Below are 113,698 nucleotides of genomic sequence, written 5' to 3'. Positions count from 1 at the left end.
TGCTGGGGCTGGCCGTACCGGCGCTGGTCTGGGACCGCGACGGACGCGGCCTGCACGACCGGCTCTCCGGCACGGTCCAGGTACGGATGTAGGCAGCAGCTCAGACACGGACGCAGGCACCGCTGCAGGTGCGGACGCAGGCGGCACACCTGGAGCCGTACGGCTGCGGGCGGCACGCCTGGCGCACCCGGCCCGGGCGGCAGCACCTCTCAGCGGCCCCCGAGGCGCCCCCCGGCGCGCAGACGTCAGCAGGTCCGGCCCGGAAGCGTGGTTCCGGGCCGGACCTGTCCGTCCGTATGCGAGGCGAAGCGATGCGCGGCCCGGCCGTGCGGCGGGGCCTGCGGCCCGTCGGCGCGGAAGCGCTCAGCGACCGCCCTGCCCCCGCGGCATCCGCATGCCCTTCGGCATCGGCCCCTTCGGGATCGGCATGTTGCTCATCAGGTCGCCCATCGCGCGCAACCGGTCGTTGACCTGCGTCGTCTGCGGGCCCGTCATCACGCGAGGCAGCTTCAGCAGCTTGGTGCGCAGCTTCTTCAACTCAACCTGGCCCTCGTCGTCGCCCACGACGAAGTCGTGCACGGGTACGTCCGAGACGACGCGGGCCATGCGCTTCTTCTCGGAGGCCAGCAGCCCGCGGAGCCGGTTCGGATTGCCTTCGCCCACGAGGACGATGCCGGCTCTGCCCACCGCACGGTGGACGACGTCCTGGCTGCGGTTCATCGCGACGGCAGGCGTGATCGTCCAGCCCTTGCCGATGTTCTCCAGTACGGCCGCCGCTGCGCCCGGCTGCCCTTCCATCTGCCCGAAGGCGGCCCGCTCGGCCCGGCGGCCGAAGATGATCGCCATCGCGAGCAGGGCCAGCATCACGCCCAGGATGCCGGCGTAGACCGGGTGCCCGATCAGGAAGCCGACGGCGAGGAGTACACCGAAGGTGACAAGCCCCACACCGGCCAGGATCAGGCCGATCTTCCGGTCGGCACGCCGGGTCATCTTGTACGTCAGAGCGATCTGCTTGAGCCGCCCCGGGTTGCTCTCGGAGTCTTCCTTCCTCGCCATGCGGGGAAGTTTACGTGGCGGCCGGCCGTCGCTCGGCCGCGGCCTCCAGTACTCGCTGGGCCTCGGTGCGCGCCGTGGCCCGGCGGCGGTCCTCGAGCACCGCTGTCCAGGCGTTTCGGCATGCTGTCCGGTGGCCCCTGCCCATCAGCAGGCTCTCGAAGCTTTCCAGCGCGCGCAGCGTGGTCCGCAAGACGGTTCCCCTCCGTGAGTCACGTGGCTGGCGTGAACGGGATGTCGTGATGGATGTCGTGAACGCCGTGTCGATTGAACGGTATGTACAGCCATCGTCACCGTTAGGTGTTACCAGCGGATGACCAGCGGGTCAAAGGCTGCGAAAGCCGATGCGGCCAACGTCACGCCGCCGCCCGCCCGTACGCGGTGGTCCCGGTCAGGCCGCCCGTGCGTCACGTGCCTCGATCGCCTGCTTGTACAGCCGGCCCGCACGGTACGAAGAGCGCACCAGCGGCCCGGACATGACACCGGCGAAGCCGATCTCCTCGGCCTCCTGCTGGAGTTCGACGAACTCCTGCGGCTTCACCCAGCGCTCGACGGGGTGATGGCGGGCGGAGGGCCTCAAGTACTGGGTGATCGTGATGAGTTCGCAGCCGGCGCCGTGCAGGTCGCGCAGCGCCTCGCTGACCTCTTCGCGCGTCTCGCCCATGCCGAGGATGAGGTTGGACTTGGTGACCAGGCCGTCCTCGCGGGCGCGCGTGATCACCTCGAGGGAGCGTTCGTAGCGGAAGGCGGGACGGATGCGCTTGAAGATGCGGGGCACGGTCTCCACGTTGTGCGCGAGCACCTCGGGGCGCGAGGAGAAGACCTCGGCGAGCTGTTCCGGTACGGCGTTGAAGTCGGGGATGAGCAGCTCGACGCCGGTGCCGGGCATCAACTCGTGGATCTGGCGCACGGTTTCGGCGTAGAGCCAGGCACCGCCGTCGTCCAGGTCGTCACGGGCGACGCCGGTGATCGTCGCGTAGCGCAGCTGCATCTGCTCGACGGACTCGGCGACGCGGCGCGGCTCGTCACGGTCGAGCTCGGCGGGCCTGCCGGTATCGATCTGGCAGAAGTCGCAGCGGCGGGTGCACTGTTCGCCGCCGATGAGGAAGGTCGCTTCGCGGTCCTCCCAGCACTCGAAGATGTTCGGGCAGCCGGCTTCCTGGCACACCGTGTGCAGCCCCTCGCGCTTGACCAGGTCCTGCAGCGCGTTGTACTCGGGACCCATCTTCGCCCGGGTCTTGATCCATTCGGGCTTGCGCTCGATGGGGGTCTGGCTGTTGCGGACTTCAAGGCGGAGCATTTTGCGACCGTCGGGTGCGACAGCGGACACGTCCGGCTCCCTACGTACTTTCGATTCCTCGGCGAACTTCAGGGTACGCCCACCGCTCCCGCGACTCCCACCGCCCGTGGCCTCGCAGACGCAGGGCGGCCCTGTGCCGGCGGGAGTGCCGACCGGAGCCGGGGCAAGGCGGCGGCGAGACCGGCGAGAGGGCGGGGCGCGGGCGGCGGCGGCTCACACGGCGCGGGGCAGCGGTTCGGACGACTCCAGCACCTCGCGCAGGTGCTTCTCCATGACGGCCAGTACGTCGGCCACCGGCACGTCGCGGCCCAGCTCGCCGGAGAGCGATGTCACACCCGCGTCGCGGATGCCGCAGGGGACGATGCGGTCGAACCAGGTGTTGTCCGGGTCGCAGTTGAGCGCGAACCCGTGCATGGTCACGCCCTTCGCGACGCGGACGCCGATCGCGCCGATCTTGCGGTCCTCGCCGCGCTGGCCCGCGTTGGAGGGCGCGTACTCGGGACCCCGGAGGCGGGGGTCGTACTCGTCGTCGTCGCGTGCGTCCGCATGCGCGTCGAAGTCGAGCGAGAGACCGCCGAGATCCTTCCCCGGCCGTGCCGCCGCGTCGCCGAGGACCCACGCGCCGCTGCGGCCCTCGATCCGCGTGGTCTCCAGACCGAAGTCGGCACAGGTGCGGATCATGGCCTCTTCCAGCCTGCGTACGTGGGCGATCACGTCGACCGGACGCGGCAGCTTCAGGATGGGGTAGCCGACGAGCTGCCCCGGGCCGTGCCAGGTGATCTTCCCGCCGCGGTCGACGTCGACGACGGGGGTGCCGTCCACGGGCCGCTCGCTCGGCTCGGTGCGGCGGCCCGCCGTGAAGACGGGAGTGTGCTCCAGCAGCAGACAGGTGTCGGGGATCTCGTCCGCGAAGCGGGCGGAGTGCACGCGGCGCTGCTCCTGCCACGCCTCTTCGTAACCCACGGCTTCGGCGCCGAATCCCAGACGGACAAAGCGCAGCTCGCTCACGGCTCCTCCAATGTCGTGCCGCCGGCCCGGACTGTGCCGGGGTGGCCGGCCCCTGCGGGGGTGGCGGCCTGTGCGGGACGGGCCGCGCGGACCCGGCCCCGGAGAAAACTGTACGGCCGCGGCGGCCCATTCCGGCAGCCGGGCACCTGCTCACACGTATGGATGAAAAGGGCGGCGAAGCGGGCGAGTGGCCTGGGCAGGGCCGCTAAATTCGCGCCGTTCCGCAGGGTGCCACGGCGCCTGCAGCAAGCCGTAGCTCAGGAGCCCGTAAAGCTGATGACCACCGAACGTTCCGGGGACTCCGCCGCCCAGTCCTCCCCCTCCCCCAGCCAGTCCTCGCCCGCTGCCGGCCGGTCCGCGGCGCCGGCTCCGTCCGCGGTGTCCCCGGCGCAGTCCTCGGCACAGCCCCCGGCCCAGTCCTCAGCGCAGCGGGTGCCCAACCGTCAACTCGCCGCGCTCATCGCGGAAGCCGGCTTCTCCAACGCCGGACTGGCCCGGCGCGTGGACCAGTTGGGCCTGGAGCACGGTCTCGACCTGCGTTACGACAAGACGTCCGTGACGCGCTGGCTGCGGGGCCAGCAACCGCGCGGCACGACACCCGCGCTGATCGCCGAGGTCTTCACCCGCCGCCTCGGCAGGCGGCTGACCGCACAGGACCTGGGCCTGGACGCGTGCGCCCCTGTGTATGCGGGGCTGGAGTTCGCCGCGACGCCGTCCGAGGCGGTGGACATCGTCAGCGGCCTGTGGCGCAAGGACTCGGGCAGCCACGCGGAGCTGCGCAAGATCGCCTTCACGCCCGCCGGGCTGGTCGTGCCCAGCCGTGACTGGCTGATCGGGCGCCCCGACGAGCGGGTCGCGCGGGGAGTCGACTCCGACGGGGGGCCAGGTCCCGCGGGGCACGGCGCCGCCGGTCCGGACGGCCTCGCGGGCGGCCTCGGCAGGCCCGGCACCGCGGGTGCGGCGGCGCGGCACGGCGCCGGCGGCGCCCGGGTGCCCTCCCAGGTGCGCGGCCCCGCGCCTGTGCCGGCCGGGCTCCGTACCGGCGGGAGCGGCGCCACGGCCGCGGGCCACCTGACGCGGGCCGCCGCCGGCGCCGCCGGTTCGGTGCGGGGGGCCGACCGGCCGGACCGTACGGAGCGCGGCCCCGGCCAGCGGGTCTCCGTCGGCGACGTCAACGCCCTGCGCTCCGTCGGCGAACTCTTCCGCGCCCTCGACCACGCGTACGGCGGCGGCCACGCCCGCCAGGCACTGGTGCGCTATCTGGAACACGAGGCCGAGCCGATGCTGCGCGGGGTGTACGGGGAGCAGCTGGGGCGGCGGCTCTTCGGCGCCGCCGCCGATCTGACGCGGCTCGCGGGGTGGACGTCGTACGACATCGCGGCGCACGGGCTGGCCCAGCGCTACTTCGTGCAGGCGCTGCGCCTGGCGCAGGCGGCCGGCGACCGTGCCTACGGCAGCTATGTGCTGGTGACGATGAGCAGGCAGGCGGTGTATCTCGGGCACGGCCGGGAGGCGGTGCAGCTGGCGCGGGTGGCGCAGCAGGGCATGGGCAGCGCGGCCCCGCCGCTGGTGCAGGCGCTGCTGCACGCGGCGGAGGCCAGGGGGCACGGAGTGCTCGGCGAGGTTCGTGCGTGCACGTCGTCGCTGGCGCGCGCCGAGCGGGCACTGGAGGCGGCGAAGTCCGGTGAGGACGTGCCGCCTTGGGCGCGCCTCTTCGACGAGGCGCAGCTGGCGGACGAGAGCGGGCACTGCCACCGGGATCTCCAGCAGTACCGGGCGGCCGCGCAGCACGCGGAGCGCTCACTGCAGCTGCGGGGCACGGGGTTCGCACGCAGTCGCCTCTTCTGCCGGGTGGTGCTGGCGACGGCGCGGCTGGGGCTCGGCGAGGTCGAGCAGGCGTGCGCGCTGGCCGCTGAGGCTGCGCAGCAGGCGGCGGAGATGCGGTCGGTGCGGGCGCACGAGTACGTACGGGACTTCGAGCGGCGGCTTGAGCCCTACAGGGACGCGGCGCCGGTACGGGGATACCGCGAACGGGTGGCGGCACTTCACTGAGCGGCGTGCGGGCGGCCCGTGGCCGAGCCGGCGCGGCAGCGGTGCGGGGCACCGGTGCCCCTGGGCTCGCGACCCCGGGCTCGGGGCCCCGGGCTCGCGGCCCCGGACTCGGGGCGTCCCGGCCGGCACCCGCCATGTCGGCGGCCTGTGGCAGAGCCGCTGCGAAGCGATGCCACGGCTCCGGGCCGGGGCATGCAGCCAACTTTCCCTGGTAGCCCGGCCGGTGAGGCCGGCCCTTCGGCGCAGTGTCGTCCGCGGCGATGACGGGCGGCGACCGGCGGTAGCGGGCAGACCGTCCCGCCACCGGGCCGCCGCCCCGGCAGAGGGCAGGGCAGGGTGACGCCTGCCTGCCTCCGTCCCGTCCCGTCCGTCCGACCGACCGCAGCGAGACCGCATGCTTCCGGGGCTGTCCGTCCGGCCAGGCCGGCTCCGGTGTCCGCAGGACCCGTCCGGCAAGGGACAGGTCGTGCGCGGCTGCGAAGCGAAACCTCGGCGGCACGGCCCCGGCACCGGCCGCGTGACGGGGTCCCGCGGTCCGACTCCCGGCGAGCCGCGGTGACCGAGCGGCCCGTACAGCCCTCCGCTCCCCCGGACACACCGCTCACCGCTGCCCGGGGAGCTCCGCGGGACGCCGGAGTCCGCGGGCGCCGTGCGGCGGGCAGGCGGGCGGCGAGCGCCGTCTGCGGGGCCCGGTCACTCGCCCGTACGGCCGTCGATGTGTTCCCGTACCAGATCGGCGTGGCCGTTGTGGCGTGCGTACTCCTCGGTCATATAGAGGAACAGACAGCGCAGATCCTGGAGTTGGCCCTTCGGGCGGCGGAAGGCGTCGTCCAGCGAACGTTTGGCCGCGGCGGCGCGCGCCGCCGCGACCTCGCGCTCGTAGATCTCGAAGTCGCCGCGGGCGCTCTCCGGGGTGCCGTCCTCGAAATCGCCCTCCAGGTTGTCCTCGGTGAAGAAGATCCAGGGCAGGTCCTTCTCACCGGCCAAGTGGTTCCGGAACCACCAGCGTTCGACGCCGGCGAGGTGTCTGGCGAGGCCCAGCAGGGACAGCGTGGACCGGCCGACCGGCCGCATCGCGAGCTGCTCGCCGGTCAGGCCGCCGCATTTGTAGAGGAACGTCGCCCGCTGGTAATCCAGCGCGGTCTCGAGCGCCGTTCTCTCGTCCGCCGAGTACGTGCGGTCCGGGCGCTGTACTTCCGGAGTCGTCCAGGTCATGCCCGAACGGTACGGCCAGGCACCGACAACGCGCCCCGCCCGGGAAGGCTCAGCCCAGCCACCGCAGCCCCGCCGCCGTCGGTGCGAAGCCGCATCGCTCGTAGAAGCCGGTGAGGTTCTCCTCGTGGTCGACGTGCAGCCACCGGGCTCCTGCCCGGCGCGCCTCGTCCGCCGCGCACCGCACCAGCCGCACTCCGACGCCCTGCCGCCGCGCCGAGGGATGAACGGTCGTGTCGAGCACGAATGCGTGGACGCCGCCGTCGCCGACGACATTCACGTAGCCGACGAGTTCGTCGCTGCGGAACGCCGCGATCCACAGCAGACTGCGCCGCAGCCGCGCGCCGAAGTCGGTGTGGCCGTGCTGCGGCCAGGACGCGGCGAAGAGGGCGTTGAGTTCGCCGTCGCCCAGTGGCGGACACACCTCCAGCCGGACACTGACAGCGGGCTGTTCCGCTCCGGGTTCCGCTTCCGCTCCCGGTCTACGTCCCCGTCCCCGTCCCCGTCCGCTCATCGGCGACGCAGGATCTCGCACGGGATCTCCATCGTCACCATCGTCGGCCCGCCCGGCGGGCTGCTCACCGCGAGGATGCCGTCGAGCTGGCCCAGCCGCCGCTCGATGCCCGCCATCCCCGAGCCCTTGTCCAGGTCGGCGCCGCCCCGCCCGTTGTCGGTGACGGCGATGCGCAGCATGCCCTGACCGCGACCGCCCGCGGCCGCCGCCTCCGCGTGGTGGATGTCGAGCCAGACGCGTTCGGCCCGTGCGTGCTTTGCGGCGTTGGTGAGGACCTCGCTGATGGCGAAGTACGCGGCGGACTCGACCGGTTCGGGGAACCGTCCGTCCAGCTCGACGTCGGTCTCGACCGGGACCTGCATGCGCAGTGCCAGTGCTCTGGCCGCGTCGCCCAGGCCCCGCTCGGCGAGGACCGGCGGGTGGATTCCCCGTACGAGATCGCGCAGTTCGGTCAGTGCCTCGGCAGAGTTCTCCCGTGCCTGCGCGATGAGCTTCTTCGCCTGCGCCGGGTCCTTCTCGATGAGCGCTTCGATCGTGCCGAGGCTCATGCCCATGGAGACCAGACGCGCCTGTGCGCCGTCGTGCAAGTCCCGTTCGATACGGCGCAGTTCGGCGGCGGAGGAGTCGACGGCGTCGTGGCGTGTCTCGTACAGCCGCTCGACTCGCTGTTCCAGCTGTGCTCCGCGGCTCGGCGAGATCATCCCCTTGACGATGAGGAAGTGCCCCTTGATGAAGTACGGGTTCACACTCGTCGCGAGCACGATCAGCAGGGCGCCGAGGCCCGCGCACAGGGTGGCCGTACCGAAGCCTTCGACGGGGATGAAGGCGTACCAGTAGTTGTGCTGCACGGCCCGCCAGACGCCGGCGAAGATGACGAAGCCCTCGATGCCGTACCCGACGAGCGCGGCGGGGAAGAGCGCCGTGACGAAGCCGAAGACGGCATCGGTCAGCAACCAGATCAGGTCCCGCCATGTCGCCGGGTCCCGCAGCAGCCGCATGCAGCGTCCGACGGTGCCGCCGGCGCCGGCGACCGGAGGCAGCGGCCGGTAGGGGGGCGGGACGGTGATGCCCGCCCAGTCGTGGGCGAGCTGGCGCCGCTGGTTGGCGTGCATGCGCACCAGGTGCATCACCGCGGGGGTCGTGAACAGTCCGACGCCGAGCACGATGAAGGCGATGGAGAGGACACTGACGATGAACAGTGCCAGCGAGACTCCGAGCGACAGCAGGCACAGCGCCAGCCCCCGCGCGGCCGCCAGCAGGGAGACCTGGACGCGTTCGCGCAGCGCCGGTCCTCCTGGCTCTGCCGGAGGCGAGATCCCCAGGCCGAGGGTCCGGGTCCCGGTCCCCGCCGCTGATCGTTGATTCACCGCTGCCGCTCCTTCTGCCTGGTCCCCACAGCCGCTCCTCCGCTCCCGGCCGTCGCCGCGCGGTCCGGCGGGGCGCCGTCCGGCGGGGCGCTGCCGCTGCCCGCTCCCGTTCCGCGCCGCCCGCTTCCCGCTCCTGCTCCCGTTCCGCGCCGCCCGCTTCCCGCTCGCGTGCCCTGGCCGCCCTCCGTGCGCCGGGCCCCGCTCCAGTGTGCGCTGCGCCTGCCCGTACGGGCAGGGGGACCGGCACCCGTACGACGGTGTACCTGACGACACCCCCGCACTGGTCCGGCCCCCTCCCCGAAGAGGGGGCCTCGGCGGCTGTGGGCGCCGGGCGCCGCTTTCTAGCGTCGGTGCGACCGATCGACGACGTTCCCCCGGCTCCCCGCCGGGAGAGCCCTGGAACGAGGGGGAGTTCACCCGATGCTCGATACGCCGGGCCAGGCAGCGCCTCAAAGAGACCGGCTGCCGGACAGAGACAGGCCGGACAGAGACAAAGGGCCGCACCACCGGCCACGACGACGCCGTCCCGGCCTGGCCGCACGGCTCGGCGGCTGGAGCACACGCCACCGCAGGACGGCGGTCTTCGGCTGGCTGCTCTTCGTCGTACTCGCGGCGGCCGCGGGCGGCATCACGGGCGTGGCCGAGATGAACGAATCCGAGGGCATGTCGGGCGACTCCGCCCGGGCCGAACGCATCCTGGAGGACGCCGGAATCGAGGCGCCCGCGGACGAGATGGTCATGGTCACCGGTGAGGGCAGGCTGGGCCGGCAGGGCTGGCAGCAGGTCGCCGGCGAGGTCACCACGGCCGTGGAGGCCACCGGCGAGGCCGAGCAGGTGCGCCGCGCGGTCCCGTCGGAGGACGGCAGATCGGGCCTGCTGGAGTTCCGCATGAAGGGCGAGGCGGAGACCGCGGGCGACAGGGTCCAGCCGGTGATGGACGCCGTGGAGAAGGTACGCGCGGCACACGTGGACGAGGGCGTCACCGTCCACCAGTACGGGCAGGCCAGCGCCGACAAGTGGCTCGGCGACATGCTCGGCGACGACTTCGCCAAGGCCGAGTGGACGGCCGTACCGCTGGCGCTGGGCATCCTGCTGGTCGCCTTCGGGGCGCTGGTCGCAGCGCTGCTGCCGGTGGCACTGGCCGTCACCGCGTTCGTCGCGGCGAACGGACTGCTGGCCGTGGTCAGCCACCAGCTGCACATCTTCGACACCACCAGCTCCGTGATGCTGCTGATGGGTCTCGCCGTCGGCATCGACTACTGCCTGTTCTATCTGCGCAGGGAACGGGACGAGCGTGCGGCCGGCCGGGACGCGGAGACCGCGCTGCGGATCGCCGCCGCCACCAGCGGACGTGCCGTGCTGGTCTCGGGGCTGACCGTGATGGTGGCCATGGCCGGGCTGTTCCTGTCCGGGCTGCTGATGTTCAAGGGCTTCGCGGTGGCCACGATTCTGGTCGTGCTCATCGCGATGCTGGGCTCGGTGACGATCCTGCCCGCGCTGCTGTCCTGGCTGGGCGACCGGGTCGAGCGGGGCAGGCTCCCGTTCACCGGCGGAAAGCGCCGCGGACGGCAGGGCACGCGCAGGGGGCGGGGCACACGCAGCGGGCACACCCGAAGCGGACACACAGGGAGCGCACACCGGGACGGCGGACACCGCGAGAGCGGACGGATCTCGGCCGGTGTGCTGCGTCCCGTACTGGCCGCGCCGAAGGTGTTCGCCGTGCTCGCGGCGGTGGTGATGCTCGTGCTGTCCGCGCCGATGCTCGGCATGAAGACGGAACAGCTCACCCTCGACAAGCAGATGCCCTCCGGCTCGCCGCTGCGCACCGCCTCCGAAGCGATCAGCGACACCTTCCCCGGGGGCCCCGCGCCCGCCCGCGTGGTGTTCAGGGCCGACGACATCGATGCGCCCCAAGTACGCGCCGGGCTCGCGGACTTCACCGCCCGTGCCCGCTCCGACGGGCACTTCGGCAAGGGGGTCGAGGCGGTGGTCCACCGCTCCGCGGACGTCGCCGAGATCACCGTGCCCCTCGCGGGCGACGGCACGGACGACACCTCCAAGGCCGCCGTCGAACGGCTGCGCGGCACTCTGGTGCCGCAGACCCTGACGCCGCTGGCCGAGGACGGTCAGGCGTACGTGAGCGGCGAGCTGGCCGGTTCGATGGACTTCAACGACCAGTTGCAACGCGGCATCGTGCCGGTCCTCGTCTTCATCACGGCCGTCACGTTCCTGTTGATGCTGGTGAGCTTCCGCTCGCTGCCCGTCGCGCTCGCCTCGGTGGTGCTCAACCTGCTCTCCGTAGGGGCGGCTTACGGAGTGATGACGGCCGTCTTCCAGCACGGCTGGGGCGCGGAACTGCTGGGCACGGAGGCGGTCGGGGCGATCGAGTCGTGGATGCCGCTGTTCGTTCTGGTGGTGCTCTTCGGCCTGTCGATGGACTACCACGTCTTCGTCGTCTCGCGTATCCGGGAGGCGCACGAGCGGGGGGCGCAGACCCGGGAGGCGATCCGTGAGGGCGTACGCGCCACGGCCGGTGCGGTGACCGGCGCGGCGGTGATCATGGTGACGGTGTTCGCAGTGTTCGGCACGCTGTCGATGCAGGACATGCAGCAGATGGGAATCGGGCTCGCGGCGGCCGTGCTACTGGACGCGACGCTCGTACGGATGGTGCTGCTGCCCGCCGTGATGATGCTGCTCGGCGAGCGCAACTGGTACATGCCGCGCATGCTCCGCCGGCTGCCGGACCTGTCACACGGCGACCCCGCGGACACCGCCGCCGGGCCGTACGCCGATGTCCCGCACGCCGACACCCACGGGGCGCACGCGGCACACGGCCAGGACGCCGCGCACGCGCGGCATCTCGAGGACACGGCCACGAGTGCGGACCCACCGGCGGGCCCCGATCCGGCCGCACGCTCCCGCTGACACGCGGCGGCCGGAAGTCCGGAAGCGTCCCGGCCACGCGACCCGGCCACGCGTCCCGGTCACGCGTCCCGGTCACGCGTCCCAGGTCATGCGTCCCGGTCACCCGGCCCCGAGCACGCACCCCCGGTCACCGCGGCACCCGCGGCCGCATCGACCGGGGGTGCGTTTCCGCAGCTCAGAGCGGTCGCAGAGGTCTTCCTGCACACGTCCGGACACATGGCCCGATCCGGCGAGCTTCCCTCGTGAGGCGCAGCTCCAGCCCGTACGCTGCACCCATGCCGCACATCACCGTCGACTACTCAGATGCCCTCGCCGACACCTTCGACCGACGCGGCTTCGGGCTCGCCCTGCACCCCCTGCTCGCCCGTACCGTCGTGGGCTCCGTGACCGGCTGCAAGACCCGGTTCCGGCAGATCGACGAGTGCGTGATCGCGGACGGCACGGACGAGGTCGCGCTGCTCCACGTCGAGGTCGCGCTGCTTTCGGGCCGTACGCCCGAGGCGAAGGCCGAACTCTCCCGCGCCGTCCTCGGGCTCGCCCGCGATCACGTGAAGCCGACGCCGGGCGTCACGCTGCACACCTCCGTCGACGTCTGCGACCTTTCCCGCGGCAGCTTCGCCAGTCACACCGAAGAGGAACACGCATGAGATTCGGACTGCTCGGCACCGGCCCCTGGGCCACGAACACACACGGCCCGGCCCTCGCCGCGCACAAGGACGCCGAGCTGACAGGCGTGTGGGGCCGCCGTTCCGATGCCGCCCGGGCGCTCGCCGGCGAACTGGGAACCCGCGCCTACGACGACGTCGACGCGCTGCTGACCGACTGCGACGCGGTCGCCGTGGCCCTGCCGCCCGACATCCAGGCGCCGCTCGCCGTGCGCGCGGCGGAGGCGGGCTGTCATCTGCTGCTGGACAAGCCCGTGGCGACCACACCCCGGGCGGCGCGACAGGTCACCGCCGCGGTGCAGGCCGCGGGCGTCTCGTCCGTTGTCTTCTTCACGCTGCGCTTCAGCGAACCGACGGCCGCGTGGATCGAGGAGCAGGCCGCGACCGAGGGGTGGCTGACGGGCCGCGCCGACTGGCTCTCCCCCGTCTTCGGCGGCGCCGACTCGCCGTACACGGCATCGCCCTGGCGCCGGGAGAAGGGCGCCCTGTGGGACGTCGGACCGCACGCGTTGTCCGTGCTGCTGGCGGTGCTCGGCGATGTCGACGACCTGGACTCGGTACGGGCGGGGCGCGGCGTCGGCGACACCGTCCACGTGATCCTGCGGCATGCGCGGGGCGCTTCCAGCACATGCACGCTCAGCCATTCCGTGCCGCCCGCGGCGGCCGGTGTCACCGCCGAGGTCCGGGGCGCCGCAGGTGCGGCGACGCTGCCCGCGCGGGACGAGTCGCCCGTCGACGCCTTCGCGCGTGCGGTGGACGCGCTGGCCGAGTCGGTGCGTACAGGCGAGACACATGCCTGTGATGTCCGTTTCGCGCAGCGGGTGACGGAGATCCTCACGCACGCGGAGGCGGCCCTGCCGCAGTAGCCGGCGCGGAATCGGTGGGGGCCGCGGGACAGCGGGCGAGACCGAGGGATGCGGTCACAGATCGGTACGCATGCCGGACGTATACCGGACGTATGCCCGCAACTGCCCCCCACGGGCCGGTAGATTCGCAGCATCCCAGCTTTCCGGCCACCGTGGAGACCCCGTGCGCGTCGTCATCGCCGAAGACCTGTTCCTGCTCCGCGACGGCCTGGTGCGGATGCTGGAGGCGTTCGGTTTCGAGATCGCGGCCGCCGTCGACAACGGACCGGAGCTGAGCAGGGCGCTCAAGGACCTTGAGCCCGATGTGGCCGTCGTCGACGTGCGGCTTCCGCCGTCCTTCAGCGACGAGGGGCTGCAGTGCGCTCTGGAGGCCCGCGCCGAACGCCCCGGGCTGCCGGTGCTGGTCCTCTCGCAGCACGTCGAGCAGCTGTACGCGCGGGAGCTCCTCGCGGACGGCACGGGCGGGGTCGGCTATCTGCTCAAGGACCGGGTCTTCGACGCGGACCAGTTCATCGACGCGGTGCGCCGCGTCGCCGCGGGCGGTACGGCGATGGACCCGCAGGTGATCCAGCAGCTGCTCTCGCGGCGTTCGCAGGAGGCGCCCATGGCGAAGCTCACAGGGCGCGAGCGGGAAGTGATGGAACTCATGGCGCAGGGCCGTTCCAATGCCGCGATCGCCACTCAGCTCGTCGTCACCGAGCGGGCCGTGGCCAAGCACACGTCAAATATCTTCGGGAAGTTGGGGCTTCCGCCGTCCGACGACGACAACCGTCGCGTGCTTGCGGTGCTGGCTTATCTGGACGGGTCCGACCGGGGCTGACCAGCATCATCTTGCCGCGCCCTCTCGTATAAGCACACAACACTCCATTAGCGTGCGCACCACATGTGTCAGCGGTGACCGTGATTTTCCGGAGAAGTGGAGCACGCCGTGGAGGACATCAACAGACGCACACTTCTGGGTACGGCCGGAGCACTCGGTGCGGGTGTGGCGCTGGGACCCAGCGCCGGTCCGGCGGCGGCCGTGCCCGGATTCCACAACGCGGCGGCCGCCGACATGAAACACGCCTCGGCCGCCGTGCGGCGTCTCCTCCCCGACCACCACGACCAGATCTCCTTCACGGCGCTCACGGACGGCGACGAGCGCTTCAAGGTCTCCGGCAGCGCGGGCAGCATCCAGGTCGCCGGCAGCTCTCCGGCCGTGGCGCTCACCGGTCTGCACTGGTATCTGAAGTACACGTGCGCCGCCCACATCTCCTGGGCGGGCAGCCAGACCGATCTGCCCGAGCAGCTTCCGGCACCGGGCAGTTCGTACGAGCGCAGCGCCACGGTGCCGCACCGCTTCATGCTCAACGACACGCACGACGGCTACACCGCCCCGTACGCGGACTGGGACCACTGGGAGCGGTTCATCGACGTGATGGCGCTGCACGGCTGCAACGAGGTGCTGGTGACGACCGGCTCCGAGGTCGTCTATCACCGTCTGCTGAAGGACTTCGGCTACTCCGACGTCGAGGCCCGCCAGTGGATCCCCGCGCCCTCGCACCAGCCGTGGTGGCTGCTGCAGAACCTCTCCGAGTACGGCGGCCCCATCTCCACCGCGCTGCTGGAGAAGCGCGAGGACCTGGGCCGGCGCATCGTGACGCGACTGCGCGAACTGGGCATGCACGCCGTGCTGCCCGGCTATTTCGGCACCGTGCCCGACGACTTCTCGGACCGGAACCCGGGCGGTACGACCGTCCCGCAGGGCGACTGGAACGGACTGACCAGGCCCGCGTGGCTCGACCCGCGCACGTCCGTCTTCCGCAAGGTCGCGGCCGCGTACTACAAGCACCAGAAGGACGTCTTCGGCGAGATCCGCCACGTGAAGATGGACTTGCTGCACGAGGGCGGCAAGGCGGGCAGCGTGCCCGTCCCGGACGCCGCACGGGCGGTGGAGAAGGCGCTGCAGACCGCGCTGCCGGGTGCCACGTGGATGATCCTCGGCTGGCAGAAGAACCCGCGACGCGAACTGCTCGACTCGCTCCAGCACAAGAACCGCGCGCTCGTCGTCGACGGCCTCTCCGACCTGGAGAAGATCAAGAACCGCGAGACCGACTGGGGCGGCGTGCCCTACGCCTTCGGCACCATCCCCAACTTCGGCGGGCGCACCACGATGGGCGCCAAGACCCAGATGTGGGCCGAACGGTTCGCGCAGTGGCGGGACAAATCGGGCAGCAAGCTCGTCGGCACCGCCTACATGCCGGAGTCCACTCACCGCGACCCGCTCGCCTTCGAGCTCTTCAGCGAGCTGGCATGGCGGGAGGAGGCCGTCGAGCGGAAGCAGTGGTTCGCCAACTACGCGCGGCTGCGCTACGGAGGGGACGACGAGAAGGCACGCAGCGCGCTGGCGGCGCTGCGGGGCACGGCGTACGAGATCATCAGCCCCGACGGCCGCCCGCACGACAGCATCTTCGCCGCCCGCCCCAGCCTCGACGCCCGCGCGGGGGCCCACTACGCCACGCACACTCCCGCCTTCGACCTCGCGGACTTCGACGCCGCGCTGACCGCGCTGCTGGACGTACGCGAATCGCTGCGCGGCAGCGACGCCTACCGCTACGACCTCGCCGATGTCGCACGCCAGGCCCTCTCCAACCGCTCGTGGCTGCTGATCGGCAGGCTGAAGGCCGCGTACGAGCAGGAGGACGCGGACGCCTTCCGCAAGGTCAGCAACCTGTGGCTGTCGCTGATGAAACTGAGCGACGAGGTCGCCGGCACCCACCGCGCGTTCCTGCTCGGCCCGTGGCTGGCCGAAGCGCGGAAGCTGGCCGGGGACGAGGCGGCCGAGCAGGACAAGCTCGAACTCACCGCGCGCACCCTGATCACCGCGTGGGCGGACCGGCCCGCCGCCGACAAGGGCCGGCTCGCCAACTACGCGAACCGCGACTGGCAGGGCCTCATCGGCGACTTCCACGAGCCGCAGTGGCGCGCGTACCTGGAGGAACTGGAGGACGCCCTCGCCGACGGCAGGACGCCGAAGAGCTTCGACTGGTACGAGAAGGAGGAGGCCTGGACGCGCGAGCACAAGACGTACGCGCAGCGTCCCTCCGGGGACGTCCACCGCACGGCGCGGCGCGTGCACGCCGCGCTGGCCAAGGCGCCGTTCCAGGGGAGCCTCTCCGCCGAGTCCGATCCGGCCACGCTCGCTCCCGGCTCGTCCGGCAAGTTCAAGGCCGTCTTCCGCAACGAGAGCGGGCTGCGCCCCACGGGCACCGTCGACTTCTCCCTCACCGGCCTCAAGGACGCCGAGCCGCAGGGCTCGACCTCGGTGCTCCGCGTCGGACAGGGCAGCCGCGCCGCCGTCTCCTGGCTGGTGCGGGCGCCGAAGGACGAACTGAAGGACCCGCTGAAGCCGCTCGACTACGAACTGGCGGTCGAGTACGGCCCCGAGGGCGAGCACCGGGTGCGGATGCCCCAGCCCGGCAAGCTCTACGTGGCCGGACCGCTGGACGACGACCTGTCCACGGTCAGCACCAACGACGCGGTCTTCGGCCAGCTCGGCCGCCGTTTCGCCGTCAACGGCGCCGGCGACGACATGTGGAAGGGCACCTCGCACTTCGGCGCCGTCTATCGCGAGAAGGCCATGCGGGACGGGGTCTCGGCGACCGTGCACGTCACCTCGCAGGAGGTGACGGGACCGTGGGCACGTGCGGGAATCATCGCCCGCAACGAACTGCCCGGCGCGGCCTCGCAGGGCTTCGTCAACCTTGCGGTCACACCGGACAACGGCGTGGTGCTCGCGTACGACTCCAACGGCGACGGCGAGCTCGACACGTACGAACGTGTCAGCGGCGTCGGCGCCCCCGTCACGCTGCGGCTCAGCCGCGACGGGCGCTCCTTCCACGGCGAGCTGTCCAGGGACGACGGCGCGAACTGGCGCTCGGTGGGCACCGTCACGGTTTCGGGTGTGCTCTCGCGGCAGGACGTCGGGATGTTCATGTCGGCGACCAACGGCGGCACGGGAGCCCGGGGAACGGTGGAGTTCCGCGACTGGGACGTGCGCTGAGCCTTCCGGGTCCGCCCCGCGAGCGAGCGGGCTCAGAGCTCAGGGCTGCGTCACCGTGCCCACCCAGTACTCGGCGAAGCGGCCTTCGCGGGCCCGCAGGATGTCGTTGCCGGTGAAGGTCACCGTGCCCTCCGGCGTGACGCCGCGGCCGGTCCAGCGGGCCGCGACCAGGTCGCCCTCGACGAAGGGCCCGACCTCCAGCGTGAAGGAGATCTCGCCGAACATCTCCCGCAGTTCGGCGACCGCCGCGGCTAGGGCGTGTCCGCAAAGTAGCGTCGTCCGCCCGTTAGGGCGGGGGCCGCGGGGTCTGGTGCGTGCGATGGCAAGGCGGAGGGAGGAGAGCGCAGCGGGCTGCGCCGACGACCGACAACGCAGCAAGCGTGCGTGCCAGACCCCGCGGTCCAGGCGGGACTTTGCGGACACGCCCTAGACCCTCGGGTCCCCGCACCTCACGTCCCGGCCAGTGGCCTGTGAAGTCGGGGCTGACGATACCGGTGGCGGCGCCGGGGCTGCCGTTCCAGAGGTCGTCGAGCCAGCGGCGGTAGAGAGCGTGCAAGGGTGTCTCCCGGCTCGGCTCCTGTCCGGGGTCCCGGCTCGGCTCCTGGCTCGGGTCCTGTCCGTTCACGGCCGCTCCGTTCCTGTAGCGACTTCCCTGTCGTGGCCCACATGCCGCGGGTACGTACGGACAGGACACCCCCTAGGGGCGGACGGTACGCGGTCGTGGCGTCGGCGCACCGGATGGGCCAGGTGACCAAGCCACCGGTCGTTCGTTCTCGTGAACGTGGCCCTTTCGGAAGCGACTTCGCAGCATTCAACGGCACCGTCCGGATCCGTCGACGTGGAGCAGGCCCAGGCGGCGCTCGTCGAGCACTACCCGCGCCTGGTGCGGCTGGCCTATCTCGTCCTGCCGCCCGCGCTCGCCCGGCACCGACGTGTGCTGACGGCGCATTCGCTGGTGCAGCGCGCGCTGCCGCGCGGCCGCGGCTCCGAGGAGGTGCGGCCGCTGCCGGCGCAGCGGCACGGCGGCTCCGACGCCGTCGCCGCGGGTCCCGGCAGCAGCGGCGACAGTCACGGTGACCGTGACGGTGACGCCGCCGCCCAGCACGAGGGTGCCGCTGACGCGCCCCGCAGCGGCGCCTACGCCTACCTCACGGCTCGTGTGCTGCGGGCGGCGCTCTCCGGTGAACGGCCGCGCCGCCTGGGCCCGTTGCGGATGCGGCCATTGCCCGTGCGGCCCGGTCTCTTCCCGCTCGTCCTGGGCCTCCGGCTGTTCCCGCGTTCCGGCGGCGCGTACGAACTCGCCCTGGAGAAGTCGCTGTCGGAGGTCTCGGGCGCCGCGCGCGCCGCCTGCGCCCTGCGCGGCTGGGAGGGCATGCCGGACGAAGAGGTGTGCCGCATGCTCGCTTCCGCCGGTGTGGAGGATCCCGCCGCCGCGCTCGCGGAGGCCGGCGCCATCCGTCTGCCTGCGGGCAGCAACGACCGGCCGGTGCTCGGCCCTTCGGAGTTCGACCCCTGCTCCCTCCAGGCGCGGCCGACCGATCTGCTGCGGCGCCGCCAGCACCGGCGCGCGGCCCTCGCGGCGGTGGCGGCGGTCGTCGTCTGCGGCGCCCTGCTGGGGCTGCCCGGCGACTCGTGGGGCCCCGACGGTGCGGCGGCGCCGCCCTACGCCCGTAACCCGGCGGCTGAAAAGGCCCTGGATCCGGGCGCGTTGACCCGCGTACCGGCCGACGCCTGGAAGCAGGCCTCCCGCGCGGACTTCTCCGCGTGGCCCGCCCGCGGCGACCTGACCCGCGACCGCGGTCTGCTGCGCCGGGCCCTGGCCGTGTGGGCACGTCCCGGCGGAAAGGTGGCGGTGTCCGTCACGCCCGGCACCCCCGCCGGGCCGCCTTCGGGCCCGCCCCAACTGCTGTACGCGGGACGGGTGGACGGCGCCCGCATCGTCCTGCTGCACGACGGACTGCGGGTGGCGCGGTACGCCGAGCCCGAAGGCGCGGACGGCGGCGGCGCGGTGCTGGACATCGCCCGTACGGACGGGGCGGACACGGCCGAGTCGGGTGCCCTGGTGATCTCGCGCAGCGACTCCAACGTCCGCTATCTCACGGCGCCTTGGGTCTCCAAGGCCGCGGAGGTCGATCTGCTGCGGCCCGAGGACGACGGCCGGCGGCTCAGCCGCGAGGACGACGGGGTGCTCACCTCGCTGACGGCGCCTTCGGACGACGCGCGCGAATGCCACCGCTGGCCGGGGCTGTTGCTGACCACGTCTGGGCAGTCCACACGTCATCTCTACACGGATCTGGGCGAGTTGACGGCGGTGCGGATCACCGGCGGAAACCCCGGCAAGAAGGTTCACGACGCCACGGGTGACTCGGCACGGTCGAGGCTCGCCCGCACGGCCTGCGGGTTCCGCATGCTGGTCGGGAGTGGCATGCGCACGGTCAACTCCTGGAATTTCGCGACGCAGTCGCTGCCGGGCGGCACGCTCTCGGCGTCCTGGACGTGCACGCGGGGTGAGACGTGGCGGGGCGAGGGCGCACGGATCTTCACCGGCTTCCGGCGGTCCGGTATGGAGCCGGGCGAGCAGGCGGTGTTCAACGCGCGTGCGGTGAACACCACCGCGTGCGGGCCGCGCCGGCCGCATGTGGTGAGCGGGACGCTGTGGAAGTCCGAAGCCGGCAACTGGTATGTGCTGGCGGCGGGCAGCCGCGAGGTGACGAGCATCCGGGTGTCCGGCGGATCGGGCGGGCCGAGCGGCACCGCGCAGGGGCGCAAGCTGATGGTGGCCGCGAAGAAGGGCACGAAGGTGAAGCTCTCCGCACGGCTGTCGAACGGCGAGAAGCTGGGCGCGGCGCGCTGAGCGGGATCCCGGGGCCGGAGCCGTTGAGCCCGGGAGCCCGGGGCGGTTTGCCCCCGGAGTCCCGGTGAAGTCCCGGGAGCAGCAAGGGCGTTGAGAAGGACCGGCCCGACCGGCCGGGCGCGTGCGGTCCGCCCTCGGCGGACCACCGGCCGGCCGGACCGGAGATGGGACCGGGCACGGAGCGGGGTCAGGGCAGCGCACGGGCACGGGCGCCGCCGGACGGTCACCCGCTCCGTGCCCGGGACCTGCCCGCTGCGCCCGCGTGAGCGGGTGCCTGGCCCGTTGATCCGCGTACGACGAGCTCCGGCTGGAAGACGAACTCCGTGTGCGGCACGGGGTTTCCGCGGATCTCCTCCACCAGCGTGTGCACCGCGGCGTTCGCCATCGCGCGCACCGGCTGGCGTACGGTCGTCAGCGGCGGGTCGGTGAAGGCGTTCAGCTCGGAGTCGTCGTATCCGACGACCGACACGTCGCGGGGCACGTCGAGTCCGCGCTGGCGTGCGGCGCGCACGGCGCCGAGTGCCATCAGGTCGCTGCCGCAGACGATGCCGGTGCAGCCCTCGTCCAGCAGGTCGCCCGCCGCCGCGTGGCCGCCCTCCACCGTGAACATGGTGTGCCGTACGAGCCCCGGTGCCCGGCCCGGTCCGGCGTCCTGCAGTTCCTCCTCGAAGCCCTGCGCCTTTCGGCGCACCGGTACGAACCGGTCCGGGCCGACGGCGAGCCCGATCAGCTCGTGCCCCAGCTCGCGCAGGTGCCGTACCGCGATGCGGGCGGCGGCCCGGTCGTCCGGGGAGACGAAGGGCGCGGCGATGCGCTCGTTGTAGCCGTTGAGGAGGACGTACGGGACTCCGCGGCCTGCCAGGCGCGCATAGCGGTCGGGGTCGGCCGTCAGGTCCGCGTGCAGCCCGGAAAGGAAGATGATGCCGGTGACGGCACGCGCGACGAGCTGCTCGACCAGTTCGTCCTCGGTGGCCCCGCCGGGCATCTGGGTGCCGAGTACGGGCGTGTAGCCGTAGCCGCTCAGGGACTGCTCGATGACCTGGGCGAAGGCCGGGAATATCGGGTTGGTCAGCTCGGGGATGACGAGGCCGACGAGTCCGGCGCTGCGCGGACGCAGGCGTACGGGCCGCTCGTACCCGAGCATGTCGAGCGCGGCGAGCACCCGCTGACGGGTCGAATCGGCCACGCCCGCCTTGCCGTTGAGCACCCGGCTGACGGTGGCTTCGCTGACCCTCGCCTGCCCCGCGATGTCCGCCAGGCGGGTGGCGGGAAGCGCCGAGGCCGGAGCCGTCATGCGCCGGCTCCGGTGCCCGTGGCCGCCGTCCCGGCTCCGGTGCCGTCGCTCGCCGGTCCGGTGCCGTCCGCGGTGCTCCACCAGGCGGTGGTGTCGGCCGGCAGCGGCCCGGTGCCCTCGTACGGACCGCTCGCAAGCATCAACTCCCCCGGGGCGACGGGGAGTCCGGCAAGCTCAGCCGGCTTCGCACCGGTGTTGGCGGCGCATACGAAGCCGCCGCGGCGAAAGGCGATGACCCCGTCCGGTGCGGGCAGCCACTCGACCGACTCCCCCGCGCCGAGCCCGGGGTGTTCACGGCGCAGCCGCAGCGCGGTGCGGTACAGCTCCAGGGTGGAGTCCGGACGGCCGGTCTGTGCCGCGACGGACAGCTCGCCCCAGTCCGCCGGCTGCGGCAGCCAGCTCCCGCCGTCGCCGAAGCCGAAGGAGCTGCCGCGCCGGTCCCAGGGCAGCGGCACACGGCAGCCGTCGCGCAGTCCCTCCTGTCCGTTGTCGCGGAAGAAGGACGGGTCCTGGCGGGCCTCGTCGGGCAGTTCGGTGACCTCGGGCAGTCCCAGCTCCTCGCCCTGGTAGACGTACGCGGAGCCGGGCAGCGCGAGCATCAGCAGCGCGGCGGCGCGTGCGCGGGGCAGCCCGCCGCCGAGGCGGGTGCGGTGGCGTACGACATCGTGGTTGGAGAGCACCCATGTGGCGGGCGCGGCGACGGGCCGCATGGCCTCCAGCGACTCGCTGACGACGGCGCGCAGCGCCTCCGCGTCCCAACCGGTCTGCAGATAGTGGAAGTTGAACGCCTGGTGCAGCTCGTCCTCGCGTACGTAGAGGGCGGTGCGCTCGGAGCTCGGCGCCCACGCCTCGGCGACGCCGATGCGCTCGCCCGGGTACTCCTCCAGGACGCGCCGCCAGTCGCGGTAGATCTCGTGGACGCCGTCCTGGTCGAAGAAGGGCAGGCGCGCGTTGCCCAGCAGCCGCAGCTGGCCCGTCTGTCCGGTGTCGGGGAGACCCTCGGCCTTGACAAGGCCGTGGGCGACGTCGATGCGGAAGCCGTCGACGCCCAGGTCCAGCCAGAAGCGCAGCACTGTGCGGAACTCGTCGTGGACGGCCGGGTGTTCCCAGTCGAAGTCCGGCTGCTCCGGTGCGAAGAGGTGCAGATACCACTCGCCGGGGGTGCCGTCCTGTTCCTTCACCCGCGTCCAGGCGGGGCCGCCGAAGACGGACTCCCAGTCGTTGGGCGGCAGTTGGCCGTGCTCGCCCTTGCCGGGACGGAAGTGGTAGCGCGCACGGGCGGGCGAACCCGGGCCCTCCTCCAGCGCGCGCCGGAACCACTCGTGCCGGTCGGAGGAGTGGTTGGGCACGATGTCGACGATGACGCGCAGGCCCAGGCCGTGCGCGTCCTCGATCAGGGCGGCGGCGTCGGCCAGTTCGCCGAAGCGCGGATCGACGGCCCGGTAGTCGGTCACGTCGTAACCGCCGTCGGCCTGCGGCGAGGCATAGAAAGGGCTGAGCCACACGGCGTCCACGCCGAGGCGGGCGAGATACGGCAACCGGGACCGTACGCCCGCGAGGTCGCCCATGCCGTCGCCGTCGGCGTCGGCGAAGGAGCGCGGATAGACCTGGTAGATGACGGCGTCGCGCCACCACCCGGTGTTCCGCCGGTGTCCTGCGGCGTCGGCGGGAGCCGGTGTGCCGGCGTGTGCGAGATGCTGGGTCATGTCATCCCTGAGAGATAGAGGTGTGCGGGGGCGGGGCGCGGGGACGGTCAGGCTTTCGTCGCACCCGCGGTGAGCCCGGCGACGAGATGGCGCTGTGCGAAGCCGAACACGACCGCGGCGGGCACCGCGATGATGACGGCCGCAGCGGTCATCGAACCCCAGTCGGAGCCGTACCGGTTGACGAACGTCTGCAGTCCGCCCGCGAGGGTCAGATTCTCCTCGCCCGTCATGAAGGCGGTGGCGTAGGCGACTTCGGCCCACGCGGTCACGAAGGTGTAGAAGCCGGTGACGGCCAGACCCGGACGGGCCAGCGGCAGTATCAGCCGCCAGAAGGTGCCGAAGGGGGTGAGCCCGTCGACGCGCCCCGACTCGTCGATGTCGACGGGGACGGTGTCGAAGAAGCCCTTCATCATCCACGCGCAGAACGGCACCGCCACCGTCAGATAGGTGATGATCAGGCCGACGGGCTGGTTGAGCAGGCCCAGGCTCGCCATGGTGTTGTACAGCGGCACGATGAGCACGGCCATCGGGAACATCTGCGTGATCAGCAGGACCCACATCAGCGGCCGCATGCCGGGGAAGCGGAACCGGCTGATGGCGTAACCGGTCGTCGCGGCGATGAAGACGCCGACGAGAGTCGTACCGACGACGACGATCAGCGAGTTCCCCAGCCACGTCAGGAAGTGGGTGTCGGCGACCACGTGCGTGTAGTTGTCCACCGTGAAGTCGCGCACCAGGGCGGTGGAGAACGACTCGCTCTTCGGCTTGAAGGACGTCACCAGCAGCCACAGCGGCGGGAAGAGCGCGACGGCCGTCGCCGCAAGCAGCCCGGTGTGCAGGCCGAACGCGGCGACCGGGCCCCGCGTCCCCCGCCGTCTCGGGGCTGCGGTCCTCACCGGGGCCGTCTTCGCCGGGGTCATCTCCGTGGCGGCCATCGTCACCACACCTCTCCCTGGCGGCGCAGCGCCCGCCTGTAGACGACCGTGAACAGCGAGAGCAGCACCAGGATCAGCACGCCCCAGGCGGCCGAAGTGGCGAAGTCCCGCGGGCTGTTGATGAAGGACAGCCGGAAGGCGTACGTCACGAGGATCTCCGTGGAGTCCTCCGGGCCTCCCCTGGTGAGCAGGTAGATCACCGGGAACATGTTGAAGGTCCAGATGGTGCTGAGCAGTACCACCGTGCTGCTGACCGTGCGCAGGCCCGGAAGCGTGATGTTGCGGAACCGCTGCCACGGCCCGGCACCGTCCATCTCGGCCGCCTCGTACAGCTCGCCCGGAATGCCCTGCAGCGCCCCCAGCATCGCGACGATCATGAAGGGGACGCCGAGCCACACGTTGACGGCGATGACGGCGACCTTGGCCCAGAGGGGATCGCCGAGCCACGGCACCGCGTCGATGCCGCCGCCGTCGAGCACCTGGTTGAGCAGGCCGTTCTTCTCGTTGAAGAGCATCTTCCACGCGAAGACCGAGACGAAGGCCGGGATGCCCCACGGCACGATCATCCCGATCCGGTAGAAGGACCGGCCGCGCACCTGCCTGTTGAGCATCACGGCGAGCGTCAGGCCGAGCACGAAGGTGACGCCGACGCACCCGGCGGTCCACACCACGGTCCACCCGAGCCGGTCCCAGAAGACGCTGTCCCCGAGGATCGAGACGTAGTTGTCGAGGCCCGTGAACTTGTACGTCGCGGGCAGGTGGTTGACGCCGATGACGCGTTCGACGTTGGCCTCGTCGGCGTCGGTGAGCGACAGGTACACGCCTCGCAGCAGCGGATAGCCGATGATGACGCCGATGACGACGACGACCGGGGCGACCATGGCCCAGGCGTACCAATACCGCGAGACGGCCCGGCTCAGCCGTCCGCTCCCCCCGCTCCTCCTGCCGGTCCTTTTCCCGTTGCTGTTCCGGTTCCCGCGCCCGTGGCCGCGGGCGGCACCGCTCTCGCCGCCCGCGGCCACGGGAGCCGGCCGGCTGCCGGTGGTGGTCTCCACAGCCATCGCCCCTCGGCCGTCCCCTCCGCCCCTCGGGCTTACTTGTAGTCCTCGTCCTTGAGCAGCTTGCGGAAGCCGTCACCGACCTTGTCCGCGGCCTCCTTCGGGCCGCGTCCGCCGCTGAGCACGGCGTCCATCTGGCCCCGTACCGGCTCGAAGAGGGAGTTGCCCTCCGCGATCCACGGCCGCTGGACGGCGTTGTCGACGGCGGGCTTGAAGAACTCGACCATCTTGTTCTCGCGCACCGAGGGCTTGTCGTAGACGGACTCGCGTGTGGGCAGCAGGCTCAGCTCCTCGGTGGTGCGCTGCTGCACCTCGGCTGAGCTCATGTATTTGGCGAACTCCTGCGCCGTACACAGGTTCTTGGTGCCCGCGTACACGGAGAGGTTCCAGCCGCCCTGCGGCGACCCGGCGGCCTTGCTTCCCGCCGGTACGGGTGCGACGCCGAGGTTGTCCTTGTCGTCCTTGAACTCCTTGCCCTGCTGGGCTCCGGCGATGTCCCACGGCCCGTCGACGATCATGGCGACGTCGCCGTCCTGGAAGGCCTTCAGGCCGTTCTCCTGGCCGTCGCTGCTGTCTGTGACGGCGGCCTTGGAGTCGACGAGGTCCTTCATCCGCGCGAACGCCTTGGCGCCGGGCCCGTCGTCGACGGTGATCTTCTTCGCCGTGGGGTCCACCAGGTCGCCGCCCTCCCCGTAGAGGTAGGGCAGGAACCAGTACGGATCGTCTCCCCGCAGATAGAGACCCGTCTTGCCGGTCTTGCTCTTGATCTTCTTCGCGGACTTCTTCAGCTCGTCGAAGGACTCCGGCACTCCGACGCCGGCCTCCTTGAGCATCTTCTTGTTGTAGAAGAGGCCGAGGGTGTCGGTGACCTGCGGCACGGCGTAGGTCCTGCCCTTGAAGCGCGTGCTGCCCGCCGCCGTCTTGAGGTAGTCGCCGGCGTCGTCGAGTGCGGGCGTGCCGTCGAGCGGGGCGAGATAGCCGAGGTTGGCGAAGTCGGCGACCCACGCGACCTCGGTGCGCATCACGTCCGGGGCGCCGGAGTTGCCGCCGGCGGCGTTCTTGAACTTCTGGTTCGCGTCACCGAAGTTGACGTGCACGTACTTCACATCGACCTTCGGATGCTTCTTCTCGAAGTCCTCGGCGATCTTCTTGTACGTGCCCTTCTCGGCGTCGTTCGAGGTGTCCCAATAGGTGACGGTGCCCGCGATCTCGCCCTTGCCGGCGCTGTCGCTGCTCCCGCCCTCCCCGCCGCACGCCGTCGCCGTCAGTGCGAGCACCGCTGCCGCCGCGGTGACTGCTGTGACACGCCGCATGTCCATCCCTCCCACCTGTGCCCCTGGGCCTCCGGCCCGGGGGACCCCCACCTCGGCCTCCGGCCTTCGGGGACAGCCTCGGCCTCCCGCCTCGGGAGGCCCCGGCGTCTGGACGGCGCCGGATGCCGAGGAACGTAACGGCGGTGAACGAGATTACGCAAGAGCTTGCGGCAACTTTCAGCAAGAGCATTTCGGACCACAGCCCCCGGGCACTGTGTGCAGTGATTGCAACGGCGGGTACAGTCCAGCCCTGTGACCGCACGGCTAGCTGACATCGCAGCACAGGCGGGGGTCAGCGAAGCGACGGTCAGCCGCGTCCTCAACGGCAAGCACGGCGTCGCCGCGGCCACCCGTGAATCCGTCCTCGCCGCCCTCGACGTGCTCGGGTACGAACGCCCCGTCAAGTTGCGGCACCGCAGCGCGGGCCTCGTCGGACTGATCATCCCCGAGCTGGAGAACCCGATCTTCCCTGCCTTCGCGCAGGTGATCGCACAGGGCCTGACCCGGCAGGGCTACACGCCCGTGCTGGCGACGCAGAGCCCCGGCGGTTCGACGGAGGACGAGCTGACCGAGATGCTCGTCGACCGCGGCGTCGCCGGCATCGTCTTCGTCTCAGGGCTGCACGCCGACACCACCGCCGACATGCAGCGCTACGAACGGCTCCGCGGCCAGGGCGTGCCCTTCGTGCTCGTAAACGGCTACTCGGACAAGGTCCGCGCCCCGTTCATCTCGCCCGACGACCGGGCCGCGATGAGACTGGCCGTCACACATCTCGCCGAACTCGGCCACCGGCGCATCGGACTGGCCCTCGGCCCCGAGCGCTTCGTGCCCGTACAACGGAAGATCGAGGGCTTTCTGCACTCGATGCGGGAGCAGCCGGAGGCGGCGGGCGGGCAGGCCGGGGCCCCCGCACAGGCGGAGCACCGGGCGAGGCAGTTGATCCAGCACTCCCTCTTCACGCTGGAGGGCGGACAGGCCGCCGCGAGCGCGCTGTTGGACCGCGACTGCACGGCCGTGGTGTGCGCCAGCGACATGATGGCGCTCGGCGCGATCCGGGCCGCCCGGCAACGGGGCATGGAAGTCCCCGCGGACGTCTCGGTGATCGGCTTCGACGACTCCCCGCTCATCGCCTTCACCGATCCCCCGCTCACGACGATCCGTCAGCCGGTGACCGCCATGGGGCAGGCGGCGGTGCGTGCACTGCTGGAGGAGATCGGCGGCACGCCCGCTCCGCACAGCGAGTTCGTCTTCCTTCCGGAGCTGGTCGTACGCGGTTCAACTGCCTCTGTCCCCTCGGTCGCAGGGAGGACGGAAGGGGCCGGATACCCGACCGCAGGATGATCGCAGAGGTGTCCCCTTCTGGCAGACTGTCCCCTCATGGGGGCATCCACCACGAGGACCGGACGGGCAGACAGAACGGCCACTGAAAGGCCGGAGAACGAGTATCCCGCGGCGGGCGGATCCGAAGCCGCCGAGGAGAGTGACAGAGCCGGCGCGGCGCAGCGGTCACGTGCTGCGCGGCGGCCCACCATCTGGTTCGAGATCGTCCTCGTCGCCGTCTTCTACGCGGTCTACTCCGCCATCCGCAACGCCGTGCCCGAGCAGCGCATCCAGGCCCTCAACAACGCCGACTGGGTATGGGAGACGGAGCGGCTTCTCGGCATCGCCGTCGAGGATTCCATCAACCACGCGGCCGAGGGCGTCACCTGGCTCATCCTCACGATGAACTACTACTACGCGACGCTGCACTTCGTCGTCACCATCGGTGTGCTGGTCTGGCTCTACGCGGCGCACCCCGGCCGCTACGCTGCGACGCGGCTCGCCGTCTTCGCCACCACCGGCATCGCCCTTCTGGGGTATTACATCTTCCCGCTGGCGCCGCCCCGTCTGATGCGCGGCGACGCGTTCATCGACACCGTGCAGGTGCACCAGACTTGGGGCTCGATGGCGTCCGGCAATCTCGCCGACATGTCGAATCAGTACGCGGCCATGCCCTCGATGCACATCGGCTGGTCCGTGTGGTGCGGCATCACGATCGCCGCCCTCGCGAAGCCGCTGTGGGCACGCTGTCTGGGCGCGCTCTATCCGCTGGTCACCCTGATAGTGATCGTGTGCACGGCCAACCACTTCTGGCTGGACGCCGTGGGAGGCGTCATCTGCCTTGGCTTCGGCTTCGCGCTCTCCTACGGCTGGTACGGGCGAGTCGCCTACCGGCTGCCGAGACTCGCGGCCGCGACCTGAGCCAGTGGACCAGCCGAACACGCCTTCGCCGCAACGGCGGCCGGCCACGACGGCGAGGGTCCGGCGGTGTGGAGACGGCCGAACCAGCACGTCCGGTCGGCCCGTTGAGGGCAGCCGTTCAGCCCTCGTAGAAGAGCCGCTCGGCGACGGCACGGGCCCGCCGCGTGACGCGGCGGTAGTCGTCCAGCATCTCGCCGCTGCCGCCGGCTTCCGCGGCCCGCGGTCCAGGCCCGGCCGCCTCGTATCCCAGATAGCGTCCGACGGCGCCCAACTCCCGTGCCTCGGACGGAAATGTGTCCCCCGCCCGGCCGCGCACCAGCATCACCGCGTTGCGCACGCGCGTCGCCAGCAGCCACGCCTCGTCCAGGACGGCCGCGTCCTCCTCGGCGATCAGCCCGGCCTCGCGGGCGGCGGCCAGCGCGCTGCGCGTACGGGTCGTGCGCAGCTCCGGTACTGACGCGGCGTGGCGCAGCTGGACGAGCTGCACCGTCCACTCCACGTCGGCGAGCCCGCCACGTCCCATCTTGGCGTGGGTGGTGGAGTCCGCACCGCGGGGCATGCGCTCGGCCTCCATTCGGGCCTTCAGCCGCCGGATCTCGCGCAGCGACTCGTCGCTCAGCCCGTCGGCGGGATACCGCAGCGGGTCGACGAGTCCGGTGAAGCGGCGGCCGAGCTCCGCGTCGCCCGCGACGGGGGCGGCGCGCAGCAGCGCCTGGCTCTCCCACGCCGAGGCCCAGCGGCGGTAGTACGTCGCGTAGGAGTCGATGGAGCGCACGAGCGGACCGGACTTGCCCTCGGGGCGCAGATCCGCGTCGATGACCAGAGGCGGGTCGGTGGTGGGCAGCTGCAGCAGCCGGCGCAGTTCGGTGGCGACGGCGAACGCGGCCTTGTTCGCCTCCTCTTCGCTCACGCCCTCGCGCGCCTCGTGCACGAAGAGGACGTCCGCGTCGGAGCCGTAGTTCAGTTCCTGCCCGCCGAAGCGGCCCATGCCGATCACCGCGAAGCGCGTGGGCAGTTCGTCGCCCCACTGGCTGCGTACGGCGGCGCGCAGCGCGCCCGCGACGGTGGCGGAGTTGATGTCGGTGAGCGCCGAACCGATGCGGTCCACGGCCTGCGACGGCTCCTCCGTGGGCAGTTCCTCCGTACCGTACGCGCCGATGAGATCGCCCGCGGCGGTGCGGAACAGCTCGCGCCGCCGCACTCCGCGAGCGGCGGCGACGGCCGACTCGGCATCCTCCGCGCGGCCGACGGCGGCCAGCACCTCCTGCGTCAGGGCCTCGCCCGAACGCGGCAGCAGCCCGTGCTCGTCGCCGAGCAGCGCGACCGCTTCGGGGGCGCGCAGCAGCAGGTCGGGGGCGAAGCGCCCGGCGGAGAGGACCCGGGCGAGGTTCTCCGCGGCGGCGCCCTCGTCGCGCAGCAGCCGCAGGTACCAGGGGGTGTTGCCCAGCGCGTCGGAGACCTTGCGGAAGCCCAGCAGCCCCGCGTCGGGGTCGGCGGAGTCGGCGAACCAGCCCAGCAGCACCGGCAGCAGGGTGCGCTGGATGGCGGACTTGCGGCTCACTCCGCTGGCCAGCGCCTCCAGGTGACGCAGCGCCCCGGCCGGGTCGGCGTAGCCGAGCGCCTCCAGACGCTGCCGTGCGGCGCGCGGCGACAGCCTGGCCTCGCCGACCTCCAGCTGTGCTACGGCGTCCAGCAGCGGCCGGTAGAAGAGCTTCTCGTGCAACCGCCGTACGGCCGCCGCGTGCCGCCGCCACGCCTTGTGCAGCTCCGCGACGGGCTCGCTGCGGTAGCGGAGCGAGCGGCCCAGCCTGCGCTGGTCCTCCTCGGCCTCCGGCATCAGATGCGTACGCCGCATCTTGTGCAGCTGGATGCGGTGCTCCATGGTGCGCAGGAACCGATAGGCGGCCTCCAGCTCCGCGGCGTCCCGGCGTCCGACATAGCCGCCGACGGCGAGCGCGTCCAGCGCGGCCAGCGTGGTGGGGCTGCGCAGCGTCGCATCGGAGCGGCCGTGCACCAACTGCAGGAGCTGCACGGCGAATTCGACGTCCCGGAGCCCGCCCGGGCCGAGCTTCAGCTCCCGTTCGACCTGGGCGGCGGGGATGGCCGCGACTACGCGGCGGCGCATCTGCTGCACGTCCGGAACGAAGTTCTCCCGCTCCGCCGCCTGCCAGACCATCGGGGCCACCGCCTCGACGTACGCCTCGCCGAGCGCCGAGTCGCCGGCGACCGGACGGGCCTTCAGCAGCGCCTGGAACTCCCATGTCTTCGCCCAGCGGTTGAGGTAGGCGAGGTGGGAGTAGAGCGTCCGCACGAGCGGGCCGTTGCGGCCCTCGGGGCGCAGGTTGGCGTCGACGGGCCAGATCGTGCCCTCCGCCGTGGTGTCCGAGCAGATGCGCATCAGACGGGCCGCGAGACGGCCCGCGGCCTGCAACGCCGCCGATTCGTCAGTGCCTTCCACGGGCTCGGCGACGAAGATGACGTCCACGTCCGAGACGTAGTTCAGCTCGCGGCCACCGCACTTGCCCATGCCGATGACCGCGAGCCTGCACGCCGCTGCGTCCTCCGGCGCCTCCGCCCGCGCGATGGCGAGCGCGGCGCGCAGTGTCGCGGTGGCCAGGTCCGCCAACTCCGCGGCGGTACGGGCCAGATCGCTCGTGCCGCACACGTCCCGTGCCGCGACGGAGAGCAGGGTGCGCCGGTAGCAGTGCCGCAGTTCGTCGGGCCCGCTCGCCGCACCGACGGCGGCCTCGAACTCCTCGACGCCGGGGTGCAGATCGGCGGCCTCGTACGTCACGAGCGCCTGCCAGTCGTCGGGATGGCCGGCCAGATGGTCGCCGAGCGCCTCGGAGACCCCAAGCACACCGAGCAGCCTGTCGCGCAGCGGCTTGCTGGTCAGCAGCGTGTCCACCAGCCGCTGCGGGTCCTCCTGCGCCTCGACGAGCCGTACGAGCCCGCGCAGCGCGAGGTCGGGGTCGGCGGTGGCTGCGAACGCGTCGAGCAGCCCGGTGTCGGTGCGCACCTCCCCCAGGCCGGGGGTGGCCAGCAGCCCCTCGGCGGCGGCGGGTTCGGTGAAGCCGCGCCTGATCAGTTGTCCGTACCGGCTGTCCCGGCGCCCGCCCTGCACCTGACCGTCCTCCGTCGTCTACTCTCCCGAGTCTGTCTCTGCTTGCCCGGTCCAATGCCGCGAATGCGGCCGACGCCCGTGCCGCGAATGCGGCCGACGCCCGTGCCGCGAATGCGGCCGACGCCCGTGCCGCGAATGCGGCCGACGCCCGTGCCGCGGATGCGGCCGACGCCCGTGCCGCGGATACGGCCGACGCCGGTGGCGCGGATGCGGCCGGACGGCCGGTGCCGCCCGATGCGGCCGGGGCCTCACAGCACGGGCAGACTCTTGCGCAGTTCGAAGGCAGTGACCTCGCTGCGGTACTCCTCCCACTCCTGCTTCTTGTTGCGGAGGAAGAAGTCGTACACGTGCTCGCCCAGGGTCTCCGCGACGAGCTCGCTGCGCTCCATCAGCGTGATCGCCTCGCCCAGGTTCTGCGGCAGCGGCTCGATGCCCATCGCGCGGCGCTCGGCGTCGGAGAGGGCCCAGACGTCGTCGTCGGCGCCGGGCGGGAGCTCGTAGCCCTCCTCGATGCCCTTGAGGCCTGCGGCCAGAAGGGTGGCGTAGGCGAGATAGGGGTTGGCACCGGAGTCGAGGGAACGCACCTCGATCCGGGTCGAGCCCATCTTCCCCGGCTTGTACATCGGCACGCGGATCAGCGCACTGCGGTTGTTGTGCCCCCAGCAGATGTACGACGGGGACTCGCCGCCCTCGCCGGCGGTGCGGTTGGCGCCGCCCCAGATGCGCTTGTAGGAGTTCACCCACTGGTTGGTGACGGCGCAGATGTCGCCCGCGTGGGTGAGCAGCCCGGCGATGAACGAGCGGCCGACCTTGGAGAGCTGGTATTCGGAGCCGGACTCGTAGAAGGCGTTCCGGTCGCCCTCGAACAGCGACAGGTGGGTGTGCATCCCCGAGCCGGGATGCTCGGAGAAGGGCTTGGGCATGAAAGTGGCCTGCACGCCCTGTTCCAGCGCGACCTGCTTCATCACCAGCCGGAACGTCATGATGTTGTCGGCCGTGGAGAGCGCGTCGGCGTAGCGCAGGTCGATCTCCTGCTGGCCGGGGGCGCCCTCGTGGTGGGAGAACTCCACCGAGATGCCCATCGACTCCAGCATCGTGATCGCCTGGCGGCGGAAGTCCATGCCGACGTGCTGCGGTGTGTGGTCGAAGTAGCCGGAGGAGTCCGCGGGCACCGGCCGCGTGCCGTCCACGGGGCGGTCCTTGAGCAGGAAGAACTCGATCTCGGGGTGGGTGTAGAAGGTGAACCCGAGGTCGGAGGCCTTCGCGAGGCTGCGCTTGAGCACGTAGCGCGGGTCGGCGTACGAGGGCGAGCCGTCCGGCATGAGGATGTCGCAGAACATCCGGGCCGTGCCCGGGGCCTCGGCCCGCCAGGGCAGTATCTGGAACGTGCTCGGGTCCGGCTTGGCGATCATGTCGGACTCGTAGACGCGCGCGAAGCCCTCGATCGCGGACCCGTCGAAGCCCATGCCCTCGTCGAACGCCTGCTCAAGCTCCGCGGGCGCGACGGCGACGGATTTGAGGAAGCCGAGAACGTCGGTGAACCACAGCCGTACGAACCGGATGTCGCGCTCCTCCAGCGTGCGGAGCACGAATTCCTGCTGCTTATCCATAGTCACCCATCCTCGCTGGTCGGGGTGGCTCCTCGCACCCGGTGACCCGGGGACGGAGCGGCACCGCAGGAGCGCGGACCCCGCCGCCACGGGCCAGCCGCCCGGGGTTCCGGGGCAGGCCGGGCGAGCATCCCACCTCAAGGTTTCCGGGGCGTTGCGCGTGCCCCGTGACCTCACGCCGCTCCCAGTAGACCACGGGAGGGGGACGGCGACGCGAGCCGGGAAAGCCGGACCGCGCGGGGTCCGGCGGGCGGCCCCGGGGCGGGCCGGCGGCCCGGAGGTACCGCAGTCCGGTGGTCCAGCGGGGTCCAGTGGTGTCCAGCGGTCCTGCGCTGCAGCAGCACGGCGCCGGGAGAGGCCCGGGAAAGAATGGAAGCCGCGGTCCGGTAGTGGGGGATACCGGACCGCGGCTGGGTGTTGCCTGGCCGGGGCGCCTCGGGCGGCGCCCGGCCGTGTGGTCGTGAGTCGTGAGCCGTCCTGCCCGGCGACGTCACGCATTGAAGTTCGCACACCGGCAACCGGAAGAACAAGAGTTACCGGCCAGTGTGCCAATCGACATCTTGTGGTGCGTTCTTCGCGGGTCGGACACCCCCTCGGAGCCCGCTCAGACCGCCCCGTCGGCGCCGGGTCCCGGCACGGCCGGCAAGGTCGCTTCCGCAGGCTGCGAGACCCAGCCGAGGCTGGCCGCGCGCATGCCGAGCTGGAAGCGCGTACCGGCGCCGAGCCGCTCCATCAGTCCGCTCAGCCGCCGCTGGAACGTGCGGTAGCTGACGCCGAGCTGGCGGGCCATGACCTGATCCGTCAGACCCGTCGTCAGCAGCGCCAGCAGCCGCGCCTCGTCCGGGCTCGGGGCGTCGCCCGCGCCGCCCGGACGGCCGGCCAGATAGGCGGAGAGCGGCAGCGCACGCGCCCACAGCACCTCGAAGAACTCGCAGAGCGCGTCCAGCAGTCCCGAGGGGTGCACCACGACGCTGCTGGCCATCTCGTGCGGCGCGGAACGCAGCGGGATCAGTGCGACCCGGTCGTCGGCGACGAGCAGCTTCGTGGGGGTGTCGGCCATCACCCGTGCCTCTTCGCCCAGTTCGGCACACGCCTCGATGTCGGTGTCGATGCGGTGGAAGGTCTCCAGGCCGTGGGTGTCGTAGATGACGCGGTAGCCGATGCCGCGCCGCATCGTCTTCGCCTGCACCGGCATCATCCCGGTCTTCGGGTCGAGCCGGTCCGGGTCGCTGTTGGCGTACGGGGGCCGGTCTATGCCGCGTATCTCGCTGGTGGCGCTGTGCTGGAGCTGGTCGACCTGCTGGATCACGGCCGCACGCCCCGTGACGATCTCGACCAGGTCGACCGGGTCGCGAGCCGTGGCGTTGGCGCGGAAACGGGAGGCCAGCAGCTGGATGTGGCGGCGGGTGCGGTGGATGGCCTCCTCGCGGGCCAGCAGGAGCGACTCGAAGGCGACCTCGGGCGCGACGGGCAGGAACCGCTCCTCCCCGCGCCGCTCCCCCGGATACCGCCCGACCAGGCCCAACTTCTCGAGCGCGGCAAGGTTTTCGCGTACTTTCGCCGCGCTCAGACCCAGCGCCGTACGGAGTTCGGCGACAGTGACCGCTCCGTCGACCAGCGCTTCGTACGCCTGCTGTTGAACAGGTTCGAGCCCGAGTGACTCCAGCATGCCGATCCCCCTGTGCGGTGGCGAGTTCACGTCACTGACCGATGCCCGCCAGGCGGGCATCGAATCCAGTACACCAGGTATCGAAATCCTGCGGATACCCTCGTGTAGGGGTAGCTGCATGCTGGATACGGTTGTGAAGCTCCCGTGAACAGCCAGTGACGGCCGACGGCGCAAAACACCCGGAATCGCAGGCTCCGGCGGTGTGGCCGTCCACAGCACACGGCCCTCCGCATCGCGTCAGAAGGACGATTACAGTGGGCTCGTGCCCCAACTACGTCTCGCCCTGAACCAGATCGACTCGACCGTCGGCGACCTCGAAGGCAACGCCGAGGCGGTCGTGACGTGGACCCGCCACTCGGTGGGACAGGGAGCGCATCTCGTGGCGTTCCCGGAGATGATGCTGACCGGTTATCCGGTGGAGGACCTGGCGCTGCGCGGCTCGTTCGTGCAGGCCAGCCGCGCCGCGCTGCGCACGCTCGCGCGCCGGCTGGCCGACGAGGGCCTGGGCGAGGTGCCCGTCGTCGTCGGCTATCTCGACCGCGCCGAGCAAGTACGGGCCACGCTGGGCAGCCCCGCGGGCGCGCCGCAGAACGCCGCGGCCGTGCTGCACCGCGGCGAGGTGGCGCTGGCCTTCGCCAAGCACCATCTGCCCAACTACGGCGTCTTCGACGAGTTCCGCTACTTCGTGCCCGGCCAGACCCTTCCCGTCGTCCGCGTACACGGGGTCGACGTCGCGCTCGCCATCTGCGAGGACCTGTGGCAGAACGGCGGCCGTGTGCCGGCCGCCCGCACCGCGGGGGCCGGACTGCTGCTGTCCGTCAACGCCTCCCCGTACGAGCGCGACAAGGACGACACCCGCCTCGAACTCGTGCGCAGGCGGGCGCAGGAGGCCGGCTGCACGACCGCGTACCTGGCGATGACCGGCGGCCAGGACGAGCTGGTCTTCGACGGCGACTCGATCGTGGTCGGCCCCGGCGGTGAAGTCGTCGCGCGCGCACCGCAGTTCGAGGAGTGCTGCGTCGTCCTCGACCTGCAACTGCCGGCCGCCGCCGACAAGCCGCCCTCCGGCACGGTCGACGACGGGCTGACCGTGGAGCACGTGATGCTCTCCGAGGACCCGCTGCCCGCGTACGAGCCGGAGGCCGAGGGCAGCGAAGCACCGCGCATGGAGGACGACGAGGAGATCTACACGGCGCTCGTGACCGGCCTGCGCGCCTACGCCGCCAAGAACGGCTTCCGCTCCGTCGTGCTCGGCCTCTCCGGCGGCATCGACTCCGCGCTCGTCGCCGCGATCGCCTGCGACGCGCTTGGCCCGGACAACGTGCACGCGGTCTCGATGCCCTCCCGCTACTCCTCGCAGCACTCCAGGGACGACGCGGCCGAGATGGCCCGGCGCACGGGGCTCAACTTCCGTACGGTGCCGATCGGTCCGATGTTCGATGCCTTCATGGACGGCATCGAACTCACGGGCGTCGCCGAGGAGAACCTCCAGTCGCGGCTGCGCGGCGTCACGCTGATGGGCATCTCCAACCAGGAGGGCCACATCGTCCTCGCGCCCGGCAACAAGTCCGAGCTGGCGTGCGGCTATTCGACGCTCTACGGCGACTCGGTAGGCGCGTACGGGCCGATCAAGGACGTCTACAAGACGAACGTCTTCCGCCTGGCGAAGTGGCGCAACCGTGCCGCCGCCGAGCGGGGCGAGACGCCACCCATCCCGGAGAACAGCATCGCCAAACCGCCGAGCGCGGAGCTGCGCCCGGGCCAGGTCGACACCGACTCCCTCCCCGACTACGACGTACTCGACCGCATCCTGAAGCTGTACGTGGACGGGGACGTGGGCCGCGAGGGCATCGTCGAGCGCGGCTTCGCCCCGGAGGTCGTCACGCGGGTGCTGCGCATGACGGACGCCGCGGAGTACAAGCGGCGCCAGTACCCGCCCGGCACGAAGATCTCCGCCAAGGGCTTCGGCAAGGACCGCCGCCTTCCCATCACCAGCCACTGGCGGGAGTCCGCCGCCGGGGAGTGAGCGTGGGGCCCGCGGGCCGGCGGGCGTCCGTCAGCGCTTGCGGGCCAGGCCGCCGTACATGGCGTCGTCCTGCTCGTCCACCGGTGGGGCGCCGGGCTCCGGGTTCCAGCGGTGGGCCTGTACGACGCCCGGGTCGACCAGGTCCATCCCCTCGAAGAAGGCGGACGCCTCGGCGTGCGTGCGCAGCTGCATGGGCATGCCGCGCCGCTCGTACTCCTGCGCCACGCGGCCGACTTGGCGGGGCGCGAAGTCGGCGGTCCCGATCGTCGCGGCGAGGTAGCTGCCCGGGGGCATCGGATCCAGCAGCCGCCGGACCAGGTCGTGATCACCGTCCCCGGACAGGATGAAGTGGAGTATCCCGATCACCATCAGGCCGACCGGCTCCGTCAGATCGAGGGTCGCCTCCACGGCGGGGTCGGACAGGATGGCGTCCGGGTCGCGCATGTCGGCGTCGACGTACGCGGTGCGGCCCTCCGGGCGGCTGGTGAGCAGAGCCCTGGCGTGCGTAAGGACCAGGGGATCGTTGTCGACATAGAGGATCCGTGACTCCGGAGCCTCACGCTGGACGACCTCGTGCAGGTTGGGAGAGGTCGGCAGGCCCGTGCCGATGTCGATGAACTGCCGTATCCCCGCGTCCCTTGCGAGGTACCGCCCCGCCCGGTGCATGAACGCCCGGTTCTCACGCATGTGCACGGGCAGAGCGGGCCATTCGGCGACCATGGCGTCGCCGGCCTCCTTGTCCACGAGGTAGTGGTCCTTGCCGCCGAGGATGTAGTCGTAGACCCGCGCGGAGTGCGCCTCGCCCGTGTCCGCATGCTGGGGGCCGCTCGCAGAGTTCATCGTGCTCCTCGGGATCGCTGCATGAGGCGGGGGCCGGCGGGACGGTTCACGGTGTCTCTGCCCTCCTCTGCCGGAAGCCATTGTGCCCGCTGTTCCGGTCCGGTGTTCCCGTCCGGTGTCTGTGGTGGACGGCTCGACTCGCCCTGGAATCAGGGCGGTTGGCGTCGCCTTCGAGAGGTGACGGTCAAGTGACGGCCAAGACTGCTGACGCCCTGTGCGACGGCGCGGCGCGCGCGCGTAGGAGGCCGGTACGTGTGCGGGTACGTGTGCGTGTGCGTGCGGGACCCCGGCTCACGGCATCGGCTGAATGCGAGCGGTCGCCGTCGCCACAGCCACCGTCTTGCCGTCGGCACCGAGCAGTTCACCGGCGAGGAAGCACACCTCCTTGCCCCGCTGCACCACCCGCCCCCGCCCCGTGAAGCGCCCTGGGCGGGCGGGCCGCAGATACTGGACGTGCAGGTCGAGGGTGGGCGCGAGCCGGTCCGGGGGCAGCGTCGCGGCCAGCGCGGGACCCATCGCGTCGTCGAGCATCGCGGCGAGGAATCCGCCCTGGACCGCACCGCCAGGGTTCTCGAACTGCTCGCCCGCTTCGAACGCCACCTCGATCGTGCCCTGTTCCGGGTCGAGGTCGATCAGCTCCCAGCCCAGCGTCGCAGCGGAGGGGGGCGGCGCCACCCGCCCCTCCAGCATGTCCCAGAAAAATCCCTGCCTCTGCTCGTTCGTCTCCATACGGGCATTGAACAGCCACCCACTGACAACCTCCCTGAGGCGCGCGCTGCGGTCCGCCCGAACACGGGCGAGGGCAGGACGGAGCGCTGTCACCCGCGCCCGGCCGGAGTGATGTCCGCGATCTGCCGGGCGAGCGCCACGAGATGGGCCAGTGAGGAACCTGCGGCGGCGTCGCGGAAGGCGACGATGACGTGGTCGATGCCCTGGGCGGCGAGTTCGCCGCAGCGCTCGACGCTCTCGTCTACGGACTCGCCGTCCGGGACACGCATGTGGAGTGTCTTCTCGATCTCGCCGTACGGGCGGCCGAGTTGCTCGCAGTGGCCCCGCAGCACGGCGAGCTTGCGGCGTACGTCGGCGCCGCCGAGGAGGTTGCACGCGTCGGCGTACCGGGCGACGAGCCGGAGGGTCTTCTTCTCTCCCCCGCCGCCGATGAGGACCCGCGGGCGCGGCCGGGTCGCACGGGGAGCGGTGAGGGTACGCGGCACGCTGAAGTGCCTGCCCTCGTACGGCTCTTCGTCATCGCTCCACATCCGCCGGACGATCAGCAGGGTCTCCTCCAGACGCTCGAAGCGCTCACGCAGCGGCGGGAACGGGACGCCCAGGCCCCGGTGCTCCTCCTCGTCCCATCCCGCGCCGATGCCGAGGACGGCGCGTCCGCCCGAGAGAGCGTCCAGCGTGGCGAGTTGCTTGACCAGCAGGGCGGGCCGGCGGTACCCGGCACCCGTGACGAGCGGGCCCAGTGTGACGCGGGTGGTGAGGGCCGCGGCATGGCTCAGCGCGCCGTACGCCTCCAGCATCGGATCGCCCGGGTCGCCGAAGTTCGGGATCTGCCAGAAGTGATCCATCACCCAGAAGCTGTGCGCCCCGGCCTCCTCCGCGCCGCGTACGGCGTCCGCGAACTTCGCGCCGATGACGGCGTCGCCGCCGGGCCAGGTGAAGCGGGGGCAGGTGAGTCCGAGTCTCATCGGGCATCGCTCCTTCAGGGCAGGCCGAACGCACGCCCGTCGAGGGCGTGTTCAGGCGTGGTCAGGGCGCGGCCACGTGTGCCGCACGGAGAGGCCGGGGAGCCGAGTCACCGCTCCAGCGGCCCCGTACATGAAAAAACCCCGCCTACAGGGCGGGGTGCCGGTTCGGCCGGGACAAGTCGGTCCCGGCACCGGTGATACTACCCGGACGCCGGGGAACCGGTCAGGGCCTTCTTCCCATCCAGTGCAGGAGCCGGCCTGCAGCCGCCGCGCTGAGACGGCGAGGAGCAGCGCCGGCTCGTCCGCTCACGGTGGCTGGGCGCGGTGCGTGACGAGCAACGGGCCCGCGCCGAGACGCGGGCCCGCGGGGACGGAGTACGGGGGGACGGACGGGCAGGGGCGGGGGCAGGGCGGGACGACGAACGCCCGCGAGCCGCCCGGCCCCCGCCCCCGCGCCGTCCGTACGGGACGCTCAGCCGGGGAGGCTCAGCCCGGGACGCTCTCCGCGGCCCGCGCCCGCCGCAGCCGGGGAACGCCGCGGGCGACGATCCGCGAGCGCGAGAAGGGCCTGCCGCGGTCGAGGGCCCCAGCAAGCACGGCTATCGCCAGGCCCGCCAGCGCCAGCACCACACCCACGAGCATGGGCGAGCGCCAGCCCCAGCCGGCCGCGATGGCGACTCCGCCGAGCCACGCGCCCCCCGCGTTGGCGAGGTTGAACGCGGACTGGTTGCCGGCGGACGCCAGCGTCGGCGCGTGCCGGGCGTTCTGCATGATCAGCATCTGCAGCGGCGTCGTCGTCATGAAGCCGAGCCCGCCGAGCACCACGACCATCGTCATCGCGGCCCACTTGACGTCGACGACGGCGTGGAAGACGAGCATCGAGGCGGCGAGCGCGCCCAGCCCTCCGTAGAGCGTGGGACGCAGGGCACGGTCGGTGAGCGGCCCCGCCGCCAGGGCGCCCAGTGTCATGCCGATGCCGAAGAGCGCGAGCACCACCGTGACGGAAGAGTCTGCGAGCCCGGTGACCTCCGTCATGATCGAGGCGAGGTAGCTGTAGACGGCGAACACGCCGCCGAACCCGAACACCGCGGTGAGCAGGCCGAGTACGACCTGGCGGTGGCCGAGCGCCCGGACCTCGTGCCCGACGCCCCGCTGGTGCTCCAGCGGCAGGTGCGGGACGAGTGCGGCGAGGCTCACCATCGCGAGCACGCCGATGGCGCTGACGACGAGGAACGTCGCGCGCCAGCCGAGCGCCTGTCCGATGGCGGTGCCGGCCGGTACGCCGATGATGTTGGCGACGGTCAGGCCCAGGAACATCGTGGCCACGGCACGGGCCCGCCGGTCCTCCGTCACCAGGCGTGCGGCGACGACGGCGCCGACGCCGAAGAAGGCTCCGTGCGGCAGCCCCGCCAGCACACGTCCGGCGAGCAGGGTGCCGTAGCCGGGGGCGAGCGCGGAGGCGAGGTTGCCGACGGTGAAGAGGCCCATCAGCAGCACCAGCATCCGCTTGCGCGGTACGCGGACGCCGACGGCCGTGAGCAGCGGCGCCCCGATGACGACGCCGATGGCGTAGGCGGAGACGAGGTATCCGGCGGTGGGCACAGAAGTCCCCATGTCGTCCGCGACGTTGGGCAGCAGGCCCATCATCACGAACTCGGTTGTGCCAATTCCGAAGGCGCTGATCGCAAGCGCGAGCAAGGCCATAGGCATGGGCGGGAAACCTTTCAAGGCAGGGTCGAGCAAGGCGTCAACAGGAGGTTCAGGAGGGTGGTGCGCGTGCTCGGCGTACGCGGCGGGGTCCTCGCGGGGGTGCCCGGCGCACTGGCACGACTTCTTATGTTCTCACACTGAACAAAGTCTCTCAGACGTCATCCCGCCACGGCGGCCATCCATGTTTCAGGACGGCAACAACCGGCCGGAACAGGCGTGATTCACGCCACGGGCCGCCAGGACTCCCGGCCCTGGCGGCCCGTTCGCGCGCCCGCTCCGCACGCGGCGGCCGCGTGCCGAAGGTGCTCATTGTGAGATGCCCGTGCTGCCTGGGCTGAGTGCGCTGCCCGCGCTGTGTGCGCCGCGGTGGACCCGGAGTCCGCCCCGCGGCTCAGAACTCGACCGATGCGGCCACCGGCAGATGGTCGCTGCCGGTGGAGGGCAGCGACCAGGAGGAGACCGGTTCCAGCCCCTTCACCATGATCTGGTCGATGCGCGTCGTCGGGAACGACGCGGGCCAGCTGAAGCCCGGCCCGTCGCCCGCCGCGCCCTGCGTGGAGCGCATCTGGGACGTGACCGGCGCGAGCGCCCGGTCGTTCATGGTGCCGTTGAGATCGCCGAGCAGCACCGCCTTTTCGGTACGGTCCTGCGCTATGGCCCTGCCGAGCGCCTCGGCGCTGCCGTCCCGCTGGCCGGCGGTGAAGCCCGATGCGAACTGCAGCCGTACGGACGGCAGATGGGCCGCGTAGACGGCGACGTCGCCCTCCGGAGTGGCGACCGTCGCGCGCATCGCACGCGGCCAGCCCATCTTGATGTCTACCGTCTCGGTGTCCCGCATCGGGTACTTGCTCCAGACGCCGACCGTGCCCACGCGCTTGTGGTGGGGGTACGTGCCCGCCAGGCCCTTGTCGTACTGCCCGGCCTGGCTCCCCGCGACCTCCTCCAGGGCGATGATGTCCGCCCCGGAACCGGCGAGTTCACGCGCGGTGCGCGCAGGGTCGGGGTTCTCCGCGTTGACGTTGTGCGTGACCACGGTCAGGTCGCCGCCCGTACCGGACTTGCTGGTGAACTGGCCGCCGAAGAGGTTCAGCCACACCAGCGCCGGAAGCAGCAGCGCCACCAGCGCGAGGAGCGAGCGGCGCAGCACGGCCAGCAGCGCCAGCACCGGCACGAGCGCGCCGCCCCAGGGCAGGAAGGTCTCCCAGAGCGAGCCCAGGTTGCCGACCGCGTTGGGCACCTCGGAGTGCAGGAACAGCGCGAGACCGAGCAGTACGGCGAGGGCGGCGAGCACCCAGCCCCGCCGCCACGCCCCCGGGCCTCCCCACCTGGCGAACATCCGGGGCACACGGCTGCCCTCCCGGCGTGTGCGGGACCCGGTCCCGTCCCACTCGCCCGAAGCCTTCGCGGCCTCCGCCATGTACGCGCGTGCCATCCGCTGTCCTCACTCGATTGCTGGTCCTGGTCGAACGATAGGTGATGCGGAACGGGGAGTTCCCGTACGACGAATCTCCCGCACAATCACCCGGCCCGCAGAGGAGCCTTGGGCCATTCCCATGTGTGGTGACCCATGTGTGGTGGAGGACGAACACCCAGGCAGGTGAGGTTCCGGCCGCCCGCCGTTCCGCGGGGCGCTGTGACGGAAGACGCACACGGCCGGGGATCTTGTGCCGGGGCCTCACCTGCCGGCGCGTACCCCGTCCAGCACGGAGTCGACGATCTGCTCGGCCAGACCCTCCGGCAGGTCCTTGCCCTCGTGCAGGACGGTGCGGGTCAGCATCGGCCCGGTGAATAGCTCGCCCAGCAGCCCCACGTCCAGGTCGCCGCGCAGCTCTCCCGCCTCGATGCCACGCCGCAGCACGCCGTGCAGCGTCTCTCGGCGGGCCTTGATGACGTTGTCGTGGTACTGCCGCCACAGCTCCGGGTGGCTCTTCACATGGCTCGTCATGGTCCGCAGGACGGCGGACTGGCGCTTGGCCATGCCCACGCGTCTGTACCACTCCAGGAGCGTGACGAGGTCGTCCCGTACGGACGCTCCCTCGGGCGCTGCCGGGGGTTCCTCCAGCGCGTCCACGACCGCCAGCAGCATCTCGTCCTTGCCGCCGGGCCAGCGCCGGTACACGGTCGCCTTTCCGACGCCCGCGACGCGTGCGACGCCTTCGATGGACAGCGCGTCGATGGAGGTGCCCTCCTCCAGCAGGCGGAGCACGCTCTCGATGATGGCCCCCTCCACCGCCTCGCTGCGCGGGCGGCCGCGCCGCGCGGGCGCCGCGTCCGCGTCCGACGGCGTCGGGTTCATCTGTCTTCCTTCGTGGGATACCCCGGGCATCAGCCGGAGGTGGGTTGCCCCTGGCGGAGCCGAGGGGAGAAACAAAGGGCGGTTCTCAACCGCCCGGCCGGACCCGCCGATTCTGGCACGCCTCCGGTCAACGACCGGCGCCCACCGGTGGTTTCGCCGCGTCCTGCTCCGGCGGCCCCGCGGCGTCCCCGTCCGCGGCGGGCTGTCTGCCCGGCAGCCATACGGCGACCACCAGCGCCCCCAGCAGTGCGACCGCCGCCGAGCCGAGCACGGTGACGTGCATCGCGTCGATGAAGGCGTTCTTGGCCGGATCCACCAACTCCCGGCCCGCGGGCCCCAGTCGGGCCGCCACCGCCAGGGTCCCCTCGATCGACTCCCCGGCGGCGTGCCGTACGCCCTCGGGCAGCGCCAGCCGCTCCAGCCGGCCTTCCATGCCCTCGCGGTAGCGGGCGGAGAGCAGCGAACCGAGCACGGCGACGCCCATGGCGCCGCCGACCTGCCGGAAGGTGTTGTTGACTGCCGATCCCGAGCCCGCCTTCTCGCGCGGCAGGGACTGCATGATCGAGACGGTGGCGGGCGGCATGATGTGCGCCATCGCCGCGCCCTGCAGAAAGAAGACCACCTCCAGGGCCCAGATCGGCGTCGTGCGGCCGAAGAGCAGGAACGCCGCCATCCCCGCCGCCACCAGCAGCATTCCGCTCGTACAGACCGCCTTGGCGCCGAACCGCTCGACGACCAGCCGCGCACGCGGCGCGAAGATCAGCTGCGCGACGGCGAGCGGCATCATCAGCAGCCCAGCCTCCAGGGCCGAGAAGCCCCGCACGCTCTGCATGTAGAAGACGGCGAAGAAGGTCACGCCCATCAGCGCGAAGAAGACGAGCGCGATGGCGGCGACGGCCGCGGAGAAGGCCGGGTTCTTGAAGTACCGGACGTCGATGGCCGGATGGTCGCTGCGCCGCTCGTGGAGCACGAAGGCGCAGAGGACCGCCACTCCCCCACCCGCGGTGAGCAGCACCTCCGGGTCGGTGAAGTCGGCGAGCCGGCCCCCCGTGATGATCGCGTAGACGAGCAGCACGAGACCGGCGATGGACAACAGCACGCCGAACGGGTCCAGCCGCCCGGGGGCCGGGTCCCGGGAGTCGGGCACGGCCAGCACCATCGCGGCGAGCGCGACGAGGACTATCGGCACGTTCACCAGGAAGACCGAGCCCCACCAGAAGTGTTCGAGGAGCACACCGCCTGTCACCGGGCCGATGGCTATGCCGAGCCCGACGCCGCCCGCCCAGATGCCGATCGCCTTGGGCTGCTCGTCCCGCTCGAAGACGTTCACGAGGATCGCGAGCGTGGACGGCATGACGAAGGCGCCGCCGAAGCCCATCACGGCGCGGAACGCGACGAGTTGGCCCGGCGAGGTGGCCATGGCGGCGAAGACCGAGCCGAGCCCGAAGACGACGAGACCGAGCAGGAGCACCCGCCTGCGGCCGAACCGGTCGCCCAGCAGGCCCGCGGTGAAGAGAAGTCCGGCGAAGACGAGCGTGTAGGAGTTGATCGCCCACTCCAACTCGCTCTGGCTCGCGCCCAGTCCGGCCGGCGCGGGCTGGGCGATGGTCTTCATCGCCACGTTCAGGATCGAGTTGTCGAGCACGACGATCAGCAGGCTCAGCATGAGAACGCCGAGGATCACCCAGCGCCGGCGGTGCACGTTCTCGGGCACGGAGGAACTCATGCCGCAGAGCCTACCCGATTCCGATACGGCCCCGTCTCGTATCGGATACCCGGGAATCCCGCCGTCCCTTCCTTCGGCCCCCGCCCCGTGCCAGCATGGAGGGGTCTCCCCAGGCGAAGCCATAGGGGACGTATCCGGGGACGCCGTCAGGGCGCCTCGAGACGACGAACACACAGGAGCGTTCAGCCATGTCTGATGCGCAGAAACAGGACGGGCCCTCCAAGAAGCAGCCCGCAGCTCTCTACGGCGGCGTACGCAACCGCCGCGTCACCGTCCGCGACCTTGGCTCCGCGAAGGAACGCGGTGAGCGCTGGCCGATGCTCACCGCGTACGACGCCATGACCGCGTCCGTCTTCGACGAGACCGGCATCCCGGTCATGCTCGTCGGCGACTCCATGGGCAACTGCCACCTCGGCTACGAGACCACGGTCCCGGTCACCCTGGACGAGATGGCCATGCTCACCGCCGCGGTCGTACGGGGCACCCGGCGGGCCCTGATCGTCGCGGACCTCCCCTTCGGCACGTACCAGGAAGGTCCCGTGCAGGCGCTGCGCAGCGCCACCCGGCTCGTCAAGGAGGCGGGAGCCGGCGCGGTGAAGCTGGAAGGCGGCGAGCGTTCGGCGCACCAGATCGAGCTGATGGTGCAGTCCGGCATCCCGGTGATGGCCCATGTCGGCCTCACCCCGCAGTCCGTGCACGCGATGGGCTACCGCGTGCAGGGCCGCGGCGAGGAGTCCGCGCAGCAGTTGCTGCGGGACGCCAAGTCCGTGCAGGACGCGGGGGCGTTCGCGGTCGTACTGGAGGCCGTCCCCGCCGAGCTGGCCGCGGAGGTCACGCGCTCGCTGCACGTGCCGACCATCGGCATCGGCGCCGGGGCGGACACCGACGCACAGGTGCTGGTGTGGACGGACATGGCGGGGATGACGGCGGGCCGCGTGCCGAGCTTCGTCAAGCAGTACGCACAGTTGCGCGAGACACTCGGCGACGCGGCCAGGGCGTTCGCGCAGGACGTCATCGCGGGCGACTTCCCCGAGGAGCGGCACAGCTTCGCCTGAGGGGAAGCGCGTCCGCGCGAACCCCGCCCACGGAGGCGGGCTTTCGGGCGCCGCCCCGGGGGCCCGTCCATCGCCCCGGGGCCCGGCCTACCGGGTCCGCCGCGGGCGCGCGGGGCCTGCCCGGCCGGAACCGCCGCGGGCGGGGAGCGCGCCCGCGGGCCGCCCGGTCGGCTGTCCGCGGGCTCCTGACCGTCCGCGTGCTCCTGGCCGTCCGGTGCGTGACCGCGCCGGGCGGCCCGTCTCACGGACGCGGCCGGGTGGTGCCGCCTGCGGCGGGAGCGGGCCGGTTCCGCCCTCCGCGGCGGTGGCCCGGATGAATTCCCCCGCGAGGCAGGAACGTTGGCCGATCCGTTCACCCTGCGGGTACGGTCTGACCCCATGACCAGCGCCTCCACCCACCCCGATCATCACCGCATCAGCCCCGTCTTCCTCGGGCTCGCCGCGATCATGGCCGTCTCCGGGTGGGCGGTCTGGTCCGGCCTTGCCGAGGTCACGGGTGTCGCGGTGTTCTTCTTCGTGGTCTCGGGCTGGATCGTCTCGCTGTGCCTGCACGAGTACGCACATGCCCGTACGGCTCTGCGCGGCGGCGACACATCCGTCGCCGCGAAGGGCTATCTCACGCTCAACCCGCTCAAGTACACGCACGCGATGCTGAGCATCGTGCTGCCGGTCGTCTTCGTGGTGCTCGGCGGCATCGGACTACCGGGCGGCGCGGTCTACATCGAGCGCGGCCGCATCCCCGGCCGCTGGAAGCACAGCCTCATCTCCGCGGCGGGACCCGCGACGAACGCCCTGTTCGCTGCGGTCCTCACGGCCCCGTTCTGGCTGGACGCCATGGCGGACGTGCCGTTCGCGTTCCGGTACGCGCTGGCGTTCCTGGCGATGCTCCAGGTGACGGCGGCGATCCTCAATCTGCTGCCCGTTCCCGGGCTGGACGGCTACGGCGTACTGGAGCCGTGGCTCTCACCCGCGGCACGGCGGCAGGCGGAGCCCTTCGCCCCGTTCGGGCTGCTGGTGGTCTTCGGCTTCCTGTGGATCCCGGGCGTCAACGGCGTCTTCTGGGAGGCGATCGGGAACGTCATGGGAGTGCTCGACGTCACGGATCTGGATGTGGCTTACGGCTACGACTACTTCCGCTTCTGGCAGGGCGAGCCCGAAGTCGCGTTCACCCCGCAGCCGTAGGGGGCCGTGGGGCACCGTATGCAGGGCTTCCGGCGCGCTACTCCGCCGAGGCCGCCTGCTGCGCCGTGTGGGCGGTGGCGCGGCGGGCCCGACGCCCGTAGTACCAGGCCATGTTGGAGGCGAGACCCCCGAGCAGCACCCACACGACGCCGAGCAGGACACTGCCGTTGACGAACGAGATCACCGCCGCGATCGCGGCGAGCGCGCACAGGACGGTGGCGTAGCGCGCGATCCCCCGGGACGAGCGGAGGGAGGCGGCGGGGGCGGACATGCTGGCGGCTCCAGTCGGACAGTGCGGGTGTGCAGGCTGTATACGAGTGGTGCACCGACGGCGTACCGACGGCGTACCGGCGACATACGGACGGCTCGCCTGCGCCGTGCGGGCGGCACCGGGGAGGGGCGGAGGTGCGGCGCACCTCCGCCATTCTCCCCCATGCGCCGCCACGGGTCCGCGGCGGTCTGCGCGGTCCTCAGCGGTATACCGGCCATGCAGGCCATACCCGCCCTACCGGCCCTGCCGGCGAACGTGACCGTACGCGGCCGTACGCGGCGAACGCCGCCCCACTCATACGTCGGTGAGCCGGATGCCCGCGTGCACCTTGTAACGCCGGTTGACCGAGACCAGGTTGGCGACGAGGGACTCGACCTGGTGCGCATTGCGCAGCCGTCCGGCGAACACACCCCGCATACCGGGGATGCGCCCCGCGAGCGCCTGTACGACCAGGCAGTCCTCCCGGTCCTCGCCGAGCACCATCACATCGGTGTCGATCTTCTCGACGTCGGCGTCCGCGAGCAGCACCGCGGAGAGATGGTGGAAGGCGGCGGTGACCCGGGAGTCCGGCAGCAGCGCCTCGGCCTGCTGCGCGGCGCTGCCCTCCTCCGGCTTGATCGCGTAGGCGCCCTTCTTGTCGAAGCCGAGCGGATTGACGCAGTCGACGACGAGCTTGCCGCGCAGCTCCTCGCGCAGCGACTCGAGCGTCCTGGCGTGCCCGTCCCACGGCACCGCGACGATCACCACGTCCGAACGGCGCGCGCACTCCGCGTTCTCCGCTCCCTCGACGCCCAGGCCGAGTTCGCCGGCCGCCTGCTGTGCACGCTCCGCGGCGCGCGACCCGATGACGACCCGCTGGCCCGCCCTGGCCAGCCGGTAGGCCAGCCCGCGACCCTGGTCGCCGGTGCCCCCGAGCACGCCGACGGTGAGGCCGGAGACGTCGGGAAGGTCCCAGGGGTCCTTCCTGGGCGCGGGAGATGAGGACGCGGACGAGGATGCAGAAGTCATAGGCAGGATCCTGCCACCCACCTCCCCGGCGGCGCCTCACTCACAGCCGTGAAGGCGATCACGTACGGGTCCCTGCGGGCCGTACACGGACGGCTGCCGCAGGGCTCCGACGGGGCTCCTGCCGAAGTTCCCGCCGAAGTTCCCGCCGATCTTCGTCCCGGCCCCGTATCCCGCTCCCGCGTCATCCCGGCTCCCGCGCCCCTACCGGCCGAGCGTCTCGCAGAGATCCTCGTACGGGCCGCTCAGGTCCAGAAGCCTCCGGTACGTCGTCCCGTTCTCCTCCGAGATCTGCACGGACATCGAACCCCGGCTGATGATCCACTTGTTGTGCACCGGCCGGTCGGCCGTGTGGAAGCCCACGCCCCAGTCCCCGCCGCTGGAGATGTGCGAGCCGTCCTCGAGGTAGGTCATGGTGCCCGAGCCCGAGATGTCGCGGGTCACCGAACGGCCGTTGGCGAGGTTGGTCACGTCCATCACCAGCGGTCCGCTCGCGGTGGCGAAGACCGGCTCGCCCTCGTCGTCGTACCAGGTGCGCACAGTCAGGTCGTTGACGGGGAAGTCGGCGTGCGACGCGAACGGGCAGACCTCGCCGGCCGGGTAGTCGACCGGCTGCTGCACCGGATGCGTGACCACCGGGCCGTGCACCCCGCCTGGCAGCGGACCGCCGGAGCGGACCGCCGCGGCGACCTCCTCGCCCACCGACGCCCGCGGCGCCTCCGCTCCGCCCGCCGCCCCCGCGCTGCTCGCCGGCGCCACCGCCGTGACAGCGCATGCGGCCAGCGCCACGGCGAGGCTCCGCCGCACCGGCCGCCGGCGGTGCGGCGGCCCCCCGTACGTCCGCCTCCCCGGCTCCTGCCGCGTCCCCCACGCCGCGGACCCGGCCCCGGGCCCCGCCGGCTTCCCCGCCCTCGGTGTCATAGCCGGTTCCCCTTCCCCTCTGCCGTGGCGCCGTCCCCCGGCCCCTCGTGGCGGCGATCAGCGCCGCGGGCAAACCGTGGCGCACGGCACACCGGCCCGGGAAGACGATTCGGCCACGCCCGAACGGTCCGGTCGCACCGCTCACAACCGGCCCGCGCCGGGGTACCGCTGTGCGCGGGGCCGCCCGTGCGGCATCCTGGCCGACGCCCGGAGCACCCGCTCCGGAGGGGCATGCACCCCGGGGGGAGCAGCATGACGTTGCGCATCCACTTCACCCTCACCGACCTGACGCGGGTCCGTTTCGCGGGCCCCTCCAGTCCGCTCGCGACCACCGCCTTCAGCACCGCCCGGCTGGCGCACTGCCCCGGCCCTCCCCAACTGGACCTGTGGCGGCGGTCCGTCAGGCCCCGGCTGGCGCGCGGGCCCACGCCGTTCACCGAGCTGCTGCCCACGGCGCCCGAGCATCCGCTGCCCGGCTTCCTCCGTCCGCGGCGTGGACTGCGCACGCTGGACGAGGAGTTGGAACGACTGCGCGCCACTCCCCGCCAGGTGCTGCGCGCCGACCTCGACCACCTGGCCACCCGGCGGAGCCTGCCCCGCTGGACGCGCCGTCTCGCGGACGGCGACCGTGGCGCCGTGGCCCTGCTCGCCGAGTCCGTACGGGACTACCACCGCGCCGCGATCGCGCCCTACTGGCCCGGCCTGGCCACCGTGCTCACGGCGGACCTGGCGTCGCGTACGCGTCGGATGCGGGACGGCGGGATCGAGGAGGTGCTCGGCACGCTCCACCCGGACATGCGCTGGCGCGCGCCCGTGCTGGAGATCGACGTCCCCGGCGGGGAGTTCGACTACCACCTGGGCGGACGGGGGCTGCTGCTCGCCCCTGCCGCCTTCACCTCGTACCTGCCGTGCGACCCGGACGACGAACAGCCCACGCTCTACTACGAGGTGACCCGCAGCCCGCTGCCCCGTACACGCGTGACCGGGCCCCGGAGCGGCCTGGCGGCGCTGCTCGGGCACAGCCGCGCCGCCGTGCTCCAGGTGATCGCCGACGGCGTCTCCACGGGCGAACTGGCCGCCCGGACCGGCCTGTCGCCCGCCTCCGCGAGCGAGCACACGACGGTGCTGCGCGGCGTCGGCCTGGTGCGCACGGAGTGCCACGGCCGGACCAGTCGCCACAGCCTCACCCCGCTGGGCGCCGAACTGCTGCTGGAGTCGTCGGCGCCCGACGGCGCGGGCACGGGCCGCGCGGCTACGGAGCGTCCGGCACCGAAGTCAGTTCCGCGACCGGGACACGTCTGAACGTCACCGTGGCGTACGGGCTTTCGTCCCCCGTCTCGTACAGCAGGCCCAGCGTCCCGTCATCGACCCGGACGAGATCCGAGTAGGCCGCCGGACGGTCGTCCACGGTGTGCACGGTCCACCAGTCCGTGCCGCCGTCGAAACTCGCCCGCAGCGTCATCCGCCGCCGCTCCTCGGGGTCGCCGGGCGCGGAGAAGACCAGCACGTCCGGGTCGTACAGCTGCAGCACGCTCGCCTCGACCACGGGCGCGGTGAGCGCGGGCTGGGGTTCGAAGGGGGCGAGCAGGGTCTCGCCGCCGTCCTCGGAGCGCGCGTCGGCGCGGTGCTCGGGCGCGATCGCCTCGGTGCGGGTGTTGAAGTAGACGACGCCGTCGGGCAGTTCGGCCGCGGTGGTCTCGTTGACGTTGACCAGCCCGTCGGTGTTGTCGTCGGTGTAGCCGATGCGCCAGGTCTCGCCGCCGTCGTCGCTGAGCAGGTCGTGGCCGCCGTTGTAGCGGCCCTCGGTGCCGTCGTCGCCTTCGTCCTCCGGGGGCAGCGAGTGGTTCGCCGGTACGACGAGGCGGCCCTCGTAGGGGCTGCGCTCCAGCCGCAGGGCGTGCCCCGGAGTCGTCGCGTACCAGCGCCAGTCGGGGATCTTCGCCGACGGCGTGATCTCCCGCGCCCCGGACCAGCTCTCGCCCGAGTCGGTGCTGTGCTGCACCCATACGCGGCGGCCGTCCCCGGCGGAGACCTCGCCACGGCGGATGCGGTCCTCGGTGGCGTCCGCGGCGTTGGTGACGAAGACCAGGACGATGCGGCCACCGGTGCCCTCCGGATCCTCCGCGTCACCCTCCCCTTCTCCCTCGCCTTCCCCCTCGCCCGGCGGGATCACGACGGGCGAGGGATTGCCGGCCGTGCCGGTCCCGTACGAGGCCACGACGCGCAGCTCGCCCCAGCTCCGCCCGCCGTCGGCGGACCGGCGGGCGACGATGTCGATGTGCCCGGTGTCGCCCGAGCCGTCCACCCTTCCCTCGGCGAAGGCGAGGAGCGTGCCGTCGGGGGCCAGGACACACGCGGGGATGCGGAAACTGGCGTAGCCCTCGCTTCCCGCGCTGAAGGGCACGGACGTCTCGTACGGCATGAGCGGCTCCCAACTTCCGAGCTCGGGAAAGAAGTTGACCGATGCCCGAAAGTAAGCAGCCGACAACAGAGCGTCAAGGGAACGGGAGATGAACATCGCCGCAGCGCTCCGGCAGTGCGCATCCTCCCTCCCCCGGAGCCTCCGGCCCGGGCGGTGCCCCCAGTCACATCCGTACGGGTGACCACTGCCGAAACGCCCGTCGCGCCAAGGCAGTTGAGGCATCATGCGGGCAATGGATGCCGTACGAGTCGCACATCTGCGGGAAGCGCTTGCTGGAACGGAATGGGTGCGGTCCACGCGCCGGTTCGCCGGATCGCTGCGTACGTCCGTCGCACCGCACAGGGGAGGGCTGCTGCTGGTCGGCACCGAGTCGTACGAGCCGTGGCATCTGGCGGCGCACCTCGACGACGAGGCCGCCTGGTCGGGGCAGCCCGAACTGTCGCCCACGCTCGTCCGCCACCGCGTGCCGCCCGCCGCACCGGCGCATCTCTCCGCGGGGCTGGGCCGTATCGAGGCAGCGGGCCGCAGGGAGACCGTCCTGGTGGTCACCCCGGGCGACCCGGGGCCCGAGGTGCTGGAACGTGTCAACGACGCCCGCCGTGCGGGTGCGACGGTGCTGGCGCTGGACGGCGGCGCCGACGAGGAGCCCCCGCACGAACTGCACGGCATCGCGCACGACGCGCTCAGCGCCGACGCGGCCGAGGTCGACCTCGAAGTGGTCCAGCATCTGGTGAGCGCGGCCGCGGGAGAGAGCTTCCACGGGCGGGGCGGTCCCAGCGGCGCTCCCGGGCTGCCGGCCGCGGGCTCGCGGCGCCCCTCGTTCCGCGACAGGCTCTCCCGCATCGCGGACCAGCTCTCCGCGCCGCCGCCCACCCGCTGGTGAGAGCGGTTTCCACCGGGGCGTGACCGTACGGCACCGCCCGTACGGACGGCTGCCGCGGCCCCGGGCCCCGCCTCTCGGGCTCTCGGTTCCGTACGGCCCTCTGGCGCACCGTTCCGGCACCGGGCAGGCTTCTCGGGTCCCCGTTCCGCGCGGGCCCCGGAGCCCGGCGGGCCGCGTGGGCCGACGAGCCGCCCGGCCCCCGTCCACCCGCCGAAGGAGAGCGATGTCCGGTCCCCGCGGTGCCCGCCGTCCCCTCGCGGCCCTCGCCATGGACCCCGACGCGGCCCGCGGCCTCATGGACGACGGCGTGCTCGCGGAGCTCGCCGAACACACCGCGCCGTCCCCGCTCCCCCTGCTCCACGACCTCGGCACCGAGCGGGCACGGCAGGCGCTGGCCGGCACCGAGCTGCTGATCACCGGCTGGGGCTGCCCGCCCCTCGACGAGGACCTGCTGGCCTCCGCTCCCCGGTTGCGCGCGGTCGCGCACACCGCCGGCAGCGTGCGGGGCCACATCACCGACGCCTGCTGGGAGCGCGGCATCGAGGTCTCCTCGGCCGCCGCCGCCAACGCCCTCCCGGTCGCGGAGTACACCGTCGCGATGATCCTGCTCAGCGGCAAGCGCGTACTGGAGACGGCCCGCGACTACGCCGCCGCCCGCGCCCGCACCGACTGGCTGCACGACCGCCCCGGCATGGGCAACTACCAGCGCACGGTGGGGATTCTCAGCGCATCGCTGATCGGGCGCCGGGTGATCGAACTGCTGCGGCCGTACGACCTGGACGTGCGGCTGTACGACCCGTACGTCACCGCCGGTGAGGCGGCCGAACTCGGCGTACGCCTGGTCGAGTTGCCCCGGCTCTTCGCGGACTGCGACGTGGTGAGCGTCCACACGCCGCTGCTGCCCGCGACGCGGGGGCTCGTCGGCCGCGAACTCATCGCCGCCATGCGGCAGGACGCCACCCTCGTCAACACCTCGCGGGGCGCGGTACTCGACCAGGACGCCCTCACCGCTGCCGTGCTCGCGGGCCGCATCCGGGCCGTGCTGGACGTCACCGAGCCGGAGGTGCTGCCGCGCGAACACCCGCTGTGGGACTGCGAGAACGCCTTCATCACCCCGCACATCGCCGGTTCCCTCGGCAACGAGCTGCGGCGGCTCGCGGACCTGACCGTCTCCGAAGTCGCCCGCTGGGCGGGCGGGGAGGGCTTCGCCCATCCCGTACGACGCGAAAGGCTGGCGTTCCTCGCATGACCCGGACCGACGGCGGCACCGGCCCCCGCGCCACCGCACCGCTACGACCGCCCGGACCTCCCGGGTCGCTCGAACTGCCGCCGGAAGACAGGGAGTTGAGCCCATTCACCGGCTGGACCCGCGGCCACTGGGAGGCCACGGCCGACGGTCTGCTCACCGCCGCATGGCGCTTCGCCACCCCCCGTGGCGCGATGCTCGACCTTCCGGGCCGGCCCTCCCGTACCGGGGTTCGCTCCGACGGACTGGAGGGCTACGCGCGCACATTCCTCGCGGCGGCCTTCCGCGTCGCCGGCGCACGCGGCGCGGACCCGCACGGCCTGCTGCAGCGGTACGGGGAGGGGCTGACCGCGGGCACGCGCACGCCCGGCAGGGAGGACACGGAGTCGTGGCCGCAGATCCTCGACCACACGGTGTACGGCCAGCCGATGGTGGAGTCGGCGTCCGTGGCTCTGGCCTTGCGGCTGACACGTCCCTGGCTGTGGGACCGGCTCGAACCCGGCGTGCAGGACCGTGCCGAGGAATGGCTGCGCGGCGCGCTGCGCCATGTGCCGGCACCCAACAACTGGTATCTCTTCCCGCTGACCGTCGCCGGTTTCCTGGAGTCGGCCGGACGCGGCGATGCCGAGACGGGACGGGCCGTCGAGCGCGGACTGGAACTGCTGGAGAGCTGGTACAGGGGCGAGGGCTGGTACTCGGACGGTGACGGCCGCGCCTTCGACCACTACAACGGCTGGGCCCTGCACCTGTATCCGCTGCTGCACGCTCATCTCGCCCAGGACACAGGGCAGTCGGCGCGACTCGGCGCCCGGCTGCGTACCCATCTTGAGAGCTTCGGGCTGCTCTTCGACGCCAACGGCGCGCCCCTCCACTTCGGCCGGTCCCTCACGTACCGCTTCGCCGCGAACGCCGCCGTCGCCCTCGGCGCGCTGACGGGCCACACGCCCCTCGCGCCCGGCGTCTCCAGGCGGCTGCTGAGCGGATCCGTGCGCTACTTCCTCGACCGCGGCGCGCTCAGCCGGGACGGCCTGCTGACGCTGGGCTGGCACGGCCCGCACGAGGCGACACTGCAGGACTACTCGGGCCCGGCATCCCCGTACTGGGCGTCCAAGGGGCTGCTGCCGCTGCTCGTACCGGAGGACGACCCGCTGTGGACGGCGCGCGAGGAGGCCGCCCCCAGCGAGGGCCCGGCACGTGCCGTCGCGCTGCCCGCGGCGGGGCTGCTGATCCAGACGAGCGGTGACGGCCGGGTGCGGCTGCACAACCACGGCAGCGATCACGTGCCGCCGCACGAGGGCGAGAGCGCACGGACCGCCGACCCGCTGTACGCGCGGCTTGCCTACTCCTCCCGTACGGGCCCGACGGCGAGCGGCAACGTGCCCGACAACCACTTCTCCGTCCAGGTCCGCGGCCCGAACGGCACCCCGGTGAGCAGCGTCCGTGTACGCATCCACCCGCTGGGCGCCGAGGCGGACCCGGGCGGCGGCTCGGGCTGGGCCGCGTCCTGGCACACCCCCGTCTTCCCCGCCGGCGGCCCGATGGTGCCGGGGCTGCGCGTGCAGAGTCTCACGTATGCACGGGGCGGCCTCGAACTGCGCGTGCACCGCGTGCTGGGTGCGCCCCCGGGTGCCCGCGTACGGCTGACCGGCTGGGCGACGTCCGGCCGGGAATCGTTGCCGGGCGATCCGGCGCTCCACGGCCCGCACGGCCTGCCCCGTCCGGAGGACCTGCACGGCCTGTACGGCCTGTACGGCTGGGACGAGGACGCCCCGGCCACGCTGCGCGCCCCGCAGGGCACCGCCTTCACCCGCTGGGCCCTGGTCCCCGCCCTCGGCGGCGACGCGGAGGGCACCGCCCTCTTCGTCGCGCTCGCCACGCTCCCGCTCACAACCGGCGACGACGGCGGCGCTGCCCCGCCCGGGGTCCCGCTCCACGAATCCGCCCGGCTCCTCAGCGCCGACGGCTCCTCCGCCGCCATCCGCTGGCAGGCGGACGGCTGCGTCACCCGCCTCGCCTTCGCCGCCGACACGGTCGAGGTGACCACGTCCAACGAGTCCGTGCCGTAGCGCCAGGGCCCGTACGAACGCGGAGCTCGGCCAGGTCCGCTCGGGCGGGGTGGCGGCGCTGACGTCCGTGCGGACGCCGGTGTGGTCCGGCGGCCCGGCGTGCGTGGTGGCCGTGGGCTGCTGACGCCGGGGGTCCAGTGCTGTGGCCGGAAAGGTTCACCGGCTCGCGACGCCCGGCAAATCGGCCACGGCACTAGCTTCCTGAAGCACCGCCCTGGCCGTCGTCACGCCGGGGTGCGTCCGTCCAGCGGGGGTCGTTGTCCCACGCCTCGTTCTTCCGGTGGACGGTCTCGATCGCGCGGGATGCCTCGGCATGCGTGCCGTAGGGGCCCAGCCGGTTCTTCGCCGGGCACTCCGGACCCTCCTCGACCTTGGAATGCTTGATGCAGTAGTACCACTCGCCCGGCTTGCCGGGCGCATTGCGCTTGAAGAGAGCCATACGGTCATGCTCCCCCCTTAGCCCAGTCCCTACCACAGTTAGACTCGCGCACATGTCTGGCCAGTCATTGCTCTCCCCTGGTGAACTCTCCCCGCACCGCGCCGTACCCGCCCCCATCCCGCGCCCCGAGTACGTCGGCAAGGACGCTCCCACCCCGTACACCGGGCCCGAGACGCAGGACGGCGAGACCATCGAGAAGATGCGCAGGGCCGGCCGCATCGCCGCACGCGCCATGGAGGAGGCCGCCCGGCACATCGCCCCGGGCGTCACCACGGACAAGCTCGACGAAGTCGCCCACGCCTATATGTGCGACCACGGCGCCTACCCGTCCACGCTCGGCTACCGGAAGTTCCCCAAGTCGCTGTGCACCTCGGTCAACGAGGTCGTCTGCCACGGCATCCCCGACTCCACCGTCCTGCGCGACGGCGACATCGTGAACCTCGACGTGACCGCCTACATCGACGGTGTGCACGGCGACAACAACGCCACCTACCTCTGCGGAGACGTCGAGGAGGAGTCCAGGCTGCTCGTCGAGCGCACACGCGAAGCGCTCAACCGCGCCATCAAGGCCGTACGCCCGGGCCGGCAGATCAACATCATCGGCCGTGTCATCGAGTCCTACGCCAAGCGCTTCGGCTACGGGGTGGTGCGCGACTTCACCGGCCACGGCATCAACACCTCGTTCCACTCCGGCCTGATCATCCCGCACTACGACGACGAGCGTGCGACCACGGTGATGAAGCCCGGGATGACCTTCACCATCGAGCCGATGCTGACGCTGGGCACGTACGAGTGGGACATGTGGGAGGACGGCTGGACGGTCGTCACCAAGGACCGCCGCCGCACGGCGCAGTTCGAGCACACCCTCGCGGTCACGGACTCCGGCGCCGACATCCTCACGCTGCCGTGAGCACCTGACCACGCTCCGGGGGTTTTCCCGACAGGCTGTCGGTAAAGAATGCCGTCATGACCTCACGGCTGTCCGCGCACCTCCCCTTCTCCACCCTGATCCGTGACGCCACGAAGGCGCAGCACACTCAGGCGGAGAACTCGGCGTTCATGAGCGACATGCTCGGCGGCAGGCTCGGGAGGGCGGCGTTCACGCGCTACACCGAGCAGTTGTGGTTCGTCTACCGCGCCCTTGAGGAGGCCGCGGTCAAGCTGGACGACGACCCGGTCGCGGGTCCGTTCGTACGGCGCGAGCTCTTCCGCCTGCCCTCCCTCGAACGCGACCTCGACCATCTGCACGGCACATCCGCCTGGCGCGGCACCGTCGCACCGCTCGCCGCGACGGAGAGCTACACGGGCCGCATCGCCGAGGTGGCGCGGGACTGGCCGGGCGGCTACGTGGCCCACCACTACACCCGCTACCTGGGCGACCTCTCCGGCGGTCAGGTCGTACGTGGGACCGCCGAGAAGAACTGGGGCTTCGCACACAAAGGCGACGGGGTCCGGTTCTATGTCTTCGAGGACATCCCGAACCCCGCCGCCTTCAAGAGGGGGTACCGCGAACTGCTCGACTCGGTACCGGCCGACGACGAGGAGAAGTGGCGCATCGTCGGCGAGTGCGGGCGCGCCTTCACGCTGAACACGGCCGTCTTCGAGGAGCTCGGAGCCCCTGCTCCGGCCGGCCGCTGAGGCGCCGCGCGAACACGCGGCGCGTCACGTCAGCAGCGCGCCCGCACCGTCAGCCCATCGCCTTCTGGGCCTTCGCGCTGTTGGTCAGCGGCGAGGGGTAGCGGTCCTTGCACAGCTTCACGTGACCGACGTTGTGCACGTAACGCGCGCTGATCCAGTAGTTGCTGTCCCGCAGCTTGTACCAGTAGGGGTTCCCATCGATGAGCTGGGCACGGATCTTGCAGTCCAGGCCGCGCTTGGCGCCGTACGGGAGGACGTACTTCACCGAGGAGTCCGTGCTCGGGTACTGACGGACGTTCAGGCCCGAGCGGGCGGTGACGATGCCGTACGGCTTCTTCGGCCAGGCGGCGTCGGAGACGGTGGGGGACGACGCCTGGGCGGGGACGGTGGACGCCGACGCCTGAGCGGCGCTCGCTCCCAGGAGCGAACCGCCCATGAGGAGGGCGGAGGCCGTGGCGGCGATCCGTACACGACGAGCAGTAGTGGCAGCCATGCAGCTGCCTCCTTTCCGTAAGCCGTGAGCGGGTGGGGCCTCCAGGACTCGTCCGGGAAGGACGCATCCTGCGACGGAATGCCACACGCCGTATCACGGGGATACTGGGACGTTCTGCCCGATTTTATGCAGGTCCGTGACGGTCTATTCGCTTTCACACGCGCGATCCGCCGGTTGTGTTCACCAGTGCGGACACATGGGCCGCGCGCCCTCGCGCCCCTGGGGACGGTCCGTGAACTCTCCTGCGTTCACCGCAGTTGACCGATTGCGGTACCGAACCTCCCTGGGGGCTACACCAGGCCCCCCTGAGATCCACCACGGCGGCCGCGCATGATTGCATACGGGCGCCCGGCTCTCAGAGACGAACGCCTTGGGCGGGGCGATAAGGTGCTATACCGCAAGCGGGGCGGGGAGGACACGACGATGAATGCGCGAAATGCGCGGCGTACACGGCTGCTCGCGTCGGCGACGGCCACGGTGGTGCTGTCGGTGGCGCTGTCGGGATGTGTGACGGTGCACGGCGAGACCGCGGTGATCCCCGCGGTCTCCAAGCCCGACGCGAAAAAGATCCTCAAGGAGTTCAACACCACCAGCAACAAGGCGAACACCTCCCACGACCCCGGGCTGAACTCCACGATCGAGACCGGTGCGCTCGGCGCGATAGACGAGGCGGGTCTCAAGTCGCGCAAGAAGCTCGCTCCGAAGGGCAACCCCGGCTACAAGCCGCTGAAGCTGTCGGACGCGCGGTTCCTGATTCCCAAGCAGGCCGGCTGGCCCAAGTTCTTCGTCGCCAATGCGCGAAGCAACCGTACGCAGGACGGGCGCTGGCTCCTGGTCTTCCAGCGTGACGACGCCAAGTCCGACTGGCGGGCCTCCTATCTCGCGGTGCTTCAGGACTCCGAGATACCGCGGTTCGCCATCGGCAAGCGCGGCTACGCGAAGGCCGTGCCGGGCGGGCCAGGCTCCCGGCTGGCCGTGGCGCCGGACGAGTTGAGCGACGCGTACGTGAGCTATCTCCGCGAGGGCGGCGGCGACTTCGCCCCGGGTGAGCACACCAGCAAGCGGCGCGATCAGCGCAAGGGGTCGGCCAACAGGCCTGGCAAGCGCACGGAGTTCGCGGACGTGCCGGCCAAGGCGCCGCAGTACGCGCCGTTCGGGCTGCGCACCGAGGACGGCGGCGCGCTCGTTTTCTTCGCCTCGCAGCACCACACCAAGGAGACCTACGCGAAGGGCTACAAGCCCCCGGTGAAGGACCCGCTGGTGAAGGCGCTGATGACGGGCGATCCCCAGCAGTCGGTGACGTATGTGCGGGTCTCCGAACAGGCCGTCTCGGTGCCCGCGAAGAAGGACGGCGGGGAGATCGAGTTCCTCAACCGGATCGACGGGCTGACGTCGGTCAAGGGCGAGTGAACTGCGGCGGGCGCGGGCCCGCGGCAGCTGCTGCCGGCTGCCCGGCGACCCGTCACTTCACCGCCGTCTCCCCGGCGCCCGCGCCCGTCGTCAGCGCGCCGGCCAGGCCGCGGTGTCCTCGCCCGCATGCGCCGCGCACGCGTCGGTGAGGGCCTCCAGCAGCGTCAGCGGCTCGGGCAGCGAGTCCGTACCGGCAGCGGCCGCGGCCGTACCGCCGCCGGTCTCCGGCGGACGCACCCAGCGCACCTCGGCGCGCTGACCCGTCCCGGGCAGCGTCGCGGGCGGCACGAGCACGTAGCTGCCGCGGCAGTGCCAGCGCAGGCCCGGGTGTTCGTCCATCGTCTCGGGGTGGCAGTCCAGTTCGCACGGCCACCACTCGTCCTCGTCGTCGGGTGTGCCGCGGGTGGCGGTGAAGAAGAGCATCCGGTCGCCGCCGGAGAGCGCCACCGGGCCGACCGGCACGTCCTGCGACTCCAGCCGCTCCAGCGCCGCCCAGCCGGCCTCGGCGGGTACGTCGAGCACGTCGTGGTCCCGCCCCGTGGCGGCCACGAAGTTCGCCTGCGGCTGGCTTTCGGCCCAGCGCTCGATCTGTGCCGGGTCGGTGGTGGCCTGCGTCTGCCATCCGAACGAGAGCGGGTGGCGCCCGGGGGTGGGGCAGCCGATCCGTACGCAGGAGCAGCCGTATCCCGAGGGGTGCGCGGCGGGCGCGAGAGGGAAGCCCGCCGCGGCGGCGGTCAGCAGCAGTTCCGTACGAGCGCGGGCGGCGTCGGCCTGTGCGACGGCGCTCCTGGAGCGTGCCGTCCTCGCCCCGGGGCCGCTCCGTGCGAAGTGACGCAGCCACCGGTCGAACCTGCTCTCGCGTTCCATCTATCGCCTCACTCCGCAACTCCCGCGACCACAACCGTGGATCTCCGAGGGTACGCAGCACCGAGCACGCTCCGGGCCGAATCCCGGGATCACGGCTGACCCGTCGTCATCCGGGGCGGAATCCCGCCGCCCGCCGGTCCGGGACGGCAAGGGCGCGTGCGCCGTGCCAGGACACCCGTCTGCCGCACGACGGGCTCTCCGGGCGGCACGTTCCGCAACGCGCGCTTAGCTTGAGCTTCATGGTCATGATCACGGTCAGGGCCGTACGGGCCGTCAGAACCGTAGGGGCGTTCCTCCTTCCGCTGCTCGTCCTCGCTCCCGTGGTGCTCGTACCGGGCTGTGCCGCCGCGCCCGCGCGCATGCGGGCCCCCGACGGGCCCCGCGCCGCCGGGCTCCCCGGTACGGTCTACGCCGCGCACCGCGGCGGCGCCCTGGAGGCGCCGGAGAACAGCATGGCCGGGCTGCTGTCCGCCTACCGGCGCCGCTCGGCGGACGTGCTCGACGTGGACGTACGGACGCTGCGCGACGGAACGCTCGTCGCGATGCACGACCGCACCCTGAACCGCACGACGGATCACGCGGGCCCGGTCGCCGGGCTGACGCTGCGCCAGTGGCACCGCGTGCGGCTGCGGCCCGCCGGCGGGCTGCCGGGCGCCTGGCCCCCGGAGCACCCGCCGACGGCGGAAGCGGTACTCGGCCGCTTCGGGGGGCGCATCGTGCTGAACGTCGAAGTCAAGGACGGCGGCGGACTGAAGCGGCTGGCGCGGATGATCCGCGAGCGGGGACTGACCGACTCGGTGTACGTGCAGTCCAACAAGCTGCCGCTGGCGGCGAAGGCACACCGGATGGGGCTGCTGACCTCGGTGTGGCGGTCGGTGAGCCAGGCCCGTACGGACCGCCCGGAGCGCTGGCGGGGCACGGTCGACGTGCTCAGCGTCGACCACCGCGCACGGGACTCCGACATCCGCAGGGCGGTGCGGTCGGGCGTTCCGCGCGTGTGGTCGCACACGGTCAACAGGCCTGCCGCCCGTGACCGGGTGCTGCGGCTGGGATGCGACGGGGTGCTGACGGACGCGCCGCGGCTGATGGCCCGTACACCCCGGCGGGAGGCCGAGCCGGACGGCGAGGGGGACGGCCGGAGCCACGCACAGGGGGACAAGGCGGACGCCGCGGACGGCGGAGGCGGCCCGTGAGCGAACTTTCCGTTCACATCGCGGCGAAGAGAGCCCCGCACAGCGCACCATGGGCGCAGCACAGTGCGCGTCGACCCCGTAAGGAGCCTTCGTTGTACGGACCCGGCTACACCCCCCGCCGCTTCCTCATGTGCCCACCGGCACACTTCCGCGTGACGTACTCCATCAACCCCTGGATGGATCCCGGCAAGCCCGTGGACATCCCGCTGGCGCTCGCCCAGTGGGAGGAGCTGCGGGACCGTTACCGCTCGCTCGGCCACACCGTCGAGGAGCTCGAACCGGTCCCGGGGCTGCCCGACATGGTGTACGCGGCCAACGGCGCGACCGTCGTCGACGGCCGCGTGCTCGGCGCGCGATTCGCCCACCGCGAGCGTGCGGAAGAGGCGGCGGCGCATCTGTCCTGGTACCGGTCCAACGGCTTTACGGACGTGCACGAGCCGGAGCACATCAACGAGGGCGAGGGCGACTTCGCCGTGACCGACACGTGGCTGCTGGCCGGGCGGGGCTTCCGCAGCAGTCCGCTCTCGCACGGCGAGGTGCAGGAGTTCTTCGGACGCCCCGTGATCGGTCTCGACCTGGTCGACCCGCGCTACTACCACCTGGACACGGCGCTGTGCGTGCTGGGCGGTGACGAAGTCATGTACTACCCGCCCGCGTTCTCGCCGGGCAGCCGGGCCGTGCTGGCGCGGCTCTTCCCGGACGCGGTCATCGCGTCCGGGCCGGACGCCGAGGCCCTCGGCCTGAACGCCGTCAGCGACGGCCATCACGTGATGCTGCCGCAGGGGGCCGTGGGTCTGCTCGAACCGCTGCGGCAGCGGGGCTACGAACCCGTGCCCGTCGACCTGACGGAGCTGCTGAAAGGCGGCGGCAGCGTGAAGTGCGTGACGGCCGAACTGCGTCCGGCCGCCTGAGCCGGCGTCAGGCCGGCGTCAGGCCGGCGGCAAGCCGGCCCCTGGCCCGCCCTCGGGCCCGGCCAGGGCTTCGCGGCCCACGGGCTGTCTGCCCGTGGGCCGCACGTCACCCCCGCCGACTCGGAGTCCGGTTCTTCCCGTTCCCCGTGCTCCACCAGGCTTCTGTCCCCGGGGCAGCGACGGGCGCCCTCGTAACGAAGAGCAGCTCGGTGCCGCCCCGCGCAGGACGACTGCCGGCGACTCGCCGCGGTGGCTGACGCCGATGGGGAGGGTGACCGGACGCGCCTCCCCGTGCGCGCCGGCCCGTACGGCGAGACAGCCGAAGACCGGCGTCACCGCCGCCAGGCTGCCCACGGCGGCCAGTGCGCTCGTCAGCCCTGAGCTCGTCAGCCCTTCGGGTCGAGGCGGGTGCTGGTGTCTCCGCCGGGGGCCGGGTCCGGGGGCCAGGCGTCGCCCCACTTCGCGTCGCGGGCCTGCCGGTAGCCGGCACCGTGCCGCTTGGTGACCGTCGCCGGGCGCAGCCCTTCGGCGGCGGTGCACAGCTCCAGCAGCACCTGGCCCTTGCGCTTCTGCGGCCGCCGCACGATGCGGCCGTCGGCCGGGTCGCCGGCGAGGCCGGAGCGGACGGCCGCCACATAGCTGAACTTCTCGTCCTCGTACGGCAGTGAGCCGCCCTTGACCTGCCGGTGCAGCGAGGAGCGGTTCACCCGCGCGGCGAAGTGGCACCAGTCCTCGCCGGGGACCATCGGGCACGGTGCACTGTGCGGACAGGGCGCGAGGACGCGCAGCCCGGCCGCGACGAGCTGGTCGCGTGCGGCGATGACCCGGGCGTAGCCGCCGGGAGTTCCGGGCTCGGTGACCACCACTGCGTGGCCGGCGCGGGCCGCCGCATCGATCACCGTGAGCCGGTCCGGTTCGGGCAGTTCGCCCAGTACGTACGAGACGGTGACGAGGTCGGCGGCGGGCAGCCCGGCGTCACCGGGCCCGGCGTCACCCGGCCGGCCACCGGTGTCCTGCGCGGTCAGCGAACGGTGCCGCCACTCGGCAGCGCGCAGCGCGTCCGCGCCGGAGGTGCCCGCGAGTTCACGTCCGAGGTCGAGGGCGGGCCGGGACCGGTCGAGCACGGTGGTGCTGCGCGCTCCGCCCTCCGGGCCGGCGGCCGCCGCACCGTCCCAGACCTCCGCGGCGGCCCACACGGCGGCGCCCGTACCACCGCCGACGTCCAGGTGGCTGCCGGGGCGCCAGTCGCCCGCGCGTACGGCGAAGGCCTCCAGCGCCGAGGCGACCGCGGCGAAGGTGGCGGGCATCCGGTACGCGGCGTAGGCCACGACGTCCGAGCGGTCGCGGAGCACGGGGGCGGCGGCCTCGCCGGCTCCCCGGTAGCCGGTCATCAGCCGCTCCACGGCGCCGGCCGCCGCACGCGGCGGCAGCCCGTCGACGAGCGCGGCGAGAGCGCGGCGCAGTTCCTCCTCGATCACCACGGCAGTCTAGAACCCGACTCGGCTCACGATTCGGGGCTGAGAGCACGCACAACGCGTTGACCTGCGCAAGCACTTCGAAGCGTTGAGGGATTTACGCACTGGCCGGACGGCGATCAGGGTTCCGCGGTGGCGTACATGCGGACCGTGCGTACCTGCGGACCGTGAAGACCTCGTCGGGGGCGAGGTTGACGCATGCCGATATGGGCATACGATGAAGCCATGGCACGAGCAGCGACGACGTCGGACGTCTTCAACGCGATCGCCGAGCCGCAGCGCCGGGAGATCCTGGGGCTGTTGCGGGCGGGTGAGCGGCCGGTGACCGAGTTGGCCCGGGAGCTGGGGATGACCCAGCCGCGCGCGTCCAAACACCTGCGGGTGCTCCGGGAGGTCCGGCTGGTGCGGGACCGCAAGGCAGGCAAGCAGCGCCTGTACGGCCTTGACGCCCGCGGGCTGCGGCCGGTCCACGAGTGGACCGGCGGGTTCGAGCGGTTCTGGAACGAGAGCTTCGACCGGCTGGACGCGTACGTGCAGGACCTGAAGCAGGGAAGGCAGGAGGGCTAGCTGATGAGCGCGACGGGACGAGAGCGCCGGGCGCAGTCCGCGTCGTCCGACCGGGAGATCGTCATCTCCCGGGTCATCGACGCCCCACGGGAGCTGGTGTTCGAGGCGTTCACCGAGGTCCGGCACCTGTCGCAGTGGTGGGGACCGGAGGGGTTCACCACGACCACGCAGTCGTTCGAGTTCCGCGTCGGCGGGGAGTGGGACTTCGTGATGCACGGACCGGACGGGACGGACTACGCCGAGTGGATCTCCTGGACCGAGATCGCTCCGCCGGAGCGGATCGCGCTGCTGCACGGTGAGTCCCGCGGCGACCCGAACGCCTTCGAGTCGGTCCTGACGTTCGAGCCCGACGGTGCGGCGACCCGGATCGAGATGCGCACGGTGTTCCCCACCAAGGAGCTGCGCGACGAGGCGGTCGAGAAGTACCACGCGATCGAGGGTGGCCGGCAGACCCTGAGCAACCTGGCTGCCTACGTCACCGAGATCGTTCGGAAGGGAGCCGAGGGCTGATGGCCGGGATGGTGTTCTTCAGCGTGTCGATGTCGCTGGACGGTTTCATCGCGCCCGAGTCCCCCGAGGACTTGATGGGGCAGCAGTGGATGGAACTGCAGCAGTGGATCTTCCCGCAGCGGTTCTTGCGGGAGAACCTGAAGCTCGGCGAGGGCGGCGAGGAAGGGCGCGACAACGACATCGTGCGGGAGACGTTCGAGCGCACCGGCGCGAGCGTGATGGGCAAGCGCATGTTCGACGCCGGCGAGCAGGCGTGGCCGGAGGAGGCGCCTTTCCACACGCCGGTCTTCGTCGTGACGCACGAGACGCGTGACCCGTGGGAGCGGCCGGGCGGCACGACCTTCCACTTCGTCAACGACGGCATCGAGGCCGCGCTCGACCGGGCCCGCGAGGCCGCCGGCGAGCGGGACGTCCGCATCGCGGGCGGCGGCGCGACGATCCTGGAGTACGTGAACGCCGGCCTGATCGACGAGTTCTCGATCGCGCTGTCGCCCGTGCTGTTCGGCTCCGGGATCCGCCTGTTCGAGGGCGTGGACGCGGGCCGCGTGGCCCTGGAACCGGTCCGCGCGGAGCCCTCCCCGAGGGTGACGCACCTGACCTACGCCGTCCGGGAGCGGTAGGCCCACGGCGGCGGACGCGAAGGAACACCCACGCGGTTGGCGCGCAGACGGTCCTCATGCCGGGGTGCAAGTCGCCCGCGCGCACGGCGAAGGCCTCGTCTCCGGCGCAGAGGCGACCGCGGCGAAGTGGCGGGCATCCGGTATGCGGCTTACGCCACGACGCCCGCGCGGCCACGCATGCGCGGCCCGCGCCGGCCAGGGCACAGCCGTCCCCCGCGGTGGCCCGGGCGTTGCGTCAGCTGCGGGCCGTCCGCCTCGAACGGCACAGCCACACGAAGGCGACCGCCGCGACCGACAGCGCGCTCACCTGCACCAGCGCCATCGGCACGGCGGTGTGCTCGCCCGCGACGCCGACGAGCGGCGAGGCGATCGCCCCGATCAGGAACTGGGCGGTGCCCAGCAGCGCGGACGCCGAACCGGCGGCGTGCGGAGCGCGCATCAGGCCCTGGGAGTTGGCGTTCGGCATGACGAAGCCCATGCCGGTCATCAGTACGCACAGTGCGGCGGCGACCGGCACCAGTCCGGCGTGGCCGAAGACGCCGCTCGTCATCAGCAGCAGCGCGACCGAGGCCGCACCGGTCATGCACAGCCCGAAGGCGAGGACGCGGTCCAGCGGCACACGGCCGACGAGCAGCTTTCCGTTGATCTGGCCGGCGGCGACCAGACCGATGGAGTTGATCATGAAGAGGAAGCTGAAGGTCTGCGCGCTCGCGCCGTAGATCTCCTGGACCACGAAGGGTGAGGCGGAGACGTACGCGAAGAGCGCCGCGAAGCTGAGGCTGCCCGCCAGCAGATAGCCGGTGAAGGCGCGGTCGGCGAAGAGGCCGCGCATCGTGCGCAGCGCGTCCGGGACGCCGCCGCTGTGCCGCATGCTGGGCGCCAGGGTCTCCGGCAGCCAGCGGGCCACGACGACGGTGAGGACGAGGCCGATGCCGGTGAGGATCAGGAAGACGCCCCGCCAGTCGGTGAAGCGGAGTATCTGCCCGCCGAGCACGGGGGCGAGGATAGGCGCGAGGCCCGATATGAGCATCAGGGTGGAGAAGAAACGGGCCATGGCGAGGCCGTCGTAGAGATCGCGGACGACCGCACGGGCGATGACGATGCCGGCGGCGCCCGTGAGGCCCTGCACCAGGCGGAAGACGATCAGCGTCTCGATGCTCGGAGCGAGAGCACAGGCCGCACCCGCGACGACGTATCCGCTCATGCCTATGAGCAGCGGACGGCGGCGTCCGAACTGGTCGCTCATCGGCCCGACCACGAGCTGGCCCACGGCGAGCCCCAGAAGACATCCGGTGAGCGTGAGCTGGGCCGTAGCGGCGGGGGTGTGCAGCGTGCCGCTCACGGCGGGCAGCGCAGGGAGGTACATGTCCATCGACAGCGCGGGCAGGGCGGTGAGGCTGCCGAGGATGAGGGTGACCAGCAGGCCGGCGCGCTGGAGGCGGCCGAGCTCCGGGACGGTCGCCTCTGCGAGGCCGGAGGCGGGACCGGGTGAGGGAACGGGTGCGGAACCGGACGCGGGTCCAGATCCTGGAGCGGTGGCGGGCTCGGACGCCCGACCCGATCCGGGAACGGATGCGGGGCCGGCTCCGGGTCCGGACCCGGAAGCGGAGGCCTGCCCCGTCACGGAGCCGTGTCCTGAGCCGGGGCCCTGGTCGGAGTCGGGGGCGGCGACGGAGTCGCCGACGGGCGCCGTGGCGGCGGCCGTTCGGGCAGGACCGGGGTCGGACATGCACCTCTCCAGGAGATTGTTGCTGACAGACACATTCTCCCAGACATTTCCGTCCCCGGCCCAACCGGTTTTCCGTTACGGGCGCCTGCGCACGGGCCTTTACGCAGGTGCTTCATACGGCTCTCAGAGCGGTTCCAGGCCCGGATCACCGGCCTTGGAGACGTACGACGCGGCCGTCGAGACCGGTGCCCCCGGCCGGGTGACCGCATCCACCGTCCGGTAGTCCGCGCGGAGTTGCCGCTGGTCGAGGGTGAGGAGCAGGTACCCGCGGCGCCCGTCGTAGAACTTCATGTGGGGGTTGGCGTCGGTGAGGGTCTGCCAGTCTCCCGGCTTCGCGACTCCGTCGCCGCCGCTGGCGACCGAGGTGGTGACCAGTTCCACACCGGCGGTCCGTGAGCCGGTGTCGTCGAAGTCCTCCTTGATGTCCATGGCGTAGTGCACGTGTACGTCCCCGGTGAGCACGGCGAGGTTCTTCACACCGGCCGTGCGCGCGGCGTCGAGGAACCGCTTCCGCGCCGCCGGATAGCCGTCCCAGGCATCCATGGACAGCGGGTACGGGCCCGTCGTCCTGTTCCGCCGGCGGGAGAGGACGGTCTGCTGCGGCACCAGGTTCCACACCGCGCGCGAACTCTTCCAGCCGTCCGAGAGCCAGCGCTCCTGCGCTGCGCCGAGCATCGTCCGGTCCGGTTTCTCCGTCTCCTCGGTGGGGATCTGCCAGCCGTCGCCGGCTGACTGGTTGTCACGGTGCTGGCGCCCGTCGAGGACGTCCAGCTGCGCGAGCCTGCCGAAGTGCAGCCTCCGGTAGAGCTGCAGGTCCGGGCCCGAGGGCTGCTGGGGCGGGCGGAGCGGCAGATTCTCGTAGTACGCGCGGTAGGCGGCGGCGCGGCGGGCGAGGAAGGCCTCGGGCGGTGAGCCGTCCGGGGTCTCGTCCGCGTAGTTGTTCTCCACCTCGTGGTCGTCCCAGGTGACGATCCAGGGGTGGGCCGCGTGCGCCGCCTGGAGGTCGGGGTCGCTGTGGTAGAGGGCGTACCTCAGCCGGTAGTCCTCCAGCGTCGCGGTCTCCTTGTTGAACGAGTCGGGCAGCTGGAGCGAGGGGTCGGCACGGTCGCCTCCGTGTGCGTCGACCGCGTACTCGTAGAGGTAGTCGCCCAGGTGGAGCACCGCGTCGACGTCCTCCTCCGCCGCGAGATGCTTCAGCGCGGTGAAGTATCCGTCGTGGTACGCCTGGCAGGAGACGGCGGCGAACCTCACCGAACCGGTCGCGTCGCCTGCGGCCGGAGCGGTACGGGTGCAGCCGGTGGGGCTCGTCCAGCGCCCCGCACGGAACCGGTAGTAGTAACGGGTCCGCGGGCTGAGGCCCTCGGGCACGACGTGCACCGAGTGGTGGAACTCCGGGTGCGCGGTGACGCTCCCGCTGCGGACCTTGCGCGTGAAGCGCTCGTCGCTCGCCAACTCCCAGCTGAGCTGGACCGGTTGGCGCGCGAGGCCGGCGTCCGGCTCGTACGGTTCGGGAGCGAGCCGGGTCCACAGCACGACGGAGTCGGGCAGCGGGTCGCCGGAGGCCACACCGAGGGTGAAGGGGTCTTTGTCGATACGGGCAGGGTCGAGCTTGGCTGCGGCGTGTGCGGGCCGGGGGAGGTTGGTACCGAGTGCGAGCGTCACGGTCGCCGCCGTCCCGGTCAGCAGTCTGCGACGGCACAATCGCCGTGCAGCCGCACGGTATTCGCTGTCTGCGCTCGAAGGCTGCGTCATACACGTGATTGCACAGGCCGCGGGAGTCGTCCAGCGGACGGACACGCGACAGCCGGGTGTCCACTCGGTGGCAGTCCGTCAGCTGCCGCCGTCATGGGCCCGTCCGGCGGCACGGACGTACTCTGCGCGGATGACGACTCAGGACGAGGGAGCGAGGACGGCCGTGGTGACCGGTGCTGGATCCGGCATCGGACGGGCCGTGGCGGTGGAACTGGCGGCGGCGGGATGGCGGTTGACGCTGGTGGGGCGGCGGGCGGCGCCGCTGGAGGAGACGGCGCGTCTGATCAGGGAAGCGCCCGGGGCGTCGGAGGCCGGGGCGTCGGAGGTGGCCGTCGTCCCCACCGACGTCACCGATCCGGAAGCCGTCGATGCCCTCTTCTCGTCCGTACGGGAGAGCGGGGGCAGGCTCGGCCTGCTGTTCAACAACGCCGGGACGTTCGGCCCGGCCGTGCCGCTGGAGGACCTGCCGGCTGCGGAGTGGCGCGGCGTCGTCGACGTCAACCTGACCGGTGCCTTCCTGTGCGCTCAGGCCGCGTTCCGGCTGATGAAGGATCAGCGGCCGCAGGGCGGCAGGATCATCAACAACGGCTCGGTCTCCGCCCATGTGCCGCGGCCGGGCTCGGTGGCGTACACGGCGACCAAGCACGCGGTGACGGGCCTGACCAAATCCCTTTCCCTGGACGGACGTCCGTACGGAATCGCCTGCGGCCAGATCGACATCGGCAACGCCGCCACCGAGATGACGGCGCGCATGCAGACGGGCGTACCGCAGGCGGACGGCACGACGAGGGCGGAGCCGGTGATGGACGCGGCGGACGTCGCCCGCACGGTGCTGCACATGGCGGAGCTGCCGCTGGAGGCGAACGTGCAGTTCGCGACCGTGATGGCGACGGCGATGCCGTACATCGGACGGGGCTGACGCCAGGGCGCCCAGGTGCCGGAAGTACGGACCGGGCCTTCGACGGAGGGTAGCCGCAGGCGCCCTGGGCAGCGCAGACTCATGGGCCCAGGAGAGAGAAGGGTGCGAGTGCGATGAGTGAGGCGTCCGGGGTGTCCGGGACCGATGCGGCCGGGAACGATGCGGTGGGAACCGGCGAGGCGAACGGGACCGGCGAGGCGAACGAGGCGGGTGCGGCGCCGCCGCCGGCCCCGGGCTTCGCCAACTACCAGAACGACATCTATCTGAACGGTCTCGACGGCAGTCTGCCGCCCTTCACCACGGACCTCACCCTCCTCGGCTCGTCCGCACGCGAGCATCTCGACCCCGGCGCATTCGGCTATCTCGCCGGGGCGGCGGGATCGGGCGCCACGCACCGCGCCAACCGTGAGGCCTTCGAGCGGCACCGCCTCGTCCCGCGCATGCTGCGCGGCTCCGCGGCGCGGGACCTGAGCACGACGGTGCTGGGAACCCGCATGCCCGCGCCGGTGCTGCTCGCGCCCGTCGGCGTCCAGTCGATCATCCACCCCGACGGCGAGCTCGCGACGGCCCGCGCCGCTGCCTCCGTCGGCGTCCCGATGGTGCTCTCGACCGCCTCCTCGCACACCATCGAGCAGGTCGCGGAGGCGCACGGGCCGGACAACCCGCGCTGGTTCCAGCTGTACTGGCCCAACGACGACGACGTATGCGTCAGCATCCTGGACCGCGCCCGCAAGGCCGGGTTCAGCACTCTCGTCGTCACCCTCGACACCTGGACCCTCGCCTGGCGCCCGCAGGACCTCGACCAGTCCTATCTGCCGTTCATCCGCGGCATCGGCACCGCGATCCCCTTCTCCGACCCCGCTTTCCGCGCCGGGCTCGACAAGCCGCCGGAGGACGATCTGATTCCGGCGGTGCTGCGCTGGGTGCCGATGTTCACGGGCACGGACCACTCCTGGGACCAACTGCCGTTCCTGCGGCGGCACTGGGACGGCCCGATCGTGCTGAAGGGCGTCCTCCACCCGGACGACGCCCGCAGGGCCGCCGACGCCGGCATGGACGGCATCGTCGTCTCCAACCACGGCGGGCGCCAGGTCGACGGCGCGATCGCCTCCCTCGACGCGCTCCCCCAAGTCGTCGAGGCGGTCGGCGACCGCCTCGAGGTCCTCTTCGACTCGGGTGTCCGCACCGGCTCGGACGTCCTCAAGGCGCTCGCCCTCGGCGCACGTGCCGTCCTCGTCGGACGCCCGTACGCGTACGGGCTGGCGCACGGCGGCGAGGACGGCGTGCGGCACGTGCTGCGCAGCCTGCTGGCCGATCTGGACCTCACGCTGGGTTTGTCGGGGCACCGCACACCTGCCGATCTGTCGCCGGGCTCGCTGCAGAGCGGGGTGTGAGCCGCGGCTATCATGGGCCGTACGGCGGACGAGCCGGCCGGGCGGCCGCGTCGGAACCTTCGGTTCCGTCGAGGAACGTCCGGGCTCCGAAGGGCAGGATGGTGGGTAACGCCCACCCGGGGTGACCCGCGGGAAAGTGCCACAGAAAGCAGACCGCCGGGCCGTACGGCAGCACAGCGGTACGGACCCGGTAAGGGTGAAACGGTGGTGTAAGAGACCACCAGCGCCCAGGGCGACCTGGGCGGCTAGGCAAACCCCATCCGGAGCAAGGTCAAGAGGGGCCGTCGGCAGACGGCTCTGCGCGGACGTCTGAGGGCTGCCCGCCCGAGTCCGCGGGTGGACCGCACGAGGCCGGCGGCAACGCCGGTCCCAGATGGATGGCCGCCTCCCCCGGCGCCGCGAGGCTCCGGGGAGACAGAACCCGGCGTACAGGCCGACTCGTCCGCCGCACCACCTCAGCCCCTGGCCGGAGCGGGTGTGCACTCCGGGCCTTGCTGATTCGGATCTCTGGTCCGGGTCTGATCCGGCTCTGAGCCGGATCAGATTCCGACCGGTCGGGCAGACGGCGCTCAGTCCGGTGTTATCCGGGCGGCTACCGGCAGGTGGTCGCTGCCGGTGGCGGGCAGGGTGCGGATGTGGCCGACCGTCGCTGAGCGGGCCATGACCTGGTCGATCCGGGCCAGCGGGAATGCGGCGGGGAAGCTGAAGGAGGTGCCCCGCTCCGCGACTTTCATCCGAGAGGTCAGCGGGCCGAGCCCGCGGTCGTGGACTGTGCCGTTCAGGTCGCCCAGCAGGATCACTGCTTCCCGCTTCTCGGCGGCGAGAGCCCGGCCCAGCAGCCCGGCGCTCTCATCGCGCAGGGAGGATTCCATGCCGCTCGCACGCAGGCGGACCGAGGGCAGATGCGCGACGTACGTCGCGATCTCGCCGTGCGGTGCACGGACCACGGTCCGCAGCCCGCGGTTCCAGCCCTCCGCGATCCCCCGGGGTCTGATGTCCACCAGCCTGCTGCCGCTCAGCGGATGCTTCGACCAGAGGCCGACGCTTCCCCGTACGACGTGGTACGGGTACTCCTCGGCCAGGGCCCTTTCGTAGAGCGGCAGCTTCCGCGGCACCAGCTCCTCCAGCCCGATGAGGTCGGGTTCGGCTCCGGCCAGTGCCCTGGCCGTACCGGCCGGGTCGGTGTTCTCGTCGCTCACGTTGTGCTGCACCACGACCAGGTCGTGCGTCGCGCCGGGCCTCTCAGCGGGCAGGAACAGCCCTCCGAAGAGGCACATCCAGGCCGCCGCCGGCAGCAGCAGGGCCACCAGCGCAGTGGCGGAACGGCGCAGCAGCGCCAGGCCGAGCAGGACCACGACCGCGAGGCCCAGCGATGGCAGGAACGCTTCCAGCAGACTCCCCAGGCGGCCGGCGGAGTTGGGCACGGCGCGGTGGAACGCCAGCAGCCCGGCCGTCACCACCGCGAGCGCGGCGAGCACCCTGCCCCGCTTCCAGGCCGACCGGTCCCGTGCATCCCCGCCCCGCGCCCGTCGGCCCGCGCGCCGTAGCGCCGCGTTCACCGCCGGCATCGCGCTTCGGTCTGACCGCACCTGCTCCACCATGGCCCTGGCTCCCCGTCCACTCGCTCCAAGACGAGCAACCGGGCGGATCTGGTTCTGCGTTGTGCGTTGTGCGTTGTGCGTTCAGCGTCTGCGTTCGGCAATATCCGTCCGCGCGGGGCCTGTTGACCGCTCATGGGCGGCGGGTGCCGGGCTGTACGTCGTGACGGCGGAGCCGTTGTCGGTTCTGTCGCCGGTCCTGCCGGTTCGGCCGGTCCCGTCGCCGGCGTCCGTGACTGTCAGGGCCAGGCCGATGGCGAGGGCGAGAGCCGCGCCGAAGGCACCGAAGACGAGCCCGGCCAGAGCCTGACCGGGATTGCCGGCCTCGCCGCGCTTCGCGCTGCCACGGCCGATCGCGCCGAAGATCACGGCGAGGGTGCCGAGGGCGATGGCCAGCGGCCACAGCCAGAACAAGGCCGTCGCGGTGATCCCGAGGACGAGGGAGGCCACGCCCATGCCGTTGGCCGGCGCCCGCGGTACCGCGAGTGACGGAGCCGGCGGCGATGCCGGTGTCGGGGCGGGTGGCGGAGCCGGTGTCGGGGCGGTCGAAGGGGCGAGTGGCGGGGCATTGTCCGGTACCCGTCCCTTGCGAACCGACGGGACACAGGCCGCGACGGCCGACCACAGAATCGCGCTGACACCGGCGTAGACGGCCGCCCGGGACAGGTCGGGTGCGGCGCATCTGCCGGTCCAGCACCCCAGCACCGCCAGGAGCACCTCGGCACCGGCTAGAGCGAGGACGCCGGCGATCGTGCTCGCCAGCGCCGCGTGGGCGAAGGCCAGACCGCTGTCACGGGGGCGGCGGCCCGTACGGACTGCGAGGACGACCAGTGCCACGGCCGTGGACAGAAGCCCCAAGGCGCCGGCCCCGGGGGCCCCGGCCCTTGCGAAGGTGAGCACGGCCACGAGCGCCGAGAGCCACAGCCCCCAGCGCACCCCGCTGCCCAGGGTGTGGCGCAGTTCCCGGCGGGCCCCGTCACGCGCACCGGGAATCAGCGACTGCCCCAGGAGCGGAAGCAGCGCCGCCAGCCCGCCCGCGCACAGCAGATACGGCGAGCGGACGGCGGCGTTCATGCCCGCGGCCAGCACGAAGGCCACGATCTCCGGTACCCGCCCGTCGAGGATCCTCGACATCAGGGCCTGACCGGTCATCAGCTCCATCAGCCAGTGGAGGACACAGGCGAAGAGCAGTCCCACCGCCGCGACGAAACCGCACAGGGTCAGGGCCTGACGCTGCCGGTGCGGCAGCGCCTGCCGCCACAGGTGGACCGTGCCGGACATCCACCGGGCGGAGACGAACGCGGCGGAAGCAAGCAGGGCCGTCCACGGGAGGAACCCGAGACCGAGCTGCCCGGCGCTGGCCAGAGTGAACGCGGTGCTCGCGCTGAACACACCGCCGCCCAGCGCCAGTCCGCAGCCCAGCCCCCACGCGGGCGTCCGCAGCACGCGCCTGGCCGCTCCAGGGAACCCCTCGTCCGAGCGCAGTGCCAGGAAGCCCACGATCCCCGCGGACAGCGTTCCGGTGACGAGGCCGGCGAGCAGCCACTTGGCGGCGTCGGCGCCCGCGCCCAGGGCGGAGTTGAGCACGTACGTGTCGGTGATCTCGGTATGCAGCGCTCCGAGGACGGAGCCGACCGCGAGGAGTTCCCAGAAGCCGCTGCGGAACAGGGGCCCGGTGTCGTCGAGCATGGCGCGCCGCTGGGCCGCGGTGGGGTGCACCCGCAGCAGATCGCCCGTCAGCCGGCGCCTCTCCTTCCCCGAGCCGAAGAGCGCGTGCAGGGCGTCGGGCGAGGTGTTCCACTGCTGGGCACGTGCGTCGGCGTAGAACTCACGGCTGCGCAGGACCGCTCTGCGTGCGAGCGGCATGACGACGATCAGGCAGAGGGTCTGGAGCGACGCCGCGACACCTTGCGCGAAGGAGGCGGCCGTCCCGGTGCCCCACAGCAACTCCCAGCCGATGCCGGAGGGAAGGCTCAGCAGGAGCAGGGGCAGGCCGGCCCGTCCGGCGGCGATGGTCAGGAAGCTGATGTCGATGTCACGGTTCCGGACGTGGGCCAGCTCGTGCAGAACCACTGCTTCGAAGGCCTCGGGCCGTCGGGCCCGCAGAGCGATCAGACCGCCGCTGAGGACGATGTGCCTGCGTCTCCACCGGCCGAAGGCCAGCGCGGAGACACGTGAGTTGAGCGGCTGCACATGCCAGCGGACCGGCTCCGTGCCCGCCCTGGCCCACAGCCTCTCCAATGTCTCTGTCACATCGGGGAGTTCGGCCCCGAGCTGCACATACCGGCGGCGGCGGATCCGCCAGCCCGGCAGGTACCAGTAGGTGACGAACACGACCAGCCAGAAGACGAGTACGGCGGCCACCGGCACCCAGAGGTCCACCAGCCGGGGGTCCGCGCCGCACAACTCCTCGGCCGACGGCCTGTCACCCGAGGGGAAGCCGCTCGTCCCCCGGTTCTGGCGCTCCCAGCAGTCCCGGTACTCGACGAAGCGGCGTTTGTCCTCGTCGGAACCCCCGGGCCCGAAGCGGGTGGCGGCGAACGACATGACGACCGCGGTCGTGCTGAGCACCAGCAGGGCGAAGCGCAGGGTCGTGCCGGACGGCACGGTGAACGGATCGCGTGTGCGCGCCGCCGTCGTCGCGGCGCTAGTCACCGGGTCGCCCGTGGGCCTCCGGTTCCCCAGGGCCCGATGCCCCGGCCTCGGCGTCCGGCGCGGCCGGCGCCATGACCAGTTCGGCGACGATCCCGTCGGCGACCGCCTTCGCGATCTCTGCCGGCACACGGAGCCGGCGGGCGTTCCGGCGTGCGATGCCGTGGATCTGCTGCATCTGCTCCGACGTCAACGTGGGCTGGGATTCCGGCAGTTCGGGCCCGGACCTCGGAGCGGGTTCCGTCGCAGGGTCCGGGCGCCGCAGCAGGACGCGCCTGATCCAGGAGGCCAGACGAGAGGCGGTGCGCTCGGTGCGCGCCCGGGCGAACTGGCTGAGCACGTCGACGGCGACTGCCAGGACCAGGGTGGTGACCGCCGCGGTGATCCCTTCGACGCCGAATCCGAGCGGCTCGCTCTGCCGGGTCTCCTTCCGGCGTCCGCGCCGCGGCGTGGTGTGGAACGCGTCGGCGACCACGTCGAACTGTTCAAGTTCCGCGCGGGCGTCGATTCCTGCCTGCTCGTTGAGCTCACTCCCCGCCAGCACCGCGCGTGCCAGCCGGTTCGCGGCCTCCCGGCCGTACTGATCGCCCACCGGAACTCTCCCCCCGTACAGCATCCGCCCACATGTGCGCCGTCAGCGCAGGCACACTACCGCCGTCCTGAGAAATGTCCTCATACCCCGTCAACTACTCCGGTACGCACGGCGGTTCACAGCTCCACGGGGGCGGCGCCCGAAGGGCGGTTATCCGGTTGAGCGAAGCCCGGGCAGGTGCTTCACTGACGCGCCGCGGAACCGTTGACGGACCACCCTGGGGGCGAACGCAGCATGGTGTCCGGTGAGTTGGTGAAACTGCGTGCTCTGGAGCCGTCCGAGGCCGGGGCGATGTGGCGGTGGCACAGCGACCCCGAGGTGATGCGCTGGATGAGCGACGGCTACGCCCAGTCGTCGGCCGCCGTCAGCAAGCGCCTGGAGGAGAGGCCGCGCAACGGGTACGGCGACGTGCTGTACGGAATCGAGGTGCTCGCCGACGCGGCACTCATCGGCCTAGTGCGCCTGCGCGACGCGGAACCGGAGACGGGCTGCGCCGAACTCGACATCTACATCGGGGAGAAGAGGTACTGGGGGCGCGGTTACGCCACGGACGCCATGCGCACGATGTGCCGCTACGGCTTCGAGAAGATGCGCCTCCACAAGATCTCGCTGACGGTCGTCACGGAGAACCACGCCGCCCACCACGTCTACCGGAAGGTCGGGTTCACCGAGGAGGGGAGGCTGCGCCAGGTCTTCCGCCGCGACGGGCGCTGGTACGACATGTTCACCATGGGCCTGCTGGAGGGCGAGCTCCGAACCTGACAGCGCGAACGGCAGGCGCGCCACAAGCTGCGCGCGGGTACGGGCCGACGGCCTCCGGTTACGCTCAACCGACGCCCTGCCGCCGGGCGTTGGCCAGCAGCGCCTGGACGCCCGCCGTGTCGAAGCCGGTGAGCCTGCCCGCGTCGGCGCCCTGGTGCCCGCCGTTGGGTGAGCACATCACCGGCCGGATGCCGTGCGGGCCGGCGGTGCACTCGTACCGCCCGACGGTGCCGTCGCCGTCCAGGTCGAGGTTCGGGTGGTCGAGCCCGAGGGCGTGCAGCATCTCGTGCACCGAGGTGTTCCGCAGCTGGTACGGGGCTATGTGCCAGGTGCCGTCGTGGTACTCGCTGTCCATGGTGACGACGCCGCCCGCCGCGACGCCCTTCGCGGGGTCCGGGCAGGGCATGCCCAGGCTGTAGCCGCCGCGGCCCGTCGGCCGGTACTTCTCGGTGTAGTGGATGTGCCCCGCGGGCGGGCATACGGACGGATCGAGGCGCTCCACCCCGCCGACCGTCATCCTCACCCCGGCCGTCCTCAACTGGGCCACCGCGGCCGTCAGATGGGGCGTGTAGCGCTGCTTCAGCGCGGCGGAGGCGAATGTGACCGTGTACTGGCGCGACGGACTGACCGAGGTCACCCCGAGCCGCGTGGCCAGCCGGAAGCCGGTGCCCTGCACGGTGAGCCGGGCGGCGTGTGCGGGAGTCACGCCGAACGCACAGGTGACGATCAGCGCGGTGCCGACGGCGATGCCGGTTCTCAGCATGGGCGCTCCTGTGAAGTTGTGTGGGGGGCCGCTCCCGTGACGCGTCCACGGGCGACGGGCTCGGGATCCCGCGGCCCGGCGCGGCGGACGTACGGGAAGGCACTCCGGTATCCCGGTAATACCCGTTTTCTTCTCAAGTGACCCGCGCCACAAGGCCGTTGGCGAACGCCACGCGAGGCGGCCGAAAGGCCGTCCGGCGCGCCTCCATTCGAGCGCGGCCCGCGAATCCTCCGGGGAGACGGCGGCAAGCGGGTGCGCGCCGCCGCGGCGCGGCCTCTGCGGTCGTCGCCGCGGCGGCGAACGCGCCACGGACGCGTCCGCGCACGGGCACGCGGACGCGCAGACGACAGCGCACAACGGGCGAGGGCGAAGGCCCCGCAATAGATTGGCCCCGTTCTGTCCCTCTGGGGATCGGCAGGAGCAGTGACGAGACCGGAGATCGACTACGCCGCGCTCTTCGCGGCCTTGCCCAGCCCGAACCTGGTACTCGACCCGGAGCTGACCATCCTGGACGCCAACCGGGCGTACCTGCAGGTCACCGGGCGGCCCCGCGAAGAGCTCGTCGGGAAGTACATGTTCGACGCCTTCCCGCCCAATCCCGCCGACCCGCAGTCGGACGCCGCAGCGAACCTGGCGGCGTCGCTGCGCAGGGTCGTGGAGCTGCGGAAAACCGACAGCATGGCGCTGCACAAGTACGACATCCCCGTCGCCGGCCGCCCCGGCGAATTCGAGGAACGCTGGTGGTCACCGGTCAACACCCCCGTCCTCGGGCCCGAGGGCTCGGTGACCTGCATCATCCACCGTGTGGAGGACGTCACCGGGTTCATCCGTGAGTGGGGCCCCCTCGCGGCCGCCGACGAGGAGAGAAACGTACGCACACGCAGCGCAGAGGCGGAGCTCTACGCCCGGGGCCAGGAGCTCCAGCACATGAACGAGGAGCTGCGGCGGGCCCACGCCCGGGAGAGCCGGGTCGCCCTCACCCTTCAGGAGGCGCTGCTCCACTCGCCGGATCTGCCCAGGCCGGGCGTCGCCGTCCGCTACCTGCCCGCCGTGGGGACGCTCAACGTGTGCGGCGACTGGTACGACGTGACCGACGTGCCCGAGGCCGGGTTCACGGCCGCTGTCGGTGACGTCGTCGGCCACGGACTCGAAGCGGCCGGCGTCATGGGGATGCTGCGCAGCGCCCTGAGCGCCGCCATGCGCGCCACGGCCAGCCCTGCCAGGGCGCTGCAGATCCTGGGGCTCTACGCGAACTCCGTCGAAGGCGCGCAGTCGGCGACCGCCGTCAAGGTCAGGATCGACACCGACGAGCAGACGATCACCTACAGCAGCGCCGGGCATCTGCCCCCCGTCCTGCTCCACGCACATGGCGACTGCGAACTGCTGGACCGCGCGACGGACCCGCCGCTGGCCACCCGCTCCGAGCAGATGCCCCGGCCACAGGCCCGCGCGCTCTACAACCCCGGGGACTGCCTGGTGCTCTACACGGACGGGCTGGTGGAGCGGCGGGGCGAGGACATCGACGAGGGCATCGCCCGTCTGACCTCCACCCTCGCCTCCAGCGCCGGGCGCGACGCCGAGCGGGTCGCGGACGACCTGCTGTCCGGGCTCGGTGTCAGCGTCGGCGCCCCTGACGACATCGCCCTGGTGGTCATCAGCCTCTGACAGCGAGTGGCCGCGGCAGCGCCTCATGCCCGCGCCCGACCACGCCGGCGGGCCGACCACCCCGGGAGGCCGACTACCTCAGCTCGTCGGCCGCTCCATCCGCGACGGCGCGCTCCCTGCCGGCAGGCCGACCAGCGCCTCGGCCTGCCCAGGCGGGTACGGCGCGGGGCCGTGCCACTCCAGGACCAGCACCGTGGCGTCGTCGCTCAGCCGCCCCCGGTGGTAGTCGAGGTGGTGGCGGATCAGGCGGCGGAGCGTCTCGGGCACGGGCAGCCCGTCCGCGTGGTGCCTGATGAGGAAGTCCGTGAACCGGTCGAGGCCGAACTCCTCGCCATCGGGGTTGCGGGCCTCCGTGATCCCGTCGGTGTAGAGCAACAGCCGGTCGCCGGGCTCCAGTTGCTCGCGGCACAGCCTCGGCACGATGTCGAGACCGGCCCCCATCGGAGGTGCCGGATCACACTCCAGCTGGACGGCGAAGCGGCCGCCGCGGATGACGACCGGCGGGTAGTGGCCGCGGCTGATCCAGGAGAGCCGCCCGGTGCCCACGTCCAGGTCGGCGAGGACGCCGGTGGCGTAGCGGCTGTCCTCGAACTGGTCGATGAGCTCTCTCTCCATTCCCTTCGCCGTCTCTACCAGTCCGCTGCCCTGACGGCGCTGGTTGCGGCAGGCGGCCACGGCGAGATTCGCGGTCAGGCCGGCCGCGGTGTCATGGCCCATGGCGTCGATGATGCACAGGTGGGCGATGTCGCCGGCGAAGGCGTAGTCGAAGGCGTCCCCGCTGACCTCGTACGCGGGCTCCATCAGCGCGCTTACGACGACCCTGTCCGTCGCGAAGGTGCGCGGCGGCATCAGGCGCCACTCCATCTCCGCGGCGACGTTCATGCGGCGCCGCCGCACCAGACGGGCGTACGCGTCGCTGGTGCCGCGCTTGGTCACCAGCAGCAGGGCGACCAGGCCGGCCAGCTCCCGCATCTCCTGCATGCAGGACTCCGCCGAGCCGGAGGTCGTGACCCGCAGCAGCCCGATCCGCTCGGTGCCGTTCAGCACGGGCACCCACCACTGGTCGCCGCTCGCGGACGTGGGGAGGATCTCGCCGAGCTGGAAGGCACGCCCCGGCGCCGTGCCTTCGATCTGGATCTCGGCGGGGAGGTCGCCGGTCATCCTGCCGCCGTCGACACCCTCGCCGGTCATCAGCGTCAGGACGGTCTGCTGGAGATCGCAGATGTAGAGAAGCACCTCCGACCAGCCGAAGCGCCTGGCCTGCTCGCTCACGACCCGGGGCACCTCCGTCAGCGTGCTCAGATGGCTGGCCGAGAGGAGCTCACCCAGCATCTGGGCCCGGCCGGATGCCCTGCTCATCGCACATCCTCCTTCGGCCGCCGACGCGAACGATGTCGACGGGTACCCGGGGAGGACGGGGACGACTCGCCTCCCGTACGTTCCGGATCCGTCGGTTCGGCTCTTCTGCTCGGCACGCCGGTGGTCTCCCTCTCCAGGCTGCACCCCCGGCACCGGGAGCCGCCAGCACGGTCTCCGGACCTGGTCACAGGAGCACCGCGTGAGGACGCCACCACCGCGTGAGCCGGACGGACCGCGAAGGGCGGCCTGCCACCATGGACGGCATGAGCTTCGACACCGCTGCCATCGAACTCGCGACACAGCGCTACCGCGAGGCCGCCGCCGCCCTCGACGCCGCCCGCACTGACCTGGAGGCGGTGGTGGCGCAGGCGTTGCGCGACGGCGGCAGCGAGGGCGAGGCGGCGATCGCCGAGGTGACCGGCTGGTCGCGGGAGCGGATGCGGGAAGCGGCAGCGGGCGTGGCGGAACGGGAGGGGAACGCGTAGCGGCCCTGCCGTCCCCCGCACTGTCCGCACCGCCTCGGCGCACGCGTCTCGCGCACGGACACCTCACGCACGCCCCGTGTGCCCGCGAAGTCCCCGTACCCCATACGCTGCTTGGCGTCGTTACGCGGTCGCCTTGCGGCCGTTCCGCGGCCGGTCCGCCGTCGGTCGCGGTCGTCTCTCCGTCGTTCCGCCTCCGTATCCGCCCTTCGTATCCGCCCTTCGTATCCGCCGAGGAGATCCGCCGTGCTCGTGCTGCTGCCACCGTCCGAGGGAAAGACCGACGGCGGCCGGGGACGCCCCTTCGATCCGGACGGGATGTCGCTGCCGGGGCTGGCACCCGCACGCGAGGCGGTGCTGGAGGAGCTCGTGGGGCTCTGCTCGGCGGACGAGGAGAAGGCGCGCGACGTGCTGGGCCTCAGCGAGGGGCTGCGCGGCGAGGTGGCCAGGAACGCCCGGCTGCGCTCGGCACCCGCGCGCCCCGCAGGTGAGATCTACACCGGAGTCCTCTACGACGCCCTCGGCCTGGCCACGCTCAGCCCCGCGGCGAAGCGGCGGGCCGCGAAGTCGCTGCTGGTCTTCTCGGGCCTCTGGGGCGCGGTCGGGATCAAGGACCGCATCCCCTCGTACCGCTGCTCGGGCGGGGTACGCCTGCCCGGGATCGGCGCGCTCGGTGCGCACTGGCGGGAGCCGCTGGCGGCCGTACTGCCTGAGGCGGCCGGCACGGGCCCGTTGCTCGACCTGCGTTCGACGGCGTACGCACAGATGTGGAAGCCCACGGGCGAGCTGGCCGAACGCACCGTCACGGTACGTGTGCTGCAGTCGGCCATGGTGAACGGCGTCGAGAAGCGGACCGTGGTCAGCCACTTCAACAAGGCGACGAAGGGCCGGATCGTACGCTCCCTGCTGGAGGAGGGTCGGTCCCCCTCCGGCCCCGCGGCGCTGGTGAAGGCGCTGCGCGGGCTGGGTTACGCGGTGGAGGAGCCCGAGACCGGCCGGAAGCCGGGGAAGCCGCTGGCGCTGGACGTGGTGGTCTCGGAGCTTTGAGCCTCAGGCGGTCCAGCGGAACGTGGCTTCCCCCTGGACCGCGCGGCCCCGCGCGGTTGCCCCTCGGGGCACCGCCCGGCGAAGAAGGCGCCGTGACCGGGGCGTTCGGTTCAAGGGTGCGTTGCACTGCGCGCAACGTGCGTTGCGGCCTGCGGTGTGCTGGGGGGAGGATGCGCACATGGCTCCCGCTCCCCCCGCCTCACCGTCGCCGTCGCCCGCCCCCTCGCTGCTCGACATGGCGCCCGTGATCCCCGTCGTCGTGCTGGAGAATGCCGCGGACGCCGTGCCCCTCGCCCGTGCCCTGGTCGCGGGCGGGCTGCCCGTCGTCGAGATCACGCTGCGTACGGCCGCGGCCGGCGAGGCGATCCGGGCGATCACCGCGGAGGTGCCGGAGGCGGTCGCCGGCGCGGGCACCGTACTCACGCCCGGTCAGGCGGAGGACGCGGTGGACGCCGGGGCCCGCTTCCTCGTCAGCCCCGGCTGGACGGAGCGCACGCTGGAGGCGATGCTCGGCAGCGGAGTGCCCGCGCTGCCCGGGGTCTCGACGGCGTCGGAGGTGGTCGCGCTGCTGGAGCGCGGCGTGAGCGAGATGAAGTTCTTCCCGGCGGAGGCGGCCGGCGGCACCGCATACCTCAAGGCACTCGCCTCGCCCCTCCCCCAGGCCCGGTTCTGCCCCACCGGCGGCATCGACGAGGCCCGGGCCGGGAGCTATCTGACGCTGCCCAACGTCGGCTGTGTGGGCGGCAGTTGGATGGTGCCGGCCGAGGCGCTGGCCGCGCGGGACTGGCCCCGCATCCAGCGCCTCGCGCGGGGCGCCGCCGCGCTGCGCGACTGACGGAGCCGCACCCGGCCACCGGCGCCACCGGCGGCGCAGGGCACCGCTCGCACGGCGGCCACAGCGCGCACCCGTGCGACACCGACACCGGTGCCGGCACCGGCTCCGCTCGCGCCCACCGCCACGGCGCGACCGCTCAGCGGAGGTGCCCGGTGTCGTTGAGCAGCCGCAGCGACGCGTTGCCGTCGGAGTAGTAGGCGATCGCCGAGAGGCAGGCCGCCGACAGCTCCATGCGGAACAGCGCGCTGGGCGGCGCTTCGAGGGCCAGCCGTACAAGCGTCTTGACCGGCGTGACGTGCGTGACGAGCAGCACCGTCCTGCCGGAGTAGCGGGCCAGCAGCCTGTCCCGCGTCACGGCGACGCGTTCCGCGACCGTCGCGAAGCTCTCACCGCCGCCGGTCGGCCGCGCCTCGGTGGACCCCAGCCACTTCTCCAGGTCGTCCGGGAAGCGTTCGCGCACCTCGGCGAAGGTGAGGCCCTCCCAGGCGCCGAAGTCGGCCTCGCGCAGGCCGTCGTCGACGCGGACCTTCAGCCCGGTGCGTTCCGCGACGGCGGACGCGGTCTCCTGGCAGCGGCGCATCGGGGAGCTGACCACGGCCTGGAGCGTCCCGCGTGCGGCCAGCGCCCCGGCCGCCGCGTACGCCTGGCGCCAGCCGCCCGTGGAGAGCTGCGGGTCGGTGCCGCCGCTGCCGGAGAAGCGCTTCTCGGGCGTGAGCGGCGTCTCGCCGTGCCGCAGCAGTACGAAGGTGGTGGGCGGCCCGAGGTCCGGGCCCCAGCCGCTGTGCGGAGCGGACTCCTCGGACGCGCTGCCGCCGCCCGCGCCCGTCTCGCCCGCACCGGACACGGCGGGGGCGCCCGGTATCGGCGCCCCTTCCGCTCCGCCGCCCCTTGCCTTCTCGTCCGCGGCGTCCAGCTCCGCCGTCGAGGCGCCGGCAGACCACTCCTCGCCCCGCTTGCCCGCGTCCATGGCCTCGTTGGCGAGCCGGTCCGCGTGCTTGTTCTCCGCGCGGGGAATCCACTCGTAGTCCTGCACAGCGCCCGGCGGGAAGATCCGCTGCGCCTCGGCGGCGAGCGGCCGCATGTCCGGGTGCTTGATCTTCCAGCGGCCGGACATCTGCTCCACGACGAGCTTGGAGTCCATGCGCACCCGCACAGCGGCGTGCGGATCCAGTTCGTACGCCGCGCTCAGGCCCGCGATCAGTCCCTTGTACTCGGCGACGTTGTTGGTGGCCACACCGATGAACTGGGCCGTCTCCCGCAGGACTTCGCCACTGTCCGCGTCCCGTACGACCGCGCCGTAACCGGCGGGCCCCGGGTTGCCGCGCGAGCCTCCGTCCGCCTCGACGACGAAGGTGCGGCCTCCGCGCCTGCCGGCCCCGCCCGCCATCAGAGCCCGGACTCGGGCGTACGGACCAGGACCCGGCGGCAGTTCTCGCACCGCAGCACGGTGTCCTCCGGGGCTTGGCGGACTTCATTGAGCTCAGTGATGTTCAACTCCAACTGGCAGCCTTCGCAACGCCGCTGGAAGAGCCGGGCCGCTCCGACGCCGCCTTGCTGCTCGCGGATCTTCTCGTACAGCTTCAGCAGATCCGCGGGCACCGCCCCGGCCGCCGTGTCGCGTTCCCCGCGGACGGCGCCCGCCTCGGCGTCGATCTCCTGCAGCGCCGCGTCGCGCCGTGCGACGGCGTCCTCGGTCTTGGCCTCCACGGCTTCGACGCGCTGTGCCAGCTCGGCCGCCCGCTCGGCGGCCGCCTCGTGCCGCTCCATGACCTCCAGGACGACGTCCTCCAGGTCTCCCTGACGCCTGGCGAGGGAGGCGATCTCGCTCTGCAGGTTCTCCAGGTCCTTCGGGTTGGTGACCTGACCGGAGTCGAGCCGCTTCTGGTCGCGCGCTGCACGCTGCCGCACCTGGTCGACGTCGGATTCGGCCTTGGTCTGCTCGCGTGCGGTGTCGCTCTCCTCCGTACGGGAGGCGACTAGCAGATCGCGGACCTGGAGGAGGTCCGCCTCCAGCGACTGGATCTCTTCGTGCTCCGGCAGGTTCTTGCGCTTGTGTGCGAGCTGCGTGAGTCGGGTGTCCAGGGCCTGGACGTCCAGCAGTCGGATCTGATCGGCGGGCGCGGCGTTCAGTTGGGGGCTCCCGTGGTGATGTCGTTGGAGGCGCTGCGGTCGGAATCGGAGGGGCCGCCGGAAGCGGCGGCAGGGGCGACGGCGCCGTGCGATGCCGCGTGTGCGGTCCAGGGGTCGGTGACCGTGCGCGAGACGTGCGTACGCAGGCCCCAGCCGTGGCGGTCGGAGATCTCGTCGAGCTGTGCGGCGGCCTGCTCGCACCACGGCCACTCCGTGGCGAAGTGCGCGGCGTCCAGCAGCGCGATCGGCGAGTGCTCACGGGCCTCGGAGGCAGGGTGGTGGCGCAGGTCGGCCGTCAGATAGGCGTCGGCGCCCGCCGCGCGCACCTCCTCGAAGAGCCCGTCCCCGGAGCCTCCGCAGACGGCGACAGTGCGGATCATGCGGTCCGGGTCGCCGGCGGCGCGGATGCCCTGCGCCGTGACGGGCAGCCGGTCCGCGGCCCACTCCGTCAGCTCCGACAGCCGCATGGGGCGCGGCGGTTCGCAGATGCGGCCCAGTCCGCGGCGGCCCGCGGTGTCCGTGTCGTCCGGCACGAGAGGGCGCAGCACGCGCAGGTCGAGCGCGCCGGCGAGGGCGTCGGAGACGCCGGGGTCGGCGGTGTCGGCGTTGGTGTGCGCGACGTGCAGGGCGACGCCGTGCCGGATCAGCGTGTGGACGACGCGGCCCTTGAAGGTGTCGGCGGCGACGGTCGTCGTGCCCCGCAGATACAGCGGGTGGTGCGTGACGAGCAGTTGGGCGCCCAGCTCGACGGCCTCGTAGGCGATCTCCTGGACGGGGTCGACGGCGAAGAGGACCCGGTCGGCCTGGGCCTCCGGGCTGCCGACGTCACCGCAGACGGTGCCGACGGCGTCCCACTGCTCGGCCCGCTCGCGCGGCCAGAGACCGTCGAGCGCGGCGATGACTTCGGAGAGTGCTGGCACGCGGGAAAGGCTACCTTCCGCCTCCGCCCGGCCGTCCGGTCACCGTCCCACCGGGCGACGGCGGCCCGCCACGGGTGACGGGCACGCGGCCACCGGAGCGCGCGAACCCCGTCACAGCCGCGCCGAACAGCGTGCGCAGCACACGCCCGACAGGTCGCGCAGGCAATTCGCACATCCGCCACTCATCCGCGTGAAGGGTCCGAACTCCGATTGTTCGGGCGGCAGTACGACACCTAGGTTCCTCACTGGAGGTGATCGACCCATGACTGCCTGTGCCCCCGAGAGCATCGTCACGGACAGCCGGACGGCAAGGCACTCCACGTTCACGATCGCAGCCGACGGCGCCTATGCGGCCCGGCTCAACGCGTCCGCGGAGGACGGCTGGTTCCCGGAGCGCTGGACCCTGGACGGCCCCGAGCCGTATGCGGTCCCGCTGCCCGGTGCCCGCCCCGAGGAGACCGGCAGCCAGGTGCTGCCGCTGACCGACGGAAGGGTCTTGATCGCCCGCCGCGAAGGCGGCGCACACAAGCTCGCCCTGCTCTACCCGACGGGTCCCGGCACGGGTGAACTCTGCCTGGGCGCGGTCGAGTCCGAGCGGCTCACGCTGCTGCCTCCCGCCCCGTGCGGACGGCGCGCGTACGCGCTCACGGCCGGCGAGCACACCACAGGCGTGTGGCTGGTCGCCGGCAGCAGTGAAGGGGTGCCCCAACTGGTCGCCGAGGTGCCGGGCCGCTGCGCGGGCGGTGCCTGGCTGGACCGCGAGGGCCGGCTGCTCGCCGTCGACCGTACGGACACCGGCGGCACCGGCCGCACCAAGACGGTCGCCGTCGACCTGGGCCGCGGAGGCGAGGTCAGCCCGCTGCTTCAGATCACCGACGAGAGCGACGACCGCCTGCTGCTTGCCGACGCGGACAGCGGCCTGCTGATCGTACGGTCGGACGCGCCCGGCGAATTCCGCCTGGGCTGGGGGGTGCTGGGGTCCCACCGGCCCGTCCGCTTCCCGGAATCCCTGCATCCCGAGGGGGCGATGCTCACGCCCTTCGCCGTGCAGCCGGGGCAGATGCTGCTGCCCGAGAGCTGTGCTGTGGCGCTGCACGGGCAGACGACCGGTGCGCGCGCGGGCGGTGCGTGGCTGGGCGTGTGGCGGCCGATGCAGAAGGAGTTGCGGCGCTTCCGGGCTCCCGGCGGCTGGCTGCCGGGCAAGGGAGTGTGGACGCGCGAGGGCGAACTCCGGCTGCCCTGCGCGACCGCGCATGCGCCGTGCGGGCTGGCGCGGCTGCGGATGCGGGGCAGGAGCCCGGACGTCGAGGCAGGAGCGACCGTCGCCGGCACCGGGACGGGCGAAAGCCTGGGCGCGGGCGTGGACTTGAGCGTGAGCGTGCGGTCGGGCCCGACCGCGGAGACGGGCACGGGCGGTTCTCCGGGCGGTCTTCCGGGCGCTGCTTCGGGCGGAGCCTCGGACGCTGCTCCGGGCGGTCCGGGGGGCAACAGTGATGTCGGCGGTTCGCATGCGGAGGGGCCGGCCGAGGGGTCCGGCTCCGCTCCGGGGGCGGCCTCCGAGGCTGCACAGCGGGAGGCCCGCGAGGCCGTCCGTGGCGAAGAGGCTCCGCCCGCCGAAGGCGGCTCCCCTGCCGTCCCGCCGTCCGGACAGGGCGCGGCGGCAAGGGCGTTGCCGCCCGGAGCGCTGCCCCCGGAGCTTCCGCCGATGCGGGATGCGCCGATGCGGGAGGCATCGCCGAGGGATGCGCCGATGCGGCTGCCGGCACCGGCGCCGGTGGCGCGGGACGTTGGGGTGGCCGGCCCCGGCGGAGATCCCGGAGCCGCGGGGGCGCAGCCGGCCGGTGAAGCGCCCACGACTGCCGTTCCTTCCCCGTCCGCAGGCCCGCCTGCCGGCCCGTCCGCAGGTCCGTCAGTGGGCCAGTCCGCAGGCCCGTCTGCCGGCTCGCCTGTCGCCGTCACGGAGCCATGCGTACGGCGCAAGCCGGTGCCGCTCCAGGACGCCCCGCTCGCCACAGCGCTCCATGACGCCGTCGTCCGCGCGAGGACGGCGTGAGCAGGCCGAGTTCGCCAAGTACCCTTCGTGAGACTCTGACCGGGTACCAAGCAGCAATGTGATCCACGGAGTTACCCGCGATGTCCGAGACCCAGGCCGGGACCGAAACGCGAAGCAGTCAGGCGTCGAGCGGCTCAGGCAAGCACAGAGGGCAGGCCGCGCCCGGCGGGGAGGAGTCCGGGCAGCACTCCAAGGGGCGTCACCGGCGTCCGCCGCAGCAGAGCGAGCCGGAGTAGCAACGCGGCCCCTGGACACCGCGCCTGACGGTCACATGAGGCGAACGCCTCCTGCTCGCAAGGGAGTTCGCGGCCGGGCACACGCCGCAGGGGCGACGCTGCTGCGGGCGGCGTCAGGAGTGTGTGACGACGGCGCCGGTCAGCACGGGGGCGTCGTCCCGTTCGACGGCGGTGACGGACAGCAGCACGCGCCCCGGCTCTCCCGCCGCCACGTCCCCTTCCCCTTCCCCGCCCCGGTCGCCCTGCCCGTCGGCGGGCTCGGTCCACATCCGTACGCGCAGCGTCTCGCCGGGGAAGACGACACCGGCGAAGCGTGTGCGGTAACTCCCCACCCGGGTCACGTCCCCGCCGAGCACGGTGTCGACCACGGCCTTCAGCACCATTCCGTACGAGCAGAGGCCGTGCAGGATCGGCCTGTCGAAGCCCGCGAGCGCCGCGAACTCCGGGTCGGCGTGCAGCGGATTCCAGTCGCCGGAGAGACGGTAGAGCAGCGCCTGGTCCTCCCGGATGCCGCGGCGGACCTCCCGGTCGGGGGTCCGTGCGGGCGGCCCGGACTCGGCCGACGGCCCCCGTTCGCCGCCGAAGCCGCCCTCGCCTTTCACGAACATCTCCGCTCGTGAAGTCCACAACGGGCCGTCGTCGTCGGCTGCTTCGGAACGCAGCACGATGACGGCGGCCTTGCCCTTGTCGTACACGGCGGTGACGGAAGAGGTCTGCGTCGCGCTTCCCGCGGCCGGAAGGGGCCGGTGCGTCTCGACGCTCTGACCGCCGTGCAGCACGGCGGCGAGATCCACGTCGACACCGGGCGCCGCCAGCCCCCCGACCACTCCCGTCCCCCCGCCCGCCACGGTGGCGAAGCTCGGCAGCACGTGGAGCCGGCTCTCCAGCGTGTAGCGCAGCTCTCGCGGGTCCGTCGCGGGAACACCCGCCCCGAGTCCGAGGTGGTACAGCTGAACGTCCTTGTGTTCCCAGGTGATCCGCGTGCTGCTGGGCCCGGCGGACAGCGCCCGCTCCACGTCGATCGGCATCGCTCCTCAGCTCCTTCCCACCTGCGGAGGATAGCCAGGGGTCGCGGGTCCGGGCCGTGCCGCCCGGCCGCGGCCCGGACCCGCACCGCCGGCACGGCCTCTACACAACCGGCGCCGCAGGGTGAAGACTTCGGTGTCCGGAGGGATTCGGAAACGTCGGGGGGACCGGACACGTCGGGGCGACCGGGTGCGCCGAGGAAAGCGGCAGGCGTCCGGCAGTCGTTCGGCAGTCGTCGGCGAACCGGCCCGCAGAGCAGCCAGGGGGAAATCTTGGACCTGAACGGAAAGGCCGGCCAGCACGCCGGCGGTGAGATCGATACGAGCGTTCCGCACTCGGCGCGCATCTGGAACTACTGGCTCGGCGGCAAGGACAACTACGTGGCCGACCGCGAGGCGGGCGAGCAGTACCGTCAGGCCTTCCCCGGCATCGACGAACTCGCCCGCGCCTCCCGCTACTTCCTCGTCCGCACCATCCGCTTCCTGGCCGCCGAGGCCGGCGTGCGGCAGTTCCTCGACGTCGGTACGGGCCTGCCCACCGTCGACAACACGCACGAGGTCGCACAGCGGGAGGCCCCGGACGCCCGCATCGTCTACGTCGACAACGACCCGCTGGTCCTCGTACACGCGAATGCGCTGCTCACCAGCTCACCGGAGGGCAGGACGTCGTACATCGAGGCCGATCTGCGGGATCCGGCGACGGTGATCGCCGGTGCCCGGGAGACCCTCGACCTGTCCAGACCGGTCGCGCTCATCCTCAGCGGAGTCCTCGGCCACATCGGAAACCACGCGGAGGCCTGCGGGATCATCCGCGGTCTCATGTCCGAGCTGCCGTCCGGGAGTTACCTCTCCCACAACGACGGCATCGATGAGAACCCGGACACCAACGCGGCGCAGGACGACTACAACGACTCCGGTGCCGTGCCCTACGTGCTGCGTTCGCCGGAGCAGATCCGCGCCTACTACGAGGGGCTGGAACTCGTGCCGCCGGGCGTGGTGCGCATCAACCTGTGGCGTCCCGACGTCGGCGAGGACGACGTCCCGGAAGCGGCGGCGTACGGGGGCGTCGGCCGCAAGCCGTGAGCACGCACGAGGCGGGGACCGGGGCCGGGACCGGGAGCGGCGCGTCAGCTCTCGCCGCGGACCATCGGCCTGGGACTCCCGGTGCCGGCGGCCGTACCGTCGTCCCGGTCCGCGTCCCCGTCCCCGTCCTTGTCCGTCTCCCCGTCCTTGTCCGTCTCCCCGTCCTTGTCCGCGTCCGCTTCCCCCTCTCCCACCGTGCCCTCACGGCCGGAGCGCGGGAGGACGAACAGCACGAGCGCCGCGCACAGCACGAGGGCGGCGGCGGCGCTGAGGAAGGCCAGCCCGTAACCGGATGCCAGCGTCCGGGGATCGGCGGCATCCCCGATACGGGCTGCGGCGATGGTGGAGAACACCGCGAGGCCGAGTGAACCACCCATCGTCCGCGCCGTGTTGAACAGCCCGGAGACCAGTCCCGCATCTCCGTGCGCCACTCCCGACATGGCCACCGACGCCAGCGGCGTGCCCGCGATGCCACCGCCGAGCGCCATCAGCACGCCCGGGCCCGTGACGGTCGCCAGGAAGCCGCCGCCCGCGTGCATCCCGCTCTGCCACAGGCAGCCGGCGCCTGCCAGCACCACCCCCGCCAGGGCAACGTTCCGTGCCCCGAACCGCACCATCAGCCGCGGTGCGGCCTTCGATCCGAGCACGATGCTCAGCGACTGCGGAATGAACCCGAGCCCGGCCTCCAGCGGCGTGTAGTGCAGCACGTTCTGCATGTAGAGCGACATGAAATACCACATGCAGAACAGGGCACCGCCGCAGACGAACATCGCCCCGTTGGCCGCCGAGACGGCTCTGCTGCGGAAGAGCCGCAGCGGCACCAGCGGTGCCTTCGTACGCGCCTCGACCGCGATGAACACCGCGAGCAGAGCCAGGCCCGCCGCCAGCGGCCACAGCACGGACGGCGCCGTCCAGCCCACGGCCTCCGTCCGTACGATGCCCCAGGCCAGTGTCCCCAGCCCCAGCGTGACGAGCAGCGCACCCGGGAGGTCCAGGCGGCGCCCGGCCCGCGCGTCCCGGCCCTCCGAGACCCACACGGCGGCGGCCAGCAGCACGACGGCGCCCACGGGGACGTTGATCAGCAGCACCCAGCGCCACGACAGCGCGTCGGTCAGCACGCCGCCGACGAGGCCGCCCGCCGCTCCCCCGCCCGCGCCGACGGCGCTCCATGTGGCGATCGCGCGCGTACGGGCGCGGCCGGGCGGAAAGGCCGTGGTGAGGATCGTCAGCGTGGCCGGTGCCAGCACGGCGGCTCCCGTGCCCTGCAGCGCACGGGCCGCCAGCAGGTGCCACGGCTGCTGCGCGAGGCCGCCGAGGAGGCTGGCCGCGGTGAACAGCGCGAGCCCCAGCAGGAACGTCCGCTTCCGGCCGAAGATGTCGGCTGCCCGTCCGCCCAGCAGCATCAGCCCCGCGAAGGCCAGGGTGTAGCCGTTGAGGACCCACTGCAGTCCGGCGGCGTCCATGCCCAGGTCGGTCCGCATGGACGGCAGCGCGACGTTGACCACCGAGACGTCGAGCACCACGAGGAACTGCCCGGCGCAGGCGGCGAGTACCACCGCCCACAGTCGTACGGGGGCGCCTGAGCCGTCGCCGGCGGCGGCCGGTCCGGCGCCGGAGCCGGGGACGGGCCCGGCGTCGGGGACGGCGGCCGAGTCGCCGTCGGGCACGGAGGGGACCTTGTCTGTCATCGCCGACATGCTCGCAGGTACCCGCACGGACGCCCACCGGATAACGCGGCGACGAGGACGGTGACGGACCGCGTCGTTGCGAGCCGGGCTCCCGGCCGGCTCTGTCAGCGGCTAGAGGCGGCAGCCGGTGAGGAGTTGGTCGAGATTGCGGCGGGCGAGTGGCTCCAGTGCGATGGTTCCGCTGCTGTCGGTCCAGCTCTCGACCGCGACTCTCAAGGCGGTCACGGTTGCGGCGGCCACGAGCCGGACGCGGGGACTGTCGGGGTGGTCTTCGCAGCGTTCCGCGAGGAAGCCGCGGAGCAAGTGCTCGAAGTCGGTCAGCACCCTGAGGTAGCTGCCGGCCAGGGCGGGTGTGCGGGCGAGCAGACGGGTCCTGATGAGCTGCGTGTCGCGGTCGCTCTCGAAGAACGCCGCGGCTTCGCTGAGGGGCGCGGACAGCGACTCGTGCAGCGACTCTCCGGGTGGCCGTCGGCGCAGCTGCTCGGCGGCGCGGCCGAGCCCCTCTCTCGAACCGGCGAGCACGACGTCTTCCTTGGAGGAGAAATAACGGAAGAACGTCCGGCGCGAGATGAGGACGGCGTCGCAGATGCCGTCGATCGTCGTGGCCTCGTACCCGCGGTCGACGAACAACCGCAGGCCGGTGTCCTCGATGGACGCCCGCGTCAGCGCCTTCTTGCGTTCCCGCAGGCTCATGAACCCCCCTCTGGATGGGACCGCGTTCGCAAATCAACAGGCTAGCCTCCCGATTGACAAATGGCACTCAGTGGCGTTTTCCTCTGAGAGGCAGATCACTGATCTGCACACCAGCGCATCCCGAGGACGAGGCGGCGGCAGCCGCAGACTTCGGCAGCCGTCCAGAGAAGAAGGGGTTCACGTGACTGAGGAGCGACGACAGGGTCAGACCGTTTCTGTCGAGGACGCCGATTTCGACGCGTTCTATCGGGGCGAACGGCCACTCGCAGGCCCGCCGGTGGACTTCGGTGGCTGCGTCCCGTGGGACATCGGAGAGCCGCAGCCGGTGCTGGTCGGACTGGAACGTGACGGGCAGATCCGCGGCGAGGTACTCGACGCCGGATGCGGTACGGGTGACAACTCGCTGTTCCTCACCAAACGCGGCTATCAGGTAACCGGGTTCGACGGCGCACCGACCGCGCTCAAGCTGGCACGGCAGCGTGCACGGGACCGTGGGCTGGACCCCCACTTCGTGGAGGCGGACGCGACCCGGCTGGACGGCCTCGAGCAGCGGTTCGACACGATCCTGGACAGCGCGCTCTATCACTGCCTCGGCGACGAGCAGCGACGTGAGTACAGCGCGGCCCTGCATCGCGTCGCCAAGCCAGGCGCGCATCTGCACCTGTTCTGCTTCTCCGACGCCGAACCCGAGAAGTCGCTGTTCTCCGTCAGCCAGGACGACTTGCGCGCCAATCTGGGGCAGCACTGGGACATCACGAGCATCACGCCCGCGAATTACACCAGTTCCTTCACCCGTGAAACCGCCGGGCGTCTGTTCAGCCAGCCCGCCTTCCAGGAGACGGGCGCTCCACTCAACCCGGACAGGCTCGACACCGACGAGCAGGGACGCATCCTGCTGCCCGTCTGGTATCTCCACGCAGCACGAAGCTGACGCTCTCCCGAGCAAGCCACTCGTGGGTTCCCGTCGACGCGGACCGCGCGCTCCGCTGCCCGGTCACTTGCTCTGGCGTCGCTTGCTCCCCGCGTCACTTGCTCTCGCGCTCGTCCGCCGGCTCCCAGAGCGCGTGTTCGCGGCGCGCCCACGCGCGGTCGGCCCTGCCGGTGCGCATGGCCCGGCGGGCCTCGGGGTGTGCCACCGCCATCGCCACGTGCGCGGCGAGTACGGCGCCGATGGCCAGAGCGAGCCAGTCGTGGACGAACGTCGCACTCGTACGCCACTGCAGCGGCGCGAGCCCGGTGAACCACATGAGCAGCCCGGTCCCCGCCATCACCAGTACGGCGCCCGCGGTCCAGGCGGCGAAGACCTTCTGCCCGGCGTTGAACTTGCCAGCGTCCCGGCCCCAGTCCTCGCCCACCGGCGGGTACGGGCGGCGGGCGCGCCGGGCCCGCCGCAGCCAGCGCCGGTCGTGCGGTCCGAACCGGTTGAGGCGGCGCAGATCGGCGCGCAGCGCGCGCGAGGCCAGACCTGCCAGCACCGGCGCGGGCAGCAGCAGCCCGGACCATTCGTGCAGGGTCACCATGAGGGCGCGGCGTCCGGCGAGTTGAGCGAGCCCGGGTACGTAGAGGCAGAGGGCGGTGCCCACGCACACGGCCATGAGGAGGCTGGTGGTGCGGTGGCACCAGCGCACGGCCCGCGTGAAGCGCAGCACGTCCGGGGACGGAGCCCCCGTACCGGTCGAGGCAGGGTTCGGAGGCGCGGTCGAGGCAGGGTTCGAGGCCGGGTTCGAGGCCGGGTTCGAGACCGCGGGGGTCTGCCCGTCAGGCGGCTGTCGGAGCATCGTCACGTCCGTTCGAGCTGCCGACCCAGCCGTCCACGGCGTAGCCGCGCTTCTCCCAGTAGCCGGGCTCCACTTCGCGGGTGAGCTCGATGCCCGAGAGCCACTTCGCCGACTTGTAGAAGTACATCGGTGCGACGTACAGCCGTACCGGGCCGCCGTGTTGGTGGCTTACGGGCTTGTCCTGCATGCCCAGCGCGATCAGTACGTCGTCACGCCGCGCCTGCTTCAGCGTCAGGCTCTCGCTGTAGATCCCGTCGAAACAGGTGAAACGGACGGCGGTGGCCTCCGGACGCACACCGGCCAGATCGAGGACGTGGGAGAGGCGTACGCCTTCGAAAGGCGTGCTCGGCACGCGCCAGCCCGTCACGCACTGCACGTCGCGCACGATGCGGTGCTGCGGCATTCCGCGCAGCTCCTCGAGGCCGTAGCGGGCGGGGCGTTCGACGAGGCCGCCGACGGTGAGTTCGTAGTCGCGAGGCCCGCGGCGCGGAACGGAGGTGGCCACCGAGTAGTAGCGGAATCCGCCCCCGTTGGGCAGCAGGCCCGTCACGCCGGTCGGGTCCTTGCCGGACACGGCGCTCAGGACGCTCTCCGTGCCGCGTTGCACGTACGGCGCGGTGACCAGCCCCGCCGCGCCCAGCCCGAGCATGCCGAGCACCAGGCGCCGGCCGACCGGGGAGCCCTCGCCGTCGGCGGACGTGCCGGGCGGGACGGGGGCATCGGCGGTGCCGGGGCTTCCGGGGCCTCCGGCAGAGCCGGCGTCGCCGCCGGTGTGGGCTGAATCGGCTGTCTCCACAGCACGATTCGAGCACTGCGGGCCGCGCGGCGCCAGTGCCCCCGTAGGACCGTCAGACTTCCGTCATCTGCCGCCCCCGCCCGGTCCCGCCCCGCCCGCCGGGCCCGCGCAAGGGCGCCCGGCAGCCGTGAGGCAGCATGAACTGCCACGTCACACCGCCGTCTCCCGCCCCCGAAGGAGCCCGAACCGCATGAGCCAGCCCCCCGCGGAGCCGCAGCCGCCCCGTGCCCCGGCGCAGGCCCCGGCACCGGCCCCGGAGACGTTCGCCGCGTTCGAAGCGGCGAAGGGCTTCATGCCGGCCGACGAGGGCCTGGCCTTGTACGCGGCGGCCGCCGAGGCCGCGCGGCTCGGGCTGCCGCTGCTGGAGGTCGGCACCTACTGCGGCCGCTCCACGCTCCTCCTCGCCGACGCCGCACGCGCCGCCGGAGTCACCGCCGTAACCGTCGACCACCACCGCGGCAGCGAGGAGCAGCAGCCGGGCTGGGAATACCACGACCCGGACGTGGTCGACCCGCACACCGGCCTGATGGACACCCTCCCCGCGTTCCGCCGCACGCTGCAGGCGGCAGGCCTGGAGGAGCACGTCGTCGCCGTCGTCGGCCGCTCGCCGCGCGCCGCCGCGCTGTGGGGCCGTCCGCTGGGCCTCGTCTTCATCGACGGCGGCCATACGGACGAGCACGCCACCGCCGACTACGAAGGCTGGGTGCCGCATCTCACGCGCGGCGGGCTGCTGGTGGTGCACGACGTCTTCCCGGACCCGGCCGACGGTGGTCAGGCGCCTTACCGCATCTACCGGCGGGCGCTCGATTCCGGTGCGTTCAGGGAGGTTTCGGCGACGAGGTCGCTGCGGGTTCTGCGACGTACGGACGCAGCGGTCGGATCGGGCGGCTAGCATCCTGGACGTGTCCAACGGAAGCCCCACCCCGCCCGATCCGTCTCACTCCGGAACCGGCCCCGGTGCCGGCACCCGGTGGTCCCCGGAGCCGCGGCGGTCCCGCCGGCTGGGCATGCGCCTGCTGATCACACTGGGGGTGCTGATACCGACGTCGTTCGCGGGCTGGCTGGTGTGGCAGTCCGCTGACCAGTCGGCAGGGGCGGGGAAGCCCGGGCCGACGCTGGTGCCGCTGCCGGACGACTCGCGGGAGGATTCCGGTTCCGGGGCGTCCGGGGGCGATCCGGCCGGTGGGAGCGGTTCGCAGGACGGACGCGGCGGCAAGAGCCTGGCCGGCATGACCGTCGTCCTCGACCCGGGCCACAACCCCAACAACCGCCGTCACACCGCCGAGATCAGCCGCAGCGTGAACATCGGCACCGGCCGCAAGGCGTGCGACACCACCGGTACGGCCACCGCCTCCGGCTACTCCGAGGCGGAATTCACGCTCGATCTGGCCCGCCGCGTACGGGCCGGTCTGCGCGAGCGCGGCGCGACGGTGGAGCTGACGCACCAGGGGCGCAGGCCGTGGGGGCCGTGCGTGAACGCCCGTGCCGAGGCGGGCAACCGGGCGGACGCCGACGCCGTCGTCTCACTGCACGCCGACGGAGCACCGTCCGGCGCACGGGGCTTCCATGTGATCCTCCCGGAGTCGGTGAACGAGGGGAAGGCCGACACCAGGGCCATAGCCGGCCCTTCGCGCAACCTGGGTCGTGAACTGGCCGACACCTTCCGCGAGTTCACGGGATCGAAGCCCGCCGCCTACGCCGGGGACGGCGAAGGCACCGACACACGCGGCGACTTGGGCGGGCTCAACCTCACCCGCGTACCCAAGGTCTTCCTGGAGTGCGGCAACATGCGCGACCCGCAGGACGCCGCCGATCTGACCGACCGGAAATGGCGTGACCGCGCCGCGCGCGGCGTGGTGGAAGGTATCGCGGGATTCCTCGCGAAGAAGCCCTGAAGGCACCGCGAAGACGCCGCCGAAAGCACCCCCGAAGCACCCCTGGACCACCATCCTGCGCTGAAGTCGCCCCGCCGGGGCGGTCACTGGACCCATCCGTACGATGGGGTGCTACCCCGGCAGAGACCACAGACCGTATGAAACCTACTAAGGACGCTAAGTGAACATCCGCTCGCTCACACGAGGCGATGGCGCGGTGATCGGGGCAGCGCTGCTGCTGCTGATCGCTTCCTTCTTCCCGTTCTTCGACTTCGACGGAGACTGCCCCGTCGATTCCTGCAGCGTGTCCGCCTGGTCGCGCGTCACGCTTCCGATGCTGCCGACCGTGCATCTGCTCGGTCTCGTCGCCGCGGCGCTGTTCGTCGCCGCCCGTCTGCTGCCGGAAGGCCGGAAGCTGCTGGGGCTGGCCCTGGACCAGTGGGGGATGGTGCTCTGCCTGGTCGTCGGCTGGGCCGGCATCTGGTCGCTGGTCGCTGTCCTCATCCCGACCCTGGATACGCCGGGTGCCGCCGCCGATCCGAACGAGAACTGGACGCTGGCCGCCGGTGCTTACCTCACTCTCGTCCTCGCCCTCGCGCTGGCGGCGGCCGGCGCCCTGAGCACGACGCTCGCCGCGCTGAAGGCCCCGCTGCTCCCTGCTCCCAAGCCCGCTCCGTACGGCGCGCCGCAGCAGGGCGCCTACGGTTACCCGGGTGGGCCTCAGCCGGGCCAGCCGGGCCAGCCGGGCCCGTACGGCGGCCAGCCGCAGGGCGGTTACGGCTACCCCGGCGGACCGCAGCAGGGACATCCGGGGCAGCCCGGCCCGGCGCAGGGGGGAGCGCCGGGGCAGCCCGGCGCTCAGCAGGCACAGCCCGGAGGCCCGGCGGCAGGCGGGGGCGCCCCGGACCCGAACTTCCAGCCGTTCTGGTTCGCCGTGCCGGTCACCCGGCCGCTCTTCGGCGAGGACGGCGCTCCCCAGCCCGTGGCCGAACTGGCCCCCGGTACCTGGTACTTGGCCGTGGAGCAGCGCGGTCAGGCGCTCATCGCCCAGACCCAGGACGGTCGCCGCGGCGTCCTGCAGGACACCTCGGGCATCCAGCGCGGCTGAGTCCCTGCCTTTACGAAAACGGCCCCTCCTCCCGGCCGGCCCGGGGAGAGGGGCCGTTCCGTTGTCCCGGCGCGGCTCCCGCCGGGTTCGCGCCGTCAAACAGGCCCTGGAAGTCCTCACTCTGCAGCGAGGCGGAACCGCTTGGTGCCTGATGATTGGTGGAGTTGTCCAGGCGGTTCGCGCCGTCGGGACCGCCCACACTCGCCGACGAATCACTGAGACCGGACTTCGGAAGACGGAGAAAGAGGATGAGCCCGATCCAGATCCCACAAGCACTCGGACGGCCTTCATACGGTTCGGAGAAGGAAATCTGGCGCACCCTTTGCGCGTACTGCGAGGCCATTGACGCTGCCGATCTCGACGGAGTCGCCAGACTCTGGGAGCACGGGACGTGGCCTTTTGCGGGCGAGCCGGGCTCGGAGCCGGTACGCCGCTGGCTTGATGACCACGTGATCCTTCACGACGGGCGAACCCACACCAAGCACCAGCTCACGAACGTCGTGATCGACGTCGACGAAGAGGCAGGAAACGCCTCATTCACGAGCTGCGCCAGCATCTGGCAGGCCCTTCCGGACTTCCCGCTGCAACCGATCATCTATGCGCGCTTCAACGGCACCTTTGAACGCTTGGATGGACGGTGGTGGTGGAGGACGCTTGAGGTAGTGCCGGACCTGATCGGTGATACCAGCCGACATGTTCGCGGGTGAAGGAAGGTGGCACAGGGGAGGCCCGGAATCCCTTTCGGCAGGCCCGCAGTCATGTTTGCCGGTTGAGCCGTTCTGCGGCGTCTCCAACTCTCAGCAGCAGTCCGGCGGCAGCCCCTGCGGGAGGTCGTCCCCTCCGAAGACCGCGACGGTCGCCTCGTCGCCGCCCAGCGCCGCGACGGCCAGCAGCAGCGAGCCCGCCGTCCAGCTCGTGAGCTCCTCCGGCCAGACGGCCTCGTCCTCGAAGACGTAACCGGTCCAGTAGAGGCCGTCCTCGGCGCGCAGATGCTGCACCCACTCCAGGATCCGGCGGGCACGGTCCCGCTCCCCCAACGCCCAGAGCGCCAGGGCCAGTTCGGCGCTCTCACCACCCGTCACCCACGGGTTGGGAAGCACGCAGCGCACGCCCAGGCCAGGCACGACGAAGCGGTCCCAGCCCTCCTCGATCCGTGTTCTGGCCTCCTCGCCGCGCAGCGCGCCGCCGAGGACGGGGTAGTACCAGTCCATGGAGTAGCGGCCCTTGTCGAGGAAGCGTTCCGGGTGGCGGCGCACAGCATGGCCGAGCTGCCCGAGCGCCAGCTCCCAGTCCGGCTGCGGCTCTTCACGGTGCTCGGCCATCGCCAGCGCGCAGCGCAGCGCCTGGTGCACCGACGAAGAGCCGGTGAGCAGGGCGTCCCGAGCCGGAGTGCCGTCGGCCTCACGCTTCCAGCCGATCTGGCCGCCGGGCAGCTGGAGCCGCAGCACGAACTCGACGGCGCCCACGACCGCCGGCCACATCCGCTGCAGGAAGGTCTCGTCCCGCGTGGCGAGGTAGTGATGCCACACGCCGACGGCGATGTACGCGCAGAAGTTGCTCTCGCGTGCACGGTCGGTGGGTTCCTGGATCTCTCCGTCGGCGTAGGCGGCGTACCACGAGCCGTCGGGCAGCTGATGGTCGGCGAGCCACCGGTAGGCGGCCTCTGCGGCGGCGTGCTCGCCGGCGGCGTCCAGCGCCATCGCGGCCTCGGTGTGGTCCCACGGGTCGAGGTGGCCGCCGCGGAACCAGGGGATGGCGCCGTCGGGACGCTGGACGGCCAGCAGCCCGTGCACGGTCTGCCGGGCCTGCGCGGCCGTCAGTACGCCGTCGAGTACGAGCCGTTCCGTGCGCTCCGGGCTCGTCACGCCTGCCCCTGTGCCGCGCCCGTGGCGCCGGCCGGACCCGCTGGACCTGCGGGCCCCGAACCCGCCGGACCTCCCGGACCCGCGGAATCTGCCCGACCCGCCTTCTCCCCCTCCCCGGGCGAAACCCCCTCCGGGAGGTGCGGTTTCGTCGCGTACGCCACGAAGCTCTTCCCGATGAGCGGGTCGAGGGCCTTCTCCGCGAGGCGCGTGGCCAGGGGCTTCTTCATGATGTCCCAGACCAGCAACCGGTGGTACGCGCGCACCGGCAGGGCCGCGTCGTCGCCGTCCCGGTCCACGCCGAAGGCGCACTTGAGCCACCAGTACGGCGAGTGCAGCCCGTGCGCGTGGTGTGTGCCGTACGGGCGGAGGCCGGCTTCGCGCATCCTGCCGAGGAGTTCGTCCGCCCGGTAGATGCGGATGTGACCGCCCTCGACCTCGTGGTAGGCGTCGCTCAGCGCCCAGCAGACCTTCTCCGGCCCGTAACGCGGCACGGTCACCGCGATGCGGCCGCCGGGCCGCAGCACCCGCACCATCTCGGCGAGCACGCCCTTGTCGTCGTGGATGTGCTCCATCACCTCGGAGATGATCACGACGTCGAAGCTGTCGTCGGGGAAGGGCAGGGCGAGCGCGTCGCCCTCCATTGCGGTGGCCGTGGCGCCCGCCGGCGCCTCGCCCGCCTCGGCCATCGCCGCGAACCAGCTTGCGACTTCGCGGATCTCCTCCGCGTTCCGGTCCAGCGCGACGACGCGTGCCCCGCGCCGGTAGCACTCGAAGGCGTGCCGGCCGCCACCGCAGCCCAGGTCGAGCACGCGGTCGCCCGGCGCGAGCGGGAAGCGGGAGAAGTCGACGGTCAGCACGGGTCTGCCTCTGCTTTCAGCGTGGTCGGCGACGGTGGGGGAACGAGCGGCGGGAACGGCGAGGGAGACGGCGGGCGCCCGGGCCCGGACTTGGCCTCGGGCTCGGTGCGTGAGTCCTCAATGGCCGGCACTCAAAGGTCAGTTCGGCACGCAGGCGGCCCTCCGCGAACGTTCTGCCGCGCGGGCCGGCTGCCCTGCCATCGCCGCGCGGTAGTGCGCCACGGTCCCGCGTGCCGCCTGCTCCCAGGTGAAGTTGCGCAGCACGCGTTCGCGTCCGGCGGCCCCGAGGCGGGCACGGAGGGAGGCGTCTCCCAGCAGACATCCGAGTGCTGCGGCCAGGGCGCCCGCATCGCCGGCGGGCACGGCGAGGCACGTCTCGCCGTCCTTGCCCGCGACTTCGGGGAGGGCGCCGCCGGTCGTGGCGACCAGCGGCGTGCCCGTCGCCATGGCTTCGGCGGCGGGCAGCGAGAACCCCTCGTACAGCGACGGCACGCAGGCGATCTGCGATCCGCGCACCAGACCGGCCAGTTCGGCGTCGCTGATGCCCTTGACGAACTCCACCGCCGGGCCGAGCCCGTAGCGGGCGAGCGCGTCCGCCACCGGGCCCTCCTCGGGCCGCTTTCCGACGACCACCAGATGTGCCTCCGGGATTTCCGTACGGACCTTGGCCAGCGCCTCGACCAGGTACACCAGCCCTTTGAGCGGTACGTCCGCGCTGGACGTCGTCACGATCCGTCCGGGCACCTCCGGAACGGAGGAATCCGGCGAGAAGAGGCCGGTGTCGGCACCGATGTGCACGACGTGGATGCGATCCTGCCGCACTCCGAGCCGGTCGGAGATCTCCTGCCTGGACGATCCGGAGACCGTCAACACCGACGGCAGCCGCCGCGCCACCCGCCCCTGCATCCGCGTGAAGCCGTACCAGCGGCGCACCGAGGCGCGGGCACGGCGGGTCGTGGCCGCGTCCAGATCGAGCTGCCGGTCGACGGTGATGGGGTGGTGGACGGTCGTGACCAGCGGCGCACCGAGGTCGCCGAGGAGCCCGTAGCCGAGCGTCTGGTTGTCGTGCACGACGTCGAACTCGCCCCGGCGGGCGGCCAGATGACGGCGTGCGCGCAGCGAGAAGGTGAGCGGCTCGGGGAAGCCGCCGGTCCACATCGTCGCGACTTCCAGCATGTCCACCCAGTCCCGGTACTCGCCGCGGCCCGGGGTGCGGAACGGATCGGGCTGCCGGTAAAGGTCCAGGCTGGGCAGCTCGGTGAGGGTGACGCCCTCGTCGAGAACGGGGTACGGCTGGGCCCCGATCACCTCGACGGTGTGGCCGAGGCGGGCCAGTTCGCGCGACAGGTGCCGCACATAGACGCCCTGGCCGCCGCAGAACGGGTTGCCCTTGTACGTCAGCAGGGCGATCCGCAGAGGTCTCTCGCTGTGGCCGCCGCCGTACGCCGCCGCGGGGGCGGGTGTGCCGGGGAGGGCGACGGGCCCGGCGGGTCCGCTGCCTCCGGTCGCCAGGGTGTCCCGTACGGCCTCTGCGGTCACTCACGGCCCCCTTCATCACGGCGCTTCCACCGTGATGGGAGACACCGGCGCTGTTCCTGGACGGTTCGGGAGACGGGCCCGGCGGGGCCGCCAACCTGTGGACCAAGAATTTACCGGCCGGTCACTTATCCCGAGCAGCCGAGGCAGGTGATTCGCGCCACCCGTCGCCCACCTGCGACGGGCCGGCCGTCGGAGCGGGCGGGGTGGTGTCCGGGCCGGATTCACGACGGATACAGGCGGGCGCGGCGAAACGGGCGGTAGGAATGCGGGTCGGGTTCGGCCGCAGGTGCTCGGCCGTTCGCGTTGAACAGCCGGGTCCAGCTGTGGTGTTCAGCTGCCGGGTGCAACCGCACGGTCGCCCACGGGAGCTGGTGCGCCCCGACGGCACAGCTCACTGACCGCTGCTGAACCAGCGTGTGACAATCGTGGCGTGACGGCAGCGAACGGACGCCTGCGGGTGCTGACCTTGAACGCGTTGGCACCGAACCACGCCGACGGCGCACGGCGGCGGACGGCGCTGGGCGAGGTTCTCCGGGAGTTGAATCCCGACGTGATCGCCCTCCAGGAGGTTGTCCGCGCAGAGGCCGATGCACTCCAGGAGGACGGCTGGCATGTGATGCCGCATCCGGTGTGGGCTCCCGACGACGTCGGGGCGCTGCTGGCCACTCGCCGTCCCGTCGGCGAGGTAGGCAAGCACACCTTGCAGGTGACCGAGCGCATCACGCACCTGCCGTGGTGCGGCGTGGTGACCGCTGAACTGCCGCTGCCCGAGCCGATCGGGGGCGTGCTGCTGGTGCACCACAAGCCGACCTGGCCCTACGGCTACGAGCGGGAGCGGGAGCTTCAGGCGGTGGCGGCCGCCCGGTTCGTGGAGGATGCGCTCGCTGAGCGGCCGATGCCCCATGTGGTGCTGCTCGGTGACTTCGACGCGTCACCGGATGCGGCCAGCATCCGCTTCTGGCGTGGCTTGCAGTCGCTGGACGGCACCAGCGTCTGCTATCAGGACGCCTGGTCGCGCATGCACCCCGACGAGCCGGGCCACACCTTCAGTCCGCAGAACCCGCTGGTGCCCCGTGGCCAGATGCCTGAGGAGGCCGGACGCCGCATCGACTACGTCATGGTCCGCTGCGGCCTCCACGGCCCCACGCTGCGCGTCACCGCGTGTGAGCGGGTACTGGTGGCTCCCGCGGACGGAGTGCAGGTCAGCGATCACTACGGCCTGATGACCGATCTGACGCTCCCGGACCATCCGCCGGGCGACTGGGCCTGAGTACCCGTCGGCCCCTGGCGCGTGGCCCGTCGGCGCTCGGCACGGGTACAGAAGTGGTCGGCGCTCGGCACAGGTTCAGAAGTGTGTGAGCAGCAGGCGCTCCGCTCCCGCGTCAGCAGCCCGCAGACCGGCCTGTACCGCGCTGAGCCGACAGGGGCCGCAGCCGTACCTGCAGCGTCGCCGTGGCGGCCAGCAGGTCACTACCCCGAGACGGGCGTGAAGCGCACGGGCGTCCCGGGCACGGCCTGGGCCACGGCAGCAAGGGCCTCCTGCGGCACGACACCGATGACCGGATATCCGCCGGTGACGGGGTGATCGGCGAGGAAGACGACGGGACGGCCCTCCGGCGGCACCTGCAGAGCACCCAGCGCGATGCCCTCGCTGGGGAGTTCACCGTCCCGTGCCCGCTCCAGCACCGGTCCTTCGAGGCGCAGCCCGATGCGGTTGCTGGCGGAGGAGACGCGGTAGCCGCCGGTGACGAGGGTGCGCAGCGCGTCGCGGGTGAACCAGTCCGCGCGGGGCCCGTGGACCACGGGGAGGAGCAGTTCGCGTGGCGGGGCCGCCCAGGGCGCGGCATCGGGCACGGCGCCGGGCGCCGTGCCCGATGCCGCGGTCCCGCCGAGGGGCAGCCGGGCGCCGTCCCGCAGCGGTGCGGGGCCGAGTCCGGAGAGGAGGTCGGTGGAGCGGCTGCCGAGCACCGCCTCGACGGCGACGCCGCCGGAGAAGCCGATGTAGCTGCGCAGCCCGCGTTCGGCGGGCCCGACGTCCAGCACGGAGCCGGCCGGCAGCCGGAACGGGACGCCCCAGGGCGCGGGCCTTCCGTTCACTGTGACGGCGCACGGGGCTCCCGTGACGACGGCCTCGGTCACCGCGCCGCCGGGACGTCCGGGCCCCGGGGCGCCGGAGCCCGCTTCCGCGGCCGCCGCGGCGAGCACCGCGCAGCCGTCGACGGTGGTCTCCAGGGTGGCGGCGCCCTCCGGGTTGCCGAGCAGCCGGTTGGCGAGCCGGTACGCGGGTTCGTCCAGCGCTCCGGAACGAGGCACGCCCAGGTGCGCGTGCCCGGGACGTCCCAGGTCCTGCACGGTGGTGAGCGCCCCGGCCCGTACGACATGGAGCTCGCCGGTCATTCCGTTCCGTCCTCGGGAACGAAGCGGACCAGGGTGCCGGGCGCGAAGAGAGCGGCAGGCTCCCGCCCGGCGTCCCACAGCACGGTGCGCACGGCGGTGCCGATCAGCTGCCAGCCGCCGGGCGAGGAGCGCGGATAGACGCCGGTGTACGGGCCGGCGAGGGCGACCGAGCCCGCCGGGACCCTCGTACGGGGATCGGAGCGGCGCGGCACGTGGTACTGCCCGGGCAGCCCCGTCAGATAGCCGAAGCCGGGGGCGAAGCCGCAGAAGGCCACCCGGAAGGTGGTGGCGGCGTGCAGCCGCCCGACCTCCTCCGGCGTGACGCCCCACATCCCGGCGACGTCCGTCAGGTCCGGGCCGTCGTAGCGGACGGGGATCTCCACGGCGGACTCGCTGGCGCGCTCCAGAGGCGGGATCCTCCACTCCCCCACTTCCGCGGCGAGGCGACGCGGTTCGGCCAGCCCGTCCAGCAGTACGGTGCGGGCCCCCGGCACGATCTCCGTGATCCCGGGAAGCAGACCGGCCGCACGGCGGCGCAGCACTTCGGCGTGGAACGCCTCGGCGGCTTCGGCACCGGGCAGTTCGACCAGCAGGCCGTGCCGCCCGACGGGCAGGACGACGGGGGTGGGAAGCGCGGTGGTTCCGGCTCCGGGCTCCGTGACTCCGGTTCCGGTCCCGGCTCCGGGCTCGCCGCCCGCGGTCCCGCGGTCTGCCGCGCCGCTCACGCGAACGCCCGTACCGTGATCCCGGCGCCGGTCAGTTCGTCGCGTATCCGGCGGGCCAGGCGGGCGGCGTCCGGGGTGTCGCCGTGCAGACAGAGGGAGCGGGCAGGCAGACGCAGCAGGCTGCCGTCGACGGCGGCGACGTCCTTGCCCTCGGCGATGGCGACCGAGCGGGCGAGCACCTGTCCGGGATCGGTGAGTACGGCACCGGCTTCGGTACGGGGCACGAGGGTGCCGTCGGGGCGGTAGCCGCGGTCGGCGAAGGCCTCGTCGACGACGGGCAGCCCGACGGCCGCGGCGGCGCTGTGCAGCTCGGAGCCGGGCAGACCCAGCACAGGCAGGGGGGTGCCAGCCATCCGTATGCCCTCGACCACGGCGGCGGCCTGCTCGGAGTCGCGCACGCAGCGGTTGTAGAGCGCGCCGTGCGGCTTGACGTAGGAGACGGCGGAGCCGGCGGCGCGCGCGAAGATCTCCAGGGCGCCGATCTGATAGGCGATCTCCGCGGCGAGCTCCGCCGCCGGTACGTCCATGCTGCGGCGTCCGAATCCGGCCAGGTCACGGTAGGAGACCTGGGCTCCGATGCGTACCCCTTCCGCTGCCGCCCGCTCGCAGACGCGGCGCATGGTGAGGGGATCGCCGGCGTGGAAGCCGCAGGCGATGTTGGCGCTAGTCACGGAGGTCAGCAGGGCATCGTCGTCGGTGAGTTGCCACCGGCCGAAGCCCTCTCCCAGGTCGGCGTTGAGGTCGATCATCGCAGCCAACTTAGAGGATTGTTGAACAATACGGCAAGGGGGTTGTTGTCCCGTGGAGCTTTGTGGGTTTCACTGGGGCGGACCACCTGCCTGAGGAAAGATCACCATGACCGCCGATACCGACTCCGGCCTGGAGCTGTCCGAACTCGCCGCTGACCGCGCCCTGTTGGGCCGCACCAGCACGGCCGAGCGAGTCGCCGGCATCTTGCGTGAACGTATCGCACAGGGATTCTTCCTGCCGGGGGTCCGGCTCTCCGAGGAGCGCATCGGAAACGCTCTGGGTGTATCGCGCAACACGCTGCGTGAGGCGTTCCGGCTGCTGACGCACGAGCGGCTCCTCGTGCACCGGCTCAACAAGGGGGCGTTCGTACGGGTCCTCTCGGCCGCGGACATCGCCGACATCTACCGCGTCCGGAACCTCGTCGAGTGCGCCGCCGTACGCGGGCTGGAGGAGCCGCCGTATCCGCTGGAGCAGGTCGCGGACGCCGTGGCGGCGGGCGAGAGCGCGGCGGAGAAGAACGAGTGGAACGACTGCGGCACCGCCAACATCCACTTCCACCAGGCACTCGCGGGGCTCGCGGGCAGCGAGCGCACGGACGACCTGATGCGCGGCGTGCTGGCGGAGCTGCGGCTGGCGTTCCACGTCATGGACGACCCGCGCCGCTTCTACGAGCCGTATCTCTCCCGGAACCGCGAGATCCTCACGACCCTGGAGGAGGGGGACGCGGCGGGCGCTGAGCGGATGCTCGGCTTCTACCTGGAGGACTCGCGGCGCCAGGTCATCGAGGCCTATCCGGAACAGGGCGGCTGATCGCGCCGCCGACCCCTTGCCTTACCCGGCTGGTCATCATCGTCAGGGATGAGGGCTCAGTGATGAGGGCTCAGCAGTCGAAGTATCCGACGCCCCTTTCACCCATTTCCCGTACCCCCCGCGACTGGTCCCGGCTAGCGGTCACAAGCAACTGCCGCAGGGTCTCGACATGCCGGCCCGACAGGCGGACAAGGTCGGGCTGTCCGTAAGGGATGCCGGCGCGCCAGGCCATGTTCATCAAGTCGTGCGCCGCACCCCGGCGCGCGAACTCGTCTGGCGTGTGCAACGCGCGCTCATAGGCATCGAATACGAGGTCCAGTCCGCCGAGGCGCTCCAACGATTCCGCGATGCCGTCCGACGCTCTGACGTCCATGTCAACGGCGATCGTGTCCGTGGCGTAAGCCCGCCAATCGGTCAGGATCGCGCTCATCGCCTCCGCGGCCCGCGGATCGCCGATGTCCGCGAGCGCGGACGCCAAGACAGCGGGTTCGTCGAAGAACGACGTGTACTCCTCCTCCATGCTGCGCTGAAGCCGCTGACACAACGGCTCCACCGCGCGGGCGTCCTTGGCCCTTCCCAGCGCCTTCGCTGCCTCGTGCCGGATACTCTCCGACGGGTCCTCCAACTGGTCACACAGGGCAGGGACAGCTCCTGGGGCTCCGAGTTCGACAAGCGTCGCCATCGCCGCGATCCTTGCTGCCTCGCCTGCGCTTCTGTCGCACAGCGTGGCGAGCAGCGGGCCGGGAGGGTTGTCGCGCACGAACTGGCGCCGTGTTTCGCCCTCATATTCCTCGTGCCGCTGCCAGCAGCGTTCGCAGACGGACGAGTGGTACGACCACTCGCCGACTCGGCGGTACACCACGACAACCCGGTCCGGAAGCTCACGCCGGACCCTGGCCCCCGTGGCCTTGAACCGCCGAGTGCACACCCCGCAGCGGTCCGCACTCGGCCTCCGACGCATGCCTCCACCGGAGTTGATCCGCTGCGGCGCACCGTGACGCACCGCCGGGGTCAGCTCCCGGAGGCGTACGAGACGAAGCTGCTCCAGGCGGCGGGAGAGAGGGCGAGCTGGGGGCCCTGCTGATCCTTGGAGTCCCGCACGTGGACGGTGCCGGGGCAGGCGGCGATCTCCACGCAGTCGTCGCCGGAACCGCCGCTGTAGCTGGACTTGTGCCACGACAGGGCGACTTCGAGGCAGTCGTCTCCGGAACTGCTGCTGTAGCTGCTCTTGAACCAGGCCAGTTCAGTGGTGCTCATAGCACTCCTCGCATCCGCCGCAGCAGGCTCAGGGATTCCTCAAGGGGAAGAGCCTGTGAGCGCATCCTGGCATACCTCATGTGGTGCATGCTGACGACCTTGGGGTCGGATACGAACTGCCCGGTCTCCTGCCCTTCGCAGTAGCTGAAGCGCTGGTTCTCCGGTGTTTCCAGCAGCCGGATCGGCCCGTGCAGCCCGGAGTGGTTCTCCCGCACCAGCGGCATAAGCTGGATCTCCACGTTCCGCAGTTCCGCGACGTCCAGTACGTGGTCGATGAGTTCCCGCGTGATCTCCGTCCCGCCCATGCGGCGCAGGAACAGGTGCTCTTCGAGGATGAAGCTGTATGCCGTGTTGGGACGTTGGGGGAGCAGCTGTTTCCGCTCCGCCCGCGCGGCCCACTGGGCCTCGATCTCTGTGTCGTCCAGCGGCGGAAGATGGTTGGCGTACAGCCTCCGCGCATACGCCTCGGTCTGCAACAGCCCTGGGATCAGGCGGCATTCGTACGTGCTGAGGGTGATGGCCCCCGCTTCGAGCCGTGCCCACTGCCGGAACCAGCGGGCGAGTCCCGGGTTTCGCGAGATGTGGCGCGCCGCTCCCCTCAACGCGCCGAAGGCGTCGAGGACTTCCTCCGCCCGTTCGACGAACTCCGGGGTGGGGAAGCGGCGGCCCTGTTCCACCGAGGCGACGGTCGGCTGTGAGTAGCGCATGCGCGGCGCGAGCTCCTCCTGCGTGAGCCTCGCCCGTTTCCGGAACGCCCTGAGGACCGCGCCGAACGCCTTCAGGCTGTCGGAGCTTTCCGGTTCGCCATCGCATCCCTGGCCTGCAACGGCTGCCGCGTTCTCGCCCGCACCGCCTGCACCGTCCGTCATGTGCGGCCGCCTTTCCACCCGTTCGCCTCACGCCCCGATGCGTCCATGCTCACGGAAAGTGACGATCCCTGTCCATCTGTGCACCCGTACTCCGACTCTGCGTACCAGCTCCGGCGCGGGCCGCACGGATCGCACACGGACAGGCACCCGTTGTGCGAGTGGCCTCAGCGCATGTGCGGGACCCGTGTGACGCTGGAGATGGAGGGTAGGCAGGCCGCGATCCGGGGGCCGCGCCCCGGCCCCCTCGCCCGTCCGTCATGACGACGTGCAGAAAGGTGGCCGCGCAGCAGTGGATCAGGAGCTCGAACACCACTACTCGCACCTCGCGGAGACATACGACTCCACGTGGGCCCACAGGCCCGACTATCTCGACTGGATGGAAGAGCAGATCAACTCCCGGCTGGAACTCCGGCGCGGGGACCGGATAGCCGACATCGGGGCGGGCACGGGGCTCTTCCTCAGGCGTCTCCTGGAGTACGCCACCGAGGACGTCCCACTCGTCTGCGTCGACCCCTCGCAGCCGATGCTCGACCGGCTGCCGTCCGATCCGAGACTTCTCCCCGTACGTGCGACGGCCGAGGAACTGGCCCGCGAAGCACACGGGATCGACTCCTCCGCCGCCTCGGGTTCCTTCGACGCGATCGTGATCAAGGAGGCCGTGCACCACTTCTCGGACGTCCCGGGCACCCTCTCCGGGCTCGCGCGCCTGCTCGCGCCCGGCGGGCGGATCCTCGTCGTCACGCTGCCGCCGAAACTCGAATACCCGCTGTTCCAGCGTGCGTTGAACCGTTTCGCCGCCAACCAGCCCGAGCCGGAGGAGATCGAGTCGGCGCTGCGCGACGCCGGGCTCGAAGCCCGCACGAGCTGTGCCGCGTTCCCGGTGAGCGTGGGGCGCGACCACTGGCTGAAGCTCGTCGAGAACCGCTGGATGTCGGTGCTGTCGACCTTCTCCGACGCCGAACTCGCCGACGGCCTCGCCGAGATCGCCGAGACGGCGGACCCACGCCCCGACGGCCGGTTCGACTTCCCCGACCGCTTCGCCTTCGTCGAAGGGAAGGCCCCGGAGGGCGGCCGCTAGAGTGAAGGGGCGTACATCGCCTCCGACCGAGGGAAGCCGGTGAGAGTCCGGCGCTGACCCGCAACCGTGAGCGACGCCCGTACGGGGTCAACTGCCGCCCCGTACGCGGGTCGTGAGCCGGAGCACCCGGCCGGAGGCAAGGCTCGCGGGGCCGCGTCCGCCGCTGCAGGGCGGCGGAAGGGCCTCCAACCGTCGAGGTTTACGGAGCTGAGCCGGGTGTGCCGCCTGACCGGACGCGCGTGCCGCACGAGCATGCGAACGCGCAGGCGGGGCGGCCGTGCAGAGCTGCGGACCGCTCACCGAAAGGCACCCCACATGTTCCTGCGCCGGAGCATCACAGCCGTCGCCGCGGCAACCGCACTCTGCGCCGTCACCGCGCCCGCGGCGCAGGCCGCCGGCTCCTCCTCACGCGCGATATCCGCCCCGCCGGCATCGGCCCAGTCGGCGTCCACGCAGTCGACGTCAGCCCAGCCGGCATCCGCCGCGACGGACAAGAAGCTGCCTGCCGGGCTGTACGGCAAGGCCGACCCGAAGTACGACGGGGTGTGGAGACAGTCCATGGCCCTGCTGGCCCTCGACGCGGCCGGCGCCGTCCCCGCCCGGAAGGCGGTGGACTGGCTCGTGGGGCAGCAGTGCGACGACGGCTCGTTCACCGCGTACCGCGCGGACGCGAGCGCCGCGTGCGACGGGAAGAAGACCCCCGGCGACACCAACGCAACGGCCGCCGCCGTGCAGGCGCTCTCCGCGGTCGGCGGTGAGGACGGCTCCGTCCGCAAGGCCCTCGCGTGGCTGCGTTCCGTGCAGAACAAGGACGGCGGCTGGGGCTACAACCCGGGCAGCCCCAGCGACGCCAACTCGGTGTCCGTCGTCATCGGCGCCCTCGCGGCCGCGGGCAGGCAGCCGGAGAAGGCGTCCAAGGACGGCAAGTCCCCTTACGACGCGCTCAGTTCGCTCCAGCTCGGCTGCGACGCCGAAAAGGCGAAGCGCGGCGCCTTCGCGTACCAGCCCGGCAAGGACGGCGAGCTTGCCGCCAACGACGACGCCACGGCCGCGGCCGTACTGGCCGGGACTGGTTCCGGGATGCAGACCCAGCGGCAGTCCGGCCGTGCCGTCGAGGCGAAGCCGCCGGCCTGCGGCAAGGGCGACGACGGAGACGGCAAGCCCCTCGGCCGTGCCGAGGCGGCAGGCGCGGGCGCCGCCTATCTCGCGTCCGTACTCGAGAAGAACGGCCACCACCTGCTCGCGGTGACACCCGGCGCCGAAGGCGAACCGGATTACGCCAACACGGCCGACTCCGTCATCGCACTCGCTGCGGGCGGCCACCGCGCCGAAGCACGCGAGTCCCTCAACTGGCTGGCCACGAAGCTCGATTCGTGGGACAAGGCCGAGGGCGACCCGGCCGCCGTCGCAGGTGTGATGCTCGCCGCTCACGCCACGGGAGGCGACGCGGCGACGCTCAAGGGCACGAAGCTGCTCGACCGTCTCGTCGCCACCGGCCCGGAGCCGGCCCGTATGCCGGACGGGAAGAAGGCCACCGGCGGCATGACGGAGGAGGACGACGACAGTGACGTGCTCCGCTGGTCCCTGCTGGGCGCCGGGCTCGCGGCGGGTGCGGGCGTCGGCTTCCTGATCAGCGCGCGCAGGAAGCGGGAGGCGAAGTGAGCGCGCGGACGGCGTGGCGCGCCGCCTCCGTGAGCGGGCTGGCCCTGACTGCCGTGACCGGCCCGGCGCTGCTGCCCTGTGCCGGGCCGGTGCACTCGGCCAGGGCCGCCGCGACGACCGCTGCGACACCCGGCGCCGGTGCCCAACCGGCGTCCTCCGCAGGGGAGTCGGGCTCCGGCAGCGGTTACCGCTACTGGTCGTTCTGGGAACAGGAGGAGAAGCCCGGCGAGAGGCCCCTCGACGAACCCGGCGAGTGGTCGTACGCGACGCAGGGACCGTCAGTGCTGCGCCCCCGCGACGGCGAAGTCATCGGATTCCGCTTCGCGGTGAGCGAGGACTCGAAGGATGCCGCGCAACCGCGCGACCGTACGAAGTTCAGCACGGTCTGCAAGGCCACGGTCACGAAGCCCATGCCCGGCCGCAAACGCATCGCGCTGCGCATCGACTTCGGCCTTCCCTCTGACGCGCCCCGCGGCGAACACCCGCCCGAGCCGCGTATGGAATGCGCACGGGTCCCCGACGACGCCACCGCGGCCGACGCGCTCGCGTCCGTCGCCGAGCCACTTCGCTACGACTCGGCGGCAGTGCTGTGCGCCATCGACGGCTATCCGAAGCGCGGCTGCGCCGAACGGGTCGCAGAGCGCGAGGAGGAGGGCAAGGAGAACGACGCGAAGGACGCAGC

At 72.0% G+C, this 113,698-nt stretch carries 99 protein-coding genes, 1 other RNA gene and 1 riboswitch (2 of these 101 running past the window's edge); of the genes, 46 read left to right on the top strand and 54 right to left on the bottom strand.

Going from position 1 to position 113,698, the window contains the following annotated elements; genetic code table 11:
• A protein-coding gene (locus ACSMXX_RS24440; RefSeq protein ID WP_473180842.1) for an RDD family protein crosses the window boundary here: on the top strand, positions 1–92 show its 3' end. It extends 379 nt beyond the left edge of the window; the window shows 92 of its 471 coding nt (coding positions 380–471); its start codon lies beyond the left edge, outside the window; its stop codon occupies positions 90–92.
• Positions 93–363: 271 nt separating this feature from the next.
• Here ACSMXX_RS24440 and ACSMXX_RS24435 read toward each other — a convergent pair whose 3' ends face one another.
• The 3 genes from ACSMXX_RS24435 to lipB all read right to left on the bottom strand — a co-directional run bounded on the left by ACSMXX_RS24435 (position 364) and on the right by lipB (position 3,361).
• Entirely contained in the window at positions 364–1,056 is a 693-nt protein-coding gene (locus ACSMXX_RS24435; RefSeq protein ID WP_473180841.1) for a DUF4191 domain-containing protein, read from the bottom strand.
• A 388-nt stretch (positions 1,057–1,444) separates the two neighbouring features.
• Positions 1,445–2,383 (bottom strand): lipoyl synthase, encoded by a 939-nt coding sequence (lipA, locus tag ACSMXX_RS24430; RefSeq protein ID WP_473180840.1) that lies wholly within the window; start codon positions 2,381–2,383, stop codon positions 1,445–1,447.
• Positions 2,384–2,566: 183 nt separating this feature from the next.
• Complete coding sequence (gene lipB / locus ACSMXX_RS24425; RefSeq protein ID WP_473180839.1) at positions 2,567–3,361, bottom strand: lipoyl(octanoyl) transferase LipB; 795 nt, start codon at positions 3,359–3,361, stop codon at positions 2,567–2,569.
• Between the two features lie 276 nt (positions 3,362–3,637).
• Between lipB and ACSMXX_RS24420 the strand changes: the two genes are divergently transcribed.
• Positions 3,638–5,413 (top strand): regulator, encoded by a 1,776-nt coding sequence (locus tag ACSMXX_RS24420; protein WP_473180838.1) that lies wholly within the window; start codon positions 3,638–3,640, stop codon positions 5,411–5,413.
• A 693-nt stretch (positions 5,414–6,106) separates the two neighbouring features.
• Here the strand turns inward: ACSMXX_RS24420 and ACSMXX_RS24415 are convergent.
• The 3 genes from ACSMXX_RS24415 to ACSMXX_RS24405 all read right to left on the bottom strand — a co-directional run bounded on the left by ACSMXX_RS24415 (position 6,107) and on the right by ACSMXX_RS24405 (position 8,455).
• Positions 6,107–6,628, bottom strand: coding sequence for a DinB family protein (locus ACSMXX_RS24415; RefSeq protein WP_473180837.1), 522 nt, complete (start codon positions 6,626–6,628; stop codon positions 6,107–6,109).
• A 49-nt stretch (positions 6,629–6,677) separates the two neighbouring features.
• Positions 6,678–7,049: a GNAT family N-acetyltransferase gene (locus tag ACSMXX_RS24410; RefSeq protein ID WP_473180836.1), complete on the bottom strand. Its 372-nt coding sequence runs from the start codon at positions 7,047–7,049 to the stop codon at positions 6,678–6,680.
• Positions 7,050–7,135: 86 nt separating this feature from the next.
• Positions 7,136–8,455: a sensor histidine kinase gene (locus ACSMXX_RS24405; RefSeq protein ID WP_473184943.1), complete on the bottom strand. Its 1,320-nt coding sequence runs from the start codon at positions 8,453–8,455 to the stop codon at positions 7,136–7,138.
• 471 nt (positions 8,456–8,926) lie between these two features.
• On the opposite strand from ACSMXX_RS24405, the gene ACSMXX_RS24400 reads away from it, so the two are divergent.
• The 5 genes from ACSMXX_RS24400 to ACSMXX_RS24380 all read left to right on the top strand — a co-directional run bounded on the left by ACSMXX_RS24400 (position 8,927) and on the right by ACSMXX_RS24380 (position 17,004).
• On the top strand, positions 8,927–11,431 hold the full coding sequence (locus tag ACSMXX_RS24400; RefSeq protein ID WP_473180835.1) for an MMPL family transporter: 2,505 nt from the start codon (positions 8,927–8,929) through the stop codon (positions 11,429–11,431).
• Positions 11,432–11,706: 275 nt separating this feature from the next.
• Positions 11,707–12,078 carry a 5-carboxymethyl-2-hydroxymuconate Delta-isomerase gene (locus ACSMXX_RS24395; protein ID WP_473180834.1) on the top strand — a complete coding sequence of 124 codons (372 nt, stop codon included), beginning with the start codon at positions 11,707–11,709 and terminating at the stop codon, positions 12,076–12,078.
• Positions 12,075–12,962 carry a Gfo/Idh/MocA family protein gene (locus tag ACSMXX_RS24390; RefSeq protein ID WP_473180833.1) on the top strand — a complete coding sequence of 296 codons (888 nt, stop codon included), beginning with the start codon at positions 12,075–12,077 and terminating at the stop codon, positions 12,960–12,962. Before ACSMXX_RS24395 ends, ACSMXX_RS24390 begins: the two co-directional genes overlap by 4 nt.
• A gap of 163 nt (positions 12,963–13,125) precedes the next feature.
• Complete coding sequence (locus ACSMXX_RS24385) at positions 13,126–13,782, top strand: LuxR C-terminal-related transcriptional regulator (protein WP_473180832.1); 657 nt, start codon at positions 13,126–13,128, stop codon at positions 13,780–13,782.
• 108 nt (positions 13,783–13,890) lie between these two features.
• Positions 13,891–17,004: an alpha-N-acetylglucosaminidase gene (locus ACSMXX_RS24380; protein WP_473180831.1), complete on the top strand. Its 3,114-nt coding sequence runs from the start codon at positions 13,891–13,893 to the stop codon at positions 17,002–17,004.
• A 39-nt stretch (positions 17,005–17,043) separates the two neighbouring features.
• On the opposite strand, the gene ACSMXX_RS24375 is transcribed toward ACSMXX_RS24380, so the two are convergent.
• The gene (locus ACSMXX_RS24375; protein WP_473180830.1) at positions 17,044–17,427 is read right to left on the bottom strand and encodes a nuclear transport factor 2 family protein; all 384 of its coding nucleotides are present in this window, start codon (positions 17,425–17,427) and stop codon (positions 17,044–17,046) included.
• 415 nt (positions 17,428–17,842) lie between these two features.
• Here ACSMXX_RS24375 and ACSMXX_RS24370 point away from each other — a divergent pair, with 415 nt between their 5' ends.
• Complete coding sequence (locus tag ACSMXX_RS24370; protein ID WP_473180829.1) at positions 17,843–19,858, top strand: hypothetical protein; 2,016 nt, start codon at positions 17,843–17,845, stop codon at positions 19,856–19,858.
• Positions 19,859–20,081: 223 nt separating this feature from the next.
• On the opposite strand, the gene ACSMXX_RS24365 is transcribed toward ACSMXX_RS24370, so the two are convergent.
• Genes ACSMXX_RS24365 through ACSMXX_RS24345 form a run of 5 tightly spaced genes read right to left on the bottom strand, consistent with a single transcriptional unit; the run spans position 20,082 to position 26,164 of the window.
• Positions 20,082–21,152 carry a LacI family DNA-binding transcriptional regulator gene (locus tag ACSMXX_RS24365; RefSeq protein WP_473180828.1) on the bottom strand — a complete coding sequence of 357 codons (1,071 nt, stop codon included), beginning with the start codon at positions 21,150–21,152 and terminating at the stop codon, positions 20,082–20,084.
• Entirely contained in the window at positions 21,149–22,858 is a 1,710-nt protein-coding gene (locus ACSMXX_RS24360) for a glycoside hydrolase family 13 protein (protein ID WP_473180827.1), read from the bottom strand. Before ACSMXX_RS24360 ends, ACSMXX_RS24365 begins: the two co-directional genes overlap by 4 nt.
• Before the next feature lie 47 nt (positions 22,859–22,905).
• On the bottom strand, positions 22,906–23,778 hold the full coding sequence (locus tag ACSMXX_RS24355) for a sugar ABC transporter permease (RefSeq protein ID WP_473184942.1): 873 nt from the start codon (positions 23,776–23,778) through the stop codon (positions 22,906–22,908).
• 17 nt (positions 23,779–23,795) lie between these two features.
• Complete coding sequence (locus ACSMXX_RS24350; RefSeq protein WP_473180826.1) at positions 23,796–24,854, bottom strand: carbohydrate ABC transporter permease; 1,059 nt, start codon at positions 24,852–24,854, stop codon at positions 23,796–23,798.
• Between the two features lie 32 nt (positions 24,855–24,886).
• Positions 24,887–26,164, bottom strand: coding sequence for an extracellular solute-binding protein (locus ACSMXX_RS24345; protein WP_473184941.1), 1,278 nt, complete (start codon positions 26,162–26,164; stop codon positions 24,887–24,889).
• Positions 26,165–26,416: 252 nt separating this feature from the next.
• Here ACSMXX_RS24345 and ACSMXX_RS24340 point away from each other — a divergent pair, with 252 nt between their 5' ends.
• Both ACSMXX_RS24340 and ACSMXX_RS24335 read left to right on the top strand, forming a co-directional pair.
• Complete coding sequence (locus ACSMXX_RS24340; protein ID WP_473180825.1) at positions 26,417–27,505, top strand: LacI family DNA-binding transcriptional regulator; 1,089 nt, start codon at positions 26,417–26,419, stop codon at positions 27,503–27,505.
• Positions 27,506–27,541: 36 nt separating this feature from the next.
• Positions 27,542–28,405, top strand: a complete 864-nt coding sequence (locus ACSMXX_RS24335) for a phosphatase PAP2 family protein (protein ID WP_473180824.1) — start codon at positions 27,542–27,544, stop codon at positions 28,403–28,405.
• Positions 28,406–28,523: 118 nt separating this feature from the next.
• On the opposite strand, the gene ACSMXX_RS24330 is transcribed toward ACSMXX_RS24335, so the two are convergent.
• From ACSMXX_RS24330 to ACSMXX_RS24320, 3 genes are all read right to left on the bottom strand, one after another.
• Complete coding sequence (locus ACSMXX_RS24330; protein ID WP_473180823.1) at positions 28,524–31,529, bottom strand: bifunctional [glutamine synthetase] adenylyltransferase/[glutamine synthetase]-adenylyl-L-tyrosine phosphorylase; 3,006 nt, start codon at positions 31,527–31,529, stop codon at positions 28,524–28,526.
• 248 nt (positions 31,530–31,777) lie between these two features.
• Positions 31,778–33,139: a type I glutamate--ammonia ligase gene (gene glnA / locus ACSMXX_RS24325; RefSeq protein WP_473180822.1), complete on the bottom strand. Its 1,362-nt coding sequence runs from the start codon at positions 33,137–33,139 to the stop codon at positions 31,778–31,780.
• Between the two features lie 604 nt (positions 33,140–33,743).
• Positions 33,744–34,808, bottom strand: coding sequence for a TrmB family transcriptional regulator (locus ACSMXX_RS24320; RefSeq protein WP_473180821.1), 1,065 nt, complete (start codon positions 34,806–34,808; stop codon positions 33,744–33,746).
• Positions 34,809–35,070: 262 nt separating this feature from the next.
• Here ACSMXX_RS24320 and ACSMXX_RS24315 point away from each other — a divergent pair, with 262 nt between their 5' ends.
• A complete protein-coding gene (locus ACSMXX_RS24315; protein WP_473180820.1) occupies positions 35,071–36,834 on the top strand; it encodes an NAD+ synthase in 1,764 nt (587 codons plus the stop codon).
• Between the two features lie 30 nt (positions 36,835–36,864).
• Here the strand turns inward: ACSMXX_RS24315 and ACSMXX_RS24310 are convergent, their stop codons facing one another.
• The 7 genes from ACSMXX_RS24310 to ACSMXX_RS24280 all read right to left on the bottom strand — a co-directional run bounded on the left by ACSMXX_RS24310 (position 36,865) and on the right by ACSMXX_RS24280 (position 45,100).
• A complete protein-coding gene (locus ACSMXX_RS24310; protein WP_473180819.1) occupies positions 36,865–37,674 on the bottom strand; it encodes an SAM-dependent methyltransferase in 810 nt (269 codons plus the stop codon).
• 291 nt (positions 37,675–37,965) lie between these two features.
• Entirely contained in the window at positions 37,966–38,403 is a 438-nt protein-coding gene (locus ACSMXX_RS24305) for a PaaI family thioesterase (protein WP_473180818.1), read from the bottom strand.
• A gap of 89 nt (positions 38,404–38,492) precedes the next feature.
• Positions 38,493–39,368, bottom strand: a complete 876-nt coding sequence (locus ACSMXX_RS24300; RefSeq protein ID WP_473180817.1) for an LLM class F420-dependent oxidoreductase — start codon at positions 39,366–39,368, stop codon at positions 38,493–38,495.
• A gap of 486 nt (positions 39,369–39,854) precedes the next feature.
• Positions 39,855–41,078, bottom strand: a complete 1,224-nt coding sequence (locus tag ACSMXX_RS24295; RefSeq protein ID WP_473180816.1) for an MFS transporter — start codon at positions 41,076–41,078, stop codon at positions 39,855–39,857.
• Between the two features lie 391 nt (positions 41,079–41,469).
• A complete protein-coding gene (locus ACSMXX_RS24290) occupies positions 41,470–42,414 on the bottom strand; it encodes an endonuclease/exonuclease/phosphatase family protein (RefSeq protein ID WP_473184940.1) in 945 nt (314 codons plus the stop codon).
• A gap of 339 nt (positions 42,415–42,753) precedes the next feature.
• Positions 42,754–43,374, bottom strand: a complete 621-nt coding sequence (locus ACSMXX_RS24285; protein ID WP_473180815.1) for a TetR/AcrR family transcriptional regulator — start codon at positions 43,372–43,374, stop codon at positions 42,754–42,756.
• Positions 43,375–43,501: 127 nt separating this feature from the next.
• A complete protein-coding gene (locus ACSMXX_RS24280; protein ID WP_473180814.1) occupies positions 43,502–45,100 on the bottom strand; it encodes an MFS transporter in 1,599 nt (532 codons plus the stop codon).
• A gap of 188 nt (positions 45,101–45,288) precedes the next feature.
• On the opposite strand from ACSMXX_RS24280, the gene panB reads away from it, so the two are divergent.
• Together panB and ACSMXX_RS24270 are read left to right on the top strand one after the other, a co-directional pair.
• Positions 45,289–46,155 carry a 3-methyl-2-oxobutanoate hydroxymethyltransferase gene (panB, locus tag ACSMXX_RS24275; protein WP_473180813.1) on the top strand — a complete coding sequence of 289 codons (867 nt, stop codon included), beginning with the start codon at positions 45,289–45,291 and terminating at the stop codon, positions 46,153–46,155.
• A gap of 378 nt (positions 46,156–46,533) precedes the next feature.
• A complete protein-coding gene (locus tag ACSMXX_RS24270) occupies positions 46,534–47,337 on the top strand; it encodes a site-2 protease family protein (protein WP_473180812.1) in 804 nt (267 codons plus the stop codon).
• 37 nt (positions 47,338–47,374) lie between these two features.
• On the opposite strand, the gene ACSMXX_RS24265 is transcribed toward ACSMXX_RS24270, so the two are convergent.
• The 3 genes from ACSMXX_RS24265 to ACSMXX_RS24255 all read right to left on the bottom strand — a co-directional run bounded on the left by ACSMXX_RS24265 (position 47,375) and on the right by ACSMXX_RS24255 (position 49,402).
• Positions 47,375–47,608 carry a hypothetical protein gene (locus ACSMXX_RS24265; protein WP_473180811.1) on the bottom strand — a complete coding sequence of 78 codons (234 nt, stop codon included), beginning with the start codon at positions 47,606–47,608 and terminating at the stop codon, positions 47,375–47,377.
• A 294-nt stretch (positions 47,609–47,902) separates the two neighbouring features.
• A complete protein-coding gene (gene npdG / locus ACSMXX_RS24260) occupies positions 47,903–48,616 on the bottom strand; it encodes an NADPH-dependent F420 reductase (protein ID WP_473180810.1) in 714 nt (237 codons plus the stop codon).
• Positions 48,617–48,817: 201 nt separating this feature from the next.
• Entirely contained in the window at positions 48,818–49,402 is a 585-nt protein-coding gene (locus tag ACSMXX_RS24255) for a hypothetical protein (protein ID WP_473180809.1), read from the bottom strand.
• A gap of 384 nt (positions 49,403–49,786) precedes the next feature.
• Here ACSMXX_RS24255 and ACSMXX_RS24250 point away from each other — a divergent pair, with 384 nt between their 5' ends.
• On the top strand, positions 49,787–50,836 hold the full coding sequence (locus ACSMXX_RS24250) for an ArsR/SmtB family transcription factor (RefSeq protein WP_473180808.1): 1,050 nt from the start codon (positions 49,787–49,789) through the stop codon (positions 50,834–50,836).
• Here the strand turns inward: ACSMXX_RS24250 and ACSMXX_RS24245 are convergent.
• Positions 50,787–51,956 (bottom strand): sialidase family protein, encoded by a 1,170-nt coding sequence (locus ACSMXX_RS24245; protein WP_473180807.1) that lies wholly within the window; start codon positions 51,954–51,956, stop codon positions 50,787–50,789. The genes ACSMXX_RS24250 and ACSMXX_RS24245 overlap by 50 nt on opposite strands.
• A gap of 232 nt (positions 51,957–52,188) precedes the next feature.
• On the opposite strand from ACSMXX_RS24245, the gene ACSMXX_RS24240 reads away from it, so the two are divergent.
• From ACSMXX_RS24240 to ACSMXX_RS24230, 3 genes are all read left to right on the top strand, one after another.
• Complete coding sequence (locus ACSMXX_RS24240) at positions 52,189–52,839, top strand: hypothetical protein (protein ID WP_473180806.1); 651 nt, start codon at positions 52,189–52,191, stop codon at positions 52,837–52,839.
• Between the two features lie 223 nt (positions 52,840–53,062).
• Positions 53,063–54,088, top strand: coding sequence for a hydroxyacid dehydrogenase (locus ACSMXX_RS24235; RefSeq protein ID WP_473180805.1), 1,026 nt, complete (start codon positions 53,063–53,065; stop codon positions 54,086–54,088).
• Positions 54,085–56,151: a DUF2264 domain-containing protein gene (locus ACSMXX_RS24230; protein ID WP_473180804.1), complete on the top strand. Its 2,067-nt coding sequence runs from the start codon at positions 54,085–54,087 to the stop codon at positions 56,149–56,151. Before ACSMXX_RS24235 ends, ACSMXX_RS24230 begins: the two co-directional genes overlap by 4 nt.
• 193 nt (positions 56,152–56,344) lie before the next feature.
• Here the strand turns inward: ACSMXX_RS24230 and ACSMXX_RS24225 are convergent, their stop codons facing one another.
• A complete protein-coding gene (locus tag ACSMXX_RS24225) occupies positions 56,345–56,590 on the bottom strand; it encodes a hypothetical protein (RefSeq protein WP_473180803.1) in 246 nt (81 codons plus the stop codon).
• Between the two features lie 52 nt (positions 56,591–56,642).
• Between ACSMXX_RS24225 and map the strand changes: the two genes are divergently transcribed.
• Positions 56,643–57,500, top strand: a complete 858-nt coding sequence (gene map / locus ACSMXX_RS24220) for a type I methionyl aminopeptidase (protein WP_473180802.1) — start codon at positions 56,643–56,645, stop codon at positions 57,498–57,500.
• A 56-nt stretch (positions 57,501–57,556) separates the two neighbouring features.
• Complete coding sequence (locus tag ACSMXX_RS24215) at positions 57,557–58,228, top strand: biliverdin-producing heme oxygenase (RefSeq protein WP_473180801.1); 672 nt, start codon at positions 57,557–57,559, stop codon at positions 58,226–58,228.
• A gap of 49 nt (positions 58,229–58,277) precedes the next feature.
• On the opposite strand, the gene ACSMXX_RS24210 is transcribed toward ACSMXX_RS24215, so the two are convergent.
• Positions 58,278–58,721, bottom strand: a complete 444-nt coding sequence (locus ACSMXX_RS24210) for an SH3 domain-containing protein (RefSeq protein ID WP_473180800.1) — start codon at positions 58,719–58,721, stop codon at positions 58,278–58,280.
• Between the two features lie 423 nt (positions 58,722–59,144).
• Between ACSMXX_RS24210 and ACSMXX_RS24205 the strand changes: the two genes are divergently transcribed.
• Positions 59,145–60,131 (top strand): SCO2278 family lipoprotein, encoded by a 987-nt coding sequence (locus ACSMXX_RS24205; RefSeq protein ID WP_473180799.1) that lies wholly within the window; start codon positions 59,145–59,147, stop codon positions 60,129–60,131.
• A gap of 90 nt (positions 60,132–60,221) precedes the next feature.
• Here ACSMXX_RS24205 and ACSMXX_RS24200 read toward each other — a convergent pair whose 3' ends face one another.
• The gene (locus ACSMXX_RS24200; protein ID WP_473180798.1) at positions 60,222–60,998 is read right to left on the bottom strand and encodes a bifunctional DNA primase/polymerase; all 777 of its coding nucleotides are present in this window, start codon (positions 60,996–60,998) and stop codon (positions 60,222–60,224) included.
• 245 nt (positions 60,999–61,243) lie between these two features.
• Between ACSMXX_RS24200 and ACSMXX_RS24195 the strand changes: the two genes are divergently transcribed.
• Together ACSMXX_RS24195 and ddaH are read left to right on the top strand one after the other, a co-directional pair.
• The gene (locus tag ACSMXX_RS24195) at positions 61,244–62,191 is read left to right on the top strand and encodes a glycerophosphodiester phosphodiesterase (RefSeq protein WP_473184939.1); all 948 of its coding nucleotides are present in this window, start codon (positions 61,244–61,246) and stop codon (positions 62,189–62,191) included.
• A 92-nt stretch (positions 62,192–62,283) separates the two neighbouring features.
• Positions 62,284–63,102 (top strand): dimethylargininase, encoded by an 819-nt coding sequence (gene ddaH / locus ACSMXX_RS24190; RefSeq protein ID WP_473180797.1) that lies wholly within the window; start codon positions 62,284–62,286, stop codon positions 63,100–63,102.
• Positions 63,103–63,488: 386 nt separating this feature from the next.
• Here the strand turns inward: ddaH and ACSMXX_RS24185 are convergent, their stop codons facing one another.
• Complete coding sequence (locus tag ACSMXX_RS24185) at positions 63,489–64,580, bottom strand: small ribosomal subunit Rsm22 family protein (protein ID WP_473180796.1); 1,092 nt, start codon at positions 64,578–64,580, stop codon at positions 63,489–63,491.
• Between the two features lie 222 nt (positions 64,581–64,802).
• Between ACSMXX_RS24185 and ACSMXX_RS24180 the strand changes: the two genes are divergently transcribed.
• The 3 genes from ACSMXX_RS24180 to ACSMXX_RS24170 are packed head-to-tail and all read left to right on the top strand — an operon-like array spanning position 64,803 to position 66,274.
• Positions 64,803–65,144: an ArsR/SmtB family transcription factor gene (locus ACSMXX_RS24180; protein ID WP_473180795.1), complete on the top strand. Its 342-nt coding sequence runs from the start codon at positions 64,803–64,805 to the stop codon at positions 65,142–65,144.
• Between the two features lie 3 nt (positions 65,145–65,147).
• Positions 65,148–65,654 (top strand): SRPBCC family protein, encoded by a 507-nt coding sequence (locus ACSMXX_RS24175; RefSeq protein ID WP_473180794.1) that lies wholly within the window; start codon positions 65,148–65,150, stop codon positions 65,652–65,654.
• A complete protein-coding gene (locus ACSMXX_RS24170) occupies positions 65,654–66,274 on the top strand; it encodes a dihydrofolate reductase family protein (protein WP_473180793.1) in 621 nt (206 codons plus the stop codon). The genes ACSMXX_RS24175 and ACSMXX_RS24170 overlap by 1 nt, the downstream gene beginning before the upstream one ends.
• A 235-nt stretch (positions 66,275–66,509) precedes the next feature.
• Here the strand turns inward: ACSMXX_RS24170 and ACSMXX_RS24165 are convergent, their stop codons facing one another.
• A complete protein-coding gene (locus ACSMXX_RS24165; protein WP_473180792.1) occupies positions 66,510–68,003 on the bottom strand; it encodes a multidrug effflux MFS transporter in 1,494 nt (497 codons plus the stop codon).
• A 123-nt stretch (positions 68,004–68,126) separates the two neighbouring features.
• The gene (locus tag ACSMXX_RS24160) at positions 68,127–69,755 is read right to left on the bottom strand and encodes an alkaline phosphatase D family protein (protein ID WP_473180791.1); all 1,629 of its coding nucleotides are present in this window, start codon (positions 69,753–69,755) and stop codon (positions 68,127–68,129) included.
• Between the two features lie 130 nt (positions 69,756–69,885).
• On the opposite strand from ACSMXX_RS24160, the gene ACSMXX_RS24155 reads away from it, so the two are divergent.
• The 3 genes from ACSMXX_RS24155 to rnpB all read left to right on the top strand — a co-directional run bounded on the left by ACSMXX_RS24155 (position 69,886) and on the right by rnpB (position 72,513).
• On the top strand, positions 69,886–70,674 hold the full coding sequence (locus tag ACSMXX_RS24155; RefSeq protein ID WP_473180790.1) for an SDR family oxidoreductase: 789 nt from the start codon (positions 69,886–69,888) through the stop codon (positions 70,672–70,674).
• Between the two features lie 113 nt (positions 70,675–70,787).
• Complete coding sequence (locus ACSMXX_RS24150; RefSeq protein WP_473180789.1) at positions 70,788–72,068, top strand: lactate 2-monooxygenase; 1,281 nt, start codon at positions 70,788–70,790, stop codon at positions 72,066–72,068.
• A 29-nt stretch (positions 72,069–72,097) separates the two neighbouring features.
• Positions 72,098–72,513, top strand: an RNA gene (gene rnpB, locus ACSMXX_RS24145) — RNase P RNA component class A.
• Positions 72,514–72,637: 124 nt separating this feature from the next.
• Here rnpB and ACSMXX_RS24140 read toward each other — a convergent pair.
• From ACSMXX_RS24140 to ACSMXX_RS24130, 3 genes are all read right to left on the bottom strand, one after another.
• Positions 72,638–73,669, bottom strand: a complete 1,032-nt coding sequence (locus tag ACSMXX_RS24140; protein WP_473180788.1) for an endonuclease/exonuclease/phosphatase family protein — start codon at positions 73,667–73,669, stop codon at positions 72,638–72,640.
• An 81-nt stretch (positions 73,670–73,750) separates the two neighbouring features.
• Positions 73,751–76,321 carry a M48 family metalloprotease gene (locus ACSMXX_RS24135; protein ID WP_473180787.1) on the bottom strand — a complete coding sequence of 857 codons (2,571 nt, stop codon included), beginning with the start codon at positions 76,319–76,321 and terminating at the stop codon, positions 73,751–73,753.
• A complete protein-coding gene (locus ACSMXX_RS24130) occupies positions 76,314–76,910 on the bottom strand; it encodes a hypothetical protein (RefSeq protein ID WP_473180786.1) in 597 nt (198 codons plus the stop codon). Before ACSMXX_RS24130 ends, ACSMXX_RS24135 begins: the two co-directional genes overlap by 8 nt.
• Positions 76,911–77,162: 252 nt before the next feature.
• On the opposite strand from ACSMXX_RS24130, the gene ACSMXX_RS24125 reads away from it, so the two are divergent.
• Positions 77,163–77,672 (top strand): GNAT family N-acetyltransferase, encoded by a 510-nt coding sequence (locus ACSMXX_RS24125; RefSeq protein ID WP_473180785.1) that lies wholly within the window; start codon positions 77,163–77,165, stop codon positions 77,670–77,672.
• A gap of 64 nt (positions 77,673–77,736) precedes the next feature.
• Here ACSMXX_RS24125 and ACSMXX_RS24120 read toward each other — a convergent pair whose 3' ends face one another.
• The gene (locus ACSMXX_RS24120; protein WP_473180784.1) at positions 77,737–78,435 is read right to left on the bottom strand and encodes a zinc metalloprotease; all 699 of its coding nucleotides are present in this window, start codon (positions 78,433–78,435) and stop codon (positions 77,737–77,739) included.
• 423 nt (positions 78,436–78,858) lie between these two features.
• On the opposite strand from ACSMXX_RS24120, the gene ACSMXX_RS24115 reads away from it, so the two are divergent.
• A complete protein-coding gene (locus ACSMXX_RS24115; protein ID WP_473180783.1) occupies positions 78,859–80,100 on the top strand; it encodes a SpoIIE family protein phosphatase in 1,242 nt (413 codons plus the stop codon).
• A gap of 78 nt (positions 80,101–80,178) precedes the next feature.
• On the opposite strand, the gene ACSMXX_RS24110 is transcribed toward ACSMXX_RS24115, so the two are convergent.
• Positions 80,179–81,459: a PP2C family protein-serine/threonine phosphatase gene (locus ACSMXX_RS24110; RefSeq protein ID WP_473180782.1), complete on the bottom strand. Its 1,281-nt coding sequence runs from the start codon at positions 81,457–81,459 to the stop codon at positions 80,179–80,181.
• 218 nt (positions 81,460–81,677) lie between these two features.
• Here ACSMXX_RS24110 and ACSMXX_RS24105 point away from each other — a divergent pair, with 218 nt between their 5' ends.
• The 3 genes from ACSMXX_RS24105 (at position 81,678) to eda (ending at position 83,823) form a co-directional block, all read left to right on the top strand.
• A complete protein-coding gene (locus ACSMXX_RS24105; RefSeq protein WP_473180781.1) occupies positions 81,678–81,944 on the top strand; it encodes a hypothetical protein in 267 nt (88 codons plus the stop codon).
• 243 nt (positions 81,945–82,187) lie between these two features.
• Positions 82,188–82,988, top strand: coding sequence for a peroxide stress protein YaaA (yaaA, locus tag ACSMXX_RS24100; RefSeq protein ID WP_473180780.1), 801 nt, complete (start codon positions 82,188–82,190; stop codon positions 82,986–82,988).
• 178 nt (positions 82,989–83,166) lie between these two features.
• Positions 83,167–83,823 (top strand): bifunctional 4-hydroxy-2-oxoglutarate aldolase/2-dehydro-3-deoxy-phosphogluconate aldolase, encoded by a 657-nt coding sequence (gene eda, locus ACSMXX_RS24095; protein WP_473180779.1) that lies wholly within the window; start codon positions 83,167–83,169, stop codon positions 83,821–83,823.
• Between the two features lie 136 nt (positions 83,824–83,959).
• Here eda and ACSMXX_RS24090 read toward each other — a convergent pair whose 3' ends face one another.
• Genes ACSMXX_RS24090 through ACSMXX_RS24080 form a run of 3 tightly spaced genes read right to left on the bottom strand, consistent with a single transcriptional unit; the run spans position 83,960 to position 86,873 of the window.
• A complete protein-coding gene (locus ACSMXX_RS24090; RefSeq protein ID WP_473184938.1) occupies positions 83,960–85,210 on the bottom strand; it encodes a bifunctional RNase H/acid phosphatase in 1,251 nt (416 codons plus the stop codon).
• Positions 85,210–85,953 (bottom strand): zinc ribbon domain-containing protein, encoded by a 744-nt coding sequence (locus ACSMXX_RS24085; RefSeq protein WP_473184937.1) that lies wholly within the window; start codon positions 85,951–85,953, stop codon positions 85,210–85,212. The genes ACSMXX_RS24090 and ACSMXX_RS24085 overlap by 1 nt, the downstream gene beginning before the upstream one ends.
• Entirely contained in the window at positions 85,950–86,873 is a 924-nt protein-coding gene (locus ACSMXX_RS24080; protein WP_473180778.1) for a Nif3-like dinuclear metal center hexameric protein, read from the bottom strand. Before ACSMXX_RS24080 ends, ACSMXX_RS24085 begins: the two co-directional genes overlap by 4 nt.
• 262 nt (positions 86,874–87,135) lie before the next feature.
• On the opposite strand from ACSMXX_RS24080, the gene ACSMXX_RS24075 reads away from it, so the two are divergent.
• Complete coding sequence (locus ACSMXX_RS24075) at positions 87,136–88,926, top strand: hypothetical protein (protein WP_473180777.1); 1,791 nt, start codon at positions 87,136–87,138, stop codon at positions 88,924–88,926.
• Positions 88,927–89,006: 80 nt separating this feature from the next.
• Entirely contained in the window at positions 89,007–89,162 is a 156-nt protein-coding gene (locus tag ACSMXX_RS24070; protein ID WP_473180776.1) for a hypothetical protein, read from the top strand.
• Positions 89,163–89,275: 113 nt separating this feature from the next.
• On the opposite strand, the gene ACSMXX_RS24065 is transcribed toward ACSMXX_RS24070, so the two are convergent.
• A complete protein-coding gene (locus tag ACSMXX_RS24065) occupies positions 89,276–90,190 on the bottom strand; it encodes a MaoC/PaaZ C-terminal domain-containing protein (RefSeq protein WP_473180775.1) in 915 nt (304 codons plus the stop codon).
• A gap of 267 nt (positions 90,191–90,457) precedes the next feature.
• Between ACSMXX_RS24065 and ACSMXX_RS24060 the strand changes: the two genes are divergently transcribed.
• Positions 90,458–91,270 carry an SAM-dependent methyltransferase gene (locus tag ACSMXX_RS24060; protein ID WP_473184936.1) on the top strand — a complete coding sequence of 271 codons (813 nt, stop codon included), beginning with the start codon at positions 90,458–90,460 and terminating at the stop codon, positions 91,268–91,270.
• Positions 91,271–91,314: 44 nt separating this feature from the next.
• Here the strand turns inward: ACSMXX_RS24060 and ACSMXX_RS24055 are convergent, their stop codons facing one another.
• Together ACSMXX_RS24055 and ACSMXX_RS24050 are read right to left on the bottom strand one after the other, a co-directional pair.
• On the bottom strand, positions 91,315–92,958 hold the full coding sequence (locus ACSMXX_RS24055) for an MFS transporter (RefSeq protein WP_473180774.1): 1,644 nt from the start codon (positions 92,956–92,958) through the stop codon (positions 91,315–91,317).
• A gap of 111 nt (positions 92,959–93,069) precedes the next feature.
• Positions 93,070–93,651, bottom strand: coding sequence for an acyl-CoA-like ligand-binding transcription factor (locus tag ACSMXX_RS24050; protein ID WP_473180773.1), 582 nt, complete (start codon positions 93,649–93,651; stop codon positions 93,070–93,072).
• A 181-nt stretch (positions 93,652–93,832) separates the two neighbouring features.
• Here ACSMXX_RS24050 and ACSMXX_RS24045 point away from each other — a divergent pair, with 181 nt between their 5' ends.
• On the top strand, positions 93,833–94,582 hold the full coding sequence (locus ACSMXX_RS24045) for a class I SAM-dependent methyltransferase (protein ID WP_473180772.1): 750 nt from the start codon (positions 93,833–93,835) through the stop codon (positions 94,580–94,582).
• A 94-nt stretch (positions 94,583–94,676) separates the two neighbouring features.
• Here ACSMXX_RS24045 and ACSMXX_RS24040 read toward each other — a convergent pair whose 3' ends face one another.
• Together ACSMXX_RS24040 and ACSMXX_RS24035 are read right to left on the bottom strand one after the other, a co-directional pair.
• Positions 94,677–95,300, bottom strand: a complete 624-nt coding sequence (locus ACSMXX_RS24040) for a cytochrome b/b6 domain-containing protein (protein ID WP_473184935.1) — start codon at positions 95,298–95,300, stop codon at positions 94,677–94,679.
• 109 nt (positions 95,301–95,409) lie between these two features.
• A complete protein-coding gene (locus ACSMXX_RS24035) occupies positions 95,410–96,090 on the bottom strand; it encodes a molybdopterin-dependent oxidoreductase (RefSeq protein ID WP_473184934.1) in 681 nt (226 codons plus the stop codon).
• A 325-nt stretch (positions 96,091–96,415) separates the two neighbouring features.
• On the opposite strand from ACSMXX_RS24035, the gene ACSMXX_RS24030 reads away from it, so the two are divergent.
• The 4 genes from ACSMXX_RS24030 (at position 96,416) to ACSMXX_RS24015 (ending at position 99,914) form a co-directional block, all read left to right on the top strand.
• Positions 96,416–97,117, top strand: a complete 702-nt coding sequence (locus ACSMXX_RS24030) for a class I SAM-dependent methyltransferase (RefSeq protein ID WP_473180771.1) — start codon at positions 96,416–96,418, stop codon at positions 97,115–97,117.
• Between the two features lie 10 nt (positions 97,118–97,127).
• Entirely contained in the window at positions 97,128–98,120 is a 993-nt protein-coding gene (locus ACSMXX_RS24025) for an N-acetylmuramoyl-L-alanine amidase (RefSeq protein WP_473180770.1), read from the top strand.
• Positions 98,121–98,280: 160 nt separating this feature from the next.
• Entirely contained in the window at positions 98,281–99,207 is a 927-nt protein-coding gene (locus ACSMXX_RS24020; protein WP_473180769.1) for a hypothetical protein, read from the top strand.
• Between the two features lie 248 nt (positions 99,208–99,455).
• The gene (locus ACSMXX_RS24015; protein ID WP_473180768.1) at positions 99,456–99,914 is read left to right on the top strand and encodes a nuclear transport factor 2 family protein; all 459 of its coding nucleotides are present in this window, start codon (positions 99,456–99,458) and stop codon (positions 99,912–99,914) included.
• Between the two features lie 90 nt (positions 99,915–100,004).
• On the opposite strand, the gene ACSMXX_RS24010 is transcribed toward ACSMXX_RS24015, so the two are convergent.
• The 3 genes from ACSMXX_RS24010 to ACSMXX_RS24000 form a co-directional block, all read right to left on the bottom strand.
• Positions 100,005–101,072, bottom strand: coding sequence for a prenyltransferase/squalene oxidase repeat-containing protein (locus ACSMXX_RS24010; protein ID WP_473180767.1), 1,068 nt, complete (start codon positions 101,070–101,072; stop codon positions 100,005–100,007).
• Entirely contained in the window at positions 101,069–101,929 is an 861-nt protein-coding gene (locus tag ACSMXX_RS24005) for a class I SAM-dependent methyltransferase (RefSeq protein WP_473180766.1), read from the bottom strand. Before ACSMXX_RS24005 ends, ACSMXX_RS24010 begins: the two co-directional genes overlap by 4 nt.
• 138 nt (positions 101,930–102,067) lie before the next feature.
• A complete protein-coding gene (locus tag ACSMXX_RS24000) occupies positions 102,068–103,468 on the bottom strand; it encodes a glycosyltransferase family 4 protein (RefSeq protein WP_473180765.1) in 1,401 nt (466 codons plus the stop codon).
• Between the two features lie 430 nt (positions 103,469–103,898).
• Between ACSMXX_RS24000 and ACSMXX_RS23995 the strand changes: the two genes are divergently transcribed.
• Complete coding sequence (locus ACSMXX_RS23995; protein ID WP_473180764.1) at positions 103,899–104,738, top strand: endonuclease/exonuclease/phosphatase family protein; 840 nt, start codon at positions 103,899–103,901, stop codon at positions 104,736–104,738.
• Between the two features lie 200 nt (positions 104,739–104,938).
• Here the strand turns inward: ACSMXX_RS23995 and ACSMXX_RS23990 are convergent, their stop codons facing one another.
• From ACSMXX_RS23990 to ACSMXX_RS23980, 3 genes are read right to left on the bottom strand one after another with little or no spacing between them, the layout of a single operon-like run.
• The gene (locus ACSMXX_RS23990; RefSeq protein WP_473180763.1) at positions 104,939–105,865 is read right to left on the bottom strand and encodes a 5-oxoprolinase subunit C family protein; all 927 of its coding nucleotides are present in this window, start codon (positions 105,863–105,865) and stop codon (positions 104,939–104,941) included.
• Positions 105,862–106,590 carry a 5-oxoprolinase subunit B family protein gene (locus ACSMXX_RS23985; protein ID WP_473180762.1) on the bottom strand — a complete coding sequence of 243 codons (729 nt, stop codon included), beginning with the start codon at positions 106,588–106,590 and terminating at the stop codon, positions 105,862–105,864. The genes ACSMXX_RS23990 and ACSMXX_RS23985 overlap by 4 nt, the downstream gene beginning before the upstream one ends.
• A complete protein-coding gene (locus ACSMXX_RS23980) occupies positions 106,587–107,339 on the bottom strand; it encodes a LamB/YcsF family protein (protein ID WP_473180761.1) in 753 nt (250 codons plus the stop codon). The genes ACSMXX_RS23985 and ACSMXX_RS23980 overlap by 4 nt, the downstream gene beginning before the upstream one ends.
• Positions 107,340–107,445: 106 nt before the next feature.
• Between ACSMXX_RS23980 and ACSMXX_RS23975 the strand changes: the two genes are divergently transcribed.
• Positions 107,446–108,150 carry a GntR family transcriptional regulator gene (locus ACSMXX_RS23975; protein ID WP_473180760.1) on the top strand — a complete coding sequence of 235 codons (705 nt, stop codon included), beginning with the start codon at positions 107,446–107,448 and terminating at the stop codon, positions 108,148–108,150.
• A gap of 70 nt (positions 108,151–108,220) precedes the next feature.
• Here ACSMXX_RS23975 and ACSMXX_RS23970 read toward each other — a convergent pair whose 3' ends face one another.
• From ACSMXX_RS23970 to ACSMXX_RS23960, 3 genes are all read right to left on the bottom strand, one after another.
• The gene (locus ACSMXX_RS23970; RefSeq protein ID WP_473180759.1) at positions 108,221–109,012 is read right to left on the bottom strand and encodes a HEAT repeat domain-containing protein; all 792 of its coding nucleotides are present in this window, start codon (positions 109,010–109,012) and stop codon (positions 108,221–108,223) included.
• 149 nt (positions 109,013–109,161) lie between these two features.
• Complete coding sequence (locus ACSMXX_RS23965; RefSeq protein WP_473180758.1) at positions 109,162–109,407, bottom strand: DUF397 domain-containing protein; 246 nt, start codon at positions 109,405–109,407, stop codon at positions 109,162–109,164.
• Positions 109,404–110,276 (bottom strand): helix-turn-helix domain-containing protein, encoded by an 873-nt coding sequence (locus ACSMXX_RS23960; protein WP_473180757.1) that lies wholly within the window; start codon positions 110,274–110,276, stop codon positions 109,404–109,406. The genes ACSMXX_RS23965 and ACSMXX_RS23960 overlap by 4 nt, the downstream gene beginning before the upstream one ends.
• A 289-nt stretch (positions 110,277–110,565) precedes the next feature.
• Here ACSMXX_RS23960 and ACSMXX_RS23955 point away from each other — a divergent pair, with 289 nt between their 5' ends.
• The 3 genes from ACSMXX_RS23955 to ACSMXX_RS23945 form a co-directional block, all read left to right on the top strand.
• Positions 110,566–111,354, top strand: a complete 789-nt coding sequence (locus tag ACSMXX_RS23955; protein WP_473180756.1) for a class I SAM-dependent methyltransferase — start codon at positions 110,566–110,568, stop codon at positions 111,352–111,354.
• A 30-nt stretch (positions 111,355–111,384) separates the two neighbouring features.
• Positions 111,385–111,481, top strand: a riboswitch (cobalamin riboswitch).
• Positions 111,482–111,669: 188 nt separating this feature from the next.
• Entirely contained in the window at positions 111,670–113,016 is a 1,347-nt protein-coding gene (locus ACSMXX_RS23950; RefSeq protein WP_473180755.1) for a prenyltransferase/squalene oxidase repeat-containing protein, read from the top strand.
• Positions 113,013–113,698, top strand: the 5' portion of a protein-coding gene (locus ACSMXX_RS23945) for an SCO2322 family protein (protein WP_473180754.1). Its footprint extends 145 nt past the window's final position; 686 of the gene's 831 nt are visible here — the first part of the coding sequence; the start codon lies at positions 113,013–113,015; its stop codon lies off the right edge, out of view. The genes ACSMXX_RS23950 and ACSMXX_RS23945 overlap by 4 nt, the downstream gene beginning before the upstream one ends.

This window comes from Streptomyces sp. DSM 116795 (assembly GCF_055792905.1).
Note: the sequence above shows the minus strand (reverse complement) of the source record. Positions and strands in the feature narration are given on the sequence as shown.

Coding starts and splice junctions, on each gene's coding strand:
- ACSMXX_RS24435 (WP_473180841.1), bottom strand. CDS start 1,056: ATGGCGAGGAAGGAAGACTCCGAGAGCAACCCGGGGCGGCTCAAGCAG.
- ACSMXX_RS24420 (WP_473180838.1), top strand. CDS start 3,638: ATGACCACCGAACGTTCCGGGGACTCCGCCGCCCAGTCCTCCCCCTCC.
- ACSMXX_RS24415 (WP_473180837.1), bottom strand. CDS start 6,628: ATGACCTGGACGACTCCGGAAGTACAGCGCCCGGACCGCACGTACTCG.
- ACSMXX_RS24400 (WP_473180835.1), top strand. CDS start 8,927: ATGCTCGATACGCCGGGCCAGGCAGCGCCTCAAAGAGACCGGCTGCCG.
- ACSMXX_RS24395 (WP_473180834.1), top strand. CDS start 11,707: ATGCCGCACATCACCGTCGACTACTCAGATGCCCTCGCCGACACCTTC.
- ACSMXX_RS24390 (WP_473180833.1), top strand. CDS start 12,075: ATGAGATTCGGACTGCTCGGCACCGGCCCCTGGGCCACGAACACACAC.
- ACSMXX_RS24365 (WP_473180828.1), bottom strand. CDS start 21,152: ATGACGGCTCCGGCCTCGGCGCTTCCCGCCACCCGCCTGGCGGACATC.
- ACSMXX_RS24360 (WP_473180827.1), bottom strand. CDS start 22,858: ATGACCCAGCATCTCGCACACGCCGGCACACCGGCTCCCGCCGACGCC.
- ACSMXX_RS24355 (WP_473184942.1), bottom strand. CDS start 23,778: ATGACCCCGGCGAAGACGGCCCCGGTGAGGACCGCAGCCCCGAGACGG.
- ACSMXX_RS24350 (WP_473180826.1), bottom strand. CDS start 24,854: ATGGCTGTGGAGACCACCACCGGCAGCCGGCCGGCTCCCGTGGCCGCG.
- ACSMXX_RS24345 (WP_473184941.1), bottom strand. CDS start 26,164: ATGCGGCGTGTCACAGCAGTCACCGCGGCGGCAGCGGTGCTCGCACTG.
- ACSMXX_RS24335 (WP_473180824.1), top strand. CDS start 27,542: ATGGGGGCATCCACCACGAGGACCGGACGGGCAGACAGAACGGCCACT.
- glnA (WP_473180822.1), bottom strand. CDS start 33,139: ATGGATAAGCAGCAGGAATTCGTGCTCCGCACGCTGGAGGAGCGCGAC.
- ACSMXX_RS24320 (WP_473180821.1), bottom strand. CDS start 34,808: ATGCTGGAGTCACTCGGGCTCGAACCTGTTCAACAGCAGGCGTACGAA.
- ACSMXX_RS24310 (WP_473180819.1), bottom strand. CDS start 37,674: ATGAACTCTGCGAGCGGCCCCCAGCATGCGGACACGGGCGAGGCGCAC.
- ACSMXX_RS24305 (WP_473180818.1), bottom strand. CDS start 38,403: ATGGAGACGAACGAGCAGAGGCAGGGATTTTTCTGGGACATGCTGGAG.
- ACSMXX_RS24300 (WP_473180817.1), bottom strand. CDS start 39,368: ATGAGACTCGGACTCACCTGCCCCCGCTTCACCTGGCCCGGCGGCGAC.
- ACSMXX_RS24295 (WP_473180816.1), bottom strand. CDS start 41,078: ATGCCTATGGCCTTGCTCGCGCTTGCGATCAGCGCCTTCGGAATTGGC.
- ACSMXX_RS24290 (WP_473184940.1), bottom strand. CDS start 42,414: ATGTTCGCCAGGTGGGGAGGCCCGGGGGCGTGGCGGCGGGGCTGGGTG.
- ACSMXX_RS24285 (WP_473180815.1), bottom strand. CDS start 43,374: ATGAACCCGACGCCGTCGGACGCGGACGCGGCGCCCGCGCGGCGCGGC.
- ACSMXX_RS24280 (WP_473180814.1), bottom strand. CDS start 45,100: ATGAGTTCCTCCGTGCCCGAGAACGTGCACCGCCGGCGCTGGGTGATC.
- panB (WP_473180813.1), top strand. CDS start 45,289: ATGTCTGATGCGCAGAAACAGGACGGGCCCTCCAAGAAGCAGCCCGCA.
- ACSMXX_RS24270 (WP_473180812.1), top strand. CDS start 46,534: ATGACCAGCGCCTCCACCCACCCCGATCATCACCGCATCAGCCCCGTC.
- ACSMXX_RS24265 (WP_473180811.1), bottom strand. CDS start 47,608: ATGTCCGCCCCCGCCGCCTCCCTCCGCTCGTCCCGGGGGATCGCGCGC.
- npdG (WP_473180810.1), bottom strand. CDS start 48,616: ATGACTTCTGCATCCTCGTCCGCGTCCTCATCTCCCGCGCCCAGGAAG.
- ACSMXX_RS24250 (WP_473180808.1), top strand. CDS start 49,787: ATGACGTTGCGCATCCACTTCACCCTCACCGACCTGACGCGGGTCCGT.
- ACSMXX_RS24245 (WP_473180807.1), bottom strand. CDS start 51,956: ATGCCGTACGAGACGTCCGTGCCCTTCAGCGCGGGAAGCGAGGGCTAC.
- ACSMXX_RS24240 (WP_473180806.1), top strand. CDS start 52,189: ATGGATGCCGTACGAGTCGCACATCTGCGGGAAGCGCTTGCTGGAACG.
- ACSMXX_RS24235 (WP_473180805.1), top strand. CDS start 53,063: ATGTCCGGTCCCCGCGGTGCCCGCCGTCCCCTCGCGGCCCTCGCCATG.
- ACSMXX_RS24230 (WP_473180804.1), top strand. CDS start 54,085: ATGACCCGGACCGACGGCGGCACCGGCCCCCGCGCCACCGCACCGCTA.
- ACSMXX_RS24225 (WP_473180803.1), bottom strand. CDS start 56,590: ATGGCTCTCTTCAAGCGCAATGCGCCCGGCAAGCCGGGCGAGTGGTAC.
- map (WP_473180802.1), top strand. CDS start 56,643: ATGTCTGGCCAGTCATTGCTCTCCCCTGGTGAACTCTCCCCGCACCGC.
- ACSMXX_RS24215 (WP_473180801.1), top strand. CDS start 57,557: ATGACCTCACGGCTGTCCGCGCACCTCCCCTTCTCCACCCTGATCCGT.
- ACSMXX_RS24210 (WP_473180800.1), bottom strand. CDS start 58,721: ATGGCTGCCACTACTGCTCGTCGTGTACGGATCGCCGCCACGGCCTCC.
- ACSMXX_RS24205 (WP_473180799.1), top strand. CDS start 59,145: ATGAATGCGCGAAATGCGCGGCGTACACGGCTGCTCGCGTCGGCGACG.
- ACSMXX_RS24200 (WP_473180798.1), bottom strand. CDS start 60,998: ATGGAACGCGAGAGCAGGTTCGACCGGTGGCTGCGTCACTTCGCACGG.
- ACSMXX_RS24195 (WP_473184939.1), top strand. CDS start 61,244: ATGATCACGGTCAGGGCCGTACGGGCCGTCAGAACCGTAGGGGCGTTC.
- ACSMXX_RS24180 (WP_473180795.1), top strand. CDS start 64,803: ATGGCACGAGCAGCGACGACGTCGGACGTCTTCAACGCGATCGCCGAG.
- ACSMXX_RS24175 (WP_473180794.1), top strand. CDS start 65,148: ATGAGCGCGACGGGACGAGAGCGCCGGGCGCAGTCCGCGTCGTCCGAC.
- ACSMXX_RS24170 (WP_473180793.1), top strand. CDS start 65,654: ATGGCCGGGATGGTGTTCTTCAGCGTGTCGATGTCGCTGGACGGTTTC.
- ACSMXX_RS24165 (WP_473180792.1), bottom strand. CDS start 68,003: ATGTCCGACCCCGGTCCTGCCCGAACGGCCGCCGCCACGGCGCCCGTC.
- ACSMXX_RS24160 (WP_473180791.1), bottom strand. CDS start 69,755: ATGACGCAGCCTTCGAGCGCAGACAGCGAATACCGTGCGGCTGCACGG.
- ACSMXX_RS24155 (WP_473180790.1), top strand. CDS start 69,886: ATGACGACTCAGGACGAGGGAGCGAGGACGGCCGTGGTGACCGGTGCT.
- ACSMXX_RS24150 (WP_473180789.1), top strand. CDS start 70,788: ATGAGTGAGGCGTCCGGGGTGTCCGGGACCGATGCGGCCGGGAACGAT.
- ACSMXX_RS24140 (WP_473180788.1), bottom strand. CDS start 73,669: ATGGTGGAGCAGGTGCGGTCAGACCGAAGCGCGATGCCGGCGGTGAAC.
- ACSMXX_RS24120 (WP_473180784.1), bottom strand. CDS start 78,435: ATGCTGAGAACCGGCATCGCCGTCGGCACCGCGCTGATCGTCACCTGT.
- ACSMXX_RS24110 (WP_473180782.1), bottom strand. CDS start 81,459: ATGAGCAGGGCATCCGGCCGGGCCCAGATGCTGGGTGAGCTCCTCTCG.
- eda (WP_473180779.1), top strand. CDS start 83,167: ATGGCTCCCGCTCCCCCCGCCTCACCGTCGCCGTCGCCCGCCCCCTCG.
- ACSMXX_RS24090 (WP_473184938.1), bottom strand. CDS start 85,210: ATGGCGGGCGGGGCCGGCAGGCGCGGAGGCCGCACCTTCGTCGTCGAG.
- ACSMXX_RS24075 (WP_473180777.1), top strand. CDS start 87,136: ATGACTGCCTGTGCCCCCGAGAGCATCGTCACGGACAGCCGGACGGCA.
- ACSMXX_RS24070 (WP_473180776.1), top strand. CDS start 89,007: ATGTCCGAGACCCAGGCCGGGACCGAAACGCGAAGCAGTCAGGCGTCG.
- ACSMXX_RS24065 (WP_473180775.1), bottom strand. CDS start 90,190: ATGCCGATCGACGTGGAGCGGGCGCTGTCCGCCGGGCCCAGCAGCACG.
- ACSMXX_RS24055 (WP_473180774.1), bottom strand. CDS start 92,958: ATGACAGACAAGGTCCCCTCCGTGCCCGACGGCGACTCGGCCGCCGTC.
- ACSMXX_RS24050 (WP_473180773.1), bottom strand. CDS start 93,651: ATGAGCCTGCGGGAACGCAAGAAGGCGCTGACGCGGGCGTCCATCGAG.
- ACSMXX_RS24030 (WP_473180771.1), top strand. CDS start 96,416: ATGAGCCAGCCCCCCGCGGAGCCGCAGCCGCCCCGTGCCCCGGCGCAG.
- ACSMXX_RS24015 (WP_473180768.1), top strand. CDS start 99,456: ATGAGCCCGATCCAGATCCCACAAGCACTCGGACGGCCTTCATACGGT.
- ACSMXX_RS23990 (WP_473180763.1), bottom strand. CDS start 105,865: ATGACCGGCGAGCTCCATGTCGTACGGGCCGGGGCGCTCACCACCGTG.
- ACSMXX_RS23980 (WP_473180761.1), bottom strand. CDS start 107,339: ATGATCGACCTCAACGCCGACCTGGGAGAGGGCTTCGGCCGGTGGCAA.
- ACSMXX_RS23975 (WP_473180760.1), top strand. CDS start 107,446: ATGACCGCCGATACCGACTCCGGCCTGGAGCTGTCCGAACTCGCCGCT.
- ACSMXX_RS23965 (WP_473180758.1), bottom strand. CDS start 109,407: ATGAGCACCACTGAACTGGCCTGGTTCAAGAGCAGCTACAGCAGCAGT.
- ACSMXX_RS23960 (WP_473180757.1), bottom strand. CDS start 110,276: ATGACGGACGGTGCAGGCGGTGCGGGCGAGAACGCGGCAGCCGTTGCA.
- ACSMXX_RS23950 (WP_473180755.1), top strand. CDS start 111,670: ATGTTCCTGCGCCGGAGCATCACAGCCGTCGCCGCGGCAACCGCACTC.